Here is a 113,047-nt window from a genome sequence, read left to right as displayed (position 1 = left end):
TCCCACGCTCCCGCTCTTCCGGCGCCTTGTCGATCTGATCGAACGCCACGAACGAGGCCCACTTCTTCAGCGCCAGCGTCTTCGTGATGGCCGCCGTCAGCGTCGTCTTCCCGTGGTCGATGTGCCCGATCGTCCCCACGTTCACATGCGGCTTGTCTCGTACGAACTTTTCCTTCGCCATGGCCTTTCCTCCACTGGTCGCGCCGAGCGATCCCTCCCCTCGGGCACGGTCAACTGAGTCACTGCCTCACGGAGCCCACAACCGGATTTGAACCGGTGACCTCCTCCTTACCAAGGAGGTGCTCTACCTACTGAGCTATGTGGGCGGGTGCTGCATCACTCCTCGAACCTCACTTCACTGTCTGCACTCGAGAGCGGGAAACGGGATTCGAACCCGCGACCCTCAGCTTGGAAGGCTGATGCTCTACCAACTGAGCTATTCCCGCACGTAGACAACCAAACTCCTGCTCCTCGCTCGCTGCTGCACCGGTGGAGGGGGGAGGATTCGAACCTCCGAAGTCGTATGACGGCAGATTTACAGTCTGCTCCCTTTGGCCGCTCGGGAACCCCTCCAGTCGTTTGTCCCGTTGCCTGAAGAGCTGGCGATGGGACTCGAACCCGCAACCTGCTGCTTACAAGGCAGCTGCTCTACCCTTGAGCTACGCCAGCATCCGTGTGCCCGAGGGCCTTTTTCCCGTCGCCGATGCGCCTTATTGGCCGCGCCCGGGGGCGGCGAGTGTCTGCCACAAGAAAGCGGCGCGATCAAGGCAAAAACGCAGCAACCTCCGCCGCTCGGCGCTGCAGCCACGACCCAAACGCGCAAAAGATTCAAAACGCGTAAGACGAAACGCCCTCCCTCGAGGGCCCGCCGCGGGACCAAGCCTCAAGGTTGCGAAGGTATATAGCCCGGCGGGGGGCGTGTCAAGGTCTTTGGCAGGAAGGGGAACCGTTCTTGCAAAGGGGCGTAACGCTGCAAGCTATCGAGGATTTCCCCGCGGACAGGCCAGGTCGGAAACGGGTCCCGGACGGGCGCTCCCGACCCCGCCGTACGCCGCCTATTCTATAGGTAGGCGCGGCCCGGCTTCTCGGGCGCGGGGGCGATCGGATCGGTTCCCGGATCCTCCGGCGGCGCCGCCGGCTGGCCGGGCTCGTCCTCCGGCACCACCCCCGGCTTCGGGAGCTGCTTCACCGCGTCCGAAGGCGAGGCGGAGAGCAGGTGTTTGAGCTGCTCGAGCTGCCGCCGGCTCTTGTCGATCCACGCGCTCCGGATCCCGATTCGCTCCGCCACCAGCACGTTCTTTTCGAAGACCCGGACCGCCTTCTCCAAGAGGGGTGAGATCTTTTTGTGAACCTCTTCCAGGTAGACTTGGGCGAGCTGGGCCCGGGCATCGGCCACGGGGATCTTCGCCTTGCGGGCGTTCTTCTGGGCCTGCGGGTCGAAGTCCGGGACGCTGATCATCATGGCGTTATAGAACTCGCGATACAGCGAACCGATCTGAAAGCCCGCGGCAGTGGCCCAGTACAGGTTCTTGACCTTGACGGCCGCGATGTACCCCGCCTGCGCGGAGATGAGCAGGCGAGCCTTGCGATCCAGGTCCGGCCCCATTCCCCCGCCCGTGCTCACCTTGGCCTCGCGAAAGGAGCGGTGGTGGAGCGCCCCCAGGTAGTACTGGGCCATGGCGGCGAAGAAGTCGGTCGCCAGGGGGTCCCCGGTCTCCGACTGGCGGTAGAGGCGCATCGCGGCTTCGGCGGCGGCGCGGCAGGGGAGGTCCTCCCGCAGCCGAAAGTGCGCCAGCGCCTTGCGGGAAAGGGCCTCGACGCGGTCGCTCGGGGTCACGTCCGTGCGCGCGAGGACCCAGGCGTAGGTGTCCGCCGAGCCGCGCCAGTTGTGGAGCTCGGCGTACGCGCCGCCCAGACGGAAGGCCGCGTCGAGCGCATCCTTGGTGGCCCCGAAGCGCTGCACGAGCTGTCGGTAGCTTGCCGCGGCACGGTCGAAGCGGCCGCGCCCTTCCCAAGCCAGCCCCGCGTTATAGAGAGACGCAGGAACGTACTTCGAGGACGCGAAGTGCTCCACGAGGCGGTCGTAGGCCTCGACGGCGGGGGCGTACTGCTTGCCCGAGAGCCGGTCGTTACCGAGCTCGAAAAGGGACTGCGCGTCCAGGACCTCGACGCGGGTCTTCTCGCCGCGCCCCGTCGCCTGAAGCTTGATCGGCTCGAGCTCCAGCCGCCGCGTCGGAAGACTGCTGGCGCAGCCGGTCCCGAGCCCGACCGCCACCGCGAGAAGTCCGAGGCCACCTCGTTGCCGCTGCCACGACCTGCGCATCGTCGCTCCTCGTCTGGTTGCGTCTCCGCCCGCCGCCTGCCCGCCTCTCCGTTCGACAGGTCTTCCCGGACAAAGGTTCCGGCCGGGATGCGCCTCCACCGGAAAATGTTGCCGTAACCCGACCCGGCGCGCCACCCGCATACCTCTACGCGGACCCCGCGGCGTGCCGTTCAGCCACCAGCCCACCGCCGGCGGCCCTCCACCTTGAACCTTGCGTTTTACGCTTGCGGGGGCGATCTTCGCGCCCGAGGTTCTCGCCGTGGTCGATCTTCTCGCCGTCGTACCGGCCTACAACGCCGCGTCCTCACTCTCCGCCGTGGTGACCGGCGTCCGGGAACAGGGACTGCCGGTCCTCGTGGTGGACGACGGCTCGACCGACGACACCGCGCAGGTGGCCCACGCGGCCGGAGCCGAGGTGCTCAGGCACCCCCGGAACCGGGGCAAGGGTAGCGCGCTCAGCTCGGGGTTCCGGTGGGCGCTCGCACGTGGCGCGCGCGGCGTGCTCACCCTGGACGCCGACAGCCAACACGCGCCGAGCGAGATCCCGAAGTTCGCCGTCGCAGCGGAGGACGCGGATCTGGTCCTCGGGCGTCGCCGCCTCGCGTGGGGCGAGATCCCCACCTCCAGCTTCGTTGGAAACCACATCAGCACCTTCTTCATCAGCCTGTTCTGCGGGAAGCGGCTCTTCGACACGCAGAGCGGTTTTCGCTACTACGGACGGCGCCTGCTCACCTCGGTGCCGCTGCACGACGGCCGCTTCGAGACTGAAACCGAGCTCCTCATGCGGGCCTGCCTGCTCGGGTTGCGCGTCCGCTGGGTCCCCATCCAGACCATCTACCAGAGCGGTCCCCACCTCACCCATTTCCATCGCCTGCACGACACGCTCCGGGTCATGCGCGTCGTCTTGCGCTCGCCGACCTATCCCCGGCACGCGCGGTAGCGAGATGGCGCCCGGCCGCCACCTCTCGACGGTGCTGGCGCTGCTCGGCCTCGCAGGCTGCTGCCCTCCTCCGCCCGGCCGCGAGGCGCGAGCCGCGGGCGGGGCGACGTCACCGGCCCCTCGTGCCGCTCAGGCGCTCGCCGCGCTCCGGGCCGTAAGCGACGGCTTCCGCACCCTCAGGACCGTGCACCGCGTGGAGCTCGAGATCCCGCTTCCGGGGGGAGGCGTCGAGCGTCGCCGTTTCACGGGGGTCCTCGCCGTGCAGCGGCCTTCCTCGCTGCGTCTGCGCGTCCTCGGCCCCTTCAGCCTCCCGCTCTTCGACCTGCTCGGGAAGGGGGAGGCGGTGCAGATCAAGCACCTGGCGGCGATCCTGCGGCGCAGAAGTCAGCTCCCCGGGATCCTCGACTCCATCGCGGCCGACCTCCGGGCGGCATACGGCCTGGGGGCGGCGGTGCGCCCCGAAGGCCCGGCCGGCGACCTGACGAGCTGGACCGACGGCCACGGGACCATGGACCTCTGTCGCGGCGGAACGGGGGACGTTCGTCGCTGCTGGCAGATCCAGGCCGCCACGGGGAGGCTCACCGCGCTGCGGGAGTGGTGGCCCGATGGGACCCACCGCCGACTGCTCTTCGACGAGCACCGCCAGGTCGGACCCCTCGCGCTGCCACTACGGATGCGCGTGCAGGTGGAGGGGAAGCGGCGCTACCGCGTGGCGATCCGCGTCGAGGCGGTGGAGCCCGACGTGCCGCTCGACCCCGAGCTATTTCGATAGTGCGGCCCCCCGACTCGTCACCGCCGGCCCTCCTGTGGTAGGGTGACGTGAGAAAACGCACCCTCACCGGCGAGCTCCACCCGGACCGATGAAGCCTGAGCGCTTCGGCTCCTATACATTGCTGCGCCCCCTCGGCAAGGGCGGGATGGCCGAGGTCTTCCTTGCGCGCACGGAGTCCGCGACGGGGTTTCAGAAGCTTCTCGCCATCAAGCGGCTGCTGCCTCCCTTCTGCGCCGACAAGCAACTGGTTACCATGCTCGGGGACGAGGCCCGCGTCTCCGTCTGGTTGACCCACCCGAACATCGTCCAGGTCTTCGACTTCGGACGGGTCGCGAGCACGTACTACATCGCGATGGAGTACGTGGACGGCTGCGACCTGTGGCGCCTGATCCGCGGACCCGACGAGCGCTCGGCGCGACCGCTTCCGCTCGCCACGGCGCTCCACCTCATGACGCAGGTGATGGACGCGCTGGACTACGCGCACCGGCGGCGCAACGACAAGGGCGAGCCGCTCAAGATCGTCCACCGCGACGTGAGCCCCCACAATGTGATCGTCTCGCGCGAGGGGGAGGTGAAGCTCGCCGATTTCGGGCTGGCCCGCGCCACGATCTCGGTGCACCACAGCCACGCCGGAGTCATTCGCGGCAAGTTCTCCTACATGCCCCGCGAGCAGGCCCAGGGGCTCGACATCGACCATCGCATCGACATCTTCGCTGCCGGAGCGGCGCTGTACGAGGCCCTCACGGGGGTCAAGCCGTACACCGCGGTGAATCTGGCCCAGCAGCTCTACCAGCTCGAACGCCCGCTGCCGCCGCCCTCGTCGCACGTCCCCGACATCCCGGAGGAGATCGACGAGCTGTGCATGCAGGCCCTGAGTCCGGACCCCGAGACGCGCTACCAGAGCGCCGAGGAGATGGGCAACGACCTGAAGCACGCGCTGGCCAAGGTCAGCACCCCCGGCATGGAGACGCAGCACCTCGCGGCGCTGGTACGCAACACCGTGGGACCGCCGCCGCGAGAGGTCGCGGACCTGGGCGGCCTCTCGCTCGCCGAGGTGCGTCCGAGCGCCGAGAGCATGGTCGATGACGAGGTGCAGGCGGTACGGCGAACGCTGCTCTCGGCACCGGACTCGGTGGAGCAGAAGGTGGCGGAGGCCTCACACGCCTCGGTCAGCGGCCGTGCCGCGGCGCTCCGCAAGGGGCCCGAGGAGCCCGAGGAGGTCCCGACGACCTACTACGAGAAGTCCTCGCGCGGGGCTCCACGGGTCCCCTCCCTCCCCGGCACCGGGGAGGGCACGGCGGAGACGCGGAAGGTGGTCCCCGAGGCCAAGAAGGGGGCCCCGGCCGAGGGGAAGAAGCCGACGGGGGAGGTCAAGAGCATCGCGATCGAACCTCGACCGAACGGTGCCGAGCCGCGCAAGAGCACGGCCGAGGCCAAGCGCGCGACTCCATCGCCCAGGCCGGGGGACCCAAGCGTACGCTCGGCCGAGCGACCGAAGCCTCTGACCGTGACGCGCGCCGCGGCGCCGAATGACGACGAGGACGACGAGGACGACGAGGATGTGGTCGAAGAGGACTCGGCGGAGGACATCATCGCGCCCGCGTTGCCCCCCGGCGAACCGCGCGCCACGCCTGCTGCGCAGCTGAGCGCGCGCGGCGTGCCGAAGCCGAGCGGCCGCCTCTCGTCGAGCGAGAGCCGGAGCCCGTCGGCTCCCAAGGCGGTGATTCGTCCCGACGCCTCCGGACCGGGGAGTCATCGCGCCGCCCGCGCTGCCGGTGCATCGCGCTCGCCGAGCGGCGCCCTTCCCGTCGCCGACACACTGCAGGACCCCGAGGAGGCGGGACGGCAGGCGCAGGAGGCCATCGACGAGGCGCGGACGATCCAGAGGTCCCCGGACGAAGCGCTCGCGGCCTTCCGTCGGGCGCTCACGGAGCGAGAGCAGGAGGAGAAGCGGCGCCAGGCGGCCCTGCGAGGACCGCGACGCGCCGTGCTCGCAGCCGGCGGTGCGCTGCTCTTCGCGCTGGGCCTCGGTGCGGGCTACGCCCTCTTCCACGGTCGGGAGCGCGTGGTCTGTCCTCCCGGTGGAGCGTCGGGCAACACCCCGCGCGGCGTCGCCGTCGGCGGGCCGCCCCCGACCGATGCCGCGGCGGAACATGGGCAAGCCAGCCGAGGAGACGGCGCCGCCCCGGATTCCTCCTCGGCCCGAGGAGACGGCAGTACGACCGACCGGGCAGTCTCCGGAGGGGCGACGGGACCCGAGGTCAAGGTGCGGCCCGTCAACGCCGGGAAGCGGCGACGACCCGACGCGCGGCCGCCGGCGGGCGAGAGCGCCAAGTCGGCCACCGGGTTTCTCGAGGTGACCACCGACCGCCCGGGACGCGTCTTCGTGGACGATCGGCAGGTCGCGGCGCGCACACCCCTGCGGCGACTCCTCCTGACGCCGGGGACGCACCGCGTGAAGGTCTACTTCGAGAAGGAACAGACCTTCTCTCCCACGCGAATCGTGATCATCGAGGCGGGCCGGCAGGCCAGCATCAGCTTCGGCATGCCCAACCAGTGAGTGCAATCATCGGCATGCCTGCTCTCCAACCCTTTGGCTCCGGGAGGTCCTGATGCGCGGCGAAATCGGACACCACTACGGCCCGCAGGTTCACATTCTCGACGATCCTCTGGCGCTCACGCTCCTCGCCAAGCTCTGCGCGGAGGAGACCGTCCAGCCCAAGATCAACCGACTCGTGGAGGCTCTCTACCGCCAGATGGTCTGCGCCGTGGCGGCGCGCGAGCTCCCGACGATGGAGGTCCGCGTCCCGACGCGCATGGTACGGGCCAACCCCGCGGCGCTCTGGAAGGGGCGCATCGTGGACCCCCACGCCAAGGTCGCGGTCGTGTGCGTCGCGCGCGCGGGCATCTTCCCCGCGCAGGTCTGCTACGACTTCCTGAACGAGATCCTCGAGCCCTCGGGGGTGCGCCAGGACCACATGCTCATGAATCGCACGACCAACGCCAGCGGGCAGGTGCAGGGGGCGGCGATCCACGGCGCGAAGATCGGCGGGACCGTGGAGAACACGACGCTGATCATCCCCGACCCGATGGGCGCCACGGGGGCGACGCTGGTCACGCTCCTCGAGCACTACCGCCAGCACGTCCCCGGGAAGCCGGCGCGCGTCATCACGCTCAACCTGATCGTGACCCCCGAGTACATCCGACGGCTGGCCGAAGCCAGCCCGGATACGCTGGTCTACGCCTACCGCCTCGACCGCGGGCTGTCTCCCGAGGAGGTGCTCGCGGCCGCCCCCGGTCAGTACTGGGACCGGGAGCGCGGTCTCAACGAGAACGGCTACATCATCCCGGGGGGCGGCGGCTTCGGCGAGATCATGAACAACGCGTACGTGTGAGTGCCCCTGAGCCTCGGGGGCCTTTCCTCGGGGCCGTTGGCTGAGCCGCGCGGAAGCAGGTATGCTCCTGCTACCCGGATATGAGCGAGCGCGACCCGCAAGCACCATCGGAAGAGCCGAGCCCTCGCTCCGGCGAGGCGGTGCCCTCTCCCGCGCCGTCAGCCGCTGGAGCTGTCCCGGCGCCGATCTCGGCGGCGGACTCTGCCGCGAGCACGCAGGACGCACCGGCCCCTCTCGCCGAGGAGGAGGAGCTGGACTTGCCGCCCGACGGGCTGGGCCCCGGAGCGCGACCTCTGCCCCCGGTGGGGCTCCGCGACGACTCGGAGCTGGGGAGCGAGGCGAGGCCCGGCGCCCAGACCACGCCCTCAGGAGGGCCGGTCGGTTCCGCAGGGACGCAGGGCCCGCCAAAGGTGGAGGTCGATCCCACGCTCCTCGACCGGGGAGACCGCGCGCGCGCCGCACGAGAATCGATCGCCCGCGGCTGGGACTCGCCCCCACCAGGCGTGAGCACCGGCCGCCCGCGACGACCTCAACCAGGTGACGAGGAAGACGACGTCGACGAGCCGCGTCGCCACCGCGACCGGCGGCGCCCATTCGGGCTGCCGGTTTGGGGGTGGGTGCTCGCGGGAACGGCGGTCGTCATCGTGTTCCTCTTCGGCATGAGCCTGCGCAATCGAAGTCGCTACCGCGTGGTGTGCAGCGACGGCCGGCTCGAGCTCCAGCGCGGGCGAGGGATGCCCCTGCCCTTCGGCTTCGAGGCGGGGACCGGCGCCTTCTCGGGCCTCAAGGTGCCCGCGGGAGTGGATTGCCCCGAGCAGCACTTCGGCGTCGAGGAGGAGGCCGAGGCCGCCGTCGTCGAATTTCTGGTCGCGCAGGCGCGACGCGCCCTCTCCAGCCCGGGCACGCCCAACTTTGCCGCCGTGCGCGACCAGCTCCACCAGGCCTTGCGGCTCACGCGCCTCGAGGCCCACCGGACGCGCCGCACCGAGGTGCAGGAGCTCCAGGCCGAGCTGGTGTATCGCGAAGGACGTGCCGGGCTCGCGCGCGCAGAGACCGAGCTGCGTGCGTCCCTCGGGCGCCTGCAAGAAGCGCAGAGGCTGAACCCCCGGCGCTACGAGGATCTCGGGGACTGGATCGCCCACGTCGAAAGCCTGCTGCGCGCCATCTCGCCCACACCGGGCCCCCCGGCGACCGGCCTCGGGACTCCCGCACCTGGAGCTCCTCCACGGGGCGCCTCGCCGACCGTCGCTCCGCACGCGCCCGGCACCTCACCCCCGACGACGGGTGCGCGGCCCCCCTCCGCCCCGCCCGCGGACGCCGGGGCACCGGCCTCCGCCGACGGAGCGCCGGCCCCGACCGGCGGCGGCGGCATCTTGATGTAAGCGGTTAGCTCGACAGCACGTAGAGCAGCTTGCCGACGATCGTGTCGAGGGCGACGCGGTTCTCGCCCCCCTCGGGGATCACGAGGTCGGCGCAACGCTTCGACGGCTCCACGAATTGCTGGTGCATGGGACGCACGGTCCGGTAGTACTGCTCCCGCACGCTCGCGAAGTCGCGTCCGCGCTCCTCGATATCCCGCCGCACGCGGCGCATGATGCGGATGTCCGCGTCGGTGTCCACGAAGATCTTCATGTCCAGGAGCGCGCGTATCGACTCCTCGACGAAGACGAGGATCCCCTCGAGGATGATGACCCGCGCCGGCTCCACGCGGCGCGTCTCGGCCCGCCGCGCGTGCGTCTTGAAGTCGTAGATCGGAACGTCGACCCCCCGGCCGCAGCGCAGCTCGCCGAGGTGGCGGACGAGCAGTTCGTTGTCCAGCGCGTCGGGATGATCGTAGTTGAGCAGCGCACGATCGACGTGCGGGACCTCGGAGTGATCGCGGTAGTACGCGTCGTGCTCGAGGACCACCGCCGCTCCCGAGGGGAGACCCGCCGCGATCTTGCGAGCCACGGTACTCTTCCCCGAACCGGTTCCACCGGCGATCCCGACCATCAGCGGGCGTATCTCGTCGTGCATCGGCTACTCGGCAGGCGCCGTCTTGCCCGGGGGCAGCAGCGCGGTGATCTTTTGACGGAGCTCCACGTAGCGGCGCAGGAAGTCGTAGTGCTCGCGTCGAAAGAACTGCAGGTAGCGCCGCTCTCGCACCTTGGCCACGTAGGCTTCTCGCAGTTCCTGCATCTGCCCCACGAGCTGGTCTCCGTCGGTGAACTCGGGAATCAGGACCAGGTGCTGGCTGTTCTCCTGCACGATCTCGACGCGGCCGGGCGTCTCCCCCGGCGGGAGGTAGACCAGCACGATGCCGTCGGGAACCTCCCCCTTGAGGCTCTTGATGACCATGCTGCTCGGCAGGTCCGGCAGCCCCTCCTTCACGAGGGCGATCTGAAAGCGATGCTGCCCCACGAAGTCCAGCGCCTCTCCGCCAGTGAGCGCCGTGAAGACCCTGTAGCCGGTCGTCGTGCCGAGAGCGGCCTGCATCGACGGGCCGTTGCGCGGGTTGTCGTCGACGACGAGCACCACGCACTCGCGAACGTCTGCGGTCACCTGCGACCCGCCGCCCGCCGCCTCCTCGGCCATGGCCGCTCGGCGCGTGGCGTCGATGAGGCGCTTGAGGAATTGCTCGTGTACGTCCAGCACCTCGGAGAGCAGCCTGTCCCGGGTCTCCGTCTTGGCCGAGCGCAGGCAGAGCTTCACCACCTGCTCGGTCAGGTAGCTCACGTTCTCCGGCGACTTGGCCACCACGTCGGCGGCGCCTGCGCGGAAACCGTCGGCTGCGATGTCGAAGGTTTGCCGCGCGGAGAGCAACACCACGGCGGTGGCGGGAGAGGCGGCACGAAGCTCGCGCAGAAGCCCGAGGCCGGCGTCGTGAGCGGGCGTGTCCACGTCCACCACGGCGACCGAGAAGTATTTCTCGCGCGCCCACTCCAGGGCCCGCGCGTCGTCCTCCGTCGCCGTGACCAGCACCCCCGCCGAGGCCAAGAGCTTGCGGAAGCCGTCTCGCACCCGCTCATCGCGGTCGACGAGCAGCACCTCGATCCCCCGCAGCGCCTCCCGCTGTGCGTCGGGAAGCTCGAAGAGTGTGCTCATCCTGGCTTCCTTTCCTCAGCGCCCGCGCGCGTCATGTCCCCGTCTCGTTCCTTCGCGCGCGCTCCCCAGGGTCTGGAAGAGGCCGTGGGTGCTCGCCCCCGAGCGTAGCCGAAAACCGGCAACTCCGCGCCTACCGGCGCACCGGGGAGCGCAGCGCGGGGACGAGGCCGGAGCTACCTGCCGCGTCCGGTGACGTGGACGGCGCCGCCGCGTCCACCGCCACCGGGGGGGCCGCATCGGCCGCTCCCACCGGGCCCGCCGCATCCAGCCTGTTTCCGTCGAGGGGCAGCGGAAGCGGGTCCGGTCCGACGCGACGACCGCCCCCCTTGCCGCGCCCGCGAACACTTCGGAGGTCCCACCGTCGGGCCGCATCGCGCAGGTGTCCGTCCGGCCGTGCACGAGCGGCATCGGCAACGCCGGCATCTCTCGGAGCGCGTACCTCCGCCGCGTCGGCCGGGCCGGTCGCCCCTCCCGTCCCGGACGACGGGCGAAACCGCGAGAGCGTGGCGTAGACCAGCGCCGCCGACGCCCCGAGCAAGCAGAGATCGAGGAGGAGCACGAGCACCAGCTTGGTCGACGGGCCTCTCGCCGCGGACCCGTCCTCCTCGAGATCCGGCTCCGGTCCGGCGCCGGGAGCCTGCTGCGGCCCTCCTCCGCGCACCAGACGGGCACCGCAGCTCTTGCAGAACACGTCCGCGGGACTGACCTGGACCTCGCAATGCGGGCAAGCAGACATGTGCCGGGGCGCAGCTCGCTTCCCTGGTTGAGCGACGATGAGAGCTCTCAGCCTGACGCCTTCCTACCAGAGCGAGAGGGGGACGTCCATGGCGATTCCCCTGCCGGTGTGGTAGCTTGTCCGCATGGACAGTGGCATCGCAGGCATCGAACGGGTCCTCACCGCGGCCCGCCGGCTGGGCGCCTCGGACATCCACCTCAAGGTCGGCCTGCCCCCCATCTTCCGGCTCAAGGGAGACCTCCGCACCGTCCGCGACATCCCGGCCCTCTCCGAGGAGGCGATGCGGGCCTTCACCGACCACATCATGAATCCTCGGCAAAGGACCGAGTTCGAGCAGTACCACGAGGTGGACCTGGCCCACAGCCTCCCCGACGGGGTGCGCTTCCGCGTCAACGTCTTCACGCAGCGCGGCACGCTCGGCGTAGTGCTTCGATTGATTCCGCCCGAGGTCCCCCCCTTCGAGGCGCTCGGGCTGCCCGACGTGGTGCTCAAGCTCTCCGAGGAGCCGCGCGGTCTCGTGCTCGTCACCGGCGTCACGGGCAGCGGAAAATCGACGACGCTCGCCGCGATGATGGAGCACATCAACCGGAAGTTTGCGTATCACATTGTGACGGTCGAGGACCCGATCGAGTACTCGTTCACCGACCGCCGCAGCGTGATCAACCAGCGGGAGCTAGGTCTGGACACCACGTCTTTCAGTCGCGCCCTTCGCGCAGCCCTGCGCCAGGACCCCGACGTGATTCTCGTCGGCGAGATGCGCGACGCGGAGACGATCGGTACCGCCCTGCTCGCGGCGGAGACGGGGCACCTGGTGCTCTCGACCCTGCACACCACGGACGCCGTGGAGACGGTCAACCGCACCATCTCGGCCTTCCCGCCGCACCAGCAGACGCAGATACGCCTGCAGCTCGCGTCGGTGCTCAAGGGGGTCGTCTCGCAGCGATTGCTCCCCCGCGCCGACGGCAAGGGGATGGCCCCGGCCGTCGAGGTGCTCGTCGCCACGGCACGTGTGCGAGAGCTCATCGAGGACCAGCACCGAACGCCGGAGATCCACCAAGCCATCGCCGAGGGACGCGAGCCGTACGGCATGATCTCGTTCGATCAGGCGCTCACGGAGCTCGTCCAGCGACGCGTGGTGACCTACGAGACCGCTCTCATGCACGCGACGAACCCGGACGACTTCGCCCTCTACTTCCGCGGCGTGGCCGGAACGAAGCAGTGGGTCGACGACAACGTCGTCGGGGGCTTCAGCTCCACGTAGTGGCCAATTGATCACGGCTCACGCCTCATGACGGCAACGGCGCACGGATCTCGCTGGATACCGTGGGCGATCCTCGTCGGCATGGCGCTCTGGAGCCTCGACGCCGGCGCCAACAAGGCCGTAGCGCTCTACACCTTCGGCGGGCCGCAGGGCAGCGAGGCCACGAGCACCGTGCGCCGCGCGCTCGGCGGCCGCTACCGGGTCCTGCCCGGAAGCGCCTTCTCACGGGCGGCGCAACAGGAAGGGACGGACGCCGGTTCTGCAGCGGGGGTCGCGGCCGCCGCCCGCGTGCTCGGCGTCTCGGCCGTGATCCGCGGATCTATCAGCCGCCTCGGCGGGCGCTGGGTGCTACGCATCCAGGTCCAGTCGGGACACAACGGCGCACGCGTCGGGAATCGGGCTTTCCCCCTGCGCGGCACGCGGCTCGATCCCCTGACGGCCCGTCGGGTGGCGGGAGCCGTGCTCGACCTGCTCGCGGCGACCCGCCCTCCCGCGGGGGCAGCCCGCGTGGCCGTGGCCAGGCCCGCTCGCCGCCCCGCGCGACCGGCCCCCGTCCGCGTCCGGCCCGTCCCCGTCCCACCGGAGCAGCCCGCCGTTCAGCCTGCGCCGGAGGGAGACCCGGCCACGACGGACCCCGGCGACGACGGCCAGGCCGCCGCTCCCGAGGAGCCGCCGCGGGTCGCCCCGCGTCCGCCGCCTAGGCAACGCCGGGTGGCGAGCGGCGGAAGCGACTACGAGGGAGAGGGTGGCGAGGAGCGTGATCGGGGCGCCGGAGAAGACCTCGGATTCTCGGTGGGCCGGCGCGAAGGGGGGCAGAAGTCCGGTCGCCACGGGCCGGGCCTGCGGAAGCGTCCTGGCGCGCGAGGAGGAGACCGCGACGCGGACCCCGACGACCGCAAGCGCGGCACGACGCGCCCTCCCTGGGAGAGCATCGTCGAAGCCTCGGTCGGGCTCGTCCTGCTCAACCGAACCTTCGCCTTCAACGACCCCGTCGAGCCGGCGGAACCGGCCGACTACCGCACACCGAGCGTGGTTCCGGCCATCGCCATCGACGGAGCGGTCTATCCGCTCGCTCCTTTCATGCGGAACATCCTGGCCAACTTCGGTTTCGTCGCGCGCTTCTATCGAGTGGTCGGCCTCAAGTCCAAGGTGGAGGGCGGACGCGGCGAAGCCGGCACCGTCGTGCAGCTCTTCGAGGGAGGGCTCCGCTTCCGCTGGAACATTCTCAGCCGGGCCTCGAGTCCGATCCTGAAGGTCGGCGTCGATTTCGGACAGCTCGCCTTCGTCTTCCAGACGGAGGAGAACCTGATCCCGCTGCCGAACATCACCTACACCTACGTGAAGCTCGCGCTCCTGGGCGTGGAGGTCCCGGCGTACCGAACGCGACGCTTCGCCTTTGGTTTCAGCGGCACGTTCGACTACCTCCTCACCTTCTCGGCCGGTGACATCGAGAAGACTGACTCCACCGGTTACGGCAAGAGCTCCACCGGCGGCATCGATCTCTCGCTCGGCATCTACACCTCGATCAGCGGGTTCTTCGTGCGCGGCTCGTGGTTCTATCGGCGATACTTCTTCGACTTCGACGGCCTCTGCTACCGTCAGACCCTCGGCTGCAAACACGCCGGAGGCGCGCTGGACGTCTACACCGGCGGTGCGGTGAACGTCGGGTACGCGTACTGACCTCCGTCGCGACTGCGTGCCGGGGGGCGCCTATTGACCGAGGGGCACGGCTTGCTATAACGGCGACTCCCCGCCACCGGGACGAGAGAGCGCATGGACGCCGCCACGATCCGAACGAAGTTCCTCGAGTTCTTTGCACGGCACCAGCACCAGATGGTGCGGAGCTCCTCGATCGTTCCGCAAAACGACCCCACCCTCTATTTCACGAACGCGGGGATGGTCCAGTTCAAGGACGTGTTCGTGGGGGCTGAGAGCCGGCCGTACACCCGCGCCGTCACGGCCCAGAAGTGCCTGCGCGTGAGCGGCAAGCACAACGACCTGGAGAGCGTGGGACGAACCGCGCGGCACCACACCTTCTTCGAGATGCTCGGCAACTTCTCCTTCGGCGACTACTTCAAGGCCGACGCGATTCGCTTCGCGTGGAGCTTCCTGACCGAGGAGATCGGCCTCGACCCGACCCGCATGGCGGGCACGGTCTTCGCGGGCGAGGACGGGATCGCCGCCGACGAGGAGGCGGCCGCTCTGTGGCAGAAGGAGGTGGGGTTGCCGGCAGAGCGCGTCGTGCGCCTCGGCAAGGCCGACAACTTCTGGGCCATGGGCGACACCGGCCCGTGCGGGCCGTGTTCGGAGATCCACTACTTCCAGGGGGCGCACCTGCCCTGCACCGCCGCGACCTGTCTCGGGGTGGCCTGCGAGTGCGACCGCTGGGTGGAGATCTGGAACCTCGTGTTCATGCAGTTCGAGCGCCAGCCCGACGGAAGACTCGTGCCGCTCAAGCGCACGGGCGTGGACACCGGGATGGGGCTCGAGCGCCTCGCCGCGGTCTCGCAGGGCAAGACCTCCACCTTCGAGACGGATCTCCTGCGGCCGCTCATCGACCTCACCGCCGAGCTCGCGCGCAAGAAGTATGGCGCGGGGGGCGACCAGGACGTGAGCCTGCGCGTCGTCGCCGACCACGCGCGGGCGACGGCCTTCTGCATCGCCGACGGAGTGTTCCCCGAGAAGGGGGGGCGCGAGTACGTGCTCCGGCGCATCATGCGGCGCGCCATCCGCCACGGAAGCCTCCTCGGGTTCGACGAGCCCTTCTTCCACAAGGTCTGCGATCAGGTGGTCGAGCGCATGGGCGCGGCCTACCCCGAGCTCGTGGAGCGACGGGAACTCATCCAGCGCATCGTGCAGGCGGAGGAGGCCGCCTTCCGTCGCACGCTGACCCGGGGGCTCCAGAAGCTGCAGGAGGCGGTGGGGGTCGCGCGGAGCGCCGGCGAGCGGACGCTCGCGGTCTCCTTCGTCGGCGACCTCTACGCCACGGACGGCTTCCCGCTCGACCTGACGCGCATCATCGCCGAGGAGGCCGGTCTGGCGGTGGACGAGGAGGCGGCCCAGAAGTGGGTGGTCCAGACCCACGGCGCCGGCGACAGCAAGGTAGGCGACGAGGCCGTCGCGGCCATCTACAAGGAGCTCCTCGAAGAGCTCGGCCCGACCGAGTTCGTGGGCTACGACGAGACGCGGGGAACGAGCGAGGTCCTGGCGCTGCTCGTGGGCGGAGCGCGCGTCGCGAGCGCCGTCGAAGGCCAGACGGTGGAGGTCGTCACGCGCAGCACCCCGTTCTACGGGCGCGCGGGCGGCCAGGTCGGAGACACGGGCCGCCTCGTGGGACCGCACGGCGAGGTGGAGGCGAGCGACACGCTCAAGCCGGGCGGAGCCCTGGTCGTGCACCAGGGACGCGTGGTGAAGGGACGGCTCGCGACCGGCGAGCGCCTCGAGCTCCAGGTGGACAGCGAGCGGCGCCAGGCGATCCGGCTGAACCACAGCGCGACGCATCTGCTGCACCACGCGCTGCGAAGCGTGCTGGGGCCGCACGTCGCGCAGAAGGGTTCGCTCGTCGGCCCCGACTACCTGCGGTTCGACTTCAGCCACTTCGAGCCCATGACGGACGAGCAGCTCCGCCGCGTCGAGGAGCTCGTGAACCGCGAGATCCGCGGCGACGGCGAGAGCCGCACCGATCTGATGTCCTTCGACGAGGCGCGGCAGACGGGAGCGATGGCGCTTTTCGGCGAGAAGTACGGCGACCGCGTGCGCGTCGTGCACGTCGGCAGCGCGTCGGTGGAGCTCTGCGGCGGCACGCACGTGCGCCGCGCCGGAGAGATAGGGCTGCTGCGCATCACCTCGGAAGAGTCCCTCGCCATGGGCGTGAGACGCATCACTGCGTTGACCGGAGCCGGGGCTCTCGCCCACGCGCACGCCACCGAGGAGACGCTGCGCGCGGTGGCCCAGCTCCTGCGCTGCGGCCCCGAGCAAGCGGCGGAGCGGGTCGAACGGCTCCTGGGCCAGCTCAAGGAGGTCGAGCGCGAGGTGGCGACCCTCAAGCAGAAGCTCGCCACGGGGGGCGGCACGGATCTGATGGCGCGCGTGCAGGAGCTGAAGGGGGTGAGGCTCCTCGTGACGCGGGTCGAGTCCGGAGAGCCCAAGGTCCTGCGCGAGGCGGGAGACACGCTGCGCGACCGACTGGGGAGCGGAGTGCTGGTGCTGGCCGGAGAGCACGAGGGGAAGGCCACGCTCCTCGCGATGGTCACCAAGGACCTCGTGGGCCGCGTGCACGCGGGCAAGCTCGTCGGAGCGCTGGCCGAGATGCTCGACGGACGCGGAGGGGGACGGCCGGACATGGCACAGGCGGGAGGCCCTCGACTCGAGCTGCTCGACGAGGCGCTGGCCAAGGTGCCGGAGCTCGTCTCGGCCAGCCTCGGATAGCACATCCCCGCGGGGATTCAATCGTTGGGACCCGGCCCGGGCCCTTAGATTCCGCTCGGTTGACACTCCCGTAGGGGAGTGCGAACATTCTCCTTCGAGCAGCGTGGCGCTCGTTTGCAGCGCGGCGTTCGTTTAGTTAGATCGGGCCCCCGAGCGGCGCGGAAGGGCGGACATCCCGCGACCCAACATGCCCAGCACGGACAAATCTGCGGTGTCGATGCGCATCCGGTTGAAGTACCCGGACGTGGAGACGTTCGTCGACAAGTACGCCGCCAACATCAGCCCGGGGGGGATGTTCATCCAGAGTCGCGCCCCGCAGCCGGTCGGCACGGCGCTGCGCTTCGAGCTCCTGCTGCGCGACGGGACGCGGCTCATTCGCGGCGAAGGGCGGGTCATCTGGATCAAGGAGTACGACGCCGCGCACCCAACGAACGCGCACGGCATGGGGGTGCGCTTCACCGGCCTCGACGCCGAGAGCCAGGCGATGGTGCAGCGCATCGTGCGCCTCAAGGAAGCGGCATCACCCTCGACTCGCGCCGCGGAACCGGTCGCACGAGCTGAGGAGGTCCCGGAGCCTGGCCCCCGCGTGGAGCCGCCCGGCGACGCGCCGGCATCCCCGGTGGAGGCGCCGCGGCGGCACGAGGGGGGCCGGTCGGAGAGGCTGCCGACGGTGGAGATCACCCACCTGCGACCGACCGAGGAGATCCCTCCACTGCGCGCGGACGAGGTGGCGGCGCCGCCGCCGGCCGAGGAGGAAGACCCCCAACGCTGGGCCGAGCTCGCTCGCGAAGGGGGCAACGGGATCGAGATCGCCCTGGCAACCGCCGAGGAGCTGCTGCTCGGCTTGCTCAGAGAGGCGGGCATCCCCGAAGACCGGGTGCTGGAGACCCTGGCTGCCGTGCGGAGCAGCACGCCTGCCCTCGAGGACCTGCCGGAGATCGAAGGCCTCCTCGGAGGGGCGCGACAGCCCACCGGCCGCAGACGGTCCACGGCGCAGGTGCCCGAGCGGCCGCGACCGACGCCGCCCCCGCCCCATGCGCCCAAGCCGCCCGCCTTCGACCTCAGCGATCCGGCGGAGTCGAGCGTGGTCACGGCGCTCCCCGAGCCACCGCGACCGGCGCCCCCCGTCGCGCCCGCACCGACGCAGGTCGAAGGACGGGGCTGGACCGGGCTGCGCAGCACCCCCGCGTGGGTGCCGACGGAGGAGCAGACAGCGAGCGCGCTCGCACCGGCCGTGGCGGCCACCCCGACGGCGCCCTGGGAGGAGAGCCCGCCCGCGGCTGCGGGCCCCGAGGAGGCGGAGGCTCGTCGCGAGGAAGAGCACGAGGGGGAGCACGCCCGAAAGGGGGAGCACGCGCGAGAGGGGGAGCACGCGCGAGAGGATGGTCGCGAGGACGAGAGCGACGAGGGAGAGGGGGCGGACGACCTGTCGAGCGAGGTCTGGCAGGAGGTGCTCGCCGGACTCACGTCGAACGAGGGGGACGACACGAGCGAGGTCCCGTACAGCGCCGTGGAGCTCGCCCGCAATGTCGTCACCGAGGAGGACGCGGAGGGGTTCGCCGAGCAGACGAGAAACGACGTCCGGGGGCGCGGACCAGACGCCGCGCTGCACGCCGGCGACGAGTTCGGGCTGGAGGAGGAGGAGCACACGGACGCCCACGGCTTCGAGGACTTCGCCGGCCTCGAGGAAACCGAGACCTCGACGCGCAACGGCGACCTCGGCCACGGGGAGCTCCGAGATAGCGAACTCCTCGACGGAGAGGAAGAGCTCACGCGCGACCCCGACCTCCACGACGAGGTCTTCGAGGCGCTGGCCGCAATCCGGGCCGACCGTCGCGCGTCGGCGACCGAGGTTCCGGGGTCCGAGGACTGGGCCTCCGAGGCGCCGGAACCACCGCCGCTCGAAACGCTCGCCGGTCGCGTGTCGGCACAGGCCGGCACGCCGCCACGCGGTGAACCCCCGGTGCTGGACGAAGCCACGGACCCCCACGGCGTGGAGGTCGTCGAGGAGGAGGCGACCTCGGGGCGCGCGGGAGTGAGGCCGCGCAAGAGCGGCATCTTCCGTCGCATCTTCGGCAAGAAGGAATAGCCGCGACACCCCGAGCACGAGGGCGCGCCGTCGCTTGACAGGGCGACGAGCCGTTGCTAGACCGTTGCCGGTCCAAGGCGCATTCACCCTCGCGAGAGGTCGTTCACAAATGGCCGATCAGCCTTGCATTATCGGAAAAGAGATCACGATCCGGGGCAGCCTCTCCGGCAACGAGGATCTGGTGATCGAGGGGCGCGTCGAGGGATCGATCCTCCTCGGCAATCACCTCACCGTCGACGCCTCCGGAGTCGTGGAAGCCGACCTGGAGGTGCAGGACCTGACCGTCAACGGCATCGTGCGCGGTGACGTGCGCTCCACGAACAGCGTGGCCATCAACGCCGAGGCGACAGTGGCCGGTAACATCCGCGCGCCGCGCGTCATCATCGAAGAGGGGGCGCGCTTCAAGGGCCGCATCGAGATGGAGGTGAAGCTGCCTCCCGGACTGAAGGATTGAGCGTCGTATCGCGACGTCGGGCCCCGCTAGCGGCGCCCCGGGAGGAGATCATGGCCAACACGATCATTGGCAGCTCCATCGTCATTGACGGCGAGATCAGCGGGGACGAAGACCTCGTGATCCAGGGAACCGTGAAGGGGAAGATCACGCTGAAGGACCACCTGCTGGTAGAGGGGTCCGGCGTGGTGGAGGCCGACATCCAGACCGCCACGGTGACCGTCAACGGCCAGGTGACGGGCAACATCTCGGCCACCGACAAGGTGGAGCTCAAGCCCGACTGCCGCATGGTCGGGGACATCAAGGCCCCCCGCATTCTCATCGCCGACGGCGCCGCGTTCAGGGGCAACGTCGACATGGACGTGTAACGTTCGGAGACGCCAATGACGACCCAAGTGACCGTGGTGGGCCCGAGCACGCATGTGACCGGCAACGTGCAGGGGGACGAGGATCTGCGCGTCGTCGGCCGGGTGGACGGCAACATCACGCTGAGCCAGACCCTCTTCGTGGAGCCGAGCGGCATCGTGGTCGCCGACGTGCAGGTCAGTCGTGCGGTGATCAGCGGCACGGTGATGGGAAACATCACGGCCTCGGACCTCGTGCACATCACCGAGCAGGGTCGCGTGGTGGGGGACCTGACCGCGCCCCGCATCGTGCTCGTCGAAGGCTCCTCGTTCCGCGGCAACGTGGACATGGGGGACCTGGACGCCCCGCGCGTGCATGTCCCCGCGCGCGCTGCGGTGGCCCGCGTCGCGACGCCCCGTCCGGCGGCCCGTCTGGCCGAGAGAGCCTCGCAACCCATCCCGGCCGCCCCGACGACGGCGGCGGAGGCGACGATCGAGCCGCCTGCGCGACCCGCAGCGCCCGCGCGGCCGACGGTCGCCCCGCGTGTCGCAGCGCCAGCCCCCGCTCGTCCGGTCACGAGGCCGGCACCCCGTCCGGCTCGGCCCCCTCGAGAGGCCGAGGCTCCCGTCGCCGCGGCCCCCGCGCCAGCTCCGGCCCCTTCGCGCGTGCCCGTTCAGCCGCAGCCGAGAGCGAACCCCGCAGCAGCAGCAGCCGCCGCCGCGCAGCGCGCCGCCGCAACGCCCCGCACCTCCGTCCCGCCGCGTCCCGTGCAGGCCCAGCGGCCGACGCCCCTGCGTCCGGCCCCCGCGACCGCTGCCCGACGCCCGCCGGAGCCCTCGGCGCCCGCCCCAGCTCCCCAGGCGCCGACCAAGCCGCGCGAGTCCCTTGGTGAGCGCGCCAGCGCGGCCGCCCGGGCCGTGATCCAGGCCGTCAAGCGCGACGCCGAGGCCACCGCTGCGCCGCGCCCGGAGTCGAGCAAGCCTACTCTCGTCGCTCCGCGACCGCCGACGACTGCAGGGAAGAAGAGCCGCATCCGGCGGAAGTAGCGCCGCGCGCTCAAACCCTCATGGAAGCGGAAGGACACCCGCCCCCGGTCCCCACGTCTCCCTCCGGACCGGCGTTCGCGTGGCCCGGAGCGCCCCCACCCGGAGGGCCGCACTACCTCGAACGCCTGCTCGAGCTCCTACGCACCCAGGCCTTCGAGCGTCGCGAGGTGGTGCTCGCCTCGGGCCGACGCAGTAATTTCTACCTCGATTGCCGGCGCGTCGTGCTCAGCGCGGAGGGGCACTTCCTCGTGGGCTGGCTCTTCCACCACCTGATCACGCGGCTGGACCCCGAGGCGGTGGCGGTCGGCGGCATGAGCCTGGGGGCCGACCCGCTGGCCAGCGCCACGTCGCTGATGAGCCACCTCGCCGGCCGCCCCCTCGACGCCTTCTACGTGCGCAAGAAAGCCAAGGGGCACGGCACCGGAAAGGTGATCGAGGGCGCGACGCGCCTCGGCCCGGGGACGCCGGTGGTCGTGGTGGAGGACGTCGTCACCTCGGGCGGCTCGAGCCTGCTGGCGGTCCAGCGCTGCCGCGAGGCCGGACTCCGGCCGGTGCGCGTGCTGGCCCTCGTCGACCGCTGCGAGGGAGGCCGCGAGGCGATCGAGGCCGAGCTGCCACTCACGACCCTCCTCGTGCGCGGGGACTTCCCGGCATGAGGTCTCTCCGCGACGGGTGGATCGGCTTCGCACTCCTGCTGGCTATCGCGGGGTGCGCCGAGGTCGCCACCCCGGTGAGCCTCACCCCGCCGACCGCCGGCTACGGGCCGAACGACTACCCGGAGGTGCTAGGCCGCTGGACGCGCAACGCACGCGTGTTGAAGCAGCTCGACACGGCGCTCGACGCGCACGCCACGATCTTCTCGCCGGACTTCATCTCGGCGTACGTGGCCCGCCGCGCCCGGATCTTCAAGTTGCCGCGCGAACAGCACTGGCGACTCGAGCAGGAGCTGCTCGCGCAGTGGCGAGACTCCATCCCCGTCGTCGTGTCCGCCGCGACGCACGACCGCAGCTGGAACGACTTCCACCGGAAGAACAGCGTCTGGCGCATCGCGCTCGTCAACGACCGCAACGAGCAGGTGGACGCCAAAGAGATCCGCCAGGAACCGCAGATCAGCGCCACCATCGCCGAGCTCTTCCCCTACGTGGACCGATTCTCGCAATTCTACTGGCTGCGCTTCCCGCGCGTCCTGCCCGACGGCCGGCCCTTCCTGGCCGCCGAGGCGCGGCAGCTAACGCTACGGTTCGCTGGGCCCCTCGGGCTCGCGGAGCTCACCTGGCTGCTGAAGTGACCTGTCGTCACCTCGTCATCCTGCTCGCGCTCACCCACTTCGGCGTCGCCTGCGGCAAGCGCGATCCGATCGACCGGCTGGTCTCGCAGCTCGACGAGCCCGGGCAGCGCGAGGCAGCGGTGGAGCAGCTCCTCGTGCGGGTCCGCAAGGCTCCCGTCGCCCAGCGCGCCCAGGTGCGGGACCGCGTGCTCGACGCCCTGGCCGAGGCGTATCGGCGCGACGAGGGGCGTGACCAGATCGTCGCCGCTCTCGCAGCCATCGGGGATCGACGCGCCGCGCACGTCTTCGCAGCCGCGCTCGGCGACGCCGACCGCGACGGTTCGTACTACGAGGCGGCGGTGCGCTCGGCCCAGATGCTCGGCGAGCTCGACGTCAAGGAAGCCGTCCCGGAGCTCGTAGCGGCGCTGCGGCGCGCGCGCCAGCGCCCTCGCGCCGACCGCCAGATCTGGCTCGAGCGGGCCATCATCGAAACGCTCGAGCGACTCCGCTCGCCTCAGGCCGTCCCCGCGCTCCTCGAGGCGCTCGAGGCCGATCCCCTCCGGCAGGACTGGAATCTGAACCGTCTGGCGGCGCGGGCGCTCGGGCACGTCGGCTCGCCGAAGGCCGCTGGGGCGCTGGTACGGGCTCTCGGCGCCACGGGACACGGCACGCTCCTGCTCGAGGAGGCCCGACGCGCGATCTGCACCATCGGCGCGGCGGCCTCGCCCGAGGTGCTCGCCGGAGCGCTCGCTCGCGATCGGCGCGGGCAGCCGCGCTCGAACGCCGCCGCCGCAACCCGGCTGCTCCCCGATCTCGGCACGGCGAGCGCCCTACCGGCGCTCCGGAGAGCCGCGCGCCCGACCGACCCCGAGGAGTACCGACTCGCTCTCGCGGAGGCGCGACTGCGTCTCGGCGACGCGGAGGATCTGAACCCGCTGCTCGCCCTGGCCGGAGATCCGCGGGCGGCGCTCTCCTCCCGTCTGCGCGCGCTCGAGCTCTTGGGGTGGCACGGGGACGCGCGAACCGCGGCGACCCTTGCCGCGCAGCCGAGCGGCCGGGACGTGTCGCCGCCCCCTGTGCTACGCTGGGCCGCAGCGCTCGCTGTGGCGCGGTCGGCGGGATCGGAGGGTGCAGCGCCGTTTCACCGCCGACGGCCGACCGAGGCGGAGGACCCCGTAATGCGGCAGGCTTCGGCAACCTACCATCCCCGCCTGGGGGTCGTGACGGACTGCGAAGACGACGCGGCCTGCCTCGAGAAAAAGCTCGCCGGAGCCGGATGGCGCGCGCAGGAACGGGCCGCGCTCGACCTCGGCCGGAACCGGAGCACGGGGGCTCTGCTCGCCCTGGCCCGCCGGCTGAAGGGCGCGCACCCGCAGGTGCAGCACGCCATCCTCACCGCGATGGAGCAGCTCCTGCGGATGCCCGACGCCCTGTCGCCTTCGGAGAGGCCGCAACTCGGCTCGCTGCTGCTCGCGGCGGCGGAAGACCCGGTCCCCGCCCCAGACCTCCCGAGCGGGCAGGAGCTCCGGACGCGCGCGTACTGCCTGGGTCACCGAATCCTTCGCCCAGAGAGCAGCCCATGATCCGCCTCGAGATCCTCCAGGGCGCCGACGTGGGCCGCACAGTGGAGAGCGACGCCGACCAGATCTCGATCGGGCGATCCCCTCAGGCCACGGTTCAGCTCGGCGACTACCACCTGTCGAACGACCACGGACTGCTCTACCGCGACGGTGGCGAGTACATCTATCGCGACCTGCACTCCACCAATGGCTCGATGCTCGTGCGCGACCAGGAGCGGCTCCTGCTCGACGGGACGCAGCGCTGGGAAGCTCCAGTCAGGGACGGCGATCGCCTGCTGCTCGGAGACGCCGCGGCGCCGGTCGTGATCCTCTGCCGCGTCTCGGAGAGCCCGGCCCAGGACGAGCACGCGCACCGCATCATCGCGACCCGCTCCCTGACCGAGCTCCCCAAGGTCCTGGGCAAGGTCGAGCAGGGCCCCGACATCTCGGCCCTCTACCACGCCATCACCTTGCTCACGGGGCAGCTCGAACTGAGTCAGGTCCTCGAGGGCGTGGCCCAGGCCGTCTTCGACCTCCTGCCCCGCGCCACCCACCTGTCGATCATGGTGGCCGAAGGCGAGGAAGAGCGCTTCGTCCCCCTGCTGGCTCGCGCCCGAACCCCCGGCTCTGCCGCGGAGGGGGTGATGATGAGTCGAGCCATGCTGCGGAAGGTGCTCAAGGAGCGCGCCGCGGTGCTGGCCGCCGACGCGCCGCACGAGCTGGGCTCGACGGAGAGCATCATGGGCGCGAACATCCGCTCCATCGTCGGAGTGCCGCTCTTCCGAGGGGACCGCATCCGCGGCGTCATCGAATGCGACAACCGCGCGAGCTCGGGGATCTTCACCGAGCGCGACCTCGAGCTCCTGCTCGTCCTCGCCAGTCAGGCCACGCTCGCGATCGAGAACGCGCAACTCTACCGCCAGCTCAAGGTGGCCCAAGAGAAGCTCCAGGGAGAGAATCGCTACCTGCGGGGGCGGCAGCCGGGGGTGACGGCCTTCGAGCAGATCATCGGCGGCTCCTCCGCGATGAAGACCATCTTCCACCAGGTACAGAAGGTGATCGACACGCGCGCCACCGTGTGCATCACCGGCGAGACGGGCACCGGCAAGGAGCTGGTCGCGAACGCCATCCACTACCAGAGCCGCCGCCGGGACAAGATGTTCGTGGCGCAGAACTGCGCGGCGCTCCCCGAGACGCTCCTCGAGAGCGAGCTCTTCGGCCACAAGAAGGGGTCGTTCACGGGCGCCGACCAGGACAAGAAGGGGCTCTTCGAGATCGCCGACGGCGGCACGCTCTTCCTCGACGAGGTCGGGGAGATGGCGCTGTCGCTCCAGGCCAAGCTCCTCCGCGTCCTTCAGGAGGGCGAGGTCCGGCCTGTCGGTGCCGCCACCGTCAAGCGCGTAGACGTGCGCATCATCTGCGCCACCAATCGTTCGCTCGAGAAGGAGGTGGCCGCGGGGCGCTTCCGCCAGGACCTCTTCTACCGGCTGATGGTCTTCCCGATCGCGTTGCCCCCGTTGCGCGAGCGCCGCGAGGACATCCCGCTGCTCGCACAACACTTCCTTCGACGCTACAGCGCCGAGATGCACAAGAACGTCGGGGGGGTCAGCCAGGCCGCGATGAACGAGCTCTGCGCCTACCGCTGGCCCGGGAACATCCGCGAGCTGGAGAACGAGATCCAGCGCCTCGTGATCCAGCTCGACGACGGCGGAATCGTCCAGCCCGAACACCTCTCGCCGCAGGTACGCAAGGTGGAGGGGATGCTCGAGCGCATCGCCCCGCCGAAGGGGACGCTCAAGGAGATGGTCGAGACGGTGGAGCGCTGGCTCCTCGTGGAGGCCCTGCGCGAGCACGGAAACAACAAGACCCAGACGGCGGCGGCCCTCGGCATCACGCGCGAGGGGCTGCACAAGAAGCTCGCGAAGTTCGGACTATGAAGACGACGACCGACGTTAGAGCCTGTCTCTTCCCGTCCCCGATAGGCACCTGCGGTCTCGCGTGGACAAAGGCCGGGATTCGCCTGGTACAGCTCCCGGAGGAAGACGAGAAAGCCACCGCGTCGCGGCTCGCGCGGCGCGCGGAGGTCCGGCAGCTCGAGGCCAGCCCCTCTCGGGAGATCGCCGCCGCCATCTCCCGCCTGCAGCGGCTCCTCGGCGGCGAGGACGAACTGCTGGCCGACCTCCCGCTCGACCTGGCCCCCGCGGGCCCGTTCCTCGACCGGGTGTACGCCGAGGCACGGCGCCTGCGGCCGGGGGAGACCGTCTCCTACGGCGAGCTCGCGCGCCGAGCGGGCAGCCCCGGCGCCGCTCGCGCGGTCGGCCAGGCCATGGCCAAGAACCCCGTGCCTCTGCTCATCCCCTGCCACCGCGTCCTCGCGGGCGACGGGGGCCTCGGGTGGTTTTCCGCGCATGGGGACGTGAGCACCAAGCTCGCGCTCCTCTCCATCGAGGGGCTCGACCTCACCGCTCTGCACCGCGCGGGCCTTCGCCACCTGCGCCGGGCCGACCCACGCCTCGGCGAGCTCATCCGACGGGTTGGGCCGTGCCGCCTCAAGCCGGACCCCCGAGGCGACGCCTTCACGGCGCTCGTGGAATCGATCGTGCACCAGCAGCTCTCGATCAAGGCCGGCGCCACCATCTTCCGACGCATTCTGGACGCGGCCGGCGCAGTGGAGCGCCTGGACCCCGCGGCCATCCTGGGCCTCGACGCAGAGCGCCTCAGGTCGGCCGGGCTCTCGCGCCAGAAGGTCTCCTACGTGCGCGACCTGGCGGAACAGGCCGCCGCCGGCGCCCTGCCCTTCCAGCGACTCCGGAGGGCCAGCGACGACGAGGTGGTCCGGGCGCTCACCTCCGTGCGTGGGATCGGCCGCTGGTCCGCCGAGATGTTTCTCATCTTCCGCATGGGGCGGCTCAACGTGCTCCCCACGGATGATCTGGGCCTCCAAACGGCCGTCAAGCAGGTCTACGGGCTCAAACAACGCCCCGAGCGTGCGCGCCTGGAACGGCTCGGCGCGAGCTGGGCGCCCTACCGCACCCTCGCCACCTGGTACCTCTGGCGCTCGCTGGAGGCCTGACCCGTCCGTCAACGCGCCGCTGCACGCCGCAGGCGTTGCCAATCGTCGATGACGCGAGCTATCCTGACGCGACCAACCGGAGGGGGCGGGGTCACACCATGCGAGGCAAAGGGGATAGCCATCCACGGATCCCCTCGACCGTCTCTCGACGCCTCGGCGACACGAGCCTCATCGCGGGCCCGTCCTCGTCGACGCTGGACGTTCCGGCGCGCGTCATCGACCTCGTCACGGGTTTCCCCTCGCTGACCAGCCTGCACAACGAGCTTCGCCCGTTGGCCGAGGATGCCGCGGGAGCCACGATCCTCTACGTCCACCTTCCTTCCACGCAGATCATCGAGGAGCGCTTCGGCTGGGAAACGCTCGGCGCCTACGCCGGACTCCTCGCCAACTACCTCGGCCGCGTGGCCCGCGACCTGGAGCGCGAGCGCGGCCACTGCGCCGTCCTGCGCAGCTTCGCCGACGACTACGTGCTGCTCATCCCCCAGCGCGAGAACGACGCCGAGATCCCGAGCCGCCTCGGGGAAGGCATGCTCCGGCACCTGCAGGCCATGGACGAGGAGCTCGCGACGATCCACCAGGTCTACGTCGGGATCTCGCGGGTCACGCCCTACGCCAAGATCCACCCGGAGCGGCAGCTCTTCCGCGGCATCCAGCGGGCGCAAACCGAGGCCACCGACGTGGGCCGGCAGAAGCTGGCCGTCCAGACGCGCGTGCTCGACCGCGCGATCGCCAACCGCTCCTTCAACATGGTGTACCAGCCGATCGTGAACATTCACGACCACTCGATCTTCGCCTACGAGGCCCTCGTGCGCTGCACGCAGCCGGAGCTGCGCAATCCGCACGTCCTCTTCAGCGTGGCCGAGCAGGCGGGCCGCATCTGGCCTCTCTCGCGGCTCTTGCGCAAGATGGCGGTCGATTCGGTGACCTCGATGCCCGACGGGTCGCTCCTCTTCGTGAACCTGCACCCGCTCGACTTCAATGACCCCGAGCTCCTCCGGCCGGAGCCGTTCATCGTCGAGCACGCGGCCAACCTGGTGCTCGAGGTGACCGAGCGGGCCACGATCACCGACTTCGAGCACTTCCGGCGCAACATGGACGTCCTCCGGAGCAGCGGCGTGCGCATCGCAGTGGACGACCTGGGGAGCGGCTACGCGGCGCTCTCCTCGGTCGCGGAGCTCAACCCCGACTTCATCAAGTTCGACATGACCCTCATCCGCGGGATCGACCAGAGCCCCATTCGGCGCAACCTGCTGCGCAACATGGTGGCCTTCGCCGTCGAGGCCGGAACGCAGGTCATCGCCGAGGGGGTCGAGACGCGCGCCGAGCTCGACACCCTCCGCGAGCTGGGCTGCCACTTCGTGCAGGGCTTCTTCCTCGCCATGCCCCTGCCCCCCTTCACCCTGGAGATCGCGCCGCGGCAGCCGTCGCCGGAGGAGTTGCCGGCCGAGTCGTCCTGACCCGGCCGTGCGGTGGCCCCCCCTCGCCGACCCCGCGCGCACCTACCACAGCGTCGAAGAAACGTAGTATGGCTTTCCCGCTCGCGCGTAGCGACGGACGTGACCCATGACGATGAAGCCCGTCAGTGACATCCTCTACCTCGCGCCCGAGGAGCTCCTCGGCCGGATACGCCGCGAGCTCGACGAGGCGGGCGCGAAGCCCCAGCGAGGGGTCCGCGGGGCCGACTGGCTCGTCCTCCCCTCCGCACGGCGGACCGTGCAGCTCCACGTCCTTCCCGTCGGAGACGAGGCCTTCGCGCGGGCTCGCGAGCACTACTACAGCTTCCTGGTCGTGGACAGTCGACGCCTCCCCGAGGCGCCGCGCGAGGAACGCAGCGGCACCTTCGCGCAGGAGCTGACGGAGAAGCTCCACTACACAGCGGACCCCGACCGGCGCTTCCCGCTCTCCCGGGTGATCGCCGTGCTCGAGCCGGACGAGGACCTTCCGCTCCGAGCCTTCGAGCTCGGCCGCCTCCACATCGGCGGCTTCGTCGTCGAGCCCTTCGGCGGCGCCCTGCTCGATCTGGTGGAGCGCCTCACCGATCCGCACCCTGGCAAGGCCGCGATCTGCCTGGCCGGTGGCGGGGTCGAGGGCTTCATCTTCGAGGTGGGCGTGCTCATGGCGCTGAACGCCCACCTCCAGAGCCGCTCGGTGACCGACGCCAACATCTACTGCGGGATCAGCGCCGGGGCGATCCTGGCCGCCTTCATCGCCAACGGCGCCGAGCCCGAGGAGGTGGCGGCCGCCATCACCGATCCGAACGCCGACAGCACCGTTCAGGCCGTGCGGCCATCGGTGATCTACGACCCGCACTTCAAGGAGTACGCCTCCCGGGCCTGGCTGCTCGCGAAGAGCCTGCCGATCCGGAGCTGGAGCGAGCTCGTATCGGCCGTGCTGAAGACCGTCCCGATGGGATTCTTCAGCGGCGACTCCCTGGAGCGCTTCATCCGGGAGCAGCTCGTGCAGCCCGGCCGGACCGACGACTTCCGCCAGCTCAAGCGCGAGCTCTACATCGGTGCGACCGACCAGGACACCTCGGCGCACGTCGTGTTCGGCAAGGGGCAGTGGCAGGACGTGCCGATCTCCACGGCTGTGCGCGCCTCGGCGGCCCTCACCCCGTTCTTCGATCCGGTGCAGATCCGGGGCCGGTACTTCGTCGATGGGCAGTACACGCGCACCTCCAACTTCCACCTGGCGGTGGAGCGAGGGGCCAAGCTCGTCATCGTGGTGGATCCGCTCGTCCCGGTGCGTACCGACGTGCCCGGCTACGTGGCGAAGAAGGGCGGGGTCTTCGGCGGGTTGCAGGCGCTCAAGGCCGTGATCCACACCCGCTTCTTCCACGCCTACCAGAACGCCGTGGACAGCTACCCGCAGGTCGATTTCCTCCTCTTCAAGCCCGAGGAGGACGACATGCGGCTCATGAGCGGATCCCCGATGAAGTACAACATCCGCACCGAGATCCTGAACATGGCCTACCGCTGCGCGGTGCGGCGGATCCAGCGCGACTTCGAGAAGCTCGAGGGGATCTTCGCGCACCACGGTTTTCGCCTGCAGCGCCACCCGCGACTGAGGGGACTGCACCAGCGCATGACCTGAGTCAGGCCATCGCGGTGCGGCGGATCGCTGCGCCCCGCGCGCGGCGAGCTTCTCGACGAGAATGGGCCGCTCCAGGTCGCGCTCCCCCTTTACACCGTCGGGGCGGTCCGATATGTTTCGCATCGCTTGCCGACCGTCGACGTAACCTCCCGCGCTCCGCATCCCGCGCCCTTCTCCCCGACGCTGCGCCTCGGGAAAGACGAGCAGTGGTCGAGAAATTGGCCGCGGCGAGATAGCTTCGATATGGTGGGACCGACACTCGACGAGCCGGCGCGGTACGCACAGCGAGAGCGCCTCGCTCCGCGGGCTGCGCGGTAGGGCTCACGGCATGGCGAGAGCAGCATTGGCCGATCCACAGCCGCTCGAGATTCTCGTCGACACCGACGTCCACGTGGCCAGCGAGGTCACGCCGAGGCGGGTCGTCGACGCGCTCCGGCGCCAGCTGCGCCAGGCCGAGAGCGGACGCTTGCTGCAGCACGACGGCGGCGAGCGGGCCCTGCTGAATCTCCTGCAGACCCGCGACGGCCAGCACCTCATGCCGCAGGGGATGCTCCCTCGCGTCACCGAGACCTGCCGGCGGCACGGCGTGCCCTATTCCGTGGTGGATCGTCGCACGATGGTGGCCTGCCCCGCCGTCCGGGCGAGACAGACCCTCACCGAAGCCGACCAGAGCGCTCTCAGACGGCTCCTGCTCCACGACTCCGGCGTCCTCGTGGCGCCGCGCAGCGCCGATCGCGTCACCCTGGCCGCGGAGCTGGTCGCTCGCCGTCAGCAACGCACGCTCGTGCTGGCCGAGGACGCGCGCATCCGCGACCTTTGGGCCGCCGAGCTCGGCGCGCGCCTGCAGCTCGGAGCGCCGAACCTCGCGACGCTGGGCGAGGCCCGCCCGGCCGCACGCGTCGTCGTCGGCACCTACGAGGCGGTGGCGCGCCTTTCGGCGGCAGACCTGCGCGACGGCTACGGCATGGTCCTCTTCGACGCGCTCGACGTGGTGGACCCCGTCGTGCTGATGCGCGTGGTCCGTGCGGTCGGCGCGCGGTACCTGCTCGGCCTGGCCGGCTCGTCCACCCGTGCCGATGGCCTCCACGACTCGCTCTACCTGAGCCTCGGCGGCGTCATCCATCAGATCCACGTCAGCACGGCCGGGCGCTCGGTCCCCTTCAACACGCGCTTCCAGGCGACGAGCTTCGCCTTCCCCTACGAGGGGAGAGAGCACTACCAGGCGCTGCTCGCGGCGCTGGCTCAGGACGAAGAGCGCAACCGCCAGATCTCCGAGGACATCGCCCGCGAGACGGGCGCCGGGCATCCTTGCCTCGTCCTGTCCGAGCGACGCGATCACCTGGAGCAGCTCGCGAATCGCGTTCCGCCGGGCGTGCGCGTCGAGCTCCTGACCAGCGCGATGCGGCCCGCCGACCGGCAGCGCACCATCGAGCGCTTCCGCCGCGGCGAGGTTCAGGTGCTGATGGCCACCGGCCAGATCGCCGCCGAGTCGGTCCGCGCGCCGGAGGCCCGCCGCCTCTTTCTGACCTTCCCGTTCTCGTACATGCGCAAGCTCGAGCAGGTGCTCCGCTGCCTGCTTCAGCCCTCGCCGAACAAGCTGGACGCGGTGCTCTACGACTACGACGACGAGCGCATCGCACCGCTCCACCGCGGGTTCGAAAAGCGCGCCCAGGTGGTGGCCCAGCTCCGCCGCGCCGACGACCAGGCGCAGACCAAGGCCGCGCAGCTCGAACTCGGGCTCGAGGCGGACAAGGGCAAGACGAAGTAAAGAGCCCTGACGCGGTCAGTGCACCGGGAAGGTCACCGCCAGCAGGCGCGCGCCCTTCTTCCCGACGACGATGGCGTCGCGACAGGCGTGCGGCACCAGCGCCACCTGCCCGAGGACGAGGCGGATCGGCTCGGCGCCTCCCCACCGCGCCTCGGCCTCTCCGTCGAGCCCCACGAGCACGAGAGGACCCTGGCCTGGCAAGCGCAGCTGCTCGCCGCCCACGAGGGCGTGGATCGTGGCGAAGAAGTGCCCGGCATCCAGCCGTTCGCCCGCGTTCGGCAGGCGAACGCGCGCCGGGTTTCCCCAGCCGATGCACGTCAGGGCCTGGTCCACGTGCAGCGGGCGCGGCTTCCCGTCGAGGCCCACGCGCCCCCAGTCGTACACGCGGTAGGTCGTGTCCGAGGGCTGCTGCACCTCCGCGAGCAAGATCCCCGCGCCGATCGCGTGAACGGTGCCCGGGCTCACGTGCACCATCTGCCCCGCCGCCGCGGGGATCTCCTGCAGCAGTCCCTCGACGCTCCCCTCGGCCAGCGCGCGCTCGAAGGTCTCGCGGGTCGTCCCCGGCCGCAGTCCGAGATAGAGGCGCGCCCCCGGCTCGGCGTGGAGCACGTACCAGACCTCGTTCTTCGGCCGCCCGCCGAGCGCCGTCGCGGCGGTCTCGTCCGGATGGACCTGCACCGACAGGGTCTGCGCCGCATCGATGTACTTCACGAGCAGCGGGAATCGCCCCCCATCGAGTCCCACGGGCCCGAGCACGGAGACCGCGTCGTGCGCGAGAAGTTCGTGCAGGCTCGTGCCCGCGCGCAGACCGGAGGCCACCACACTCTGGTCGCTCGGCAGGTCGACGAGCTCCCACGACTCGCCGATCGGGCGGCTCGTCGGAGCGCCCTTGCCGAGGAGGCGGCCCAGCTTGTCCCCGCCCCACACGAGCTCCTTGAGGAGCGGGGCGAAGGTCATCGGATAGATGGTGCTGTTCGACATGTCCCGACGCGAAGGTGCCCGCAAGGGTACTCCCAGCCGTATTGACATGGCAACCATCTCGGCCGAGGCTGGGACGCAACCAGATCGCCAAGGAGACGAGATGCCCCGCAGAATCCGACGCGCAGCCGTCCTGGGGTCGGGCGTGATGGGAAGCGGGATCGCCGCACACCTCGCCGGGATGGGCGTGGAGACCCTGCTCCTCGACATTCTCCCCCCGGAGCCGACACCCGAGGAGCTCGCGCGCGGCATCGGCCGCGCAGACCCGCGCCATCGCAACCGCTTCGCCATCGCGAACCTCCAGCGGACCCTCCACGCGAGGCCACCGCTCTTCTTCGACCCCGACGACGCCGCGCTCGTCACCCCCGGGAACTTCGAGGATCACCTTCATTCCCTCGCCCGCTGCGACTGGGTCGTGGAGGCCGTCACCGAGAACCTGGAGATCAAGCGCAAGCTCTTCGCACGGGTGGACGCGGTGCGGGGCGAACGCACCATCGTCACGTCGAACACCTCGGGGCTCAAGATCGCCGAGATGGTCGCCGGGCGCTCCGAGAGTTTCGTGCGCCACTTCTTCGTGACGCACTTCTTCAACCCGGTGCGCTACATGCGCCTGCTCGAGCTCGTGGCCGGCGAAGGGACCGACCGGCCCGTCTTCGACGCGTTCGCCCGCTTCGGCAGCGACGTGCTGGGCAAGGGGATCGTCTACGGCAAGGACACCCCCAACTTCGTGGCGAACCGCATCGGGACCTACGGCATGCTCTACACGCTGCACGCCATGGTCCGCGAGGGTTTCTCCGTCGAGGAGATCGACGCCCTCTTCGGCCCCGTCAGCGGTCGCCCGAAGAGCGCGATCTTCCGCACCGCGGACCTAGTGGGGCTCGACACGCTGGTCCACGTGGCCAACAACTGCTACGAGAACCTCCCCGGGGACGAGGAGCGCGAGGTATTCCGGCTCCCCGACTTCCTGCGCGAGATGGTCCAGCGGGGATGGCTCGGGCAGAAGACCAAGGGCGGCTTCTACAAGAAGGAGGGGGACCAGATCCTGGCCCTCGACCTGCGGACCATGGAGTACCGGCCCCAGCAGAAGGTCCGCGCGGATTCGATCGGCGCGGCCCGCGGAATCGAGCAGCCGGGGCCCCGGATCCGCGCCCTCGTCCACGGTCAGGACCGCCTGGCCCGGCTGGCCTGGGAGGTCACCGCTCGCGTCGCCGCGTACTCGGCGCGCCGCCTCGGCGAGATCGCCGACGACGTGGTGAACATCGACAACGCCATGCGCTGGGGCTTCGCGTGGGAACTCGGCCCCTTCGAGACCTGGGACGCGATCGGCGTCCAGGAGAGCCTCTCGCGCATGTCCGACGAGGGGATCGCGGTGCCCGACGTCGTGCCGCGCATGCTGGAGCGGGGGGCGACCGGCTTCTACGGGGGGACGGCCGGGCGACCGACCTTCTTCGATCTATCCCGCGAGAGCTATCGCGACGTGCCGGAGGACCCGCGCGCCGTGCGCCTCCCGGCGCTGGCCGACGCGCAGCAGGTCGTGAAGCAGAACGCCGGATCCACGCTCTACGACCTCGGGGACGGCGTGCTGCTCCTCGCCTTCCACACCAAGATGAACGCCGTGGACAGCGACGTGATCGCGATGCTGGATCAGTCCGTGGCGCTGGCCGAGGAGGAGGGCTGGACCGGCCTGGTCCTCGGCAACGACCACAAGGAGGCCTTCTCCGCGGGCGCCAACCTGTTCGCCGTCCTGATGGCCATCCAGCAAGGGGCCTGGGGCGAGCTGGAAAAGATGATCTCCTCCTTCCAGCACGCGACGCTGCGGCTGCGCTACTCGGACGTCCCGGTGGTGGCCGCTCCGGCCGGCCTGGCCCTGGGCGGCGGCGCGGAGATGGTGATGGGCGCCGACGCGGTGCGCGCTCACGCCGAGCTCTACATGGGACTCGTCGAGTTCGGCGTGGGGCTCATCCCCGGCGGCGGCGGCACGCTCGCCATGCTCGAACGGTGCCTCGCGAACGTGCCCGACGACCCGGGGTTCGACGTCATGCCCTTCGTGCGGCGCGCCTTCGAGGTGATCGGCATGGCCAAGGTCTCCGTCGGCGCCGAGGAGGCGCGGCGCCTCGGCCTGCTGCGTCCGACGGACGGCGTGACGCTGAACCGGGACCTCCTCCTCCACGACGCGAAGCAGACCGTGCTCGGGCTGGCGCGCGCCGGCTACAGGCGGCCGCGCCCGCTAAAGCTCAGGCTCCCCGGCCCGAGCGGCGCGGCGACCATTCGCTGGTTCGCTGACAACATGCGCCAAGGCAAGCAGATCACCGACCACGAATACCTCATGGCCTCCAAGCTGGGCTGGGTCCTTTGCGGCGGGGAGACGAGCCCGCGCGTGAAGGTCTCGCAGCAGCAGATCCTGGACCTCGAGCGCGAGGCCTTCCTCTCCCTCTGCGGCGAGAAGAAGAGCCAGGAGCGCATGCAGCACATGCTGCAGCACGGCAAGCCCCTCCGGAACTGACGGGGCGCGGCAGAGGAGACGAGCATGCGCGAGATCGCGATCGTATCGATAACGCGGGCACCCATCGGGCGCGCCCACCGCGGCAACCTGAGGGACACCCGGCCGGACTCCCTCGCGGGGGTGGTCATCAAGGAGGCGCTCCGGAGGGCCGAGGGGCTGGACCCGGCCGAGGTCGGAGACGTGGTCCTCGGGTGCGCCTTCCCCGAGGGCGAGCAAGGGATGAACGTCGCGCGCATCGCGTCGTTCGTGGCGGGCCTCCCCCACGAGGTCCCGGCGCTGACGGTCAATCGCTTCTGCTCCTCGGGGCTACAGGCGCTGGCGGTGGCCGGGGGGCGCATCGCCCTCGGAGGGACCGACGTGGCGGTGGCCGGCGGGGTGGAGTCCATGAGCCTCATCGGCATGGCCGGGCAGAAGCCCACGGCCAACCCTGAGCTCTTCGACCGCTACCCCGAGGCCTTCGTCAGCATGGGGAACACGGCCGAGAACGTGGCCTCGCGCTACGGCGTGACCCGACAGGCGCAGGACGAGTTCGCCCTCGCGAGCCACCAGCGCGCCGTAGCCGCCCAGCGGGCGGGGAGGTTCACGGACGAGATCGTCGAGGTCCAGACGCGGGTCTACGAGGAGGGCGGCACCCGGGAGGTCCGCGTGACCGAGGACGAGGGGCCGCGCCCCGACACGACCCTCGAGGGCCTCGCGAAGCTCAAGCCGGCCTTCCACGCCACCGGGGGGACCGTCACCGCCGGCAGTAGCTCGCAGCTCAGCGACGGCGCCGCAGCCGCCGTGCTGATGACGCGGGCCCGCGCGGAGGAGCTCGGCCTGGCTCCGCTCGGCATCTTTCGCCACTTCGTCGTGGTCGGAGTGCCCCCCGAGGTGATGGGGATCGGCCCCGTCCCCGCGATCCGCAAGCTGTGCCAGGTCTCGGGGGTCTCGCTCGACGAGATCGACTGCTTCGAACTCAACGAGGCCTTCGCCGCGCAAGCCATCTACTGCGTGCGCGAGCTCGGGCTCGACCCGGCCAAGGTGAATCCGAACGGCGGCGCCATCGCGCTCGGCCACCCGCTCGGCGCCACGGGCGCGATCCTCACCGCGAAGCTGCTCTACGAGCTCGCGCGCACCAAGGGGCGGTACGGCGTGGTCAGCATGTGCATCGGGGGTGGGATGGGGGCGGCGGGGCTCTTCGAGCGCGCGTAGAACTCGCGATCAGTGCTGCGCGTCGAAGAACGCGGGCCCGCCGTCCCACCTGACGGTGAACCCGGGAGGCGTGCAGTCGCTGCAGAAGGAATAGCACTTCCCCGTGGTCGGATTGCAGGCGTACCACACCATTCCATGGATAGCGCCAGGGCAGCACGGGTAGGGTTGCTTGTCCGACCAGCAGCACCAGGAGCGCTTATCCTCGCTCCCCTTGCATCCCATGGTCTCGAAGGTGCAGACGAGCGCGTCGCCCGTGCCCCTGTCTTTGCCGCGCGCGTCGGCGCTGCCTCGGTCCCTGGCGAGCGTGTCGGCGCTGTCTCGATCCTTGGCGGGCGCATCCGCGACACCTCGGTCCCTGGCGGAGGCGTCGGCGCTACGCCCGTCGCTTAGCGGCGTCGTGCGTGACGACGACCCGCAGCCGCTGGCCGCGAGCGCGCCGCATACCGTGACCAGGACCATCCGCCTAGCGCACGTCATAGGCAAAGCCCAGGTAAGTGGTGTCGACGGGAAGCGCACCGCAGGCGTTCCAGCCGAAGCGCTGAAGCACCAGGTCGTAGTGGTCCGCTGTAGGAGCCACGAACTCGGTGATCTCGTAGCTTCCATCATACGAGGCAGCGTCGCGGATCACCTCTCCGGTGCCAACTCGCCTGATCCGCAGGTCAAGGTCGGCGTGGGTGCCGTTGGCTGCGGGGTCCACGACGGTGGCATCCGGGCACGCGTCCCAGGAGATCACGCTCCGGAGCCGCTGGCCGGCCGTGAGGTACACCCGCATGAGGAGCATCTCGCCGTTGCCGTCGAAGCTCGTCGTCTTGTTTATGGTGTGAGTCCTGACGCGGAGGTTGTTCATCATGCTTTCGACGCGGATCGCGTTCGGCACGCCGGCGCCGTCCCGTTCGTCGGGCCACAGATAGTCCGAGTAGGTCTTGCCAGGCATCTCAGGCACGGGGAGGACGTCGATCGTCGCGGACGCCATCAGCGTAGCCCGCACCGCCTCTGGCCAGCTCAGGAACGGCGTTGGCCACCGCTGCTGCAACAGAGCCACGAGGCCGGCCGCGGCGGGGGTTGCCAAGCTCGTCCCGGAGCCGGTGACAAGTCCGTCGGCATCGGCAGGATCCCAATGGGTCGTCGTAGCGTTTGCGCCGTGAAGCGTCAGGTGCGGTTCCTCGCGATCACACCCGAAGGTCCATTTCGTACAGATCGCGCGATTCTTCGTGTTCGTGGTGTCCCAGAAGCTCGTCGTCGTCGTGTAGGCGCCGATGCAGAGAGTGTTGGCGGAGTGACAGCCTGCCATGACGTCTTCGCCCCGATAGCCGTCCGCGGCGTTGCCGGCCAACTCGACGGTCGTTAGGCCCAAGATGCTGTAGTAATCCTGCGCGTAGATGTTGACCGGACCGCCCCAGCTCTTGCTGGTCACGCGAACTCCGTGGCTGAATAACCAGGCCAACGCGTCCTGATGTGGCGTGACCGTGAAGGGCTCGTTAACGTTGAAGACCTGGACCGCAGGGGCTTGTCGAGGCGAGATCACGTTGTAGGTGTGCCCGATCATCCCCGCGATGGCCGTGGCATGGAAGATGGTACAGTGGCCCCCGGCGCAGCTTCCCGGGTTGCCAAACGACGCGCAGACCGTCGCGCAATCCGCGCTGGTAGTGCACGTGTTCGGCGTCACCTTGTGGTGCTCACCGGAAAAGACGAGCCAGGGGTTGCCGAAGTAGATGCCGCAACGGGCGCTTGGTTGGGAGTCCGAACCGGACTCGCCCGTAATTCCGACCATGACCCCTGTGCCGTAGTAGTTGTTGTAGTGGAACGCTGGGCGGAGGTTCAGGTCGACCGTCGAGATCTCGGCCCCGCGCACAACGGGATCGCCCTTCACGGAGCGCACGATAGCTTCGATGAGTGGGTGCGTCTTGTACTTGCCGAGAAGAAGGGCTGGCGGTAGCTCGGCCTCGATGATCGGGGCGTACCGGTTGCGAGAGATCACGCGGCCTCCGTCGGCGATGATCTCCTCTGCAAGTGTTGACGCGTTCGGGCCTATGAACGCATTGAGGGCCGCTTCATGCGCTGCTTCGCTCAGGAGAGCGCCCGAGGCGGGTCGAAGGGGCGGATGCCCGGTCGGCCGGTACCGTATCTCAACGGCCTCCCTCGTAGCGGTCGACCTGAGCAGCCGAGCCTGCAGGGCCTCGTCGAGGACACCGTAGCGCGCGCGATAGGTCGCCTGCTCCTGCTTCACCAGCGACTCGAAGTCGACGATAGCCCCGGCAGCGTCCACGGCGAATTTCCGGGTGGCCTGCGTTACCTCATCGAAGGCCACGAGCCGGTACACGGTCTGGCCCCGTAGCGGAAACGCCTTGGTCACGGAGTGTATCAAGCGTTCCGTGCGAGCGAGCAGCGGTCGAGCGAGGGCTTGAATTTCGGCCGGCACGATTGACGCCGCCTCGGCGACCCAGGCGAACTGAGGCCTCACCTGCGACGCGACGTCGCTCGATCGACAACCGGAGGCCGCACCGAGACTGGCCCCCAGCATCACGAGGGCAAGACGAAATGCAGGCGCAGCACCCTTAGAGTTCTGGAGTTCTGGAGTTCTGGAGTTGATCATGGCGACCCCCTTGCTAGCTTGAGGCATCCCGCAACGACCCCCATGGCACGTAGCGGCGGAGAACTGACTACCCCTTATCATTCTCCATCATGGCCGTCAACTCAAACCATGAGGCCTCAACCCATGCGGGTTCTAGAAATCGCGAGACGCAGCCTTTCTGAGTTCCACCTTCCATCTCTCAACCGCTTTGCGCCGCCCGCGTCTTCTGATCCCGCCGCTCAGAAACTGATCCAAACGCCGCTCGGAAACTGATCCACCCCAGGCACCCAAGTAGCGGAAGTTGCTCGGTCGGACGGACCGGCACCCCGCTGGAGGATGCTGAGGATGGATCAGGTACACGTCGTCAGACACAAGGTGCTCGTCGAGGGCGTCAGCGTGCGACGGGTCGCGCGGGAGATGCGGATCTCGCGCAATACGGTGAAGCGCTACCTCGGGCTGCTCTCCGAGCCGGTGCGCGTCGAGGAGGGGCCGCGGGCCAAGCCGGTGGCGGAGCGGGTCGCTCCACGGATCGAAGAGATCCTCACCGAGTCGCCGCGGTGGACGGGCGGGAAGCAGCGACTGACCGCGACCCGACTTCACCAGATGCTGCGCGCCGAGGGCCACGAGGTGGGGGTGACGCTGGTCAAGGAGGTCGTCAGCGAATGGAAGCGACGTCGGCGCGAGGTGTTAGTGCCGCTGATCTACCATCCGGGAGAGCTCGGCGAGGTGGACTTCTTCGAGGTGCTCGCTGACATCGGTGGCACGCGTCAGAAGGCCTGGATGTTTGTCATACGGCTGATGCACTCGGGCCGCGACTTCGCTCGGCTCTACGCGAGACAGGACCAGGTGTGCTTCCTCGACGCCCACGTGCGGGCCTTCGAGCACTTCGGCGTGGTGCCGCATCGACTCGCCTACGACAATCTGAAGCCGGCCGTGCGCAAGATTCTCGTCGGTGCGGAGCGACAGCTGACCGCGCGCTTCGAGGCGCTCGTCTCGCACTATCTCTTCGAGCCCTGCTTCTGCCGCCCAGCCACAGGTCACGACAAGGGCGGGGTCGAAGGGCGCGGCAAGGGCATTCGGTGGCAGCACCTGGTGCCGATCCCTGCGGGGCCTGACCTCGCCGCTGTCAGCGGCGAGCTGCTGGCGCGCCTCGACGCGCGACAGGCAGAAGGGCGCGATGCAAACGGACACACGATCGGCGACCGCTTCGGCCTGGAGCGTGGGCACATGCTGCCGCTGCCGGCTCGTCGGTTTCGAGCGCAGGCGCTTCGCCTGGTCGGGGTCTCGCGCCGGTCGCTGATCACCGTCGAGGGCGCCGTCTACTCCGTGCCCTGCCAGTGGGCCGGACTGGAGGTGACGGCCCACGTCGGTCCAGACGCCCTCGAGATCGTCGGGCCAGCCGGCGTCGAGCCGACGGTGATGGCCACGCATCCTCGCAAGCGCTTTGGCGAGCGATCCATCGACTACCGGCACTATCTGCGCGAGCTGGCTCGAAAGCCTCAGGCGGTGCGTCAGGTCGCTTCGGAGCTGATCCGCGATCTGGGACCACCCTTCGATCGCGCCTGGAGGTCTCTGGTCGACGCACACGGCCCGCGACAAGCGGCCCGCATCCTCGCCAAGGTGCTCGGGCACGTCGAGACCCGTGGGCTCGGAGCGGTCGCGCAGCGGCTGGCCGAGGCGCTCGCCCAAGACGAGCCCCTGCTCTTGGCGCTGGCGCCTCCCGCGCCTCCGGAAGCGGCGATCGCACCGGAGGCGCTGCCTCACCGTCTGCGGTCGCTCGAGGTCGCGTCGGGCTGCGCCGCCGACTACGACGGCTGGCTGCGCGGAGGTGCGGTATGAGCCGGGCTGCGATCTCCAAGGACCTCGTCACCGCCGTCGCCAGAGGGCTCAAGATGCCGGGGCTCGTCCGCGTCTTCGAGGCCCTGGCTCGCCAGGCTCGCGAGGAGCACTGGAACTTCGAGGAGTACCTGCACGAGGTGCTCGTCGCCGAGCAAGTCTCGCGCCGCGAATCCGCCGTACGCCATCGGCTACGCGAAGCCCGCTTCCCCGAAACCAAGACGCTCGACACCTTCGACTTCGCGAGCAGCGAGTGCGTGAGCGCCGCGCAGATCGCCGAGCTTGCCCGAGGCGACTGGATCGGGCGCGCCGAGAACGTCATCTTCGTGGGCCCCATCGGTACCGGCAAAACGCACTTGGCCATCGCGCTGGGCGTCGAGGCCGCTCGGCAACGCCGCCGGGTGCTCTTCCAGAGGGCTGCCGACCTCGTGCGCGCTCGGCTCGAGGCGCGCGACGCACGAGAGCTGGGTCGCTTCCAGCGTCGCCTTCAGCGCGTCGAGCTGCTCATCGTCGACGAGCTGGGCTTCGTTCCCTTTGACCGCGCTGGCGGCGAACTGCTCTTCAATCTGCTGACCGAACGTTACGAGCGCCATAGCGTGATCGTGACCACCAACCTGCCCTTCGCCGACTGGGTGAAGGTCTTCGCGGGCGACGAGAAGCTAACCACCGCGCTCCTCGACCGCCTCGCCCACCATGCCACCGTCATCACCACCAAGGGTAAGAGCTACAGGATGCGAAAGAGGTCCGGAGAGGAGAAGGCCCCAGAGAAAACCCCCGTCATCACCCCGTCGACCTTGCCCAGGACGAGCCGCCGGGCGTAGGGTCGATCCGCTTGGGGTGGATCAGTTTCCGGCCGGCCAAGTGGATCAGTTTCCGAGCGGCGCTATCGACCCCTTGCAAGCTGGATGCTGATCAACCGAGCAGCGCCTGCGGCGTCCACGGAACCCCCGCCTCGCGCGGCCGGACGAGCCGCCACGAGAAGTCCACGCTCGGCCACTGCTCCACCTCGAGTCGCGTCCCCTCTCGCGCCAGCTCCTCGAGCAGGCTCTCGGCCCTCTCGCGCGACGTGAGCGCGCGTCGCACCGCATCGCCGAGCTCCTCACCGAGCTGTCGCGCGCTTCGGCCGCGGTCCAGGAGCTCCTGCGCCACCCGGGCCAGGCCGCGCATCCCGATGCTCCCGGCGTCGAGGAGCACCATGGCCATCTGCAGCGGGCTGCGGCAGGCCACCACGTGCGGCGCGAAGTCGAGGAAGTCCTCGGCGTGCTCGTGCCGCTCGAGCCGGATGAGGACCCGGCTCACCCCCTCCACGGGCTCCACGCGCTGCCGCAGCGCCACGATCGCTTTCGCGTCGTCGCCGCCGACGCCCAGCCGCGCGAGAACCGCCAGTGCCTCCTCGGCCTGAAGACGACCGGCCACGAGGTCGGCGTAGACGCAGAACGCCTCGGCGTCCGACTCGAGGTCGTCGCCGATCAGCACCTCGTGGGCCCGCCGCGGCAGCTCCACGCGCCCCTTGAGGAGCGCCGTGAGCTTGAAGCCCACCTGCTCGCGGAAGCGGCGCACGCGCCCGGAGCGCATGACCCCGAGCCAGTCCTTGAAGGTAGTCCCGTCGTATTCGAGCCCATCCATCGTGAGCTTGCGCTCGATCACCGACCGGAGCTGCGCCGGGCTGGCCGAGACGAAGTAGAGCGGCGTCTGGCGGCTCCCGGGTCCGGGGCCGCGACGGACCTCCTTGAGCAGCGCCGTCATGCCGGCGATCGACTGCTTGTCGACGGCAAACTCGAAGGGGATGCGGGCCAGTCCCTTGAGCGACGAGAAACGCGTCATCAGATAGGTGCGGTCGATGTCGCAGACGAAGACCTCGCCGTCGTAGTCCTCGGGGAGAGCGCGCTGATTCGAACGATCGATGGGAAAGGTCACGCCGCCCAATCGCCGAACTCGGCGCCTCCCGGGATCGACATCAGCTCCTCGATCACCTGCGGAAGCGTCGCGCCCTCGTAGAGCATGCGGTGGACGGCGCGCACGATGGGCAGGTCCAGCCGCCGCTCCTGCGCGAAGGCGTATACGGCCCGGGTCGTGCGCACCCCCTCGGCGACCATCACCATCTCGGCCTGGATCTGCTCCAGGCTCTGCCCCTGCGCCAGGCGCGCGCCGACCTGGTGGTTCCGCGAGCGGTTCGAGCTGCAGGTGGCCATGAGGTCGCCAACCCCCGCCATCCCCGCGAAGGTCAGGGGCTTGGCCCCCATCGCCACTCCGAGCCGCGCCATCTCGTTGAGCCCCCGCGTGAGCAGCAGCGCCTTGGTGTTGTCACCGAGCTTGAGCCCGTCAACCACGCCCGCGGCCAGCGCCACGATGTTCTTGAAGGCGCCGCCCACCTCCGCACCGACGACGTCGTGCCCGTGGTAGACGCGGAAGTAGTTGTTGTGGAGCACCCCGTAGGCGCGCGTGAAGACCTCCTCGTAGCGCGACGCCACCAGGGTCCCGGCGGGCTGACGCTCCGCGAGCTCGTGCGCGAGGTTCGGACCGGTGAGGACCCCGATCTTGCGCACGCAGGTCTCCTCCCGCAGCACCTCGCTCATCCGCTTGAAGGTCTCCTGCTCGATCCCCTTCGTGGCGTGGACCACGAGCTGGTCCCCCGTGAGGAACTGCCCCAGCTCGTAGGCCACCTTCCGGAGGCCGTGCGAGGGCACCACGAGCAGGATCACCTGCGCCTGACGACAGACCGGCTCCAGCTCCGTCGTGGCCTCGACCCCCGCCGGCAGCCAGACGTTCGGCAGGTAGCGGCTGTTCTGCCGCGTCTCGTTGATCTCCCGCACCGTCGGCTCCGACCGGGCCCAGAGCAGGACGCGGCGACCGTTCTCGGCGAGCACCTTCGCCAGGGTCGTCCCCCAGTTGCCCGCCCCCACGACTGCGACCGTATCGTCCATGGTTCCCTCGACGAGGTGAAGCGACCACGCGCTAGGCGGAACGCCGTCGCCCGAGATCGTAGCCGTTCAGTCGATTGCCGTAGTAGAGGAGCAGATTCCGGTCCTCGGGGAAGACGCGGTCCCCGCGTCGGACCGCCGCGGCGTGCGTGTGGTAGATGGCGAAGTGCTTCAGCGCGTCCCCGACCACGTCCTGCGCGTCCCCGGTCAGGAGCTCCTCCGCGAGGCGCGGCCCCCCCGGCAGCGTCTTGAGGGTCGCGATCAGCCGGTCCGTCTCGAGGTAGAGCTCGTGCATCGAGAACGACGGCGTCTGGCCTCCCGTGGCCAGGATGCGATAGAGGTCCAGCTCGGGGTTTCCCCGCCGGAGCATGCCGAAGAGCGCCTGGGCCACGAGGTGCGTGGACATCACCACGTTGTCGCGCAGGAAGGCGCGCACCACCTCGTCGGCCACCTCGTTCGTGTACTCCGCGTCGCGCTTCTCGTCGTGGATCGGCTCGCCGCCCGAGAGGACGTAGCTCGTCGGATCTACCGGACGGCCGTGGGGGTCGAGGCTCCGCCCCTCGCGGTCGACGCGGTTGCCGAAGATGTCGAGCGGCTCGGAGAACCGCACCACGATCTTGGCGTCGAGGGACACCACGTTGGAGAGGAAGTTCAGGATGCGGCGCGGCTTCGAAAACTCGTCGTCCTCGATGATGTAGCGCGACTTGCCCACCTCCGTCAGGTAGTCACCGATGAGCGTCTCGGCCTCGAGGACCAGCTTGTACGAGAGCGTGCACGGGACCACGTAGAGGTTGGGCTTCGGACGACCCGCCCGCAGGTTGTTGACGAAGGCGGCCGCGGAGGTGCCGAGGAGCCCCTTCTTCAGCTTCAGCTCCACTCCACCGCTCCGGCTGCGCGTCCCTCCGGGGAAGAAGAGGTTGTGGTAGCCCATCTCGAGCGAGCAGGTGGCGTACTCCTTCAGCACGTCCTTGTAGAGCGTCGCGCTCTTCTTGCGGTCCACGCGATACGCGCCGAGGTTCCGCATGAAGTACGAGATGACGGGGTTGGTGAAGAGGTTCAGCCCGGCTCCGTAGAGCAGCGGCGGGAGGCCCACCAGGTAGGCCGCGTACCCCATAATCACGCTGTCCAGGTTCGACAGGTGGGTGGGAACGACGATCAGGGTGCCGCGATCGAGCAGCCCCCGCGCGTGCTCCACCTCGCCCTGGAGCTGGACGTGGTCGGAGACGTCGCCCCGGTAGGTCTCTGGGTCGAGCAGCCGCCCCGGAGAGGCCGCCGTGAGGAGCACCGAGAGGCCCGACGGGATGAGCCGCGTCGAGAGCTGGTAGACCCGCTCGTTGAAGTTCCCCACCACCTCGGCCACGAACGCCGTGGCGAGCTCGTCGAGCAGCGCGCGCAGGTCGCGCGGCGAGGCGTGCCGGAGTCGTCGCTGGATCCCCTGGTAGAAAGCGAGCTGCGCCTGCGTGCTCTTCTTCTTGCGGTTCTCGCGCTCGAGTCGACGCCGCTCGTGGTACAGGGTGTCGTTGATCAGCGTCTCGAGGTGCCCGTCGGGCGCGCGCCGCGCCTCGGCCACGTAGCGGTCCACGACCCGGGTCACCACCTCGACCTGGATGCGCTCACGATCCTGGGGCCTCATGACCGCCTCCTCTTGCCACGCACACCGGAAAACCCGCGCCCGTCACCGCCCGAGCAGCGAGGATACTAGCTCGCGCCACGTCGCTCTCGCAACGGCGCCGGCCGCCCATTCCTCACGCGCGAAAGGACTTGAGCGCCGCGAGAGCTTCGCGCCCCGTCGAGAGCAGCTCGGTGCTCCCGCTCCGCAGCAGCGTCATACCGAGGCCGGCCACCGCGTACCCGAGCCGGCGCGCAGCCGCCGTCCGATGCTCGCCGTGGGCTCCCTCGTAGGCCAGCTTGTGCAGGATGAGGAGCACCCGCCGGCGCGCGGCGACGGCGTGCCGGGCCGCGTGCTCGAGCTTCGCGCGATGGAGCTCCACCAGCGCCGCATCCGGCTGCTCGACCGCGCCGAGGTCCCGGTAGAGCGGGACGCGCAGGGCGCCCTTGCCGAGAGAGCGCGCCGCGGTCGCCCACCCCCGCAGCTCCGCCGCGAGCAACGGCTCGCCGACCAGCTGCGAGAGCCCCTCGGCGAGCGCGGGCCCGTCTCCTTGGCCCGGGTGAGCGAGCGCCCGGGCCGCCCGCACGCCGAGCCGCTCGAGCGCCGCCGCGGCCTCTCCACTGACCTCGCCGGCCCGCTTGCTCAGCTTCAGCACCACCGTGGACGGACTGAAGGCCGCGCCGGCCATCGCCGCGAGCAGCGCTCCCATCCCCGGCAGCTCGACGCCGTCCATCTGCGAGAGCGCGAAGGTGGCGAGCCCCTCGGCCGGGACGGGGGTCTGTACCAGCTCGTGGTGCTCGTCGAGAGCGGCGCAAAGCTCCGTGCCGGCGCCGAGCCGCGAGAGCCCTCGACCTTCGGCGTGGCGCTGCGCGACGAGTCCGCCGAGAAGCAGGGCCAGCGGCAGCGGCGTCGCGCCGGGGCCTCGGTCCTCGCGCGCGGCCGGCAAGAGCGCGGCGAGGGCCAGCTCGCGAGCCACCGCCGCGAGCTGGTACGGATGATCGGGAGCGCGAAGGGTCAGCGCGAGCGCGTCGCGCGCCTGACCGAGGAGCGCCTCTTGCTCCTCGGTCAGCTCCACGCCGAGGCCATCGGCGCGGGTCAGCGTGAGCGTGCCGAGCTCGCCCCGCTCGAGCTGCCCCGGCACCTGCACCTGCAGGCCGGGTTTCTTGATCGTCGGTTGCGCCGCGAGCCAGCGCTCCACGCGACGAAGCGCCGTCGCACGCACCCAGGGCCCCCTGAGCGGAGAGAGCGTGTCGGCCCGACCGTCGCTCACGGCCGTGGACCAGGCGTCCCCCGCCAAGTGCGCCTCGACCACGCGGCGAAAGTCCTCGACCGCCTCGACCTCGGGGCCGAGCGCGAGACACACCTCGTAGAGCGAGAAGCCCTCGACCCCCGCCGCGCAGAGCAGCTCCTGGGCCGGGGTCAGGACCAGCGGCTCCGGCAGCGGCACCTTCTCGTCCTCCGAGGGCTGCGGCACCCCGAGCGGCTCCAGCACGGCAGCCGCCACCTGGGCTTTCGACGGCCCCGCCCCGGGCCGTCGCGTGCGCCTCCTCGACCGAAGAGCCCGCCGCACGATCGCGAGGAGCACGACCAGGACGAGGATCCCGCCGCCGATCCACTTGACCTCGTCGGTAACCTGCTCGACGAAGTAGGTCTTGAGCTCGAGGATCGTGTCCACCACGCGACGCGGGAGCGACCGGGACGGAGCTTCCTCCCGCGGAGCGGCCCCCTCCGCCAGCTCGGGGCTAGGGGGCGGCTCGCGGCGCTCCGGCAGCTCGGAGCGCACGGGGGCCTTCCCCTCCGCCGCGCGGTCTCCCCCCTTGGCCCACGGCCCCGACACGGGGGATGGCAGGCCCAGGCCGACGACGAGCGCCACCACGGCGCAGCTGACCCCGCGCCTCACGCGCGCTCCGCGAAGGTGCCCGCAACGGCGCGCGCAAGCTCCTCGAGCTCCGACTCCGCGACCGCGCGCAGGTCGAGGAGCAGCCGCTCCCCCTCGATCCGCGCCACGACGGGAGGCTCCCCCCGCTGCAGTGCGGCCTGGAGCGCATCCACGCTCCGCTCCGGGTGCGCGAGCCCCACCGCCACCGACGGCAGACTCGCCCCGGGCAGCGCACCGCCCCCGGTGGGCGCTGCCACGTGCAGCACCTCGACTCGCCACGCGGCGCCGAGCGCCTCGCGCAGTCGGCCGCTCACCGTCCGCGCGTACCTCTCCAGCTCCGCGAGAGAGGTAGACAGGCGTCCGAGCGCCGGCACGCGCTCCACGGCCGTGCCGTCGCGATAGAGCGCGAGCGTCGCCTCCAGCGCCGCCAGCGTGAGCTTCCCGGGGCGCACGGCCCGCATCAGCGGGTGACTCCGGATCCGCGCCAGGGGCTCGGCCCGACCGACGATGAGGCCCGCCTGCGGCCCCCCGAGCAGCTTGTCCCCGCTGAGGGTCACGACGTCGAAACCCGCCGCGACGACGCGATCCACGGTCGGCTCGCCCGGCAACCCGAGCGCACCGAGGTCGGTCAGGGTGCCGCTCCCCAGGTCGAACATCGTCGGCACGCCTCGAGCGCGCCCGAGGGCGACGAGCTCCTCCGAGGAGACCTCCGCCGTGAAGCCCGTCAGCGCGAAGTTGCTCCGGTGCACCTTCAGCAGGAGCCCCGTCTCCTCGCCGATCGCCCCCTCGTAGTCGGCCGGGTGCGTGCGATTGGTCGTCCCCACCTCGCGAAGCCGCGCCCCCGAGGCCGCCATGACCTCGGGCAGACGAAAAGACCCGCCGATCTCGATCAGCTCGCCGCGACTGACCACGACCTCGCGCCCCGCCGCGAGGCTGGCGAGACAGAGCACCACCGCCGCGGCGTTGTTGTTCACCACCAGCGCCTCCTCGGCGCCGCAGAGCTCGCGCAGAAGCTCCCGCGCGTGCGCGTGGCGGCTCCCACGCCGGCGCTCGCCCAGCACGTACTCCACGTTGCAGTAGCCCCGGGCCACCTCCGCGAGGCGGTCCAGCGCGGCCTCCGCGAGCGGCGCCCGCCCGAGGTTCGTATGCAGCACGACCCCCGTGGCGTTGATCACCCGCGCGAGCGACGGTCGAAGCAGCGACCTCGCGCGTCCCGCCACGACCCCGAGGTCTAGCTCCGCCGCAGAGGGCTCCCCCGCGAGTAGCGCCGCGCGCCGCTCCGCCAGCGCCTCGCGAACGGCGCGCAGCAGGGCCCACCGCGGCAGGTCCCGCCCCTCCCCGGCCGCGAGCTGCCGCAAGAGCAGGTCCACCGCCGGCAGCTGCCGGAGCTCGTCTTGGCGCGTCGAGTCCATCCCCCCTCATCTATATCACGCATGGCCTCCCGCTCGCGCCCAGGCCCCCGGCCCGCCGGACCGCCGCTCCGACCGCCGTGCTACCATGCCGGCGATGAACATTCAGAGCCTCAGCGCCCTGCTGGCGGCCATCCTGATCTTCGTCATCGGCTGGAGCGTCATCCTTCGAGATCGACGCCACCGCCAGTACGTGACCTTCACCATCCTCTGCTTCAACCTCTGCTTCTGGTACCTGTCCCGCTTCTTCGTCACGACCATCACGAGCGACGTGCTCGTCTGGGCCGGGCAGCTCTTCGCCGTGGCCATCCCGACCAGCGCCGAGCGCTTCTTTCGCGCCTTCCTCGCCGACGATCCGCGGCGCCCCCACCCCATGTCGCGCCCGGTGATCGTCAGCACGACCATCTTCTACCTCGTGCTCTTCGTGAGCCTCTTCTACCCGGTCTACCGCAGTCGCTTCTTCACCCTGCCCCTCCTCTTCTTCGTCTTCGGCTCGCTCTACCACTGCGTCTACCTCATCTATCAGCGGCAACGCTCCATCGCGTCCCGCCCCGAGGCGACGCGCCTGACCTACCTGCTCTACGGCGGGGCCACCACCATCTCGCTCGCCGCGCTCGACTTCGTCCCGCACGCGAGCCTGATCTTCCCCACCCTGGGCAACGTGCTCACGGTGGTCTTCATGTACTTCCTCTCGCAGACCCTCTTCCACTACCGGCTCCTCGACATCAAGGAGCTGCTGGGCAAGATGGTCACTCTCTCGACGCTGGTACTGATCCTGACCGTGATCTACGGCCTGCTCCTCGCGTGGGTGGGGCGCGACCAGCCCGGGGTCTTCTTCTTCAACACCGTCGTGGCCTCGTTCGTGATCCTGGTCCTCTTCGAGCAGCTCCGCACGCGCGTCGAGGATCGCGTCAACCGCTGGCTCTTCGCCGAGAAGTACGCCTTCTCGCGGCGGCTCCGCGTGCTGACGCAGGACCTGGCGAACATCATCGAGGCCCGTCTCGCGGCCGCGCGCATCCTGGCCGAGCTCGAACACTCCGGGCGCGTCACGCACGTATCGATCTACCTGGCGGACTCGGCGGGGGCGAGCTACCGCCTGGCGGGGCACGTGGGGCCCCAGCCGGTGGACGTGCTCGACGGCACGACGCGGCGGCTCTTCCTCGAACGCCTCCGACAGAGCGGCCTCGTCACCATCGAAGGGCTGGAGCGCGAGCTGGCCGTGCAGACCGCGGAGAACCAGGAGGACGCGGTGGTGGCCGTCCGCAACCTCCTGGCCACGATGGAGGACCTCTTCGCCGCCGTGTGCATCCCGCTCGTCTCGGACAAGCAGCTCCTCGGCATCCTCTGTCTGCGCGACGACCGGCTGCGCGAGGCCTACGGCACCGACGAGCTCGAGCTCCTTCGCTCCGTCGCGGCGCAGGCGGCCATCACGCTGCGCAACTCGCAGGTCTACGAGCAGATGAAGGAGCGGGACCGTCTCGCCGCGCTCGGCCAGATGGCTGCCGGTCTGGCCCACGAGATCCGAAATCCCCTCGGGGCGATCAAGGGCGCCGCGCAGCTCCTCAAGAGCGACGCGCCCCCCGACGGTCAGAGCGCCGAGAAGAGCGCCGAGCTCGGTGAGTACGTCGAGATCATCGTCGAGGAGGTGAACCGCCTCGACCGCGTGGTCTCGCAGTTCCTCGGCTACGCCCGTCCGGACCGCGGGGAGCGGCAGCCGCTGGCGATCAACGACGTGGTCTTCAAGACGGTCCAGCTGCTGCGCTCCCAGGCTGGCGAGGTCGAGCTGCAGACCGAGCTGGCCCCGGAGCTCCCCGAGGTGCGCGCCGACCCCGAACAGCTGCGCCAGGTCTTCCTCAACCTCGGCATCAACGGCATCCAGGCCATGGACGGAAAGGGGACGCTGCGGGTGGAGACGCGCCTCCGACGCGGCTTCAAGCGTGGGGCCGCCGCGCGCTTCGTCGAGGTGATCTTCAAGGACCAGGGCGTCGGCATCCCGCCGGAGACTCTCTCCGACATCTTCATCCCCTTCTACACGACGAAGGACGGGGGGACGGGGCTCGGCCTGCCGATCTGTCAGCGCATCGTCGAGAACCACAAGGGGACCATCGAGGTGCGGTCCGAACCGGGACGAGGTTCCTCCTTCACCGTGGTGCTGCCGGCCGCCGAGGAGCCGACCGGCAGCGTCGAGGTGGGGGAGCTGCGCCGCGAGCTGGACGTGGAACGAAAAGCGGCGCGAAATCCCTAGAACGCTCCCCGCATTCCACCTACCAGAGCGAAGGACGCCCGTGCTACCGTGAGCCCACCATGACCAATCGAGACTCCACGGATATTCGCCGGGAGCACCCTCGTCACGACGTAGATTGGCGGGTGATCCTACGCTGTCCCGACTGGCCCGCGGCGAAGAAGCTCGCGGCCTTCAACGCCAGCCGAGGCGGTATCTTCCTCCTCACCACCAAGCCCCCTCCCGTCGGGGCCAAGGTGGAGCTGAACATCGCCCTACCCGACGGAACGCAGGTCACCATTCGCGGCACCGTCCAGCACGGCGTCTCGCCGCAGCGGGCGGCCAGCGAAGGCCGCTCGCCCGGGGTAGGGGTGAAGTTCGACGAGGGCCAGGACGACGTGGTGGCGCTGCTCGAGCACCGCGCCACGGCCCCGCGTCCCCAGGAGTCGATCCCGATCTTTCTCGACGACGACCTCCCCGACGGCGCGCCCGAGGCCCCGCGCACACCGCGCACGACGGCGACCTCCTTCTCCAAGGTGAGCCGCGAGCCGCCGCAGACCGCACCGGCTGCCCCAGCGCCGGAGTTCTCCGCGCCATCGCGCTCCCCGGCCCCCGCCCCGGCTCCGGCTCCCGCCCCGGCCCCCGCCGCGGCACCTCCTCCGCAAGAGCTGGACGCGGAGAGCGAGGCCCCCGCCCCCTCGCCCGCGGCCTCCACCGGCTCGGGGACCCCGAACCGCCTCGTCGCGCCCTTCATGCGCCCCGCGCACCTCGACCCGTCGCCCTCGGTGGGGATCGACTTCGGCACGAGCTACAGCAGCATCTCCGTCTCGCTGGGCGGCCGCGTGGTGCTCATCCCCGACGCGGAGAACCGCACGGCGATCCCCTCCGTGGTCCACTTCCCCGACGAGGGGGACCCGATCGTCGGCTGGGACGCGCGCGCGCGCATGGCCGAGGCCCCGCATCGCACGGTGGCCTCCGCCAAGCGCCTCCTCGGGCGGCGCTACAGCGAGCCCTCCGTGCAGGGGATGCTCCAGAGCGCCGGTTTCCCCACCGCGTGCGGCCCGAACGACAGCGTCCTCGTGGCCATCGACGACCAGCGCTACGCCATCCCGCAGGTCTGCGCGATGGTCATCCGGGAGCTGAAACAACAGGCGGAGCTCTACCTCGGCTTCGAGGTGGAACAGGCGGTCTTCTCCGTGCCCGTGGCCTGGGCCGAGTCGCAGGTGCAGGCGCTGCGACGCGCCGCCCAGCTCGCGGGCCTCGAGGTCACCGGTCTCATCCAGGAACCGGTCGCCGCGGCCGTGGCCTACGGGCTCGGTCAGGGGCACAACGAGATCGTCGGGGTCTACGACTTCGGCGGCGGCACCTTCGACTTCAGCCTCCTGGATCTGAGCGGGGACCAGATCCGGCTCCTCGGCAGCGCGGGGGACCCGTGGCTCGGCGGAGACGATTTCGACCAGGCGCTCGCGCAGGACGCGGCCGACACCTTCTGGCGCAGCACGGGGACCGAGGTGCGGCAGCGGGTCGTGGAGTGGACGCGCCTGCTCCTCGCCGCGGAGGTCGCGAAGCGTCAGCTCTCCTCGAACGAGGAGGCGGACATCCTGGTGCCGCGGATCGTCGAGGCGCCGCGCCCGATGAACCTCTACCGCCGCGTGGACCGGCCGACCTTCGAGGCCCTCTGCACGGAGCTCTTCGATCGATCGCTCGAGGTGTGCCAGTCGGTGCTCGAGCGCGTCGGGCTCGACCCCTGGGACGTGACCCAGGTCGTCGTCACCGGCGGCATGTCGCAGGTGCCCTTCATCCGGCGCCGGCTCGGCGAGATCTTCGAGCGCGAGATCACCCCGCTCGTGGATCCCGACGTCGCGATCTGCTTGGGCGCGGGGCTGCAGGCCGCGAGCCTCTCCGGCCTGGAAGTCACGGGGTGCGGCCTCACGGAGTAGTGCCCGCGCGCCCCCTCCGGTCCCTCCCAGGACCGGGGCCGCCACCTTCCACTTCCGCCCCGCGTGCTCCTCGGGGCCAGGGCCGCTTGACAGCCTCTCGGCTTGGCCGCCATCATTCGCGTTCGATTCACATCTTAGGAATGAACCATGAGAGCTCGCACGCTGATCACTTCTGCGCTCCTTGGTCTGCTCGGGGGACGCGCGGCACTGGCCCAGGAGCCGCCCGCCGAGCCGCCGTCGGGTGACGCCTCCCCCTCGGGGCTCAGCCCGGCCCAGCAGGCCAAGCAGTACTTCGACGACGGTCAGAACCTCTACATCCAGGGCAAATTCACCGAGGCGGCCGAAAAGTTCCTCAAGGCCTACGAGGCGAAGTCCTACCCGGCGTTTCTCTTCAACGTCGCCGTCTGCTACGAGAAGAACCGGGACTTCGCGAAGGCCCTCAAGTACTACGAGGACTTCGTGAAGGCCGACCCGCACAGCACCGACCGGAAGCTGGTCATGGCCCGCATCCAGTCGATCCGCCAGCACCTGAACCCCGCCGACCCGAAGTCGCCGCCACCACCGCCCACCTTGCCGGCCATCGAGCCGAAGGGGCTCGTGGTGATCGAGTCGAACCCCGAGGGGGCCGCGATCTACCTGAGCGACAAGAAGAAGGGCATCTTCACCCGCACGCCCTACACCGGAAGCCTTCCCCCGGGGCAGCACACCATCATCCTCGAGCTGAAGGAGTTCCAGCCGGTGCGCAAGACCTTCGTGGCGCGCAACGACCGCATGACCTACCTCTTCTTCTCGCTCACCCGGCAGCAGAACCTCGGGTGGATCGAGATCAAGGCCAACATCCCCGGCGCGGACGTCTTCTTCGACGAGCGACGCGTGGGCGCCGTGGGCCGCACCCCGTACTCCGGCTACCTCCGTCCCGGCAAGCGCCGCCTGATCGTCGAGCGCCCGGGGTACGAGCCCTACGAGAAGGACGTCGAGATCGTGGCCGGGAAGACGCACCTCATGACGGTCGCCCTGGAGCGCGTCTCCTACGGCTGGCTGAAGATCAGCGGCCAGACGACGCGGGGCGCGACGCTGAAGGTGGACGGCAAACCCCTCACCTGCCCCGACTACCCGTGCCAGACCAAGATCTCCCAGGGGACCCACAAGGTGGAGCTCAGTCGCAAGGGCTTCAAGTCCTACGTCACCGACGTGAGCGTGCAGAACGCCGAGGAGGTGCAGCTCGCGGTACGGCTGAACCCCACTCCGTCGCGCATCAAGGCCTACGTCTCCTTCGGCGTCGCCGCCGCGCTGCTGGCGGGCGGGATCACCGCCGGCGTGCTGAGCAACAAGCGCGCGAGCTCTCTCGAGAGCGATCTGACCTCGGGTCGCATCTACGACACCGGCGACCCGCGCTTCACGGAGGGCAAGGTCACGGCCATCGTCGCGGACTCGCTTTTCGTGCTGAGCGCCGTGGTGGCCGGGCTCGCGACCTACTATCTCTTCCGCAACGAGGGGGCCGACTCCTACGGCGAGACCCGCACCAACAAGCTGGCCATCACCCCGACCCTCGGCCCAGGAGTGGCCGGGATCGGCGGGCAGGTGAGGTTCTGACCATGCGCACCCCCATCACGCTGAGCACCCTCGCCGCCCTCGCCCTCGGGGGCTGCACCTTCGGCAAGTTCGACGACTACGAGGCCAAGGCCCCGGCGGTCAAGATCTCCCAGGTCGGCAACATCAAGTCCAACACCTTCGGCGGCAACATGCTCGGCATCCCGAGCGCCGGCGGGTCGGAGGGCGGCATTCTGCTGGCCGCCGGAAGCGCGCCTGTGGCGCTGGACACGGTCGGCTTCAACCCGTCGGGGAAATACAACCAGTCCCAGACCGAGGCGAAAGACCTCAAGGAGGACCTCGGCGAGCCGGAGCGCTTCAACGGCATCGCAGCCGCCCCGTCGGACAAGGCCATCGGCGCCTTTCCGGGCCCCTTCGCCTACGTGGCCACCACGAGCGGCCTCGTAGGCAAGGTCTACCTCATCGACGTGAACCGCTACGCGGGGCCGAACGCCTACGGCACCCCGAGCAACGACCTGAAGAACTTCGGCGCCTCGGTGACGCCCGCGAACCTGGGCGGCTCCAGCGTACCGGACGACCTCGTCGTCGGGGCCCAGGGGAAGGTCGTGCTCTGGCGCGCCGACATCTGGCCGAACCTCGAGGCCGACGCGAAGGCCTTGGTCGTGGAGGGTAGCGGGCGCTGGCCCGCGAACGGCAACTTCGACCTCGTGGCCGCCGGCCAGTTCGACGCCGGCACCCCCGAGGACGAGGTCGTGGTGAGCGTCCCCGCGAACAACTACGTGGCGATCATCCACAAGGTGGCGGAGTGCCTGGCCGCCGTCCCGCAGCCGTGCAAGAGCATCCTGGAGCTCCCCATCCCCGACCGCGCCAACGGCTTCGGCAAGTCGCTCCTCGTCGGAGACGTGGACGCCGACGGCAAGCTCGACCTCGTCGTGGGGGCCCCCGAGACCGACGGTCGCGGCGCGATCTACGTCTACAAGCTGAACGGCGACCACTTCAAGGACGGCGCCACGCCTCCCGCTCCGCAGGTCATCGGCGCACCGCAGGGGGCCGTCGGCTTCGGCGGCGCGCTGGCCTTCGGCAAGTTCGAGGGAGGCGACCAGCGCGTCCTGGCGGTCAGCGCCCCGTCGAGCGACGTGGAGGGAACGCTCAAGGCGGGCCGCGTCTACCTCTATCGGCTCTACCAGGCCGGCAACGACAAGCCCGTCAGCGAGGCCGGCGTCACGCTCGTGCGGCCCCCGGAGCGCGGACTCCTCGGCCTCAGACTGGCGACCCTGCCCTTCCGCGTGGGGGCCGTCTCGCACGAGGTCCTCGTGGCCGCCTCCTCCGAGGCGATCTACGCCTTCTTCGCCAGCACCACGGACAAGCACAAGGACGTGCGCGCCCGCTAGGCGGTGGGGACCGCCCCCCGCCCGGAGCCCACACCTCGCATGGCCGACGGCAAAACGATTCTGGTCGCCGACGACGAGCTGAACCTTCGGCGCGTGCTCGGCGCGATGCTGAAGCGCGAAGGGCACCAGGTGCTCACCGCCGCCGACGGCCAGGAGGCGCTCGGCCTGCTCCAGAAGAACGAGGTCCACACGGTCGTCACCGACCTGCGGATGCCCAGGCTCGACGGCATGGAGCTCCTGCGGCGGACGGTGAACGAATACCCCGAGGTGCCGGTGATCATCCTGACGGCCCACGGGTCGGTGGACAACGCCGTGGCGGCCGTGAAGCTCGGAGCCTTCGATTACATCGAGAAGCCCTTCGAGCAGGATCAGATCCGACAGGTGGTGCAGAAGGCGCTCAAGACGAACGAGCTGCGGCGGTCGGACGTGCGGCTCGGAGAGGTGAGCAAGGGGAAGGGGCGCTACGGCCTGGTCGGCAACTCGGCGGCCATGCTCTCGGTCTACAACGTGGTGGAGAAGGTGGCCGACACCCCCTCCACGGTCCTCATCACCGGCGAATCGGGGACCGGCAAGGAGCTGATCGCGAAGGCGCTCCACGAGCACAGCTCGCGACGCACGGGGCCCCTCATCAAGGTCAACTGCGCGGCGATTCCGGACACGCTCATCGAGAGCGAGCTCTTCGGCTACGAGAAGGGGGCCTTCACCGGCGCGGTGAGCTCCAAGCCCGGTCGCTTCGAGCTGGCGGACAAGGGGACGCTCTTCCTCGACGAGATCGGCGAGGTCCCGGCCGAGATGCAGGTCAAGCTGCTCCGCGCGCTGCAGGAGAACGAGTTCGAGCGCGTGGGGGGGATCAAGACCCTCTGCGTGGACGTTCGCGTGGTGGCCGCGACCAACCGCGATCTGGTGGCGAGCATCGAGCACGGTCGTTTTCGGGAGGACCTCTACTACCGGTTGAACGTGGTGCCGATCCACGTGCCGCCGCTGCGAGAACGCAGCGAGGACATCCCCGACCTGGTGGCGCACATCCTCGAGAAGTTCCGCCCGCGGCTGGGCAAGGAGGTGACGGAGGTGACCCCGGAGGCCATGACGGCCCTCATCGCCTATCACTGGCCGGGGAACATCCGGGAGCTCGAGAATCTGCTCGAGCGCACGATCCTCTTCTCCGACGGTCCGACGATTCGCCTGCAGGACCTGCCCGAACCGCTGCGCCAGGCCGGAGCCGCCGCCGCCCCCGTGCCCGCCGCGTCCCCGAGCGCCTCGACCCCGGCGCTCGACGGCAGCCTCAAGGAGATCGTGCGCGCGGAGACCGAGCGGGTGGAGCGCAACCTGATCATCGCGGCGCTCGAGGAGACCGGCGGAAACGTCACGCACGCGGCGAAGCGCCTCAAGATCAGCCGCAAGAGCCTGCAGAACAAGATGAAGGAGCTGGGGCTGCGGGACGGAGACGAGGCCTCGGGCAAGAAGGATGTTTGACGCCTCGCGAGCCGGGTTGCTACTTTCCGGGCCATTGCGACGCAGGCGCCCCTCATGACCGCATTCTTCCGGCCGCGGGTTCTGCTCGTCGGGATGACCCTTCTGGTCGCCCTGCCCAGCGCCCACGGCGCCGGTGTCACCGACCTCGCCAGCGCCTTCGACGTCGACGACCCGTACGACTTCCACTTCCGCGTGCAGTACGGGCGAACGCTGCGCCGCGCCGCACTCCGCCGGGAGCAATCGGGCGTCGCTCCTGACCGCATCGAGCTGGTCAACGACCTGCGCTTCTCGCAGGTCACGCACCTGCTCACGCTGCGGGCCGAGGCCGCGCTCTGGCGCGACCTGCAGTTCCACCTCGAGCTCCCGGTCGTGGTCGGGGACACGCGCACGCTCTCCTTCTCCCAGAACGGGGGCGACCCCTGCGGCACTCCCCCTGAGACGAACTGCGTCACCCCCCGGAACTCGCCCCTGGTGCGCGACGGGCTGGTGGACGGTCGCCGCCTCGCCCCGGACCAGGTCGCTCTGGCAGGTCCCGACGTGCTTCCCGGACAGACGCAGCTCCCCACCCGCGCGGGGATCGACCAGCTCTACCTCGGCCTCTCGTGGGCTCCGCTCAACCAGCGGCGCGACCCGGCCAAGCCGACCTGGGTCGTCGGCTTCGAGGCGCGGCTGGCCGTCGGGCCGCACATGGAATACGACCCGCGGAACCCGACGGCCAACACCGCCGTCGGGCAGGGCGTGCACCAGCTCCGCTGGCACACGGTCGTCTCGCGGCGCTTTCGCTACCTCGACCCGTGGTTCTCGCTCGAGTACCTGCTCCCCGTGGCGAGGCCCTCCTCCCTCTTCAGCGCGACCCATTTCCCCGGCTCCGGTCAGGAGCGCGAGCGGCCTCAGCACCGCGGGGGGGCCGAGGTGGGTCTCGAGATCATCCCCTGGGAGGTGAAGGACAAGCAGCACAAGCTCTCGATCGAGGTCCGCGGCCGCATCGACGCCATCTTCGAGGGGCGGGGCTACTCTCCGCTCTGGGAGCTCTTCTCGCGCAACCCGCGGCTTACGGGCCCCTGCGACCTGAACCCGGCGGCCTCGAACCCCTCCACCATTCACCCCTGGAACAACGGCTCCTACTGCCCGACGGAGAGCGACACCATCCCGCATCCCGGCATCACGCGCATCGAGAACTATATGTCCTTCGGCGGCACGCTCGCGGCGACGATCCAGCTCAGCAAGTACTTCCGCGGCCGGCTCGGCGCCTCGCTCGCCCACGAGCTGGACCACTTCGTGACCTTCGCCGACGCGGGAAGATCGAGCGCCCCCGACGGCCGCGTGGACCCGATCAATCCGTCGCAGGTGAACCCCATGTACCGCGCGATGATCGACGCTCCGGGGCGCCGCTACCGCGTCGGGGACACCACCGTCTTCGACTTCTTCCTCTCGGCGATGGCGTTGTTCTAGAACAGTCCCTCAAGAACCGCGCAGCCCCTTCAGCACCGCCACGTTCCGGCCGAAAGACATGCTGCCGTCGGGTTCGGGGGGGGTCTCCACCACCGCCGCGCGACCGGCGAGGCGTCGCTCGTTGACCAGGCGCCGAAAGGGCTCGAGGCCGAGCTGGCCCTCACCCACGCTGGCGTGCCGGTCGAGGCGGCTTCCGCGGGCGCTCTTCGCGTCGTTCAAATGGAAGGCGCAGACCGTATCGAGGCCCAGCTCGCGCTCGAGCTCCTCGAGGAAGGCCGCGTAGCCCTCGTCGCCGCAGAGGTCGTAGCCCGCGGCGTGCGCGTGGCAGGTATCGATGCAGACGCCCACGCGCCCCCCGACGCCCCGCCCGTCGAGCAAGCGCCCGAGCTGCGAGAGCTCGGCTCCCAGGCAGTTCCCCGGCCCCGCCGTGTTCTCGAGCAGGATGCGCGAGCTGAAGCCGCTGCTCCGGGCCCCGAGCTCCTCGAGCGCCTCCCTTACCCGGGCCACGCCCGCCTCCATTCCCGCACCCACGTGCGAGCCGGGATGCACCACGAGGAAGTCCACGCCGAGCAGCTCGCACCGGAGGTGGTCCTCGTGGAGCGCCTCCACCGAGCGCGCGAAGAGCTCGGGGTCCGGGCTGGCCAGGTTCACGAGGTACGAGGCGTGCGAGAGCAGCGGCCAGCCCACGCGCTCCGCCTCGGAGCGGAAGAGCGAGACCTCCTCGTCGGAGAGCGGGCGGGGCTCCCACCGCGTGTTGTAGCTGGTGAAGACCTGCAGCGCCTCGCAGCCGTCGGCCTCTCCCCGCCCGAAGGCTTCGAAAAGGCCCCCAGCCACCGACTCGTGTGCCCCGATGCGCATGGACCTCCAGGCTCCTCCGTCGGACTACGAGTTGTCGAGAATCAGTAGTATAATGGCGCCGGTGGCCTTGAACCGATCCAAAGAGCTTGGCCCGTACATTCTCGTCGACCAGATCGCCGTGGGCGGGATGGCCGAGATCTACCTGGCCAAGACCGCGGGCGTGGCCGGCTTCGAGAAGTTCCTCGCTCTCAAGGTCATTCACCCGAACTACGTCGACGACGAGCAGTTCGTCGAGATGCTCATCGACGAGGCCAAGATCGCCGTCGGCCTGAACCACGTCAATATCGCGCAGATCTTCGACCTGGGCCGCTTCGAAGACACCTACTTCATCGCGATGGAGTTCATCGACGGCGCGGACCTCTTCAAGATCATGCGTCGCCTGTCGGAACGGGACGTGGACGTTCCGATCGACGTTGCGGCCTACATCGCGCAGGAGATCTGCACGGGCCTCGACTACGCGCACCGCCGCAAGGACGCGAAGGGCCGCCCGCTCAACATCATTCACCGGGACATCAGCCCGCAGAACATCCTCATCTCGCACGCGGGCGAGGTGAAGATCGTGGACTTCGGCATCGCCAAGGCGGCGAGCCGATCGCGCAAGACCCAGGCGGGCGTGATCAAGGGGAAGTACTACTACATGTCCCCGGAACAGGCCTGGGGCGGCCCCGTGGACCACCGCACGGACATCTTCTCAGCGGGGATCCTGCTCTACGAGGTCCTGACGGGGCAGATGCTCTACCTCGAGGAGGACATGCAGCGGCTGCTCGACCGCGTGCGCAAGGCGGACATCTTGCCGCCCACCGCGCGCCGGTCGGAGATCCCGCACGAGCTCGAGCAGCTCGTCATGAAGGCGCTGGCCAAGCGCCCCGCAGATCGCTGGCAGTCGGCCCGGGAGCTCCAGCTCGCGCTCTCCAACTTCCTCTTCTCCTTCGCGCCGGACTTCACCCCCGACCGGCTGTCGGACCTGGTGCAGCTCGCGCTTTCCGAGCAGCCCGCGCCGCGCCCGGCCAAGCCCCGACAGGGCGGCTTCGCGCCGCGTATGGAGGGGAGCCAGATCATGTCCCGGGCCGACTTTCTGCCGGCCCAGGAGCAGAGCGTGCTCTTCCGCCTCTCGGAGCTGAACGCGCCGTCGCCGGCCTTCGCCGAGGACGAGGGGGACAGCTTCGGCGAGGACCCCGGCGAGCACACTCAGATCTCCGGTCCTCCCTCGCTCATGGCCATGGCTCCCGAGCCGGCGTTCGGGGTATCCCCCGTCACCGAGACGGAGGAGAACGCCCCCACGCTCGTAGCCCCCTCGCCGAAAGTGGCGCGCGAGCTCGCCGCCTCCAAGCCGCTGCGAGCCGGAGAGCGTCCTGTGGGCCGGCCCGTCCCACACGAGTTCGTCGTGCCCCGGCCGAGGAAGGTGGATCCCGCGGCCGAGCTGACGATGGAGGAGATCCCCGGGGACCTCACCCCCGCGCCGCTCGTCGAGCTGAACTCCGGAGATCTGCTGCCGGTGGTCTCCGACGACCGACCGCGCGACCGAGGCCCGGCTCGGCCCGCCGTCGCCCCGGCGGAACGGCCCCTCCCCTCCCCGGCGTCGCTTCCCCGCGGCCGCGCCGCGCAGGGGCGCCACCCCTCGGGACCCGCCGCAGCGGCCAAGCCGCGCGCGCCCTCCGGACCCGTCGCACGGCTCTCGCAGGCCCCCGCGCCCCAGGACCCGACGCACGTGGACTCTCCGGGCTGGGCAGCACCGCCCCAGAGCGTCCCTCCGTCGGGTGGCTCCTGGCCTCCGAGCTGGCCTCCAGCCAGCGCGCCCAGCGGAGAGCTCTCCCCCGCACCGGGTGCGGCCCCGCAGGCCCCGAGCCCGAGCTGGCCTCCCACGGTGGCCCCCTTCGGCACGCCGCCGGGATCGCTCCTGCCGGCCCCCGCCCCCTCTTCCGGAGGCCTCTCCTGGGAACCCGCCGTCCCGTCGGCCGCCGCGCACGACCTGGGGACTCCGTCCGGAGCAGACGCCATGCTGGGCCTCGGCGCCCCGAACCCCTCTCGCCGGCGCATCGCCGTGGCGGTGGTGGTCAGCTTCCTCGTCCTCGCCGCCATCGTGAGCCTCGGACTGGTGGCCTACTACTGGCCCACCACCGAGGAGCAGGCCAGCATCGACGTCATCTCGGTTCCCGAGGGGGCGTCGGTGACTCTGAATGGTGCCGCGCTCCAGAAGACCACGCCCCTCACCATCCCCATCAAGGACCGGGGCACCCCCCAGACCCTCGAGATCCGCATGACCAACTACCAGCCGTGGCGGAGCACCATTCGCTTCCCCGAGGGCACGACGCGGGTCCGCGCCCTGGCCGTCCTCACCGCGATCTACGGGCGCCTGGAGCTCGCGTCGCAGCCGCCGGGGGCGGAGGTCTACGTCAACGGCGAGCACAAGGGGCAGACCCCCACGGTCCTCGAGAACCTCTCCCTGGGCGAGGACGTGAGCCTGGAGCTGCGCAAGCGCGGGTATAGGCCCCTCACGGCCCAGCTCTCGTGGAACGGCCGAACGTTCCTGAAGCAGACCTTCCCCCTCAAACGCTCGCGCTGAGGCCGCGCGGCAGGCGCGTCCGAGGAGTCACCTCCGCATGACCCTTCCCCCTCGCCCGACCGACGTGCTGGCCGACGAGCGCCCCACGCAACGCTTCGAGCCCCTGGCCCACCTGATCGTCCGCGGAGCGCTCCGCGTAGAAGGGGCCATCGCGGCGGCCATCGACGCCGACGAGCTTCATGTCACCGCGCAGGGACACCTCTCGGGCCCGGTCAACGCCGGCGTAGTCATCGTAGAGGGGCGTCTCGAAGGGCCGGTCCGTGCGCTGCGAGCCGTCGAGATCCGCTCCGGCGGAGCGGTGGTGGGCGATCTCGTCACCCCCTCGCTGCTCCTCGACCGGGACGGCCGGCTGGAAGGCTCGTGCCGCATCACCACCGCGCTCCCCGTCGAGGCCAGCCTCGACGACGACGCCCTCTCCCCCGAACCCGGCGACTGAGGCCGCCGTCCGCACCCTTTTCTGCAGCGCCTTTCCGCCACGCGTTGACACAGCGCGGCTCTCTATGGTACCCGCCACGCCTGATGGAACCACTACGGGTACTGCTCGCTGCCGAGGGCCACAAGCCGCCCCCCCTGGTCGACCTGGACGGGACGGTGCTGATCCAGCTCGGCTTCTTCCTCTTCCTCTGGATCGTGCTCTCTCGGCTGGTCTTCAAGCCGTACCTGGCCCTGCGCGGGGAGCAGCACGCGAACATCGAAGGTGCCCGGCAGGCCGCGGAACGCGAGCAGGCCGAGGCCGCCGACAAGCTCGCGCACTACGAGCAGCAGGTCCTGCGCGCGCGCAAGGAAGCCGCCGCGGGGCGCGTCAGCCAGCGGGCCCACGGCGAGGAAGCCGCCCAGCAAATCCTCGCCGAGGCGCGCACCCAGGCTGAAGCGAAGGTGCAGGAAGCCCGAAAGAAGATTCAGCAGACGGCGCCCGCCGCGCAGCTCACCCTCCGCGCTCGCGCGGATCAGCTGGCGCAGATGGTGGTAGCCAAGGTGCTCGGCCGCACCGTGTGACGTACCCGTTGGCTCCTCGCGCGACCTGTGGAGCAGTCATGATCGACGATCGTTTGCACCGCCCATCGCTTCCTTCCCTCCGTCGCCTCGCCGTCGTCGCCGGAACCGTCGGGCTCCTGGCCGTGGCCGGCATGGGGCCCGCCTCCGCCTCGGGGACGGGCAACCACGGTACCGTGGCCCCCGCCGGCGAGGCCCACGGTGCGGGGCACGCCGCGGGGCACGAGAATCACTTCGACAACCTCTTCAGCCTGAGCTTCGGCGAAGGGAAGGAGAAGAAGAACCCCCCCTTCGGCTTCATGGTGGTGAACTTCCTCCTCCTGCTCGTGGTCCTGGTGAAGTTCGCGGGCAAACCCTTCAAGCAGTTCCTCCGGCAGCGCCACGAGCGCATCGACAAGGAGCTGAAGGCCGCCGCCGAGATCCGCGCCCAGGCCCAGGCGCGCCTGAAGGAGGTCGAGACGCGCCTCTCCCGGCTGGACGACGAGATCCGCGAGATCAAGGCCGCCGTGGCCCGCGACGCCGAGCAGGAGAAGCAGCAGATCGTGGCCCAGGCGCACACCGAGGCCGCGCGCCTGATCGAGGGCGCCGACCGCGCACTCGCCGAGGAGATCAAGCAGGTGCGCCTGCAGCTCGAGGCCGAGGCGGTCAAGGCGGCGCTCGCGGCCGCCGAGCGGATCGTCGCGCAACAAATCACCGACGGGGATCGCGGGCGGCTGGAGAAGGAATACCTGAGCCAGCTCACGCAAGGAGGCGTCCAGTGAACGGAGGCAGCATCCCACGCCGCTACGCCAAAGCCCTCCTCTCCCTGGCCGTGTCCCAGAACCGCGCCGAGGCGATCGGCGCCGAGGTGGCCCGCGTCGCCAAGCTCCTCGAGCACAAGGAGCTCCGCGACACGCTGGCCGTCCCCACCATCCCCATCTCCAAGCGCAAGGCGATCCTCGAGCAGCTCGTGAGCCGGCTCGCGCCGTCCCCCGTCGTGCGGAGCTTCGTCCTGCTCCTCGCCGACCGGAACCGCGTCGGCTTCCTGCCCGACATCAGCCGGGAGTACGCCGCCCTCGCGGACACGCACGCGGGTCGCATTCGCGCCGAGGTCACCTCCGCCCGCCCGCTCGACGCGGCCAGCGCAAACGAGCTCAAAGCGACGCTGGAACGCCGCACGGGCAAGCAGGTGCTCCTCGCGCAAAAGACGGATCCCTCTCTCATCGCCGGCCTCGTGACCAAGGTCGGCTCGACCGTGTACGACGGGAGCGTTCGCACCCGACTGGACGAGATGCGCACCGCGCTGCTCGCGGGCCGCCAGTAGGGCCGGACCCCAGTCGTCACCCAATCGCCGCAAGGACCTCTGCCATGGAAATCCGCGCCGAAGAAATCAGCGACATCATCCGCAAGCAGATCGAGGACTACGACCAGAAGGTCTCCGTGATGGAGACCGGCACGGTGCTCACCGTCGGTGACGGCATCGCGCGCGTCTACGGCCTCGACGGAGCGATGGCGGGCGAGCTGCTCGACTTCCCGCACGACGTCAAGGGCCTCATCCTCAATCTGGAAGAGGACAACGTCGGCGTGGCGCTCCTCGGCCACGACACGCTGATCAAGGAGGGCGACACGGTCAAGCGCACCCGCCGCATCGCGCAGGTGCCGGTGGGACAGGCGATCGTGGGCCGGGTGGTCAACGCCCTCGGCGAGCCGGTGGACGGCCGCGGTCCGATCGACTCCAAGGAGTTCAACAAGCTCGAGATCAAGGCCCCGGGCATCGTCAAGCGCAAGAGCGTGCACCAGCCGCTCCAGACCGGCCTGAAGGCCGTCGATTCGATGATCCCGATCGGCCGCGGCCAGCGCGAGCTGATCATCGGTGACCGCCAGGTGGGCAAGACGGCGCTCGCCATCGACACGATCATCAACCAGAAGGGCGGCGACGTGATCTGCATCTACGTCGCCATCGGCCAGAAACAGTCCACGGTGGCCCAGGTGGTGCAGCGCCTCCGCGAGGCCGGGGCGATGGAGTACACCATCGTGGTCCTCGCCGGCGCCTCGGAGTCCGCGCCGATGCAGTTCCTCGCCCCGTACACGGGCGTCACGGTCGGCGAGTACTTCCGCGACAAGGGCGGGCACGCGCTGGTGGTCTACGACGACCTCTCGAAGCACGCGGTGGCCTACCGGCAGCTCTCGCTCCTCCTGCGGCGGCCGCCCGGACGCGAGGCCTACCCGGGGGACGTCTTCTACCTGCACAGCCGCCTCCTCGAGCGCGCCGCCAAGCTCTCCGACAAAGAGGGTGCGGGGTCGCTCACGGCGCTGCCGATCATCGAGACCCAGGCGGGGGACGTTTCGGCCTACATCCCGACCAACGTCATCTCGATCACCGACGGGCAGATCTACCTCGAGAGTGACCTCTTCTCCTCGGGCCAGCGCCCGGCCGTGAACGCCGGTCTCTCCGTCTCGCGCGTGGGCGGCGCGGCCCAGATCAAGGCCATGCGCAAGGTGGGCGGCCAGCTTCGCCTCCAGCTCGCGCAGTACCGCGAGCTCGCGGCCTTCGCGCAGTTCGGCTCCGACCTCGACAAGGCCACCCAGCGCCAGCTCACCCGCGGCGCACGCATGCTCGAGGTACTCAAGCAGGACCAGTACGTGCCGATGGCGGTCGAGCAGCAGGTCCTCGTCCTCTACGCCGGCGCGCAGGGCATTCTCGATGAGATCCCGACCTCCATGGTCAAGGCCTTCGAGAAGGAGGTGCTGGCCTGGCTGGACAAGCTGCACCCGGAGTATCTGCGCGAGATCCGCGAGACGAAGGACATCTCGACCGAGCTGGATGGCAAGCTGAAGCAGGCCCTGACGACCTTCAGCAAAGAGTTCGCCACCCACCACAACCTGAGCTAGCGCAGGAAGGTCTCGCATGCCCTCGCTGAAGGACATCCGGCGCCGCATCGGCTCGGTGAAGAGCACGCAGAAGATCACCCGGGCCATGAAGCTCGTGGCCGCCGCGAAGCTGCGCCGCGCCCAGGACAACATCCTGGCCGCCCGCCCCTACGCGGTGAAGCTCCACGAGATGATCAGCGAGCTCGCCCTGCGCGCCGACGCAGGAGATCACCCGTTGCTAGCCGTGCGCGAGCCGCGCCGCGTGATGCTCGTGGTGCTCACCTCCGACCGCGGGCTGTGCGGCGCGTTCAACACGAACACCCTGCGGGCCACCGAGCGGTATCGTCGCGAGCACGCCACGACCCACGAAGAGATCCTCCTCTCCGTCGTGGGCCGCAAGGGGCGCGACTACCTGAAGTACCGCAACGTGGACGTGCACCAGTACTTCCCCGGCGTGGATGTGAACACCGCGCTCGACCGGGCGCGCACGATCAGCGACGGGATCATCGACGAGTTCCTGAAGAGCAACCTGGACATGGTCTACTTGCTCTACAACGAGTTCAAGTCGGCCATGCAGCAGCGCATCACCGTCGAGCAGCTGCTGCCCATCGTGCCGATGCAGCTCCCGGAGGGGCACGCCGCGCCGGTGGACTTCCTCTACGAGCCGAACAAGGTGGAGCTCCTCGAGACGATCATGCCGATGTACGTGAGCGTGGAGGTCTACCGGGCCACGCTCGAGACGACCGCGTCGGAGTACGGCGCGCGCATGACGGCGATGGAGAACGCCACCAACAACGCCTCCGACATGATCGGCAGCCTGACGCTGCAGTACAACAAGGCCCGTCAGGCCTCGATCACGAAGGAGCTCCTGGAAATCGTGGCCGGCGCCGAGGCGCTCAAGCGCTAGGACCGAGCGGAAAGAGCGGAGATCGATCCATGGCAAGCATCCAGTCCCCCAGCACCGGAAAATCCCGCGGCCGCGTCAGCCAGGTGATGGGCCCGGTCGTCGACGTCGCCTTCGATGCCGACCTCCCCGAGATCTACACGGCCCTGACGGTGACGAACCCGTCCATCAGCGATCGCCAGGAGAATCTGGTGCTCGAGGTGGCCCAGCACCTCGGCGAGCACACGGTGCGCACCATCTCGATGGACAGCACCGACGGCCTGGTCCGCGGCATGCCGGTGACGAACACGGGCCACGGCATCCGGGTCCCTGTCGGCAAGGAGATCCTCGGCCGCATCCTGAACGTGATCGGCGAGCCCGTGGACGAAGGTGGCCCGGTCTCCTCCACCAAGTCCTACGAGATCCACCGACCGGCCCCCAAGTTCGTCAATCAGAGCACCAAGGTCGAGACCTTCGTCACCGGCATCAAGGTCATCGACCTGCTGGCTCCGTACCGCAAGGGCGGCAAGATCGGCCTCTTCGGCGGCGCGGGCGTGGGCAAGACCGTGCTCCTCATGGAGCTCATCAACAACGTCGGCAAGAAGCACGGCGGCTACTCCGTCTTTGCCGGCGTGGGAGAGCGCACCCGCGAGGGGAACGACCTCTGGCACGAGATGAAGGAGTCCAAGGTCATCGACAAGGTGGCGCTGATCTACGGCCAGATGAACGAGCCGCCCGGAGCCCGCGCGCGCGTCGCGCTGTCGGCCCTCGCCGCCGCCGAGTACTTCCGCGACGAAGAGAACCAGGACGTGATGCTCTTCATCGACAACATCTTCCGCTTCACGCAGGCGAACTCCGAGGTCTCGGCCCTCCTCGGCCGCATCCCGAGCGCGGTGGGCTACCAGCCGACCCTGGCCACCGACCTCGGCGAGCTCCAGGAGCGCATCACCTCCACGGACAAGGGCTCGATCACCTCGGTGCAGGCGATCTACGTTCCCGCCGACGACCTGACGGATCCCGCGCCGGCCACCACCTTCGCGCACCTCGACGCGACGACGGTGCTCTCGCGTCAGATCGCCGAGCTCGGCATCTACCCGGCCGTGGACCCGCTCGATTCGACCTCCACGAACCTGAGCCCGCACGTCGTCGGGGAGGAGCACTACGCGACGGCCCGCAAGGTCCAGCAGATCCTGCAGCGCTACAAGGACCTGCAGGACATCATCGCCATCCTCGGCATGGACGAGCTCTCCGAGGAGGACAAGACCACGGTGGCCCGGGCGCGCCGCATCCAGCGCTTTCTCTCGCAGCCCTTCACCGTGGCGGAGGCCTTCACCGGCCAGCCGGGGCGCTTCGTCGACCTCAAGGACACGATCGCGGGCTTCAAGGAGCTCGTGGACGGACGCTGCGACGACTGGCCCGAGCAGGCCTTCTACATGGTGGGCAACCTGGACGAGGCCCGGCAGCGCGCCGAGAAGATCAGGGCCGAGGCGTAGCCATGTCGCTGCAGCTCGAGATCGTCACCCCCAAGGGCTCCGTGATCAGCACCTCGGTCGAAGAGGTGATGCTCCCCGGGAGTAACGGCGAGTTCGGCGTGCTCGACGGTCACATCCCGCTGCTCGCTGCGCTCCGCCCGGGCGTCGTGCGCTTCAAGTCCCAGGGCAAGGAGGTGCGACTGGCGGTGAGCGTGGGCTTCGCCGAGGTGGGAGCCAACGAACGCGTGCTGGTCCTCACCGACAACCACGCCTTCCCCGACCAGATCGAGCTCGAGGCGGTCTACACGGAGCTCCGCGACGCCGAGGCGGCGCTGAAGGAGTGGGCGGGGGGCGTGGAAGAGCTCGACGCCGAGAAGGCCGAGTGGAAGGAAGTCCCCGGCCATCGCGAGCTACGCATCCGCGCGGACTGGGCTCAGGCGCGGATCGACGTGAAGAAGAGCGCCGCGCACTGAGCGCAGCGCCCTGCGGCGCCACGTTACGGCGTGGCCCTCGTCGCCCACCACCGCCCGCCGTTCGCAGGATCCGACTGGTAGCCCCAGCGCCCCTCGAGGGCATTTCCGTCGAGGCTCATCTGCAGGTACCCGCGCCCGAACTGCTGGTTCTCCATCTGGGTCCACCGGAAGATATACAGGTCTCCCTTCACCTCTCCGCTGACCGACCCGTTCCGGAATCCCTTGAACGGGCCGTGCACGCGCGTCCCCTCTTGCATGAGTTGCATCTGCCCCCAGTTGGAGTCCCAGAGCCCGGCGAAGCTCTTTCCTGCCGGGAGCGAGCGGGGCTCGGGGATCGAGGGGCCGCAACCTGGCAGCGCCGCTGCCACGACCAGAAATGCGAGCAGGGTTTTCATTGCGCCCATGATACGGCGGCAATGTGCGTAGCGCAACTACATTGGATCCATACGTCGCAACGCCTCCCGGGGTGGGGTCAGCCGTCCCGACCCGCAGCGACAGGCGCCACCACCGGCTAGTGTGCTGGCCGGATCCGGGAGATCTCACAACTCGTTAAATCATTTATGAAATAGAGCGGCGCGACCCGCGTCTCGACGACCCGGTGGCTACTCCAGCGGGCACATGCCTTGCATGAATCGGAGAGGTCCACCGGGAGAACACGATGCGCTCTGGCCTGATCAGCATATCCCTTGCGACGGTCATTCTCGCCGCCGGCTGTTTCGGCGCGACCACGAGCGGCCCCTCCGCGGAGCCGGCCGAGCAGCCGCCAGCCGCCAAGCCCTGGGTCAACGTCCGACCCACGCTCACCGTGGCCGGCCCCGGTGACCTGATGGTGGGCGAGGCGCTCACGATCCTCGGCCAGGGGTTTGTGGACCGCGTACACGGCAAGGTCGTCCTGCAGTTCAAAGGGACCTTCTTCAACAGCCAGGGCAGCACGAGCCAGGTGGACTACCAGTCGGCAGCCACCGTCGTGAACGGCGGCAAGCTGCGCTGGGAGATGTGGCCCAACGTGGTGTTCGACGAGCGCGGCGACCGACTCGGCCGCTTCGTGGGACACGTCATCGCGATCAACCAGGGCAACGACGGCACGCTCGAGGCCTCCGACCCGCTGCCCGCCACCATCAACGTCAAACCCTCGCTGATCGTGCGCGTGGCGCGCCCGCTCGACTCCTCGTGCAACTCGATGGTCGGACACACCCTCGAGAACACGCAGATGGGGTTCATGGTGGAGGCCATCGGCTTCCGGAACGGCACGGCGGATGCGCCCCTCACCTTCTATTGGAGCTTCCTCTCCTCGCAGTGGCAGGTGAGCTTCGACAACGGCGCCATCACCGCGAACCCGTCCTTCTCCAAGGCCCCCTCCTTCACCATCGAGGAGCAGGTCACCTCCGGCGCAAGCTCCGTCATCGTGCCCTATCCGGCGGCGGTCCCCGGCTGGTTTCCGGGCTGGAGCAAGAAGATCGCCACCTTCGCGGTCAAGATGGCCGAGGACGCGGCAGGAAATAGCCGCCTGAAGGACCTCCGCACGAACAAGATCCCCGACGCGGGGAACAACATGCCGATCTCCGTCAACGTGGCGGTGGTGGACGCGAGCGGGAAGAGCGCCGCGCTCGCGGTGAAGTTCATCGTGCACCGACCGGCGGACCTGCTCTACGACGGCGGCTCCAAGGTGGCCGAGCGCTTCGAGCCCGTTCCCCTCACGGACTGCATGCCCGGCGGAGACCTCGGCCGCGAGGTCTCGTACCACGACTCGAAGAGCGAATCGCGCCAGCGCGCCCTCGGCTTCAGCTACAACGCGAACGCCGCGATGAACTTCGGCCTGCCGAGCAACCCCTTCGCGCTGGGTCTCAACTTCTCGGCGGGCTTCGGCGTGAACGTGAACGAGAGCATCTCGTCGGACAAGTCCCAGAGCGTGACCTTGCAGGGGCACATCCTGCCGGGCGAGTACGCCATGTTCTATCGGCAGACGACGAAGATCGTCCGCGTGGCGAAGCTGGTGGGCTACTCGGTCTGCGGCCAGTCGGTGAACCTGGGCGACGCGATTCTCACGGATTGGGTCTTCACCCCCGAGCTGGCCAAGGGCGAAACCTGCCCCGTTCCTTCGAGCCTCCCCGCCGCCGGCAAGTACCTCTAGGCGACGGTCTCGGGGCGCTTCAACCCACCGCCACGCGCAGGTCCCCCTGGCGCGCGCCCCCCCTTCCGAGGGGGAGCGCCGGGAGGTGCCGCTCGACGGGATAAGCGTAGTCTCCGATCTCCGCCTGCGCGAGAAAGGCCGCACGCGCCGCCTCGCCGAGGTCGCCCCCCTCCGCGACCCGATCCACCAGTCGCAGAAGCCCTAGCGAACGGTCGTAGCCGCGCCGAAAGAACTCCTCGAAGCGGAAATTCTCGTTCTCGTAGTAGTGGCGTCGGTTATCGGCGTTCCCGAGCCGCGCGCTGTTGCGTGCCGCGACGGGCAAAGAAACCAGGAACCCGAAGTGACGGAAGGTGCGGAGCCAGCCCGCCACTTCGCCGCGGGTCGGCGCCGCCTCGGGATAGAAGTCAAAGACCTCGGCGATCCAACCCACGAGCGGAAGCGTCGGCTGCACGCGGAGGAAGGACGGATGGTCCAGGATCCGCGTCTTCTCGCGGTAGAACTGCGGGACTCCGACGCAGTCCCTGCCGCACAGGTCGAGGTGAAAAAAGAGGCTGTGATACTTCTCGGCCAGCCGGTGGTGGTGCGTCTCGTGACCTCCGCGGGCGGTCAGGTCTCGGCGCGCACACCAGTTGACGAGCGGGTGTACCTCGAGGTCGAGCGCCACGTGCGCGAAGAAACCGGCCGCCAGGGCGAGCGCCTCGTCCCTCGACAGGTGCTGGCTGCGAAGCAGCCGTTCGAGAACGTGCCAGGCGAAGGCCGCGGGCCGATCCTGGTGGATCCGGTGCGCCAGGGGGCAAGGCTCGGCCGGGCGCTCCAGCCAGTAGCCGAGCGAGAGCGTGAGGATGTTCGTGTAGAAGGGGAGGTCCGGGAAGATGGCCCCGAGCCGTCCGAAGCTGGGCTCGGCGTCGAGCGCTCGCCGCAGCCGCGCGGGAACCGCCTCGTCCCGTCGGAGAAGCTCGACGTGCGTGAGATGCAGGGGCGCGGACGGCATGCCGGGATACTTGCAACAGCGCGCGGTCAGCGTCAACCGGGCGTGCCGCCGGCCACGCGAACCACGGCTCCCTCCTGCAGGGCGCGACGCAGGCTCTCCTGAACCAGTCGATGGCTGGCTCGGAACGCGCCAACGTGCCCCTGCAGCGGCCCACCGAGCAGCGCCAGGTCCCCCAGCAGGTCCACCAGCTTGTGCCGCACCGGCTCGTCCGGAAACCGCAGGCCGTCGGGGTTCAGCGGCCCGTTCGCGCCGAAGACCACGGCGTTCTCGAGGCTCGCGCCGCGTGCGAGTCCCTGGCGCCGGAGCGCCTCGGCCTCGCAGGCAAAACCGAAGGTCCTCGCGGGAGCCAGCTCGCGGCGGAAGCGACGCGCGGCCCCCTCCTTCGAAAGGTCGTGCTCCGCTCGCTGACGACCGATGGTCGGCTCCGCAAACGCGATCTCGCAGGTCGCGCGGCAACCGCTCGCCGGTTCGAAGCGGCAGCCGGCCTCTGCCTCGCCCCACGCGAAGGGTCGCACCACGCGCCAGAGCGGCGCCACCACCGACGACGGGCCGCTCGCCTCCCAGAGCGCCTCGGCATAGCCCGTAGCAGAGCCGTCCAGGGCCGGTAGCTCCGGCCCGTCGAGAATGAGCTGCGCGTCCCAGATGCCGAGCCCCACACACGCGGCGAGCAGATGCTCGACGGTCCCCGCCTCCGCCCTCCCCCACCGAAGCAGGGTGCGGCGGGCGGCGGGCACGGCGTGCGCGAGGCTCATCGGAAGGGGCGCGGAGGAAGGGGACCCCGCACGAAGCACCAGCCCTTGCCCCGCAGGTGCCGGGGCAACGACCACGCTCCCGGGTTCCCCGGTGTGAATCCCCACCCCGCAGGCGGGCGGCGTGGGCCGGATCAGCCTTCGCCCGCGCTGGGTGGGATCCGTCGCGTCAGGAAGGACCACGACTGGCCGCTGCCGGGGCGGCGCCCCGGAGGGCCTACCCCTTGAGGCGGTAAAAGAGGGTGATCGTGTAGCAGTGGAACTCGCGATCGGAGCTCTGCGTCACAATCTTGTCTACGACCTGAAGCTCGGAGTGCTCCCGGAGCCAGCCGGTGACCTTCTCACCCAGCTCCTCCCGTTCCTTCGCCTTGGTCGCCGAAAACACTTTCAGTCCGCTGAAGGACATGGATGCTGCCTCCTAGGTCCCCCGGAAATCCCAAATGGGCCCGTTCTTTGTCGTCGGTGCGTGTAGCACGGGTTACACGCGATGTCTACCAAACCCGGCCGCCGCGCCACAGTGCGTCGCGTCCCGGGCAACTGTTCGTTCCGAGAGGTGTCGCCGTCCCCCGCCCCGGCGCCCACGTCGCCGAAAGCGCCCCGCCCGCTCGCCATGTGCCCAGATCATCGACTTCGGGCCGTACGCATTAAGGGAAAAGGTCCCAGGTCGCTTGCCGGCCCTGCCGCACCCTTTTTGGGGGTCGGTCCGCCGCCGCCGCGTTGACAGGTCGGGCCCACCCCGCTATAAACCATCGTGCTCGTGAGCGATCTTGCTCAAGTCCTCTTCTCGGTCCCCAGTGCCGCGGCGGAAGCCGTGGCCAACCTGCTTGCCGAGCGCCTGGGCACGGGCGTCGAGGAACGGGACGCCGAGACCCTGGCGTCCACACCTCCGGGGGTGACCGAGCTCCTCGTCTGGATGCCGACGGCCGACGTGGACCGGCACGTCTCGGACATCGAGCGCCTCCTCTCGGCCCTGCGGCAGCTCGGCACCGCGGTCGACCCCTGGTCCTGGCGGTCGGAACCCGCCGATCCGCAGAGCTGGCTCGACGCCTACAAGCGGTTCTTCACGGTGAATCGGCTCGCCCGCCGACTCGTCGTCAAGCCGAGCTGGGAGCTCTACGCGGCGCAGCCCGGGGACCTCTTGATCGAGCTCGACCCGGGGCAGGCCTTCGGCACCGGCCTTCACCCGAGCACTCGACTTGCGGCGAGCGCCATCGAACGCCTTGCACGCCAGGGTCTCGCTCCCCCGTCGGTGGTGGACGTCGGCTGTGGCACGGGGATCCTGGCCATCGCGGCGGCGCGACTCTGGCCACATTGCCACATCCTGGCCATCGACTCCGACGAGACCGCCGTCGCCGCCTGTCGCGAGAACGTCGAGCGCAACGGCTTGAGCGAGCGCATCGTCATCGAGCACAAAGGCGCCGCGCAGCTCCAGGGACGCTTCGCGCTCGTAATCGCGAACCTGCAGCTCGACCTCCTCACGATGTTGCAGCCGAGGCTACGCGCCCTGGCCGACGAATTCGGTCGCCTGGTCCTGAGCGGGCTTCTCGCCGAGCAGGCGCAGGAGATCAGCCGACTCTACTGCCGCGACCTCGCCTTCGAGCCCGAGTACAGCGAGGAGGAGGCCGGCTGGCGCGCGCTGCTGCTGCGCATCAAGTCGTAGCGCGGGTGAAGCGCCTCGTCGTCTCCCCCGATGCCCTCGCCTCCGGACACGCCACGCTCACGGGGCGCCTCCACCGGCACGTGGTGCGCGTCTTGCGCCTGCGCGAGGGAGCCGAGCTCCTCCTCACCGATGGCAAGGGCCACGAGTACGAGGGCACCATCGCACAGGTGGACGAGCACGCGGTGCACGTCACCCTGCGGCGCGAACGACCGGGAGTGGCCGAGCCCACGCCGCGCCTGACGCTGATCTTCGGCCTCGCCCGCGGAGGGCGCAGCGAGTTCGTAATCCAGAAGACCACCGAGCTCGGAGTGACGCGCCTCGTGCCTGCTCTGTGCGCGCGCTCGACGGCGCGGCCGAGCGACGTGGCGCGCAAGCACCTCCGGTGGACCGAGATCGCCCGCCAGGCGGCGCGGCAGTGCGGACGTGCGCACCTGCCGGCGGTGGAGCCGGCCGCAGCTCTGGCCGAGGCCCTCGGCGTAGAGACCTCCGCCTCGGCACTCCGGCTCGTAGCCGCCCCCGAGGCGCCCCCCCTCTCTCGGATCGAAACCGAGCTGCGCGCCGACCGCGAGGAGGTGGTGATGGTCGTGGGGCCCGAAGGCGGCCTCGACGAGGCGGAGCTGGCCCTCTGCGAGAAGGCCGGCTTTCTGCCCGTGGGACTCGGACCTCTGACCTTGCGCACCGAAACCGCCCCACTCGTCCTCGTCTCCCTCGTGGCCTACCTTTCGGGGCGCTGGGAACCCGCGGTGCGGTAGCCTCGAGCCCCGCCCGAAGTTGCCTTTCCGGGGCGGCCCATTATAGTGGACGCATGTTGCAAGCTGCCGGGGTCGCCCAGGAAAAACCCCTCATGACGCCCCTCGCCGCCGAGGCGGGTCGCGTCGTTTTCGTCGCGGGGTTCTGGCGTCGAGTCCTCGCCGGCTCGATCGATCTGATCTGTCTGTCTCCCGCGCTCTTCGCCGTCGGATGGCTGAGCGTACGCGTCACCGGGCTCAAGATCCCGGCGACCGCGCTATTGCGCCCCGAGACCACGCTGGAGCTCCTGCTCTTCGGTGGTAGCGCAGTCTACGGGCTTTTGGCTCTCGCCGCCGCGACGGTGCTGATGTACCAGGCGCTCTTCGTCGCGACGACGGGCGCCACACCCGGCCAGCGGCTGGTCGGCGTGCGGGTCGTGAGCGTGTACGGCGAGCGCTCTGAGTGGTGGCGCGCCCTCGCTCGCGCGCTCGGCTTCCTCGCCGCAGGGCTCCTTCTCGGGCTCGGCTTGCTTTGGGCCGGCTTCGACCGCGAGCGCAGGGGCCTGCACGACTGGCTGGCCGGCACCTACGTGATCCGCAGCCGCGCGCCGTAGGCCAGATGGGCTCCCGGCTCAGCTCTCTGCTGGTGAGGGACGGACTGCTCTCCGTGAGCCGGCTGCAGGAAGCCTTCACCTTGCAGGTGGTCCGCGGTGGTGCGCTCGACACCGTGCTGCTCGAGGAGCAGCTCGCCACCGAGCCTACGTTGCTCGAGCTATTGAGTCGCCTGCTCGGCCATCCGCCGCTGCCCCCGGAGCTCCTCGCGCCGGACGCGACGCCGCCAGCACCCGCGCCGATTCCCCTCGCGCAGGCGCAAAGTCACGGCCTCTGCGCGCTCAAGCAGGAGGGGTCCCGCGTCTGGGTGCTGACCACCGAAGCCACGGACCACGTCGCGCTCGAAGAGCTCGCCTACGAGCTCGGCCTGGAGCTCGTCCCCTACGCCGCGACGGAGCTCCGCTGCGTGCAGGCGCAGCATCTCGCCTACGGCACCCCGCTCTCGCCGCGTTATGCGCGGCTGCTCGAGCGCCTCGGCGAACGCCCGGGGGCCGCGGTGACGGCCTCGCCACCCGAGCGCGCTCCGGTGAACGCGCCGACCGCGCTCGAGGCGCTACCGACCGAGGAGAGCGCCCCCCCCGACCTGGGGCGCGAGAGCGGCGACGCGCAGGCCATCGCCCGGGTGCGCCTGGCCACCGCGCCCCCCGAGCGCAGCTCGACGCCCCCCGCGAGGACCCGCCGTCCGAAGTCCTCGGCGGGGGTGCTCGAGCCGCTGGAGCTCCCACTCGCCATCGGGGCGATGGAGCTAGCGAGCGACCGCGATCAGGTGCTCCTCGCGCTCCTGCGCGGAGCGCACCTCTTCCTGCACACGGTGCACCTCTACGTGGTCCAGGGCGAGACCCTCGTCGGCCGCTTCGCGCTCGAAGGACACGAGCTCGACGCCCAGGCCATCCGCGAGCAGCGCGTCTCGCTCGAAGGGCCCTCCGTCCTCGGCCGCTGCGTGCGCGACGGCACGCTCTTCGTCGGACCCGCGCCGGCGACCGACGCGAGCGCCGACGTGCTCGCCTCATTGCACCTGCCCGCCTCGGGGATCGTGGTCGGCCCCGTGCGCATCAAACGGAAGAGCGTCTGCGTCCTGATGGGGCACCACTTTGGAGCGGTCCCTCCGCCGCACACGCGCGCCGCCATCGCGCAGCTCCTCGACGAGGCCGCCGTGGCGCTGGCCCGCCTCATCGTGCAGGGGCGGCCGCCGCCCGCCGTCGCCACGCCCGTCTCGCCCCCAGAGCCCGAGCCCGAAGGCGAGACCTTCGAGCTGTCGGCGGAGCTTCCAACGGACACCCCCGCCCCGCGCGGCTTCGCATCGGGAGAGCTCTTCGAGGTCTCGGGGGAGATCGTCGTCCCCCTCGACCGGTCGCGACGCGAGGCGGTCGTCACCCGTTCCGCGCGCATCACGACCCCCGTGCCACCCGCCACGCCCAAGGTGATCGTCAACCTCGACGAGGAACCCGGCCCCGGCAACCTGGACCGGCTCCTCCTCGAGCTGGAAGCCGGCGGCACGCGCGCCGACGCCGCCCGCGAAGCCATCGCCGAGCTCGGCCGCCCGGCCGTCGAGGCGCTGGTCTCGCGGTTGCCGGCCGCAGTCACCGCCAACGCCAACGCCGACGCGGGCGAGGTCCCTCCCGAGGCGGAATGCGGGGCGCTCCTCCGCGCCCTGGCTCTGCTCGGGCGCCCCGTGGTGGCCTCGGTCGCGCCGCTCCTCAGGCACAAGGAGCGCGTGGTGCGCCTCTTCGCCTGCCACCTCCTCGGCGAGCTCGCGTATCCCGAGTCCGTCGCGCTCCTCGCCTCCGCGCGCCACGACGACGACGAGAGCGTGAGGCAGGTCGCCGGCCGAGCTCTCCGACGCTTCAGAGAGCTCGCCGAGCTGCCGCGTCTGCTCGAGGAGCTCCTCGCCGACCTGACGAACCCCGAGGTGCGTCCGCGCCAGGCCGCCATGGACGCCCTCGCCGCGCTGGGCGACAGCCAGGTGGTCCCGCTCGTGATCAGCCAGCTCGCCGACTCCGACCCCCGCGTGGTGAGCTCCGCGCGTAGCGCGCTCGTCGCGCTGACGAAGCAGGACCACGGGCAGAGCCTCCCCGACTGGCAGGAGTGGTGGAGCCAGAATCAAGACCGCCACCGCGTCGAATGGCTCATCGACGGGCTGATCCACTCCTCGCCGGAGATCCGCGCTGCCGCCGCGGCGGAGCTGCAGGAACTCACCGGCGTGAGCTTCGGCTTCCACGACCACCTATCGCGCGCCGAACGCGAGGAGATCCGGCGGCGCTACCTCGTCTGGTGGGGAGACGCCGGGCTGCTCGATTTCGGCCGCTTCGGCTGAGCCGGACTCGGGCGGGCGTGAGGGATCGCGACGCGGTCCCTGCCGCTGCCTGCGCTGCATGACGCGCTGCGCGTCGGCGGATCTTGCTTTCGCCTCCGATTCTCGGTGGCTTCGCCGGGCGACGTCCCTGATCGCCCATCCGTCGACGCCCACGCTTTTTCCCTTTTTCACACGCCGCCTTCTTGGCTAGGATGCGCCCGCCTAAGGGAATGGGCCTGTGCCTTGCACCGTTTTCCACACGTGAAGTCCTCGTTTCTTTTCGCGCGCGGCACGGACGGTCCCGTCCGAAGACCGCCACGGAGGAGTCCAATGCGTCATTCCAGGTTGCTCTCCCCCTTGCTGGCCGCCGCCCTCTGGTCCGCGGGCTGCGCCGATCCGGCGATCGGTCCCTCCGACGCGGGCGTCGGAGAAGGGTTCGTGGATGGTGCGGCGACCTGCACCGACCCGAACGGCGACGCGGACAGCGACGGCGTCGCGAACGGGGAGGAGGGCTGCCTGCAGGCCCGCGACAGCGACCGCGACGGCATCGCCGACTGGCAGGACTTCGACTCCGACGGGGACGGCGTCGGGGACGTGGTGGAGAAGGGGCTGCAAGACGCGGCCGACAAGACCAAGTGCAAGGGGGCGAAGGGGGCGAAGAAGGGTTGGCCCTGCGACACCGACAGCGACGGAGTGCCGGACTACCTCGACGTGGACTCCGACGGAGACGGCGTGCTCGACAAGGACGAGGACGCGAACGGCGACGGACTCCTCGGCTGCTGCATCACCTCGTGCAACAAGCCGGTCGGCGGCCAGCTCAAGGGCTGCGTGCTCACCAAGGACGGCTGCGGCCCCGGCCAGACCTGCGAGAAGGGCAAGTGCACCCCGGCCGTGGGCTTCGCCTGTTCGAACGGCGAGACGAACGCTCTCATGAAGGACACCTTCGGGGACGGCAAGCTGGACAACGAGCGCGGCAACTTCATCTGTCGCGACGCCACGGAGAGCAGCACCAAGGGGCGTCGCCCGGTGAAGAACGAGCGCAACAAGGACGGAGACTGGCATATCGCGTTCGAGAAGACAGCGAAGTTCGGCCTGATCAAGATCACCGAGGCCGGCCCCAAGGACAGCGCCGCGGTGGTGAACGAAGAGAGCCCGCAGGGTGAGGTCGCCGGATTCGTCATCACGCGCGATACGACCAAGGACAAGGTTCAGGACGAGATGAAGGAGATCCTGAGCTCCATCGCCTCCAAGACCCCCGGCGGCAAGGGGGCCGTGAGCGTCCGCTCCACGGGCGTCGAGCGGCGGACGCACGACCGCTTCCAGTCGGTGGAGGGGGCGATCGTCGACATCAAGCTCACCTCGGCTTCCAACGTCTCCACGGTGCGCAATGAGGTGATCGGCTCGCTGCTCGGCAAGCCGATGGCCAACCTGTCGAACCTGCCGACCCCCTTCGGCTCGAGCCACAGCGACTTCGTGATGCGCCTCATCGCGGTACGCCGCTTCGCCTTCAAGCGCGACGAGACCAAGAAGCTCGTCCTCGACGAGAAGGGGATGCCCATTGACGACGGCGACAAGGCCAAGTGGCGGCTCGTCGTGATGGGCGCCATCGCCGGCCGGGACAACTACCAGGACCCCGCGCGGCCCACCGGCTTCATCGTGGACGACCTCTCGAACGGCACGGGAGTCGCGACCTACACCGACGCGATCGACGACGAATGCGACGTGGCGACCATCACGAGCCTTCCCGTGGCGGACGTCATCTGGGTGATCGACGAATCGGGCTCCATGAGCGACAACCGCGACGACATCACGAACAACGCGAACAACTTCTTCTCGCGCGCCCTGGCCTCGGGCCTCGACTTCCGCATGGGAGTCACGAACGTTTGCTCCCCCACCGGGAGCTACAAGTCGGCGGTGGGAAAGTTCTGCTCCGAGTCCTCCACCGATTCGAACCACATGGGGGGCGAGGACCGGTTCCTGCTGCCGACCGAGCAGACCACCTTCGGCTCCTGCATCAAGAACCCGCCGGGGTACGAGGGGGGGTCGGAGTACGGGCTGACGAACGCGATGGAGGCGGTCAAGAAGCACCTGCCGCGCGCCTCGAACGACCCGACCAAGGTTCGGCCCGAGGCCAAGCTGGTGGTCATCATCGCCACCGACGAGGTGCCCGAGGAGTTCTCGAGCTCGCTCTCCTCGTACTACAAGACCTGCAACCTCGGCGCCTCGGCGCAGGACAAGCTGAACACCGGGATGAAGCAGTACCTCGACTACCTGAGCGGTATCACCGAGCCCGAGGCGGCGGCGATCGTCCACGTCATCGGCGGGGCCTGCAACAACTCCTGCGGCGCGGACGTCGCGCACGGCTACAAGGACCTGCAGCAGTCCACGGGCGGCGTCTTCGGCGACGTGTGCCAGAAGGACCTGGGGAACACGCTGCAGCAGATCGTGGACAACATCGTGGGCGCCGCGTCGCCCGTGGTGCTCGAGTACGTGCCGATCTCGGCCTCGCTGGCGGTCGCGCTCGACGGGGTCCAGCTCCCGAGGAGCCGGACGAACGGGTTCGACTACCGCGCGTCGGCCAACTCGCTCGCCTTCCTGAGCGTCAAGTTCGAGAAGGGCAGCGAGGTGATCGCCTCGTACAAGCGCTGGAAGAAGCAGATCAGCCCCGACTCGATCTCGCTGCCGTAACAGCCGGCCGCCAGGCCCGCGCCCCTCGAACCACCCTCCATCAGAGCTGCTGGTACTCGTCCCCCTCGAAGCGGAAGACGCGCTTCTTCTCCTCGCCCCAGGGGAGGAGGACGGATTGGCAATCCGTGGCGGGGGTCTCCTTGAAGGTCTCCGCGGTAAAGCCCTTCGCCTTGGGCTGGTCGATCACGACGTCGATGCCACCCGGCGTCTTTCCCCGCCGCGCGCGCGCCTTGAAGGTCACGCGGTTGGTCAGCCAGCGCTCCCCTTGCACCTTGGACACCTCGTGCGTGAGCGGACGGACGAATTTGCCGGTCACGTCGAAGCGAAAGACCGAGAGGAGCTCGCGCTTGCCCGAGGCCCCCGTCTCCGTGTGGCGCGTAACCACCTCGGCCTTGCCGTCCCCGTTCAGGTCCAGGAGCTTCACCGACGAGATGTCCTTCGGGCTCTGCACGGCGAGGTCTAGGTAGAGGTACGCCCCGCCGGGGAGCCCGTCGCCGAGGATCCCCACCGTGTTCCCGACGAGAATCACCTGTTCGAGGCGGCGATCCCCGGCCACGTCCACCGTGAACCGCTGCCGGATCTGACTCTCGCGATACCCCTTGTCCTTGAGAAAGCCGGCGAGGTCCGACTTTTGCTGGGCGAAGACGAAGCGCCCCGGCTCCGTCGTATGGACGCTGGTCAGGTCCTTCTTCACCCGGGAGTCCGAATCCACCACGCTCACCCCGCCCGGCACGGAAGGGATCCCTGGGCGATACCCCGGCACCTGCGCGAGCGGGATCTTGAGCTCCAGGCTGTAGCCCATGGGCTGCATCGCCTCGACCATGGCCACCCCCTTCGCCGGCTTCTTGCTCCCCTGCCAGTGAACGCGCGCGCGGATCTTGCGCAGGTCGCCGGGGAAGACCACCAGCCGGCGCCCCCCGAGACGAACCACGACGTGATCGTCCAGCTTGGCCGCTTGCGTCCGCACGAAGAGCTCGTCCTTCACGGCAAGGGCCAGGAACAGAGCCTTCGCGTCGTGGTTGCAGTAGACGGCGAAGGAGAGGTCGGACGGACCTGACCAAGCCGCTCGGCCGCTCCGCACCTGGCTCGCGTCGTCCACCTTGACCGGCGGGACATCCTGCCAGTCCCCGAGGAGCCCATCGAGCTGGATGACCCCGCGCTCGACGGGGGCGCAGGGGACCTCTTTGGCCCGCGCCACCCCCGGGAGGGCGCACACGAGAAACAACCACCGGACGACGACGCGGCTCCGCATGGGGTCGAAGATTACCCGGTCCCGCGGGAGGCCGTCGAGCCCCGGAGGCCCGCACCGGGTCCGACACCCCCGTGACTCCGCGCGGCGGCGCGTCGGCTAGAGGGCGATGGCGAGGTTCCGAAGGTCCCGTACCGCCCGCCGGAGGGCCTCGACGTGGAACGCAGCGCCTTTGAGGCCGCGCACATCCACCTTGAGCAACCTACTCTGGACGTCGCTGGCGCTCCGCTCCCACGCCCTGGCGGTCTGATGCAAGGTCTCATACGCGGCCGCCTCCTGACGCGACAGCACAGAGTCCCAGCGCGCGTGCTCGCCTATCCCGACCACGACGATGGCCCGGCGCGAGAACGCCCTGAGGGCCTGGTACGCGTGCTCCTGGTTCCGGCCCGTCGGGTTGGAGAGAAAGCGCTCCACGGCGTCGATCGCCGTCTCCTTCTTGCTCGAGACCGCCCGCGCGAGCGTCGCGAAGAGGCGCTGCCTCTGATCGCCGAGCACGGAGTAGCGCAGCAAGCGCCGAGTATCTCCGTTAGACCGCATCTTCGCGTCGGACACGCTGCGAACGAGCCACTGGTAGGCCGCCTCGAAGGTCAGCGCCCCCTTCACCTTCGCCACGCGCCTGGCGTAGGCGGCTCGCTCCGCTTGCGTGGGCGGCAGGCGGTTCAGGCCTTGACGCTCCCACGCGTCTTCCACGGCGGCGATGGCCGTCATGGCCGCCCGAACGCCGTCCTGCTGCACCAGGTTCTTGGACGCGGCGTCGATCGCGACCAGGTCCCGCGAGACGAGCTCACGCACCGACCGCTGGTCGCTCCGGTAGGTGACCTTCTGCTCGTTGCGCAGCTCGAGGGCGCGCGACAGGTCGGCGTTGAAGAGGAGCTTCTCCAACGGGTCGCCGTAGAAAGGCTTCTGAGCGTCGGTAACCAACACGCCCCGGGTCAACACGTTTCTCAGGGCCACGGTGAGTGCCGCCCGGGTTGCCTCTTGCTCCGGCAGCGTCTTCTGCTTCGCCACGACCTTCTCAATGGTAGCGCGAGCTTGCTTCAAGCCTCGGCGAAGCTGCACCAGGTAGCTCCGCCGGCTTCCACGCCCGACCTCGGTGATCGGAGCGACGACGGGGCGCCGGAGCAAGCCCCGGTTCTCCGCGTCTTCAGCGCGAGCCGGCTGCAGGCCGGCCTGCCACACGGAGGGTCGATTATTCTCCTTCGCGGCGGCCGGGGCGGGAACGCCCCCCAGCGCGACCAGCACCATGAGCACGGTGCGCGGCCCTACGCCGCCAGCTCGACGCCGCACCTCGTGTGTCCGCATCACGATCTCCTCCTGAACTGGGTCGAACGCCCGGCGGCAGTGCAACGCTCGAGCCAGGACCGGCCATCGGCGCGCGCCGATGGCCGGTCTGGATCCCGCGCAATCCTCTCGGATTTGCCCGCGGTGGGCCCGCGGGGGCTGGTCGGCGTCGTAGCCAGCCGCTGGGGTTGAGCGTCACCGTCGGGGCCTCACACCGCGCGCCGCGCCGCGCCCGAGCCCCTTCCCCACTCGCCCGTCGCCGGAGAGGTCTTGTGAGGGGACGGAGCCGTGTGCTATCAACCCCTCGCCTATGTTTGAGACGCTAAGCAAGGGATTCCGCGCAGCTCGAGACCGATTGGCCGGCGTAGCCGAGCTCAACGACCAGAACATCGACGAAGCCCTCCGGGACGTGCGCATGTCCCTCCTCGAGGCCGACGTCGAGTTCAAGGTGACCAAGGAGTTCCTGGGCCGGGTCAAGGAGAAGGCCCTCGGTCAGAAGGTCAAGCTCATCGCCCGGGCCAAGGGCCAGAAGGTCAAGGTCAGCCCGAGCGAGCACTTCGTCAAGATCTGCCAGGACGAGCTGGCCTTCCTGATGGGACCGGTGGACACGGCCATCAGCTACGCCAAGAAGGGCCCCACCGGGATCATGATGGTGGGCCTGCAGGGTTCGGGCAAGACGACCACCACCGGCAAGCTTGCACGCTATCTCGAGAAGAAGCGCAAGCGACCGCTCCTCGTGGCCGCCGACGTCTACCGCCCAGCGGCCATCGAACAGCTCAAGGTGCTCGGCCAGCGCTTGAACATCCCCGTGTACGCGGAGGAGTCCGGCGATCCCCCGGGGATCTGCGAGCGCGGCATGGAATGGGCCCGCCAGAAGGGGCGGGACGTGGTGCTCTTCGACACCGCCGGCCGGCTCGCCATCGACGAGCCGCTGATGCAGGAGCTCGAGGAGATCAAGCTTCGCACCCGGCCGGCCAACATCTATCTGGTCTGCGACGCCATGATGGGCCAGGACGCCGTGACCACGGCCAAGTCCTTCCACGGGCGGCTCGAGCTGGACGGCGTGATCCTCACCAAGCTGGACGGTGACGCTCGCGGCGGGGCGGCGCTGTCGATCAAGCAGGTCACCGGTACCCCGATCAAGTTCCTCGGTATCGGCGAGTCGATGGACAAGCTCGAGGAGTTCCGCCCCGAAGGGCTGGCCTCGCGCATCCTCGGCATGGGCGACATCGTCGGCCTCATGAAGGACTTCGAAGACGTCGTGGACGCGGAGCAGGCGGAGAAGGACGCCGTCCGCATGCTCCGCGGGCGCTTCGACATGCACGACTTCCTCGAGCAGATCAAAACCATCCAGAAGATGGGCTCGCTCGCGGAGCTCTTCGACAAGCTGCCCTTCTTCCCGAACGGCCTGCCCGACGGAATGGTCCTCGACGACAAGGAGCTCGTTAAGATCCAGTCGATGATCAACTCCATGACGAAGCAGGAGCGCAGCCGTCCCGAGCTCTTCATCGTCCTCGGCGAGGAAGAGATCGAAGAGGAGGGCCGGAAGCTCCGCCGGGACGAGTTCCACCTGTCGCGCATCCGCCGCGTGGCGAAGGGCTCGGGGCGCAAAGACACCGAGGTGATGGAGCTCATCAACAAGTTCGCCATGATGAAGCACATGATGCTTCAGCTCGGCGCCTCGTCTGGGCTCCTCGGGAAGATCCCCGGCCTCAAGCAGCTCTCGCAGATGAAGCAGCTCGCCGGCATGGACATGTCGAAGCTGATGGAGGTCACCGGCCTGCAGCCGCCGGAGGAGCCCAAACATCGCTTCAAACCGCCGAAGACCTCCGCCGACCGGGCCAAGGCCAAGCGCAAGCGGAAGCAGTCCAAGGACGCCCGGAAGCGCGGCCGCAAGAAGTAGCCGGCACGCGCGCGCTGGGGTCTACCGTCCCCCTCCAACTGGCCACGCAGGCCACCGGCTGGCCGAAAAAGTCAGCCACCAACACCTGTCGGGCAACCGTCGAGGAATGACACTTCGCGATCTTAGCTGCCCACCGCCGTGGGCACGGTCATTGCTCATGTGCCGCATCGTCCACGACGGACGAAAGGTCATCAATGCGGTACGGGATCCAGACCAGAAAGGCCTTCACGAGGCGCCACGGAATGCTGCTCCTGGGCGCGGCCCTCCTCTCAGGCTGCGCGGGGAGCGCTGACCCCGACACGCACGCGCCGCCCACCGGCGGCCCGCACGCGAGCGACGCCGGCGCGGCCGACCTGCCCCGCTACGACCTCGGCGGGACAGCAGACCAGTGGCCCCTCTGGCCCGACAGCGCCCCCGAGGGGACCGCGGACGCGCGTGCCACAACCGACAGCACCATCAAGGGGGACGCGAAGCGGTCGCCGGACTCGCGGGTCCCGCAGCCCACGCCCGACGCGCGGCGTCCGGACGCGCGGGTCGCACCCGATTCCGGCGTCGTGTGGGCGCCGCTCCCCGGAAACGGCCTCACGGCGGACAGCCCGAGCGCCGTGCTCGACGCCAACGGGGCGCTCCACCTGGTCGTCCGCGGCGTGGGCAACAACAAGATCTGGCACAACGTGCGACGAACCTCCGGCTGGTCGGGTTGGAACGAGCTCCCTGGTGGGAAGACCACCACGAGCGCGCTCGGCGTGACGGTGGACTCCACCGGCGGCGTGAGGGTCTACGCCCGCCTGGCCAATAACGAGATTTGGGAGACGCGGTACGCCTACAGCTACTGGGCGTCGTGGAAGCAGATCCCCGACGGCAAGACGCTGGACGCGCCGGCGGCCGTCACCGACGGAACGACGATCCGCCTCTTCGTGAGGGGCGTGGACAGCGACGTCTACCAGACCAGCAGCACGACCACGGGCTGGGCCACCTGGACCAAAGTGCCCGGCGCCAAGGACGTGGCGAGCGGGCTCGCCGTGACGCGTAGCTCGACCGGCACGATCCGTATCGTGGCCCGCGACTGGAACAGCGACCTCGTGGAGAACCGCCTCACGGGCACGACGTGGAGCGGCTGGACGACGATCGCCGGCGTCAAGACGCTGGGGCGCCCCGGCATGCTCCGCGCGAGCTCGGGGATGACCTACCTGTTCGTGCGCGGACAGAACGACGCGCTGTGGAAGAGCTCCACGTACGGCACCACGTGGTCCACCTGGCAGCAGCTCGGCGACGTGAACAGGCTCTCGAGCGGTCCCGCCGTGGTCCCCGAGGGGAACGACCTCATGATCCTCGCGCGCGGGCTGGACGACCGGCTGTATACGTTCCTCTACTGATACGGACTTGGCCGGCCTGCCGCGCGCGCGGGGCTACCACACGAGATAGAGGATCGCCGCGGCGGCAGCGACGACGAGCACCGCCCCGGCCAGCACGAGAGCCCAGTCGCGCCGCGGTCCCCTCGCCTCGCGCACTGGCTCGTCGGGTCGCGCGAGTCGCTGCCCGACGGAGGGTGGGAGGACCACGCCCCCCCCGTTCGCCTGCACGGGCGGAGACGGTTCGCCGCCCTCCCCGGCGGCGACGGAGGCGGCCGGCACCGCCGAGGGCGCGAGCGACTCCCCCAGGTCCGGCGGCGACGGGGTCTCCCCGACCGCCGCGCGCGCCGCGTCCTCGTCGGCGGCGAGCCCTTCGAGGTACTCCTCGGTCGGGTCGACGAAACGGAGCAGCGTCTGCCCCACCTGCAACCGGTCTCCGTGGCGCAGCGCCCTCCTCCCCTCCGCGCGGTGACCGTTCACGAGCAAACCGTTCTTGCTGCCCAGGTCGCGCGCAAAGACCTCCGCCCCCTGCCGCGCGACCTCGACGTGCTGCCGGCTCGCGTCCGCGTCGCTGAGCCGGAAATCGCAGCCCTCGTCCCGGCCGAGGACGAGCGGCGCGCTTCCCGAGGTCACCTCCAGTCGCTGCCCCCGCTGGGGCCCCCCCAGCACCTCGAGATACGGGGGCCTCTCGGGGGCTCCGAGCACACCGAGCACCTCGGCCACCATCTGGCGCGCGAAGCTCGCGGTGTCCTTCGGCGCGGTCGCCGGCCGGTCGAGCGCCGAACGGAGCTCGAGCTCGAAGGGGCCGAGGTGAAGACGCTGGCCGGTCGCCACGACGGTCGGCCGGTTGGCCACGAGCCGCACCCCCTCCAGCCAGGTCCCGTTCGTCGAGCCCGGGTCGAGCGCGAGGATCTGTCCGCGCTTCCGCAACAGGCGCAAGTGGACCAGGGAGACGGCGGGATCGGGGAGTCGCACCTCCACCCCCTCGGCGCGGCCGATCAGTACCTCGTCCTGGTCGAAGTGATAGGCATAGGGCACCCCTTCGGCCGTCGGGCTCACCCGTTGCGCAGTCAAGCAGATGGGGCGCGTGGAAGGGGGCACGGGATCCTCGCAGTCCTCGGCTCGAGCCTACTGCGGACCGTGCGTCTTCAGCCACTGCTCGACGCGCGCGCGGTGCTCGGACAGGGCCACGGGGACGCGCTTCAGAAAGGCCTCGTAGTGGACGCGCGCCCCTCGCGCATCCCCCATCGCACCGAGGAGGTCGGCGAGTTCGAGGCGGGCCGCTGGGTAGTCCGGTCGCACGGCGAGAGCCAGCTCGAAGGCCCGTCGCGCGTCGGCCGTCCGCCCGCGCTTCGCCTGGAGGTAGCCGAGGACGAAATGCGCCTCGGCAGCGCGCGGCCTGCGTCGTACAAGCTGCGCGAGCTCCCGCTCTGCGTCCGCCGAGCGCCCCGCGAGGGCCAGCGTGAGCCCCAGCTCGTAGAGGGCCTCCGCATCGCTCGCGTCGGCCTTCAACGCCGACCGCTGAGACGCCTCCGCAGCCTGGAGATCTCCCGCCACGCGGAGTAGCCGTCCCCGGCAGCGATGCGCAGCACCCAGCGCCGGGTCGAGTGCGAGGGCCTGGCGCAGCTCGCGATCGGCCGCCACGCGGTCGCCGAGTTGCAGCCTCAGGCAGCCGAGCTCCGCGCGGGCTTCGGCCAGTCGGGGCGCGAGCGCCACGACCTTCTGCAGCTCCCGTCGACCCGTGGCGAGGTCGCCGAGCTGCAGGAGCGTGAGAACCAGGTTGTACCGGGCGTTCACGTAGCCGGGGTCCACGGCCAACGCCGCGCGAAAGCTCTCGAGGGCCATGGCGAAGTCGTAGCGCTGGAGCAGCACGACCCCGAGGTTATTGTGCGCCTCGGCGAAGTCGGGGTAGGCCACGATCGCCTCGCGGAAGTAGTTCACCGCCGCGTCGTGACTGCCGCGCCGGAAGGCCACGAGGCCGAGCCCGTTCAGCGCCTCGGGGTAACGGGGGTTGTACTCGAGAGCCAGCGTCAGCTCGGCCTCCGCCTCGTCCAACCGATCCGCCGTGAGGAGCTGCGTCGCCCGCCGCTGGTGGAGCGCGGCCTTGGGATTGATGCCTCCGCGGTGCGCGCAGCCGAGCGCGATGGATACCAGGGCAGCGAGCAGCACGACCTTCGTCATCGCGGCACCTCCTGTGATATAGGTTGTCCGCCGTCCGGCTGGAATCGTTGCACGCCGGGCGCGGTGCGAGGCCCCCAATGCCGCCATCCGACCATAGCTGCGAACGCTGCGGCGCGAGCTTTTCCCTACCACCGTCCGTGCAGGAGCGCTATCCCGGCTGGAAGCCCAAGCGCTGCCTGAAGTGCCGCGACGCGGACGGCCCCAAGAAGACCCGCGCCGGCTCCGGCGGGCCCCCCTCCCGGGGCGGTCGCGACGGGGGCATTGGTCGCAGCAGCGGTCGCGCCTCGGTCAGCGCCGAGCTCAACCTCCCCGTGGCGGAGGTGCTCCTCCGCTTCACGGGCGGGCCGACGGAGGGGGTCTTTACCGACGGAGCGTGCTCGGGCAACCCCGGCCCCGGGGGCTGGGGCATGGTCTGGGTGCGGAACAACGAGGTCGTGGCGCAGGACCACGGACACGACCCGCAGACGACCAACAACCGAATGGAGCTCACCGCCCTCATCGCCGCCTATCGGACTCTCCCCGCGGACGTCGAGACGACCGTCTGGACCGACAGCGAGCTCTGCGTGAAGACCTTCACGGAATGGGTCGAGGGCTGGCGCAGAAACGGCTGGCGCCGCAAGGCGGGCCCCATCAAGAACCTGGAGCTCATCCAGGAGCTCTACGCGCTCGTGCAGGCCCACCCGAAGGTCAGCCTGCGGTGGATCAAGGCCCACGACGGAGCGCGCTGGAACGAATACGCCGACTCGCTCGCCACCGCCTACCTACGCAAGGAACTCTGAGCGCGGCCTACCGCGCGCGGCTCGCGCAGTCGTCGCACTGGCAGAGACTTCGCAGCAGCGTGAAGGGGAAGATCCCCGACTGGTGGCCGTCGGTGAAGTGAATCGCCAGCGCGTAGCGACCCACGGAATGGAGCTCCGTGGCCACCACCTTCTCGTCCACTGCCGCGGGGTCCAGGCGCTTCTCGCCCGTCCACTCGTCCACGCAGAGAGCACAGGGGCAGTGGCGCCGGAGGTGCGAGAGCCGCCAGCGGCTCTTGTGCCCGTCGACCCACTCGATCCCGAGAAGGTACTGGTCGAGTTGCTCGATCTTGCGCACCAGCAGGGGTTGGGTGTCGACCGTCATGCTCACGCCTTCCAGGTGAGAGAGAAGGTCTCGAGATAGCTCCCCCGCTCCACGTTCAGAATCGAGAGCTGGGCCGCGACCGCGCCCGCCAGCTCGCGATACGCCTTGGCCGCGGGCGAGTCGGGATGTCCGACGATCACCGGCACGCCCGTGTCGGAGTCCTCGGCCACGAGGGGGTCGATCGGCACGGCCCCGAGGAACGGCACCCCGATGCGTCGGGCGATGCGCTCCCCACCACCGCTGCGGAAGATGTCGTGGCGCTTGTTGCACCCGTCGCAGATGAAGTAGCTCATGGTCTCGATCACCCCGAGGACGGGGACCTTGGTCGTCTCGAACATCGCGATCCCGCGCCGCACGTCGATGAGCGAGATCTCCTGCGGCGTGGTGCAGACCACGGCCCCCGTGATGGGGCACTGCTGCGACAGGGTGAGCTGGATGTCGCCCGTGCCCGGCGGGTAGTCGATGATCAGGTAGTCGAGGGGGCCCCACTCGACGCCGGTCAGGAACTGGCTCACGTAGCCCGAGACCATCGGCCCCCGGAGGATCGCCGCGCGGTCGGGCGGCATGAAAAAGCCGATCGAGATGACCTTCAGGCCGAGCCCCTCGGCCGGGATGATGCGCTGATCGGAGGTGCCGGCGGGCTCCCGTTCCATGCGGATCATGGTGGGGACCGACGGCCCGTAGATGTCGGCGTCCAGGATGCCCACCGTGGCCCCCGTCTGCCGCAGGGCGAGGGCCAGGTTCACGGCGGTCGTGGACTTCGCCACGCCACCCTTTCCCGACGCCACCGCGATGACGTTCTTCACGCCCGAGAGCACCTGCCGCGCCGCGCCGCCGCCCCCGCGCGTCTGGGCGGTCATCTCGACGTGCACCTCTTTCACCCCGTCGAGACGTTCGACGGCCGCGACGCAGGCCGCCTTGAGCTGGTCCTTCACCGGACAGGCCGGGGTCGTCAGCTCCAGCTTGAAGGCCACGCGGCCCTGACGGACCGTGAGCTCCTTGATGAAACCCAGGTCCACGATGCTCTTGCGGAGGTCGGGATCCTGGATCGGACGCAGGGCGCCGATGACGGCGTGTTCGGTGAGACTCATGGCTCGTGCTCGACGGCGGACCAGGCCGCCGCACGGGATGTAGCGCGACCCCTCCCCTCTGTCAATCGACGCACCGGCGAAGCGCGCCGCTCAGGGGATGAGCGAGAAAGGGGCCGTCCAGGAGGCCGCGCCCGAGGCCTCGAGCCGGAGGCGCACGGCTCCCAGGCGATCGGTGCGCAGGAGCGGAATGCGCGCCGCACGATACCGCTCGAGCACCTCCGGGTGCGGAAAGCCGAACGCGTTGTCGAAACCGCACGACACGACGGCCAGCTGCGGTGATATCGCCGCCAGCCAGCTGTCGGTGGAGCTCGTCCGGCTGCCGTGGTGCGAGACCTTCAGAACCGTCGCCCGCAGCGCGTCGCCGTACCGTCGGACGAGAGCCCCTTCGCTATCGGCCTCCACGTCGCCGGCCAGGATCAAGGACGCCCGACCGTGCTCCACGCGCAGGACGATGCTGTTGTCGTTCGTGGAGGCGAAAGGGTCCGCGCAGTGACCTTCCGCGCCGCCCGGCCAGAGCGGACGCACCGTCACCTCCCCACGACGCCAGAGGCGCGGGCGACGCACGGGGACACCGCGACGTCTCGCCCTTTCGAGCAGCGCCTCGTGCAGCGCGCTGGGCTCGTCGTGCCAGCAGGTCCAGAGTTCGTCCACCGGCACACCGTCGAGCACCGCCAGTAGCCCCGCGACGTGGTCGGCGTGCGGATGCGTCGCCACGAGGAGCGACACCCGCTGGACTTTCTGGGCGCGCAGGAACGGTACGACGCGGCGGGCGCCGACGTCGTACGCGCTCCCGGGAACGCCGCCGCCGTCCACGAGCACCGCCTCTCCTCCGGGGAGGCGGAGGTAGATGCTGTCCCCCTGCCCCACGTCGAGGACCGTGGCCTCGAGAGTGCGACCGCTACGGCCGGCGAGCGAAGCCGCGAACGCCGCCGCGAGAAGGAGGCCTCCGAGCGCTCCCATCAGGACGCGCAGCCGCCGCCGCGTGAGGACGGCAAGTCCGACCGCGAGGAGACCCAAGGCGACCGGCCAGCCCGGGCGACAGGCGATCGCCGACCCCGGCAGCGCCGCCGCGTGGTGGGCCATCCGGTCGAGCTGCTCGGCGCTCCACGCGGCCGCCTCGAGCACAGGGGTGGCGACGATGGGGAGCCCGGTTGTGGAGAGGAAGGCGCCTCCGAGGGCCAGGGGCATGACCACCGCGGTGGTCCAGGGGACTGCGAGCAGATTGGCCAGCAATCCCACGACCGAGGTGCTGCCGAAGTGGTGGGCCACGATCGGTGCGGTGAGGAGCGTGGCCGCAGCCGTACCTACGAGGAGGGCGCGCGTCGCCCGCCAGGAACGACGCACCAGGCCGACGGGTCGTGGGTCGCCTCGAGGAGAGGAAAGGGCGACGGCCGTCATGGCGGCGAAGGTCAGCTGGAAGCTCGGACGGAAGAGGTTCACCGGATCGAGCAGGAGCAGGAGCAGCGCGGCAGCGGCCAGCCCTCTCCAGCCATCCCCCGGACGCCCCGCGAGCACCCCGCAGAAGAGCGCGCAGGACATCACGCAGGCCCGGACGGTTGGGCTCTCGGCGCCGGTCAGCGCGGTGTAGAGGATCGCCGCTGCGGCGGCGCCGAGAGCGGCGACCGGCCGCACATCGAGGCGGCCAGCGAGCCAGGGCAGCCGCCTCAGGCTCCAGAGGAGCAGCGCGAAGAGACTGCCCGCCACGAAGGTCAGATGAAGGCCGCTCACGGATAGCAGGTGCACCACTCCCGCACGGGCGAACCGATCCACCTGCTCGCCGCTGAGTTCCTCCCGCGCACCCAGAACGAGCGCGGAGACGATCGCCCGTCCCGCCGACGGAGTCGGGAGAGCCGCGTTGACTCGAGTCGCCACCCGCGCTCGAAGCCGCCTGAGCCACGAGGGCCCGACGGCGTGCGCGAGGAGCGTCTCATCAGGCCGGGCCACCACGACCGCGCCCACGTCTTCCGATAGGCGTCGGAGCTGCGGACTAGGCAGGTCCGGGTTGCGCGGTCCCACCGCCGGGCGCAGGCGTGCCCCCAAGACGACGCGCTCGCCGGGCCAGAGCGTCACCGCGCCGGGGCCCTGATGCAGCTCGACGTGCCCGCAGAGCGGAAGGGAGGCGCCCGCGCGAACGCCGGCCAGGGCGCGAAGTCGCTGCCGGGTTCCGTCGTGCGTCGGCACCGGAAGGTCCGCGACCTCCGCATGGAGCTGCATCGGTTCGCGGGAGACGTGGTGCGCCACGTGGCACGGGGCACGGCGAGGCGCGATGACCACCGAGACGCGCGCGTGACCGGCGAGGAACGCCGCGACCGGCAGGAGCAGCACCCAGCGTCGCCCCCGCGCGGCGAGGGCGGCCAGGCCCAGCACGCACGCACCGACCAGCGCTCTGGTCACGACGGTCCCCGGCAGCGCGGTGCCTGCTCCCGCGAGGATGCCTAGCCCGAAGGAGATGGATAGCCATGGCAAGGCGTGACGCACGATCGCTTCTCGGAGCTTCGTGCGCCGCGTTGCGCGGAGGTCCCCCCCCGGCGCGAGAAATTGACTTGGCGCACGATGGCGTTAGAATTCGTGGGATCTTCACCGCTTGCGGGAGATATATCGACGTGCGGCGAACGCTGTCTCATCTCGCTGTCGCCTGGTGTCTGGCTGCGACGTCCCTCGTCGCCGTCACGGAGAGCCACGCGACCCCCATCAAGGGCCTGCTGCGACTCCCTCCGCGCTACGACGTGCGTGGGACCTCCGGAGCGGCCGGGTATTGGCAGTTCCCGAACGACACGCTCGACATCCTGCCGCCGCTGATGGACGTGCGCCGGTCGATGGTCGTGGTTCTCGACGGAGCGCCGGCGAGTGGCGCTCCCTCCGTGGCGCCGCAGCTCGTGATCGAGGACTCCCGCGTGGTGCCGTCGGTGCTGCCCGTCTCGCCGGGCGCGCGCGTCCGGTTCGTGAATCGCGACCCCGTGACCCACCTACTCGAACCCGTCGGACAGAGCGGCATGGCGCCCCAGCGGGTGGGGCCGGGGGAAACGATCGAACAGACCTTCGCCGCTGCGGGCGCGCACGCCGTGCGTTGCTCCGAAACGCCCCACGTCCAGGCAACCGTGCTCGTCACCCCCCACAAACAGGTGGCTCTGCCCGATGGAACCGGGGCCTTCCGCTTCGCCGACGTTCCGCCGGGGAACTACACGCTCCGCGTCTGGCACCAGGGGCAGTGGATCCACGCGCAGCCCTTCGCCGTGAAGGGAAAGACCGTCGTCGCGGTCGAGGTGCAGTTGCCGCTTCCCAGGCCCGCGGGGCGCGCTGCGGGCGCGCCAAAGGACTAGGCCCATGTGGCTCTCTCGGATCTGGGTATTGGTCCTGGCCATCGCCGTGGCGGTCGGCCTGGCGATCGCCTTCGTTGTGCACCGGCCAGCCGCCCGCGACCTGGCGCGCGCCCACATGCAGAGCCTGGACCACGTGCAGCACAACGCCGACCTGCTCCTGCGACTCGAGGCGCGCGACTGGATCGACTACGCGGCGGGCGTGACGAAGGACCGCGCACTCGTCGAGGTGCTCGAGCAGGCGAGCGACGGCCAGAGGGACGCCAAGGTGTTGCAGTCCCGGGCCAACGCGCGGTTGCTCTACCTCGTGGGACAGATTAAGCCCGAAGACCGCCCCGAGCTGATCGTCGCCCTCGACTTCCGCGGCAAGCACGTCGCGCGCATCGGACCGGGCGAGGAGGTCTTCAAGCCGGGAATCCACGGTCTCGCCGGGTCACCGCTCGTCGAGGCGGCGCTGCGCGGCTACCGGCGCGACGACACGTGGAGCTACGACGGCCGCCTGTTCCTCATGGCCGCCTCCCCGGTGATCTCCAAGGCCAAGGGCCGTTACGTGGGCGCCGTGTTGATCGGACAGGAGGTGAACGCGGGGCTCGCCAAGCAGATCAAGTCCCGCCTGGGGAGCGGCGACGTGGCCTTCTTCCTGCGCGGAAAGATGCTCGCCTCGACCGTCGAGTCCCCGGCTCTGGCGAAGCTCCCGCAGCAGTTCACCAAGCGCCAGGAGGCGATCGCGAAGGCGGGCCGCTCGCCGGCGCTGCAGGTGGGCGAGGGGCGCGATGCGCACACGGTGGTGATGGCGCCGCTCCCCGGAGAGGCCGCCCAGCACGACGCCTTCTACGCCGTGGTGGCTTCCGCGCCCCCGGCTGCGGGAGGGCTGGGCCAGGCCCTCGGACGCCTTCAAGGGGGCGACTGGGGCGAAGCACCCTGGTTGCTCCTCGCCGGGCTGGTGGTCGCGCTGCTCGTCATCGGCGTGGCGCTTCAGATCGTGGAGGTCGAGCGCCCCGTCTCTCGCGTCGACGAAGCGCTGCACAAGGTGGCTCGAGGCGAGGCGCCGCGCGTCGACGAGGGAATTGCAGGTCGGTTGCTGGCTCCGCTCGCCCGCGGCGTGAACGAATGCCTCGCGAAGAGCGCCGCGAAGCGCGCCCCGGCCGCCGCGGGACGCGAGCCCGCCCAGGCCACGGAACCGTCGCACGAGGAGGTCGGCGCCCGGCGCGGCGCAGCGCACGACCTGGACGACGGCGTGGGGCTGCCGCCGCTCAGCCCGATCGGTTCTTCCTCGGGCGGCGCCGGGATCACGAGGCTTCCGTCCTTGCGGCCAGCCACGGGCTCGGGCTCGAGCCCCTCCATTCGGCGGCGACCCGCGCCTCCGCCCGAACCAGAGACTCCCGCCGACTCGATGCCCACCATCGCCGCCGGCGCGCTCCCCCTCGCGGCCCTCGAACCCGAGGAAGCCCCCACGGACCTCGCGCCGCCGCCCTTCCCTTCCCTGCCGCCGCCGGCCTTCGGCGGAGAACCCGGCTACGGCGACACGGGGGTGCTGCGGCTCGACGAGGCGCTGAAGGTCTCCGCTATCCCGACGGGGTCGAGTCCACCGGCCTTTGGCGGCGGAGCGAAGAGCTATCCGGCGGCCGCCTCCCGCTCTCGCTCCGACCTCCCGCACGAGGCGTCCTCCGACTCCCTCCCCGCCGACGTGCAGCCGCCGTTCGGCGGCTTCTCCGAGCCCTTTGCCGCGACGGGGTCGAGCCCTCTCGCGACCGGTTCGTACCCGGCGGAGGGGGTCTTCCCCGTCGAGGGCGACTCGTTCCCGGAGCCCGTGAGCTTCCCCAAGGGCAACGCCTTCGCGTCGGAGCCGTCGATGCCCAGCCTCTCGATGCCGGGAGGCGCGGCAGCGGACTCCTTCTCGATGGAGCCACTCCCCATGCCCTCGGTGAGCGAGCCTGAGGAACTCCTCTCCTCGGTCCGGGTGCGCATTCCCCCGTCGGAGATGGGGGGCTACCAGGGCGCGGACGCGTCGGGAACCGACACCGTGATGTCCTCGATACCAGCCCAGCTGGCCAGGTCAGCGGAGGACGAGCAGCTCGTCACGCCGCCCCCCGAGGAGGGGCTGGAGCCCTATTTCAAGGAGGTCTATAACGACTTCCTCAGCCTCAAGCGGCAGTGCGGCGAGGACGTGTCCAACCTGACCTTCGATCGCTTCGCGGCTAAGCTGCACAAGAATAGGGACAGCCTGATCGAGCGCTACGGCTGCAAGAGCGTCAAGTTCCAGGTCTACATCAAGGACGGCAAGGCGGCCCTCAAGGCCACGCCCCTCAAAGACTGAGAGAACCTTCGTCGGAGAACGTTCGCCCGGCAGCGAGCCAGCCGCGCGCGTCGTCGCCGAACCGACGTCGCACCACGTCCGCGGGCGTGTCGCCGGCGCGGATGAGCGCCTCCAGGCGATCGAGGTGCACGTCCGCGGCCGCTCCGTCGGGGAAACAGGTGGGGAGCCCCTCGCGAGCGGCCTGCACGAGGTCCAGCGCGACGTCGCGCGTGGGCCGCGCCCCCGTGGTCCCCGAAAGCCCCTCGCGCCCGAGCCGGTCGGACAGCGACGCGTAGGCAGCCTCGTCCAGCCCCCCCAGCACCTCGCGCGTGCGCGCCCGTGCGGTCTTGCAGAGCAGCAGCCCGCTCAGCAGCGCGAGCACCGAGGGCACCAGCGCCGGATCCTGGCAGTCCACGCTGCGCACCTCGACGGTGCGCTTGAGCCGGATGTCGGTGAAGATCGTCGAGTTGTGGAGCAGGAAGTCCTCCTCGGTCGGGAAGCGTCCGTCGAAGCCCTCCCGGTTGAAGGTCTCGAAGGTCATCCCCGCGGCATCCACGAGCCCCTCCGGGCGGGCGACGAAGAACATGGGGGCGCGCACCACGTGCTTCACGTAGTCCTCGAAGCCGTAATCGGGCCGCGTGAAACCGGGGAGCAGACCCGAGCGACTCGAGTCCGTGTCCCCCCAGATGGCAGCACGAAACGAGCGATACGCGGTCGGCTGCCCGTCGACGTACGGCGCGTTGGCCAGGATCCCCGCCGCGATGGGAGCGAGGTAGGCCGCGCTGCGCACGAGGTCTGTCCCGAGCGCCGCGTTCTGGTAGTCGAAGGTGACCTGCAGGCTGCAGCTCTGCCGCATCATGCGCCGCCCGTGGCGACCGACCCTCGGGAAGTAGGCGTCCATGATGCGGTAGCGAGGGTTCGCGACGACGAGGCCGATCTCGTCCACCGTGTGGACCGGATTCACGCCCCCATAGAAGAAGTGCAGGTCGAAGCGCTCGGCCAGCCCGTCGAGCAGCGCCAGGAAGGACCGAAGCTGCTCCATGCACTCGCCGAACGTGGGGACCGGGGCGCTCGAGAACTCGAGCTGTCCGCCCGGTTCGACGGAGATCAACCCACCGTCCGGGAGCGGCACCTTGTTGGCCGGGGGATCCCCGCCGAGTGCCCCGCCCGTCCGTCGCGCGACCTCCTCCAGGATCGCCCGGACTCCCGCCGGCCCCTCGTAGCGGAGCGGCGCCAGGTCGCGGCGCGAGACACAGAGCACCTCGTACTCGAAGCCCACGAGGGCGCGGTAGGCCAGCGTGGGGTCCGGCTGAAAAGCAGCCGCCATTTGCGCCGTGGTGAGCATGGAGTCCTCTCTACGCCTCGGAAGAGGGGGAGCCCGGTTTCATCGCACGACGGGGCCGGCTCGAGCAAGGAGGCGTTGACAGCTCTCCGCCCCGCCAGCCACATTCGACCGTCCGAGGAGACACCATGTCGCTCTCGATTCGCCCAGCCACCGTCCGGGACGCCGCGCTCCTCGTGGAGCTCGTGCGCCAGCTCGCGGTCTACGAGAAGGCGCCCGACGCCGTCAGAGCTACGCCCGAGGACTTCGCCCGTTACGGCTTCGGCACCCCGTCCTTCTTCGAGGCCCTGATCGCCGAGTGGAGCGGCCAGCCCGTCGGCTTCGCGCTGTACTTCTTCACCTTCTCGACCTGGACCGGCAAGCCCAGCCTCTACCTCGAGGATCTCTTCGTGCAGCCCGAGGCGCGCGGCCGGGGGATCGGCAAGTCGCTCTTTCTGCGCGTGGCCAGCGAGGCCGTGGCCCGCGGCTGCGAGCGCTACCAGTGGCAGGTGCTCGACTGGAACAGCCCCGCGATCTCCTTTTACGAAGCGATGGGGGCCCTGCCCACGCGCGAATGGGTCCCCTATCGCGTCGAGGGTGAGGCCTTGCGCGCGCTGGCTCGGGAGCCTAACGGGAGCGCCTCGAACCTCCGCGAAGCGTGAGGCGACTAGAGCGTCGAGACGCCACTCAGAGACGACGGCTGCCGTGGCGCGCCGCTACGAGACCCTCGAGCTCCTCCTCGGCGCGGGCGAGCTCTTCTTCTCGCCGGCGGTGATCCCAGCGCTCGTGGTGTCGCTCGACGGCCTTCGCCTCCTGCTCCGCCCCGGCGAGGGCCACGCGCGCGTCTTCCCTGGCCGCCTCACATTCGGACAACCTGCGCCGCCTGTCCGCAACCACCTCGAGCTGCGCGCGGATCTCGCTGGCCAGACGGTCGAGGTAGCGTTGCTGCCGGAGAAGCGTCGCCACGTCGCTGGCCTCGGCCGCGACCCGCCGGCCCTCGGCGTCGCGACGCGCCCGACGGTCGGCGAGCTCCCTCTCGGCGTCGGCCAGCGCCCCTTCCGCCTCCCGCTCCGCCGTCTGCGCCGTCGCGAGCTCCTGCGTCCGCACCTCGCGAATGCGCTGGCGCAGCCCGAGCAGCGCCCGCAGCGGGTAGTCGATCTGTCGCGTCATCCGGATGCTTGTGGCAGCACGCCCTACGCACTAGACTGGAGGATGAAACGACGGAAATGCAAGCCCTTGCCACGCGCTGGCCCGACGGACGGCGCGGAGCGAACGCCACCGGATCGGGCGCCTGACCCATCGCGCCCCGCTGCGACCTCCTGAGCCATGGAACGCGCCATCCTCCAAACCGACGCGGACCGCTACGTCATCGTCGAGTACCTCGCCGAGGGGGGGATGGGCGCCATCTACCTGGGCAAGAAGGTCGGGATGGGCGGCTTCGAGAAGGAGGTAGTGCTCAAGCAGCTCCTCCCCGAGTTCACCTCGCAGCAGGAGTTCATCGATCTCTTTCTCCGCGAGGCCAAGCTCTCCGCGAGCCTCGACCACGCCAACATCATCCACACCATCGATCTCGTCGCCGCCGGGTCCGACTACTTCATCGTCATGGAGTATGTACGCGGCGGGGACCTGCGAACGCTCCTTCGCCGCATCAAGCGCCGTCACCGGCAGCTCGACGCGGCCGCGGCGATGTTCATCGCCCGGGAAGTGCTGAGCGCCCTCGGCTACGCGCACGACAAGAAGAGCAGCGACGGCCAGCCCCTGAAGCTCATCCACCGCGACGTCTCCCCCTCCAACATCATGGTCTCGGGGGCGGGCGAGGTGAAGCTGGCCGACTTCGGCATCGCCAAGGCCTCGACCCACAAGTCCGTCTTCTATCGGGTGAAGGGGAAAGTCGGGTACATGTCGCCCGAACAGGCGCGCGCCGACCGACCGCTCGACCACCGCAGCGACCTCTACTCAGCCGCGGTCTGCCTCTACGAGATGCTGAGCGGCGAGCGGCTCTTCGTGGCCGACCTGCTCACCACCCCCGATCAGATCTACGGGCAGCCGGTCCCCCTGCTCGAGGGGGAGACGCGCATGCCGCGCGGCATCGACGACGTCATGCGCCGGGCCCTGGCCGTCGAGCCGGACGAGCGCTATCAGACCGCGGCCGAGTTCCAGGATGCCCTCGTGCAGGTCGCGTTTCAGAACGGGATGCTCATGGGAGCGCCCGATCTGGCGGCGCACCTGGTGGAGACCTGCGGGAACGACCCGTCGCGCTGGAACCGCGAGGAGGACGCCGACGCCGAGCCCGAGGGAGGCACGCAAGTGCTGACCGAGGATTCGCGCAGCCTCTCAGGGGTCGCGTTGACCAGCGTGATGACGTCGCTCGCGGGTCACGCAGGCCGGGCCGGGGAGGACGGAGCGCCCCGTCGGGAGCGGTCGGAATCCGCCGCCGGGCGTCCCCCGGGGGCGCGACGGGACGGCGGCGGGGCCGGATGGTCGCCGCATGCCGAGGGCCAGAGTCAGCCGGACTTCGACGCCACGGACGTGATGGACTTCGGAGAGGAGCCGCCGGCCAGCAGCGGCGACGCGCTCCCCCTCTTCCCGACCACCAGCTCCTCGGGCCCGCCCCGCTCGGGGGCCGATTCCCAGGAGGGCGTCTCCCAGGACTGGAGCCACGAGGACGACACGACGATCGCCTTCTCCACCACGCGCCAGGCCAAGGCGCTCCCCCGCAAGCCCGCCGCGTCCGAGGAGCTCGTCGAGGTGTCGGCCGACCTGGGGCGACGCACTCCCCCGGCTAGCGCGCGCGACGCCGCGCCCTTCGAGTTCGAGGAGCACACGCGGCAGCTCCGCGGAGGTGTCGCTGCGGCCTCGCGGACCGAGGAACGACCGCACCAGCCGGAGCGTCCACCCGAACGCGCCGCCGCCGAGGTCGCACCCCTGCCGCTCACGCGACGCGCAGCCCCGCGCAGGCCGGCGGAATCGGTAGAGCTCACCGACGCGGGCCCCGCGCCCGTGCGGGTTCCACGTCACGGTGGCCGGTCGCGCCCGCTCCTCGGAGGCTTGCGCACGGCGCTGGGGCGACCATCGCGCGGAGCTCTCCTGGCCGGCGCGCTCCTCCTCCTCGCCCTGGCCGGTTCGATCGTCGTCGCCGTGGGGTTGAGCGGTCCCTCCCTCGTGGAGCCGCGACGGACCGCACCGGATAGCGGCACCACCCTCGCCGCACACGCGCCCCAGAGGCCGCGGGCAGACGCGCAAGCCGCAGCAGACCGAGGCCCCGACGGAACGCGCGCGACCGACCTCGGGGCGCCCGACCTTCGCGCCGACGCCCGGCCCTCCGACAGCCGCCCCCGACCGACGGCCTCGGGCGGCCTGGTAACCGTCGAATCGATTCCCGCCGGAGCCGACGTCTTCCTCGACGGGATCAAGCAGTGCCGGGCCACCTGCACCGTGGAGGGACTCGATCCGAAGCGCGTCTACCTGCTGAGCGTGCGTCGCCCCGGGTACGTGAGCTGGTCCGAGCTCGTGGACCTGCGGGGCCGTCCGCAACCGAGGCGCCGCATCACGCTCACCGCCGAGCCCGACGCGCGTCGCGTGGGCTACGTCGTGGTGCGATCGAATCTGCCCGCCGACGTGTACGTGAACGGGCGGGCGATCGGGCGGGTGAGCACCGAGGGCCGCATCCCGCTCAGGCCCGGCCAATACGAGCTGACGCTGGCACACCCGCGAAGGCGCAAGCGCGTGACGTTCGTGACCGTCGTGCAGCGACAGAAGACCACCCGCACGCGCTGGATCAAGTTGTAGGCGGACGCATCCACGCCCGGTCGAGGAAAGACCGACCCGTTCGTCCCCTACGCGCGCTATTTCTCGAGCATCAGGTAGAGCGTGCTCCCGTCGCGGTAGACGAGCAGCAGGACCTTCCCGCGCGTCTGTCGATAGAGCAGGGAGAACTGCAGGGCGTTCGCGACCGACCGGCGATTCAGCTCGAGGATCACATCCCCCACCTGAAACCCCGCTGCGGCGGAGGCGCTGCGCGGCTCGACCGCCGTCACGAGCACGCCCTCCACGTTGGGCGGCAACCCCAGCTTCTGCCGCACCTCGTCCGTGACCGTCTGCAGTGTCAGTCCACCGAGCGCCCCCTGCGTCTTGTCGAGGCGCGCGATGCGGTCGCTCGGCAGGGTCGCCAGCTCTACGGCCACCGTGAAGACCTCCGCCCCGCGCGCCACGGAGAGGCTCACGCGACGACCGGGTTGCCCGGTCGCGATACGGTTTCGCAGCTTCGCTACCGAGCTCGTGGGCTGACCGTCGATGGCCGTCACGACGTCTCCCCGGCGGAGGCCCGCCTTGGCCGCGGGGCTGCCCGCCTGCACGTCCGCTACGACCACACCGCGCTCCACGGTGAGCCGGAGCGCCTTGGCCAGCTCGGGCGTCAGCGGCTGGATCGCGATTCCCACCCAGCCACGAATGACGCGTCCGTGCTTGAGCAGGCTCTCCATGATCGGTCGCACCATCCCCGTGGGGATCGCGAAGCCGATCCCTTGGCTCCCTCCGCTGCGCGAGAGAATCGCCGTGTTGATCCCCACGAGCTCGCCCCGGAGGTTCACCAGCGCCCCGCCGCTGTTCCCGGGGTTGATGGCGGCATCGGTCTGAATGAAGTCCTCGTAGTCCACAATGCCCATGTCGGCACGGCCCGTGGCGGACACGATCCCGAGCGTGACCGTCTGCCCCACGCCGAACGGGTTACCGATCGCGAGCACCACCTCGGCCAGCCTGAGCCTGGAGGAGTCTCCCAGCGCGATGGGCGTAACGTTGGCGAACGGCTGCTGAAGGCGAAGCACCGCCACATCGCTCTTCGGATCGGAGCCGACCAGCGCCGCCCTGAGCTCGCGGCCGTCCGCGAGAGTCACGCGAATCTCCGACGACTTGGCCACCACGTGATGGTTCGTCAGCACCAGCCCGTCGGCGCTCACGATGACCCCCGACCCAAGGCTCTGGGCCCGCCGTCCCGGTGGTAATCCGAAGGGTGAGTCGTCGGCGCGGGGGAGCGCGGCGTCGGCGTCGCGCGTCGTCGAAATGTTCACCACGCTCTTGACCGCCCGCTCGGCCACGTCGGAGAGCGAGACCTCCGTAGGACCGGTGCGAACCTGGGCAAAGGCGGGGCGAGCGAAGATGGCAGGCCCGGGCGGAGGGGCACGGAACGCCGCCGCATCGTGCGACGCCGCCACCTTGGTCGATTGCGCTTCGGGTCCCCGAGCAGCGCGCTCTCGGCACCCGGCGGGGACGACCAGCAGCGCAAGCACGAACGCCGCATCTCTTGGCCATCGCGGCATGTGACTGGTACCTCCGGTGGAAATCCGGGCGACGAGCCCCTGGAGATCAGACTGGTCGGGCCGAAGGCGCCCGCAGCGCCGCGGCGCCTGCCACGGTGAGCAGGCCGAGCGAGATGCCCCCGAGGAAGAGGTACCCCTCTAGCGCGAGGGCCACGCCAACGGCGAGCAGCGACACGACGACGACCGCGATCACGAAACGCCGCCCGCGCCGTAGCAGGAGCAGGATCCCCGCTACCAGGTCGAGCAGCCCTGTCGCCCCCACGCCCACGCCGATCGCCAGCGGACGGAGCCCCGCGCCGCGGGTCTGCACCTTGCCGCGCTGCTTGAGCTTCGCGAGCTCCTCGGGGCTGACGAGATCCTCGCTTACCGTGGAAAGGTCCTCCGCCCTGATCTGGGCCTGGAACTTCTCGTACCGCGAGCTGAGAGCGAGGCCGCCCCCAATGACCAGGGAGAGCAAGGCCGAGACGAGTAAGAAGATCCCTGCCACGATGCGCATGGTGTTCGGCCCCTGTCGTCGTCCCGATGCACCCGTCCGCATCATTCGGACGCCGCATCGAAGCTCCCATACGGAAAGGGAGGGGTCAAGGCGCGCCCGGTCTGACCAGCGAGGGCGGCCCGCCCGCGAGCGTCGCGCGCGCGACACGCAGTACAGGAAGGGAAGCGCGTGACTCCCGTATCATCGACGGTGACAGCCGTGTGCCGCAGCTCACAATTATGTTGCCCACGTGCAGGCTCTCGTCTAACCTCGGAAGCCGTCGTCCAACGCATCGAACGTTTCTCGCGTACCCCCTCGGCCTCTCGAGGGCCTGCGGTACCAACTCAACTGTAAGGAGGATTGAATGCGCATCGCGGGTGGAGTGGTCCTGTTGCTCGTCGGTATCTGGAGCCTGATCGGCGGTGGGTGCTCGGTCGCCGGAGGTGGGCTGGTCAGCGGCGCGTCGAAGATGACCGGCGAGCTGGCGAAGGCCGCGGAAAAGGCCGGTGCGAAGATGAACGATCCGGCCGCCAAACAAGCGATGGAGAACCTGAAGCAGGCCTCCTCCGCTGGCACGGGCCTGATGGTCGCGGGCGTGGTGATCCTGCTCTCCGGGATCCTGTGCATCGTGGCGGGCATCATGTGCTTCGTGAACAAGGGGAAGATGTTCGGCATCATCGCCCCGGCGCTGGGCATCATAGGCGAGGTGATCTTCTTCGCCATGCTCGCGTTCAACGTAGGAGGGTTGATAAAGATCCTCTTCTACGCCTTCGGAGCGTTCGCAGCGACAAAGATCGGGCAGGAAAGCTAGCGACTCCCTCCACGCCCGTCCCTCCGCTCGTCCCGACCCCGTGAAGCCGAGGGTTCTCGTGACTCACCCCCTGGTCGAAGGGGGGTTGAGTTCGCTCGAGCCACGCTGCGAGCTTCTCGTCGCACCCGGCATCGCCACGACCGAGGCCCTCGGCCGCGCGCTACAGGAGGTGGACGCGCTCATCTGCCTCCTGACCGTGCCGGTGACCGACGACGTGCTCGCCGCCGCTCACCGCCTGAGAGTCGTCGCCAACTATGCCGTCGGCTACGACAACATCGACGTCGCCGCGGCCACGCGCCGGGGGATCTGGGTCTGCAACACCCCGGGGGTGCTGACCGAGGCCACGGCCGACCTGACCTGGGCCGCGCTGCTGGCCGTCACCCGACGCGTGGTCGAGGGAGATCGACTCGTGCGGTCAGGGCAATTCGTCGGCTGGGGGCCGACGCTGCTCCTCGGTACCGAGCTCTCTGGAAAGGTTCTCGGCATCCTCGGCTTCGGAGCCATCGGCCAGGCGGTCGCGCGCCGTGCGGCCGGCTTCGGGCTCACGGTCCTCTACGCGGAGCGTCCGAGCCTACCGTCCTCGTTCGATCTCGGCGGCACGTTCGCCCACGCCGCCCCCTTCGAGGAGCTCCTCTCACGGTCGGACATCCTCTCGATCCACGCGCCGCTGACGCCCGAGACCCGGCATCTGCTCGATGCCCGCGCCCTGGGACGAATGAAACGAACCGCTTACCTCATCAACACGGGACGGGGACCCGTGGTGGACGAGGTCGCGCTCGCACGCGCCCTCGCGGCGGGAGAACTCGCCGGTGCGGCCCTGGACGTCTACGAAAGAGAGCCCGCGCTAGCCGGCGGCCTGGCGGACCTACCCAACGTCGTCCTGCTGCCGCACCTTGGCAGCGCGACCTTCGAGACACGGCGCCGCATGGCCGAGCTCGCCGCAGCGAACGTGCGCGCGGTTCTCGAGGGACGGGTGCCCCCCGCCGCCGTCAACGGGGCCGCGCTCGCCGCTTCTTGCGGGCCGGAACCCGGCTAGCTCTCGCCGGTCCCTTCGACCGCGACTTCGACGGCACCTTCCCGACCGCGGCCCCCGTGGGTGCCTCCACCTGCCACGCCTCGTCGATGCGCTGCACGATCAACGTGCGCGCCGCTTCGAGTCCCAACACGCAGCTCCGACCCTCCACCTCCAGCGTGAGGGGGCCTGCGAAGGGCGCGTGCGCAACCACGGCCAGCCGCGCGCCCGGGACGAGGCCGAGGCCCTTCAGGTACGCGAGCAGCGCCGGGTCCTCGTTCGAACACTGAACCACCGAGGCCCGGCTCCCCGCCGGAAGGCTCGTGAGCCGGAGCCGCTCCACCTCGGCGATCGAGGCGTCTCGGCCGGGGATAGGGTGCCCGTGCGGATCCATGCTCGGCCGTCCAAGGTATTCGTCGAGGAAATTGGCGAGGAGGTCGTCCGTGGCGTGCTCGAGCCGCTCGGCATGCTCGTGCACCTCGGGCCAGGGCATTCCCAGCACCCGGTAGAGAAAGACCTCCCACAGCCGGTGCCGCCGCAAGACGAGGAGCGCCCGCTCGCGTCCCCGCCGCGTGAGAGCCACACCGCGGTACGGACGGTAGGTCACGTGCTTCTGTTCCTCGAGCCGCTTGAGCATCTCGGTCACAGCGGCCGGACTGAGGTCGAGCGCCTCGGCCAGACGCGAGGTCTTCACCGGGGAGCTGTCGAGCGACAGCTGGTAGATGCACTTCAGGTAGTTCTCCGACACCTCGGCTGCGAGCTCGCCCATGGTCCGGCGAGTCTACGCAAACGCCGGAGGATTACAACGACGGCGGGGTCAGCCAGGCGTTGACATCTCACCTCAACGGAACAATAGTTATGGTCATGCGTGATAAATATTTCGGTCCACCTAAATTTTTTACCGAGCGCGAGGCCCCTCCCGGACTGACACGCCGGCGCGCACTCGCCGGCCTCGGGGGCTGGGCAGCCGCGGGACTCTGCCTCGGCGGCGCGGAAACACTCACGGGATGCTTCACTCCCCTCACCTATCGCGCGCGGCGAGACGGGCGCCGCATCCGCATCCCCACCGAGGAGCTCGCCCGACTGCGCCACGCCGACGACCTCCTCGTGGTCCACGCCGAGGGCCTCGGGCCCGCCATCGGCGTGAGACGCCTGGAGGGTGGTGGCCTGAGCGCGCTGCTCCTCTCGTGCAGCCATCGAGGCTGCGCCCTCGACTCCGTCCCCGAGGGGTTCGACTGCCCCTGTCACGGCTCGCAGTTCGACGCGAGCGGGGCCGTGCGTCGAGGCCCGGCCGAGGCGCCCCTGCGCAGGTTGCCAGCGCAGACCGACGCGAATGGCCTCTGGATCACGGTGGGCTCATGAATCGCGTCACGCTCGTCGTCAGCCTGGCGGCCGCCGTGGTCTCCGCCACCCCCTCGGCCCGCGGGGACAGCGCGCCGCCCGCCACCTATCCGGCGCGCTTCGCCCTGCCCGGCCCCGAGGCGGCTCGCACCGCGGAGACGCACGCTGGCTCCTCCGCTCCTCGCCAGACCGAGCCCCTCGTGCGCGGCGGGATCTACGACCGCCCCTATCTCGTCCGTGTCGGCTCGGCGGTCGCCGTCGGTGGCTACATCGATCTGTCGGGCGGCTACCGACGCGAGGAGGGGGTGTCGGACGGCTTCTCCTTCGAGGCCCGCCGCTTCAACATCTTCCTCTCCTCGACGATCACGCGCTTCATCCGGCTGACCTCGGAGCTGGAATTCGAGCACGGGGCGCGCGAGATCGCGCTCGAGACGGCGCTCGTGGACTTACTCTTCCATCATGCCATCAATCTGCGAGCGGGGATCCTCCTCGTGCCGGTGGGGCGCTTCAACATCACGCACGACTCCCCGCGCTACGACGTGGTCGACCGACCGCTCGTCTCGACGCGCATCATTCCCTCCACCTGGTCGGACGTCGGCGGAGGTGTTTTCGGGGCCTTCTATCCGGGGCGTCGGCACCGCCTCACCTACGAGCTCTATCTCGTGAACGGACTCGGCGACGGACTCCTCGCCGCCGACGGCACGCGACTCTCGGAGGGCCGCATGGTCCGGCGTTTCGAGGCCGACAACAACGGCAGCCCCGCGGTGACGGGGCGGCTGGCCTACAGCCCCCCGGGAGGCCTCGAGGTGGCCCTCTCGTTCTATACCGGGGTCTACAACCGCTTCCGGGTGGACGGCCGCGCCGTGGACGACGCGCGCTGGGTCACCGTCCTCGCAGCCGACGCCGAGTTCGAGCGAGGGCGGCTCACGCTGCGAGGCGAAGGCGCGCTCGCCATCCTGGACGTGCCGGGCAGCCTGCGAGACCTGGCAGCCACGCGACAGCTCGGCTTCTTCCTCGAGGGGAGCTACCGCGTCCTTCAGCGCCGGCTGTGGCGCTTCGAACAGGCCTCGCTCGCCGTGACGAGCCGCGTGGAGTTCGTGGACCTGGCCTACGGCTACCGCCGCACGGGCGAGGGTCTCGGCGACGAGGTCACCCGGCTGACTCTCGGCCTCTCGTTCCGCCCGGCGCCGACCACCGCCCTGCGGCTCGTCTACCACCACGACTGGTTGATGGATGCGTTTCACCGACCCTCCCGGGGCGCAGGAGTCCTGGGCGGGCTGGCCACCTACTTCTAGAGGCTCGCGATGTCCACCCACCACCTCACGACCAGCTCACGCGGGTTGCGCAGCCCCCCCCGGCCTCTTCTCGGCCTGCTCCTCGTCGGTGCGGCGGGATGCGGCGCCCTCTTCACCGAGGCGCCCGACGAACGGGAGAGCCTGGACGGCCCCATCCCGGGTCTCACGGGCACTCAGCTCGCCTCCTTCTCGCGTGGCGACGAGGCGTTCAGCGAGACCTTCTCGGCAGAGACCGGCCTCGGGCCCGTCTTCAACCAGCCGTCGTGCAATAGCTGTCATCTCTCCGACGGAAAGGGCCACCCCGCGACGAACCTCGTCCGCTTCGGTCGCGGAGACCCGCTCTCGGCCGCGCGCTTCGACTACCTCAGGCACCTCGGGGGACCGCAGCTGCAGGACCGCGCCGTGCCGGGCTACGAAGCCGAGACACTCCCCTCGGGGGTCACGGGCCTGTCGACTCGCAGCGGCCCCGTGGTGGCCGGGATCGGCCTCGTCGAGGCGATCCCCGAGGCAGAGATCCTGGCGCACGCGGACCCGGAGGACCGCGACGGGGATGGCATCAGGGGCGTTCCCAACTACGTCGTGCCACCCGCGTACATCGAGCCTCTGGACGGTCAGCGCCCGGTGGATGGCAGAGTCCTCGCTCGCTTCGGACGCAAGGCCACCGCGGTCACGTTGCTGCAGCAGACCGTCGGCGCCTACCTGAACGACATGGGCCTCACCACCGACTTCGAGCCCGTGGACGTCTACAACCCTCGGGTCGGCGGACCGAGCGGGGACACGGTCCCCGATCCCGAGGTCCCGGCGCCCACGGTGCGCGACGTCGTGATGTACCTCCGGACCCTGAAGCCCCCGCCGCGGCGCGACGAGGACGACCCCACCGTGCAGCAGGGTGAGCGGGTCTTCCGCAGCGTCGGGTGCGCCACCTGCCACGTTCCGTCGTTAAGAACCGGCGCCAGCCCGATTGCCGCCCTCAGCCATCGCGCGGTGCCGCTCTACTCGGATCTGCTCTTGCACGACCTGGGGCCCGCCCTGGCGGACAACTTCCCCGAAGGACAGGCCACCGGCCGTCAATGGCGCACCACGCCGCTCTGGGGGCTGGGCCTCGTGCGTGCCCTTCTCGGCGGAACCCCGTTCTACCTGCACGACGGGCGCACCTCCAGCCTCGAGGAGGCCATTCGCCTGCACGGCGGCGAGGCCCAGGCCGTGCGTGATCGCTTCGTGCGCCTCCCCGAGGCCGACCGTCAGGCGCTGCTCCGCTTCCTCGATTCGCTATGACGCCCGGCTGCTGGTATCGTCGAGTCGAACGCGTCTTCCGCGATGGGCAAGAGCAGCCGAGGAAAGAAACGACCGCGCTCGTCGGTCGTTCCACCCGAACGCGAGGGCGCGTCCAAGACGGCCTCGGCGCACGAGGTGCGCGCGCCGACGCTCCCCTCTCCGGCGACGTCCGAGGCCGCGAGAGCTGACTCCCCGCCGGTCGGCCTTCCGTCGCGGAGGGACCGCCTCGCCGGCGAACTCGCCGCCGCCTGCGTCGCCACCACCATCCTGCTGACCGTCAGCGGCGCCCCGCTCGTCATGCTCCAGGGAGGAAACCCCACCGTCGGACATCCCGCCCTCGTGGAGCTCTTCACCGTGGGCTCTCTCGGCCGCCTGCTCTTCGGCCTGCATCACTTAGCCGGGCTCCTCCTGCCCCTCTTCGCCCTCTCTGCGGCCGCGCTCCAGGTGCTGCTCGGCGCCGCGCCAGTCGGCCGCCGCCGGTGGCTCGCCCTCACCGCACTGCTCCCCGTCGGGGTCGGACTGAGCTGCTCGGGGAGCCTCCTCCCCGCCGACGAGGCCGCGGGGGCGCTGGCGCTGCGGGCCCACGACCTGCTCGCCCTCCTGCCCGGCCTGTCGGCCGAGGACGGGCGTCGGCTCGTGGCAGAAACGGGGGGGCCCGCCGCGGTCTTCCAGCGCGCGTACTGGATCCACATCGCGCTCCTCCCCGCAGGGTGGATGCTCGCCGCGGTGGCCATCGGACCCCGCTTACCGACGGAGCTCGACCGCGGCCTGGACAGTCCGCGGCTGCGAAGCGGGCTGGCCCTGGCGCTCGTGATCCTCGTCGCCGCGGCGCTCTTCCCGCCCAAGGTGGGTCACCTCTATCAGGGGGCGAACGCGCACGCTCCTGCCACGCTCCCCTGGTTTCTCCTCGCCGCCGCAGCGGGGGACGGCCTCTGGCCGAGCTGGGGCGGGTGGGTCGCGACGCTCGCGCTCTGCGGAGTATTCCTCGCCGGCCTGGTCGTCGCGCGACGGCCGCGCTGGCCGGGTCCCTACCGGCTCCTGGTCGCCATCGGGCTGCTCGGGTTCGGCGCTGCCACGCTCGTCGGATGGCTCCGCCCATGAAGGCCGGCTCCGCCCCCCGCAGGCACCGCAAGACGAACGTCCTCTTGATCGGCCTCATGGCGGGCACCATCGGCGCCGTGCTCGTGACCGACGTGCGCCGTCGAGCCAGCGTCGTCGAGCTACGCACCCCCTCGGGCACCTCCGAACGCTGCGCCTCGTGCCACGAGGCGGGCGCGCGTCGCGACGGCCGTCCGCACCCGGCGATCCCGGGTCACGCGGACCTCCGGCGCTTCGGCTGCACCCCCTGTCACGGCGGCGACGGCCGACGCCTCGACGCGCTGGCCCACGGGCCGGCCCCAGGTGAGGGCCCTGCTCCGTTCTGGCCCAAGGCCCAGCGTCAGCTCGCGTGCGCGCGCTGCCACGTCCCGGGCGGACTTCCCGGCGCCCCGTGGCTCGATCGCGCGCGCGAGGAGTGGCTCGCGGCCGGCTGCGTCGGCTGCCACCGGCCCGGCGGCTCCACGACGGGAGTGGGACCGGATCTCCGCCACCACCGAAGCCTGCCGGAGCGAGAGCTCCGCGAGCTCCTCCTCGACCCTCGCCGACGCCATCCCGAGTCCACCATGTGGCGCCTGACCGACCAGACCTATCGCGGCCGTTTCGGCTCGCGCCCCGCCGGCGAGGAGGCGCTCACCGCGCTCATCGGCTACACCTGGCTGCTCCTGGATTCGCCCCTCCCCTTCCGCAACGCCTGGGCCCGCCGCCCCGAACGGAACCACCAGCCCTGCGGCGCCTGTCATCGTCCCCCCGCCGCGCGCGCGTCCGGCCCCGCACATCGCTGCCGCCTCCTCGCACGCTCCGAATCCTTGCGCTGCGCCCGTTGCCACGCCACGGCCGCCACGGCGCCGCGGCGCCCCGAGGGTTCGTGCCCGCAGGTCGAGGCTGCGCGCCCCCTCTGCAGCACCTGTCACCTCCGCCCCGGGGACGAGCCGCTTCAGCCCCCGGGCCCCGCCGGGCCCTCGCGACCATGACGGCGCCCGACGCCGCCTGGGCTCGATACCGCGCCGCAGCACGCTATCTGGACGACGAGCTGATCCGGCCGGCGCCCCCGGAGCTCCCCGCCTCCCCGACCCGTCGCGCCTGGATGGAGGCGTTTCTCGACGAGCTCGGTCATCCCGAGCGCGGCCTGCCCACCATTCACGTCGCGGCCACCTCGGGCAAGGGCTCCGTCGCCACGATGATCGCGGAGGTGCTCCGAGCCAGCGGTCGCCGCGTCGGCCTGCACACCTCCCCCTATTTGCAGGTCGCCACGGAGAAGCTCTGGGTCGACGGCCGCTACGCGACCGCCGAGGAGCTCCACTCCCTCGCGGAGTGGATTCGCCCCGTCGCGACGCGCTGGAAAAGACCCGAGGTCCCGCTACACGCCCTCGCGAGCACCGCGTGCGTGCTCGAGCACTTCCGTCGACGACGCGTGGAGCTCGCGGTGATCGAAGCCGGGGTGGGCGGACGCGACGACGTGACCAACGTGGTCGAGACCCTGGTGGCCGTCGTCGGCTCCGTCGGCCTCGACCACCAGCGGGTCCTCGGCGAAACCGTCGAGGCCATCGCGGAGCACAAGGCGGGCATCATCCGCGAGAGCTGCCGGGCCGTGGTGCTGGACGGTGCCGCGGTGGTCCCAGCGCGCCGGCGAGCTCACGAGGTCAGCGCCGCCCTTCGCGTAGTGAGGCCGGACGAGGCGCGCACGACCGCGCCGGCAGAGGACGAGCTCGACGGCGACGGCGCGACGCTGGCCTTCCGAGGACGACGCTTCCGGCTCGACGCGCTCCGCCTCGGCCTGCGCGGCGCCTTTCAGGCGCAGAACGCGGCCCTGGCCCTCGCCGCGCTGGAAGAGCTCGACCTCGACGGCGCCTCCATCGACGAGGCCGCCGTGCGCGCTGGGCTCGCCGCAGCCCGCCTACCGGGGCGCGCCGAGCTCCTCCCCCGGGGCGGTCCCAGCCCCTGCCCCGTGCTCCTCGACGGCGCGCATAACGCCGACAAGCTGCGCGCTCTCGAGTCCCTGCTGCGGGCTGCCTCGTCACGCCGGGTCCACCTCGTCGTGGGAGTCCTCGCGGGACGCGCCCTGGAGGAGGCGCTGCGCTCCCTCGCCGCCCGCGCCACGACGGTCGTGGCCACCGAACCCCGCGTCTTCGGCAAGCCCGCCCACCCGGCGCAAGAGCTCGCGCGCGCGCTGGGCTCCGGCGCCAGGGCGATCGCCGATCCGACGGAGGCCTTCGCCGCAGCCGCGGCCGGGGCCGCTCCGTCGGACCTTCTCGTGGTGACCGGGTCGCTCTATCTCGTGGGGGAGCTCAGGGGCCTGTGGTACCGCCCGGAGCAGGTGCTGGCCGAAAGAGCTAGCTGGTACTAGAACGACGTTTCTGAATCTACCGTGTGACGCGAATGTCGTCGATCAGCCAGCCGACGTAGTCGTTGCTGTAGTCGTCCACCGAGTCGAAGACGAAGCGTACCCGGATGCGCTTGCCGGCGAAGGCCGCGAGGCTCAGGTCCCCGGAGGCCTTCCACGAGCGATACGAGGTGCTCTTCGAGTCCTTGCTCCACAGGCTCTGCCAGCTCGAGCTGCCGTCCACGGCCACCTGCACCTCCGTCTTGTCGTAGGCCCCGTCCGAGGCCTGCTCCACGACGCGGTAGTACTGGAACGAGAGCTTGGACCCCTCCGTCACGCCGTCGATCGCCGGCGAGGTGAGCATCCCCTTCGCCGCGCCGCTGGCCTTGTAGGTGCAGCTCGCGTCGTTGCCGAAATACCAGGCCTTGGTCGCCGAGGCGTAGCCCGGGCTGGCACAGGTGCTGCCCGCCGCGAGGTGCCAGAGGCCCGTCG

91 protein-coding genes and 4 tRNA genes (1 of these 95 running past the window's edge) are annotated in these 113,047 nt (G+C 70.1%); 60 read left to right on the top strand and 35 right to left on the bottom strand.

The features are described 5' to 3' along the window. The 6 genes from tuf to IT371_25425 form a co-directional block, all read right to left on the bottom strand. The coding region (gene tuf, locus IT371_25450) for an elongation factor Tu (GenBank protein ID MCC6751024.1) at positions 1-181 on the bottom strand (181 nt) is incomplete at its 3' end. A 72-nt stretch (positions 182-253) separates the two neighbouring features. Then, a tRNA-Thr gene (locus tag IT371_25445) sits at positions 254-326 on the bottom strand. 47 nt (positions 327-373) lie between these two features. Next, a tRNA-Gly gene (locus IT371_25440) sits at positions 374-446 on the bottom strand. Positions 447-490: 44 nt separating this feature from the next. Then, positions 491-573: transfer RNA gene (locus IT371_25435), tRNA-Tyr, on the bottom strand. A gap of 24 nt (positions 574-597) precedes the next feature. Then, positions 598-669 (bottom strand) — tRNA-Thr (locus IT371_25430). 391 nt (positions 670-1,060) lie between these two features. Continuing rightward, positions 1,061-2,323, bottom strand: a complete 1,263-nt coding sequence (locus IT371_25425) for a hypothetical protein (GenBank protein MCC6751023.1) — start codon at positions 2,321-2,323, stop codon at positions 1,061-1,063. Positions 2,324-2,582: 259 nt separating this feature from the next. Here IT371_25425 and IT371_25420 point away from each other — a divergent pair, with 259 nt between their 5' ends. The 5 genes from IT371_25420 to IT371_25400 all read left to right on the top strand — a co-directional run bounded on the left by IT371_25420 (position 2,583) and on the right by IT371_25400 (position 8,812). Continuing rightward, on the top strand, positions 2,583-3,263 hold the full coding sequence (locus tag IT371_25420) for a glycosyltransferase family 2 protein (GenBank protein ID MCC6751022.1): 681 nt from the start codon (positions 2,583-2,585) through the stop codon (positions 3,261-3,263). A 4-nt stretch (positions 3,264-3,267) separates the two neighbouring features. Continuing rightward, the gene (locus tag IT371_25415) at positions 3,268-4,035 is read left to right on the top strand and encodes a hypothetical protein (GenBank protein MCC6751021.1); all 768 of its coding nucleotides are present in this window, start codon (positions 3,268-3,270) and stop codon (positions 4,033-4,035) included. Positions 4,036-4,123: 88 nt separating this feature from the next. Beyond that, entirely contained in the window at positions 4,124-6,595 is a 2,472-nt protein-coding gene (locus IT371_25410) for a protein kinase (protein ID MCC6751020.1), read from the top strand. A 52-nt stretch (positions 6,596-6,647) separates the two neighbouring features. Next, a complete protein-coding gene (locus tag IT371_25405) occupies positions 6,648-7,430 on the top strand; it encodes a uracil phosphoribosyltransferase (GenBank protein ID MCC6751019.1) in 783 nt (260 codons plus the stop codon). Positions 7,431-8,047: 617 nt separating this feature from the next. After that, positions 8,048-8,812: a hypothetical protein gene (locus IT371_25400; GenBank protein MCC6751018.1), complete on the top strand. Its 765-nt coding sequence runs from the start codon at positions 8,048-8,050 to the stop codon at positions 8,810-8,812. A 4-nt stretch (positions 8,813-8,816) separates the two neighbouring features. Here the strand turns inward: IT371_25400 and udk are convergent, their stop codons facing one another. The 3 genes from udk to IT371_25385 form a co-directional block, all read right to left on the bottom strand. Continuing rightward, the gene (gene udk / locus IT371_25395) at positions 8,817-9,446 is read right to left on the bottom strand and encodes a uridine kinase (protein ID MCC6751017.1); all 630 of its coding nucleotides are present in this window, start codon (positions 9,444-9,446) and stop codon (positions 8,817-8,819) included. Positions 9,447-9,449: 3 nt separating this feature from the next. Then, positions 9,450-10,514: a response regulator gene (locus IT371_25390; protein MCC6751016.1), complete on the bottom strand. Its 1,065-nt coding sequence runs from the start codon at positions 10,512-10,514 to the stop codon at positions 9,450-9,452. A gap of 130 nt (positions 10,515-10,644) precedes the next feature. Next, positions 10,645-11,250, bottom strand: a complete 606-nt coding sequence (locus IT371_25385) for a zinc ribbon domain-containing protein (GenBank protein ID MCC6751015.1) — start codon at positions 11,248-11,250, stop codon at positions 10,645-10,647. 124 nt (positions 11,251-11,374) lie between these two features. Here IT371_25385 and IT371_25380 point away from each other — a divergent pair, with 124 nt between their 5' ends. The 15 genes from IT371_25380 to IT371_25310 all read left to right on the top strand — a co-directional run bounded on the left by IT371_25380 (position 11,375) and on the right by IT371_25310 (position 31,630). Beyond that, on the top strand, positions 11,375-12,511 hold the full coding sequence (locus tag IT371_25380) for a type IV pilus twitching motility protein PilT (GenBank protein MCC6751014.1): 1,137 nt from the start codon (positions 11,375-11,377) through the stop codon (positions 12,509-12,511). Between the two features lie 81 nt (positions 12,512-12,592). Continuing rightward, positions 12,593-14,191 (top strand): hypothetical protein, encoded by a 1,599-nt coding sequence (locus tag IT371_25375; GenBank protein MCC6751013.1) that lies wholly within the window; start codon positions 12,593-12,595, stop codon positions 14,189-14,191. Between the two features lie 93 nt (positions 14,192-14,284). Then, entirely contained in the window at positions 14,285-16,939 is a 2,655-nt protein-coding gene (gene alaS, locus IT371_25370; GenBank protein MCC6751012.1) for an alanine--tRNA ligase, read from the top strand. 217 nt (positions 16,940-17,156) lie between these two features. Then, positions 17,157-19,028, top strand: coding sequence for a TIGR02266 family protein (locus IT371_25365; GenBank protein ID MCC6751011.1), 1,872 nt, complete (start codon positions 17,157-17,159; stop codon positions 19,026-19,028). Positions 19,029-19,137: 109 nt separating this feature from the next. Next, entirely contained in the window at positions 19,138-19,482 is a 345-nt protein-coding gene (locus tag IT371_25360; protein ID MCC6751010.1) for a polymer-forming cytoskeletal protein, read from the top strand. Between the two features lie 50 nt (positions 19,483-19,532). Then, positions 19,533-19,847: a polymer-forming cytoskeletal protein gene (locus tag IT371_25355; protein ID MCC6751009.1), complete on the top strand. Its 315-nt coding sequence runs from the start codon at positions 19,533-19,535 to the stop codon at positions 19,845-19,847. A gap of 15 nt (positions 19,848-19,862) precedes the next feature. Then, positions 19,863-20,870, top strand: a complete 1,008-nt coding sequence (locus IT371_25350) for a polymer-forming cytoskeletal protein (GenBank protein ID MCC6751008.1) — start codon at positions 19,863-19,865, stop codon at positions 20,868-20,870. A gap of 20 nt (positions 20,871-20,890) precedes the next feature. Next, entirely contained in the window at positions 20,891-21,526 is a 636-nt protein-coding gene (pyrE, locus tag IT371_25345) for an orotate phosphoribosyltransferase (GenBank protein ID MCC6751007.1), read from the top strand. Next, complete coding sequence (locus IT371_25340; protein MCC6751006.1) at positions 21,523-22,158, top strand: hypothetical protein; 636 nt, start codon at positions 21,523-21,525, stop codon at positions 22,156-22,158. The genes pyrE and IT371_25340 overlap by 4 nt, the downstream gene beginning before the upstream one ends. After that, positions 22,155-23,720 carry a HEAT repeat domain-containing protein gene (locus IT371_25335; GenBank protein MCC6751005.1) on the top strand — a complete coding sequence of 522 codons (1,566 nt, stop codon included), beginning with the start codon at positions 22,155-22,157 and terminating at the stop codon, positions 23,718-23,720. Before IT371_25340 ends, IT371_25335 begins: the two co-directional genes overlap by 4 nt. Then, positions 23,717-25,633 carry a sigma 54-interacting transcriptional regulator gene (locus tag IT371_25330; protein ID MCC6751004.1) on the top strand — a complete coding sequence of 639 codons (1,917 nt, stop codon included), beginning with the start codon at positions 23,717-23,719 and terminating at the stop codon, positions 25,631-25,633. The genes IT371_25335 and IT371_25330 overlap by 4 nt, the downstream gene beginning before the upstream one ends. Beyond that, positions 25,630-26,769 carry a methylated-DNA--[protein]-cysteine S-methyltransferase gene (locus tag IT371_25325; protein MCC6751003.1) on the top strand — a complete coding sequence of 380 codons (1,140 nt, stop codon included), beginning with the start codon at positions 25,630-25,632 and terminating at the stop codon, positions 26,767-26,769. The genes IT371_25330 and IT371_25325 overlap by 4 nt, the downstream gene beginning before the upstream one ends. A 98-nt stretch (positions 26,770-26,867) precedes the next feature. Beyond that, positions 26,868-28,226, top strand: coding sequence for an EAL domain-containing protein (locus IT371_25320; protein MCC6751002.1), 1,359 nt, complete (start codon positions 26,868-26,870; stop codon positions 28,224-28,226). 106 nt (positions 28,227-28,332) lie between these two features. Next, positions 28,333-29,862: a patatin-like phospholipase family protein gene (locus IT371_25315; GenBank protein MCC6751001.1), complete on the top strand. Its 1,530-nt coding sequence runs from the start codon at positions 28,333-28,335 to the stop codon at positions 29,860-29,862. Between the two features lie 328 nt (positions 29,863-30,190). Continuing rightward, a complete protein-coding gene (locus IT371_25310) occupies positions 30,191-31,630 on the top strand; it encodes a hypothetical protein (protein ID MCC6751000.1) in 1,440 nt (479 codons plus the stop codon). A 15-nt stretch (positions 31,631-31,645) separates the two neighbouring features. On the opposite strand, the gene IT371_25305 is transcribed toward IT371_25310, so the two are convergent. Beyond that, positions 31,646-32,611: a class I mannose-6-phosphate isomerase gene (locus IT371_25305; GenBank protein MCC6750999.1), complete on the bottom strand. Its 966-nt coding sequence runs from the start codon at positions 32,609-32,611 to the stop codon at positions 31,646-31,648. Between the two features lie 100 nt (positions 32,612-32,711). Between IT371_25305 and IT371_25300 the strand changes: the two genes are divergently transcribed. Then, the gene (locus IT371_25300; GenBank protein ID MCC6750998.1) at positions 32,712-35,111 is read left to right on the top strand and encodes a 3-hydroxyacyl-CoA dehydrogenase/enoyl-CoA hydratase family protein; all 2,400 of its coding nucleotides are present in this window, start codon (positions 32,712-32,714) and stop codon (positions 35,109-35,111) included. A 24-nt stretch (positions 35,112-35,135) separates the two neighbouring features. Further along, positions 35,136-36,302, top strand: a complete 1,167-nt coding sequence (locus IT371_25295; protein ID MCC6750997.1) for a thiolase family protein — start codon at positions 35,136-35,138, stop codon at positions 36,300-36,302. Positions 36,303-36,311: 9 nt separating this feature from the next. On the opposite strand, the gene IT371_25290 is transcribed toward IT371_25295, so the two are convergent. Together IT371_25290 and IT371_25285 are read right to left on the bottom strand one after the other, a co-directional pair. Then, the gene (locus IT371_25290) at positions 36,312-36,761 is read right to left on the bottom strand and encodes a hypothetical protein (protein MCC6750996.1); all 450 of its coding nucleotides are present in this window, start codon (positions 36,759-36,761) and stop codon (positions 36,312-36,314) included. 4 nt (positions 36,762-36,765) lie between these two features. After that, complete coding sequence (locus IT371_25285) at positions 36,766-38,895, bottom strand: S8 family serine peptidase (protein ID MCC6750995.1); 2,130 nt, start codon at positions 38,893-38,895, stop codon at positions 36,766-36,768. Between the two features lie 324 nt (positions 38,896-39,219). Between IT371_25285 and IT371_25280 the strand changes: the two genes are divergently transcribed. Further along, entirely contained in the window at positions 39,220-40,713 is a 1,494-nt protein-coding gene (locus IT371_25280; protein ID MCC6750994.1) for an IS21 family transposase, read from the top strand. Further along, positions 40,710-41,531, top strand: coding sequence for an ATP-binding protein (locus IT371_25275; GenBank protein MCC6750993.1), 822 nt, complete (start codon positions 40,710-40,712; stop codon positions 41,529-41,531). Before IT371_25280 ends, IT371_25275 begins: the two co-directional genes overlap by 4 nt. A gap of 91 nt (positions 41,532-41,622) precedes the next feature. On the opposite strand, the gene IT371_25270 is transcribed toward IT371_25275, so the two are convergent. From IT371_25270 to IT371_25250, 5 genes are all read right to left on the bottom strand, one after another. After that, positions 41,623-42,627, bottom strand: coding sequence for a hypothetical protein (locus IT371_25270; GenBank protein MCC6750992.1), 1,005 nt, complete (start codon positions 42,625-42,627; stop codon positions 41,623-41,625). Then, entirely contained in the window at positions 42,624-43,634 is a 1,011-nt protein-coding gene (locus IT371_25265; GenBank protein ID MCC6750991.1) for an NAD(P)-dependent glycerol-3-phosphate dehydrogenase, read from the bottom strand. Before IT371_25265 ends, IT371_25270 begins: the two co-directional genes overlap by 4 nt. Positions 43,635-43,665: 31 nt before the next feature. Further along, positions 43,666-45,264, bottom strand: a complete 1,599-nt coding sequence (locus IT371_25260; protein ID MCC6750990.1) for a 1-acyl-sn-glycerol-3-phosphate acyltransferase — start codon at positions 45,262-45,264, stop codon at positions 43,666-43,668. Positions 45,265-45,376: 112 nt separating this feature from the next. Next, on the bottom strand, positions 45,377-47,140 hold the full coding sequence (locus tag IT371_25255) for a hypothetical protein (GenBank protein MCC6750989.1): 1,764 nt from the start codon (positions 47,138-47,140) through the stop codon (positions 45,377-45,379). Then, positions 47,137-48,531: an L-seryl-tRNA(Sec) selenium transferase gene (locus IT371_25250; GenBank protein MCC6750988.1), complete on the bottom strand. Its 1,395-nt coding sequence runs from the start codon at positions 48,529-48,531 to the stop codon at positions 47,137-47,139. The genes IT371_25255 and IT371_25250 overlap by 4 nt, the downstream gene beginning before the upstream one ends. Positions 48,532-48,625: 94 nt before the next feature. Between IT371_25250 and IT371_25245 the strand changes: the two genes are divergently transcribed. From IT371_25245 to IT371_25220, 6 genes are all read left to right on the top strand, one after another. Continuing rightward, complete coding sequence (locus IT371_25245; GenBank protein MCC6750987.1) at positions 48,626-50,773, top strand: GAF domain-containing protein; 2,148 nt, start codon at positions 48,626-48,628, stop codon at positions 50,771-50,773. Positions 50,774-50,895: 122 nt separating this feature from the next. Further along, positions 50,896-52,689, top strand: a complete 1,794-nt coding sequence (locus IT371_25240; GenBank protein ID MCC6750986.1) for an Hsp70 family protein — start codon at positions 50,896-50,898, stop codon at positions 52,687-52,689. A 147-nt stretch (positions 52,690-52,836) separates the two neighbouring features. Further along, a complete protein-coding gene (locus IT371_25235) occupies positions 52,837-54,282 on the top strand; it encodes a PEGA domain-containing protein (GenBank protein MCC6750985.1) in 1,446 nt (481 codons plus the stop codon). A gap of 2 nt (positions 54,283-54,284) precedes the next feature. Further along, positions 54,285-55,631 (top strand): FG-GAP repeat protein, encoded by a 1,347-nt coding sequence (locus IT371_25230; GenBank protein ID MCC6750984.1) that lies wholly within the window; start codon positions 54,285-54,287, stop codon positions 55,629-55,631. A 39-nt stretch (positions 55,632-55,670) separates the two neighbouring features. Next, the gene (locus IT371_25225) at positions 55,671-57,104 is read left to right on the top strand and encodes a sigma-54-dependent Fis family transcriptional regulator (protein ID MCC6750983.1); all 1,434 of its coding nucleotides are present in this window, start codon (positions 55,671-55,673) and stop codon (positions 57,102-57,104) included. A 54-nt stretch (positions 57,105-57,158) separates the two neighbouring features. Next, positions 57,159-58,556, top strand: a complete 1,398-nt coding sequence (locus IT371_25220) for a hypothetical protein (GenBank protein ID MCC6750982.1) — start codon at positions 57,159-57,161, stop codon at positions 58,554-58,556. Between the two features lie 9 nt (positions 58,557-58,565). On the opposite strand, the gene IT371_25215 is transcribed toward IT371_25220, so the two are convergent. Beyond that, positions 58,566-59,414: a deoxyribonuclease IV gene (locus IT371_25215; protein MCC6750981.1), complete on the bottom strand. Its 849-nt coding sequence runs from the start codon at positions 59,412-59,414 to the stop codon at positions 58,566-58,568. A gap of 67 nt (positions 59,415-59,481) precedes the next feature. Between IT371_25215 and IT371_25210 the strand changes: the two genes are divergently transcribed. The 9 genes from IT371_25210 (at position 59,482) to atpC (ending at position 68,648) form a co-directional block, all read left to right on the top strand. Next, complete coding sequence (locus tag IT371_25210; protein ID MCC6750980.1) at positions 59,482-61,977, top strand: protein kinase; 2,496 nt, start codon at positions 59,482-59,484, stop codon at positions 61,975-61,977. Between the two features lie 37 nt (positions 61,978-62,014). Next, the gene (locus IT371_25205) at positions 62,015-62,413 is read left to right on the top strand and encodes a polymer-forming cytoskeletal protein (GenBank protein MCC6750979.1); all 399 of its coding nucleotides are present in this window, start codon (positions 62,015-62,017) and stop codon (positions 62,411-62,413) included. 83 nt (positions 62,414-62,496) lie between these two features. After that, on the top strand, positions 62,497-62,973 hold the full coding sequence (locus tag IT371_25200; GenBank protein ID MCC6750978.1) for an ATP synthase F0 subunit B: 477 nt from the start codon (positions 62,497-62,499) through the stop codon (positions 62,971-62,973). A 38-nt stretch (positions 62,974-63,011) separates the two neighbouring features. Further along, on the top strand, positions 63,012-63,731 hold the full coding sequence (locus IT371_25195; protein MCC6750977.1) for an ATP synthase F0 subunit B: 720 nt from the start codon (positions 63,012-63,014) through the stop codon (positions 63,729-63,731). Continuing rightward, positions 63,728-64,273: an ATP synthase F1 subunit delta gene (gene atpH, locus IT371_25190; protein MCC6750976.1), complete on the top strand. Its 546-nt coding sequence runs from the start codon at positions 63,728-63,730 to the stop codon at positions 64,271-64,273. The genes IT371_25195 and atpH overlap by 4 nt, the downstream gene beginning before the upstream one ends. Positions 64,274-64,317: 44 nt before the next feature. Next, positions 64,318-65,841 carry a F0F1 ATP synthase subunit alpha gene (locus tag IT371_25185; GenBank protein ID MCC6750975.1) on the top strand — a complete coding sequence of 508 codons (1,524 nt, stop codon included), beginning with the start codon at positions 64,318-64,320 and terminating at the stop codon, positions 65,839-65,841. Between the two features lie 16 nt (positions 65,842-65,857). Next, positions 65,858-66,727, top strand: a complete 870-nt coding sequence (gene atpG / locus IT371_25180; protein ID MCC6750974.1) for an ATP synthase F1 subunit gamma — start codon at positions 65,858-65,860, stop codon at positions 66,725-66,727. Positions 66,728-66,756: 29 nt separating this feature from the next. After that, on the top strand, positions 66,757-68,196 hold the full coding sequence (atpD, locus tag IT371_25175) for a F0F1 ATP synthase subunit beta (protein ID MCC6750973.1): 1,440 nt from the start codon (positions 66,757-66,759) through the stop codon (positions 68,194-68,196). Between the two features lie 2 nt (positions 68,197-68,198). Then, positions 68,199-68,648 carry an ATP synthase F1 subunit epsilon gene (atpC, locus tag IT371_25170; protein MCC6750972.1) on the top strand — a complete coding sequence of 150 codons (450 nt, stop codon included), beginning with the start codon at positions 68,199-68,201 and terminating at the stop codon, positions 68,646-68,648. A 23-nt stretch (positions 68,649-68,671) separates the two neighbouring features. On the opposite strand, the gene IT371_25165 is transcribed toward atpC, so the two are convergent. Beyond that, positions 68,672-69,043, bottom strand: a complete 372-nt coding sequence (locus tag IT371_25165) for a hypothetical protein (GenBank protein MCC6750971.1) — start codon at positions 69,041-69,043, stop codon at positions 68,672-68,674. Between the two features lie 263 nt (positions 69,044-69,306). On the opposite strand from IT371_25165, the gene IT371_25160 reads away from it, so the two are divergent. Beyond that, complete coding sequence (locus IT371_25160) at positions 69,307-70,779, top strand: hypothetical protein (protein MCC6750970.1); 1,473 nt, start codon at positions 69,307-69,309, stop codon at positions 70,777-70,779. A gap of 19 nt (positions 70,780-70,798) precedes the next feature. Here IT371_25160 and IT371_25155 read toward each other — a convergent pair whose 3' ends face one another. From IT371_25155 to IT371_25145, 3 genes are all read right to left on the bottom strand, one after another. Beyond that, positions 70,799-71,770, bottom strand: a complete 972-nt coding sequence (locus IT371_25155) for a hypothetical protein (GenBank protein MCC6750969.1) — start codon at positions 71,768-71,770, stop codon at positions 70,799-70,801. 32 nt (positions 71,771-71,802) lie between these two features. Further along, on the bottom strand, positions 71,803-72,597 hold the full coding sequence (locus tag IT371_25150) for a UDP-3-O-acyl-N-acetylglucosamine deacetylase (protein MCC6750968.1): 795 nt from the start codon (positions 72,595-72,597) through the stop codon (positions 71,803-71,805). 139 nt (positions 72,598-72,736) lie between these two features. Next, positions 72,737-72,925 carry a hypothetical protein gene (locus IT371_25145; GenBank protein MCC6750967.1) on the bottom strand — a complete coding sequence of 63 codons (189 nt, stop codon included), beginning with the start codon at positions 72,923-72,925 and terminating at the stop codon, positions 72,737-72,739. Positions 72,926-73,330: 405 nt separating this feature from the next. Here IT371_25145 and IT371_25140 point away from each other — a divergent pair, with 405 nt between their 5' ends. The 5 genes from IT371_25140 (at position 73,331) to IT371_25120 (ending at position 80,500) form a co-directional block, all read left to right on the top strand. Then, a complete protein-coding gene (locus IT371_25140) occupies positions 73,331-74,179 on the top strand; it encodes a 50S ribosomal protein L11 methyltransferase (GenBank protein MCC6750966.1) in 849 nt (282 codons plus the stop codon). Between the two features lie 5 nt (positions 74,180-74,184). After that, complete coding sequence (locus tag IT371_25135) at positions 74,185-74,931, top strand: 16S rRNA (uracil(1498)-N(3))-methyltransferase (protein MCC6750965.1); 747 nt, start codon at positions 74,185-74,187, stop codon at positions 74,929-74,931. Positions 74,932-75,023: 92 nt separating this feature from the next. Further along, on the top strand, positions 75,024-75,521 hold the full coding sequence (locus tag IT371_25130) for an RDD family protein (protein MCC6750964.1): 498 nt from the start codon (positions 75,024-75,026) through the stop codon (positions 75,519-75,521). Between the two features lie 5 nt (positions 75,522-75,526). Next, positions 75,527-77,833 (top strand): HEAT repeat domain-containing protein, encoded by a 2,307-nt coding sequence (locus tag IT371_25125; GenBank protein ID MCC6750963.1) that lies wholly within the window; start codon positions 75,527-75,529, stop codon positions 77,831-77,833. 309 nt (positions 77,834-78,142) lie between these two features. Further along, positions 78,143-80,500 (top strand): hypothetical protein, encoded by a 2,358-nt coding sequence (locus IT371_25120; protein MCC6750962.1) that lies wholly within the window; start codon positions 78,143-78,145, stop codon positions 80,498-80,500. A gap of 40 nt (positions 80,501-80,540) precedes the next feature. Here the strand turns inward: IT371_25120 and IT371_25115 are convergent, their stop codons facing one another. After that, positions 80,541-81,752 (bottom strand): hypothetical protein, encoded by a 1,212-nt coding sequence (locus tag IT371_25115; protein ID MCC6750961.1) that lies wholly within the window; start codon positions 81,750-81,752, stop codon positions 80,541-80,543. A gap of 96 nt (positions 81,753-81,848) precedes the next feature. Next, a complete protein-coding gene (locus IT371_25110) occupies positions 81,849-83,051 on the bottom strand; it encodes a hypothetical protein (GenBank protein ID MCC6750960.1) in 1,203 nt (400 codons plus the stop codon). Between the two features lie 289 nt (positions 83,052-83,340). On the opposite strand from IT371_25110, the gene ffh reads away from it, so the two are divergent. Next, positions 83,341-84,933: a signal recognition particle protein gene (gene ffh, locus IT371_25105; GenBank protein MCC6750959.1), complete on the top strand. Its 1,593-nt coding sequence runs from the start codon at positions 83,341-83,343 to the stop codon at positions 84,931-84,933. A gap of 242 nt (positions 84,934-85,175) precedes the next feature. Continuing rightward, positions 85,176-86,309, top strand: a complete 1,134-nt coding sequence (locus tag IT371_25100) for a hypothetical protein (GenBank protein ID MCC6750958.1) — start codon at positions 85,176-85,178, stop codon at positions 86,307-86,309. Between the two features lie 33 nt (positions 86,310-86,342). Here the strand turns inward: IT371_25100 and IT371_25095 are convergent, their stop codons facing one another. Further along, complete coding sequence (locus tag IT371_25095) at positions 86,343-87,386, bottom strand: FHA domain-containing protein (protein ID MCC6750957.1); 1,044 nt, start codon at positions 87,384-87,386, stop codon at positions 86,343-86,345. A 27-nt stretch (positions 87,387-87,413) separates the two neighbouring features. Beyond that, on the bottom strand, positions 87,414-88,466 hold the full coding sequence (locus IT371_25090; protein MCC6750956.1) for a tetratricopeptide repeat protein: 1,053 nt from the start codon (positions 88,464-88,466) through the stop codon (positions 87,414-87,416). Positions 88,467-88,786: 320 nt separating this feature from the next. On the opposite strand from IT371_25090, the gene IT371_25085 reads away from it, so the two are divergent. Continuing rightward, positions 88,787-89,245 (top strand): ribonuclease HI, encoded by a 459-nt coding sequence (locus IT371_25085; protein MCC6750955.1) that lies wholly within the window; start codon positions 88,787-88,789, stop codon positions 89,243-89,245. Between the two features lie 7 nt (positions 89,246-89,252). Here IT371_25085 and IT371_25080 read toward each other — a convergent pair whose 3' ends face one another. The 3 genes from IT371_25080 to IT371_25070 all read right to left on the bottom strand — a co-directional run bounded on the left by IT371_25080 (position 89,253) and on the right by IT371_25070 (position 93,157). Further along, positions 89,253-89,588: a DUF971 domain-containing protein gene (locus IT371_25080; protein MCC6750954.1), complete on the bottom strand. Its 336-nt coding sequence runs from the start codon at positions 89,586-89,588 to the stop codon at positions 89,253-89,255. 2 nt (positions 89,589-89,590) lie between these two features. After that, a complete protein-coding gene (locus IT371_25075) occupies positions 89,591-90,679 on the bottom strand; it encodes an Mrp/NBP35 family ATP-binding protein (GenBank protein ID MCC6750953.1) in 1,089 nt (362 codons plus the stop codon). Between the two features lie 90 nt (positions 90,680-90,769). Next, positions 90,770-93,157 (bottom strand): DNA internalization-related competence protein ComEC/Rec2, encoded by a 2,388-nt coding sequence (locus IT371_25070; GenBank protein ID MCC6750952.1) that lies wholly within the window; start codon positions 93,155-93,157, stop codon positions 90,770-90,772. 125 nt (positions 93,158-93,282) lie between these two features. Between IT371_25070 and IT371_25065 the strand changes: the two genes are divergently transcribed. Together IT371_25065 and IT371_25060 are read left to right on the top strand one after the other, a co-directional pair. Next, a complete protein-coding gene (locus IT371_25065) occupies positions 93,283-93,999 on the top strand; it encodes a carboxypeptidase regulatory-like domain-containing protein (GenBank protein ID MCC6750951.1) in 717 nt (238 codons plus the stop codon). 4 nt (positions 94,000-94,003) lie between these two features. Further along, a complete protein-coding gene (locus IT371_25060) occupies positions 94,004-96,313 on the top strand; it encodes a hypothetical protein (GenBank protein ID MCC6750950.1) in 2,310 nt (769 codons plus the stop codon). Here IT371_25060 and IT371_25055 read toward each other — a convergent pair. After that, the gene (locus tag IT371_25055) at positions 96,303-97,637 is read right to left on the bottom strand and encodes a hypothetical protein (protein MCC6750949.1); all 1,335 of its coding nucleotides are present in this window, start codon (positions 97,635-97,637) and stop codon (positions 96,303-96,305) included. The two genes, IT371_25060 and IT371_25055, sit on opposite strands and share 11 nt — an antisense overlap. Positions 97,638-97,762: 125 nt before the next feature. On the opposite strand from IT371_25055, the gene IT371_25050 reads away from it, so the two are divergent. Continuing rightward, a complete protein-coding gene (locus IT371_25050; GenBank protein MCC6750948.1) occupies positions 97,763-98,275 on the top strand; it encodes a GNAT family N-acetyltransferase in 513 nt (170 codons plus the stop codon). Positions 98,276-98,300: 25 nt separating this feature from the next. Here IT371_25050 and IT371_25045 read toward each other — a convergent pair whose 3' ends face one another. Beyond that, positions 98,301-98,783: a hypothetical protein gene (locus IT371_25045; GenBank protein ID MCC6750947.1), complete on the bottom strand. Its 483-nt coding sequence runs from the start codon at positions 98,781-98,783 to the stop codon at positions 98,301-98,303. Positions 98,784-98,939: 156 nt separating this feature from the next. Between IT371_25045 and IT371_25040 the strand changes: the two genes are divergently transcribed. Beyond that, positions 98,940-101,402 carry a protein kinase gene (locus IT371_25040; protein ID MCC6750946.1) on the top strand — a complete coding sequence of 821 codons (2,463 nt, stop codon included), beginning with the start codon at positions 98,940-98,942 and terminating at the stop codon, positions 101,400-101,402. Positions 101,403-101,458: 56 nt separating this feature from the next. Here the strand turns inward: IT371_25040 and IT371_25035 are convergent, their stop codons facing one another. Both IT371_25035 and IT371_25030 read right to left on the bottom strand, forming a co-directional pair. Next, positions 101,459-102,928, bottom strand: coding sequence for a Do family serine endopeptidase (locus tag IT371_25035; GenBank protein ID MCC6750945.1), 1,470 nt, complete (start codon positions 102,926-102,928; stop codon positions 101,459-101,461). A gap of 46 nt (positions 102,929-102,974) precedes the next feature. After that, a complete protein-coding gene (locus tag IT371_25030; protein MCC6750944.1) occupies positions 102,975-103,424 on the bottom strand; it encodes a hypothetical protein in 450 nt (149 codons plus the stop codon). Between the two features lie 343 nt (positions 103,425-103,767). Between IT371_25030 and IT371_25025 the strand changes: the two genes are divergently transcribed. Continuing rightward, positions 103,768-104,214, top strand: coding sequence for a hypothetical protein (locus IT371_25025; protein MCC6750943.1), 447 nt, complete (start codon positions 103,768-103,770; stop codon positions 104,212-104,214). Positions 104,215-104,254: 40 nt separating this feature from the next. After that, positions 104,255-105,250, top strand: a complete 996-nt coding sequence (locus IT371_25020) for a D-glycerate dehydrogenase (GenBank protein MCC6750942.1) — start codon at positions 104,255-104,257, stop codon at positions 105,248-105,250. Here IT371_25020 and IT371_25015 read toward each other — a convergent pair. Next, on the bottom strand, positions 105,204-105,995 hold the full coding sequence (locus IT371_25015; protein ID MCC6750941.1) for a metal-dependent transcriptional regulator: 792 nt from the start codon (positions 105,993-105,995) through the stop codon (positions 105,204-105,206). The genes IT371_25020 and IT371_25015 overlap by 47 nt on opposite strands. A 95-nt stretch (positions 105,996-106,090) precedes the next feature. Between IT371_25015 and IT371_25010 the strand changes: the two genes are divergently transcribed. Genes IT371_25010 through IT371_24985 form a run of 6 tightly spaced genes read left to right on the top strand, consistent with a single transcriptional unit; the run spans position 106,091 to position 112,579 of the window. Beyond that, positions 106,091-106,588, top strand: a complete 498-nt coding sequence (locus tag IT371_25010) for a Rieske (2Fe-2S) protein (protein MCC6750940.1) — start codon at positions 106,091-106,093, stop codon at positions 106,586-106,588. Beyond that, a complete protein-coding gene (locus IT371_25005) occupies positions 106,585-107,862 on the top strand; it encodes a hypothetical protein (GenBank protein ID MCC6750939.1) in 1,278 nt (425 codons plus the stop codon). The genes IT371_25010 and IT371_25005 overlap by 4 nt, the downstream gene beginning before the upstream one ends. Positions 107,863-107,871: 9 nt before the next feature. Further along, complete coding sequence (locus IT371_25000; GenBank protein MCC6750938.1) at positions 107,872-109,137, top strand: thiol oxidoreductase; 1,266 nt, start codon at positions 107,872-107,874, stop codon at positions 109,135-109,137. A 42-nt stretch (positions 109,138-109,179) separates the two neighbouring features. Further along, on the top strand, positions 109,180-110,238 hold the full coding sequence (locus IT371_24995; GenBank protein MCC6750937.1) for a hypothetical protein: 1,059 nt from the start codon (positions 109,180-109,182) through the stop codon (positions 110,236-110,238). Then, positions 110,235-111,206, top strand: coding sequence for a hypothetical protein (locus tag IT371_24990; protein MCC6750936.1), 972 nt, complete (start codon positions 110,235-110,237; stop codon positions 111,204-111,206). The genes IT371_24995 and IT371_24990 overlap by 4 nt, the downstream gene beginning before the upstream one ends. Further along, positions 111,203-112,579 carry a bifunctional folylpolyglutamate synthase/dihydrofolate synthase gene (locus IT371_24985; protein MCC6750935.1) on the top strand — a complete coding sequence of 459 codons (1,377 nt, stop codon included), beginning with the start codon at positions 111,203-111,205 and terminating at the stop codon, positions 112,577-112,579. Before IT371_24990 ends, IT371_24985 begins: the two co-directional genes overlap by 4 nt. A gap of 16 nt (positions 112,580-112,595) precedes the next feature. On the opposite strand, the gene IT371_24980 is transcribed toward IT371_24985, so the two are convergent. Then, on the bottom strand, positions 112,596-113,047 hold the final stretch of the coding sequence (locus IT371_24980; GenBank protein ID MCC6750934.1) for a hypothetical protein. It continues 1,957 nt past the right edge of the window; the window shows 452 of its 2,409 coding nt (coding positions 1,958-2,409); its start codon lies beyond the right edge, outside the window; the stop codon is at positions 112,596-112,598.

The organism is Deltaproteobacteria bacterium (genome assembly GCA_020848905.1).
Lineage (GTDB): Bacteria > Myxococcota_A > Polyangia.
Note: the sequence above shows the minus strand (reverse complement) of the source record. Positions and strands in the feature narration are given on the sequence as shown.

What these genes read in the sequence shown, in the direction of transcription:
- atpD (MCC6750973.1), top strand. Translation starts at nt 66,757, where the DNA reads ATGGCAAGCATCCAGTCCCCCAGCACCGGAAAATCCCGCGGCCGCGTC.
- IT371_25165 (MCC6750971.1), bottom strand. Translation starts at nt 69,043, where the DNA reads ATGAAAACCCTGCTCGCATTTCTGGTCGTGGCAGCGGCGCTGCCAGGT.
- IT371_25250 (MCC6750988.1), bottom strand. Translation starts at nt 48,531, where the DNA reads ATGGACTCGACGCGCCAAGACGAGCTCCGGCAGCTGCCGGCGGTGGAC.
- IT371_25285 (MCC6750995.1), bottom strand. Translation starts at nt 38,895, where the DNA reads ATGATCAACTCCAGAACTCCAGAACTCCAGAACTCTAAGGGTGCTGCG.
- IT371_25275 (MCC6750993.1), top strand. Translation starts at nt 40,710, where the DNA reads ATGAGCCGGGCTGCGATCTCCAAGGACCTCGTCACCGCCGTCGCCAGA.
- IT371_25000 (MCC6750938.1), top strand. Translation starts at nt 107,872, where the DNA reads ATGTCCACCCACCACCTCACGACCAGCTCACGCGGGTTGCGCAGCCCC.
- IT371_25110 (MCC6750960.1), bottom strand. Translation starts at nt 83,051, where the DNA reads ATGCGGACACACGAGGTGCGGCGTCGAGCTGGCGGCGTAGGGCCGCGC.
- IT371_25330 (MCC6751004.1), top strand. Translation starts at nt 23,717, where the DNA reads ATGATCCGCCTCGAGATCCTCCAGGGCGCCGACGTGGGCCGCACAGTG.
- IT371_25350 (MCC6751008.1), top strand. Translation starts at nt 19,863, where the DNA reads ATGACGACCCAAGTGACCGTGGTGGGCCCGAGCACGCATGTGACCGGC.
- IT371_25405 (MCC6751019.1), top strand. Translation starts at nt 6,648, where the DNA reads ATGCGCGGCGAAATCGGACACCACTACGGCCCGCAGGTTCACATTCTC.
- IT371_25325 (MCC6751003.1), top strand. Translation starts at nt 25,630, where the DNA reads ATGAAGACGACGACCGACGTTAGAGCCTGTCTCTTCCCGTCCCCGATA.
- IT371_25290 (MCC6750996.1), bottom strand. Translation starts at nt 36,761, where the DNA reads ATGGTCCTGGTCACGGTATGCGGCGCGCTCGCGGCCAGCGGCTGCGGG.
- IT371_25040 (MCC6750946.1), top strand. Translation starts at nt 98,940, where the DNA reads ATGGAACGCGCCATCCTCCAAACCGACGCGGACCGCTACGTCATCGTC.
- IT371_24995 (MCC6750937.1), top strand. Translation starts at nt 109,180, where the DNA reads ATGGGCAAGAGCAGCCGAGGAAAGAAACGACCGCGCTCGTCGGTCGTT.
- IT371_25260 (MCC6750990.1), bottom strand. Translation starts at nt 45,264, where the DNA reads ATGAGGCCCCAGGATCGTGAGCGCATCCAGGTCGAGGTGGTGACCCGG.
- IT371_25090 (MCC6750956.1), bottom strand. Translation starts at nt 88,466, where the DNA reads ATGACGAAGGTCGTGCTGCTCGCTGCCCTGGTATCCATCGCGCTCGGC.
- IT371_25075 (MCC6750953.1), bottom strand. Translation starts at nt 90,679, where the DNA reads ATGAGTCTCACCGAACACGCCGTCATCGGCGCCCTGCGTCCGATCCAG.
- IT371_25025 (MCC6750943.1), top strand. Translation starts at nt 103,768, where the DNA reads ATGCGCATCGCGGGTGGAGTGGTCCTGTTGCTCGTCGGTATCTGGAGC.
- IT371_25385 (MCC6751015.1), bottom strand. Translation starts at nt 11,250, where the DNA reads ATGTCTGCTTGCCCGCATTGCGAGGTCCAGGTCAGTCCCGCGGACGTG.
- IT371_25005 (MCC6750939.1), top strand. Translation starts at nt 106,585, where the DNA reads ATGAATCGCGTCACGCTCGTCGTCAGCCTGGCGGCCGCCGTGGTCTCC.
- IT371_25340 (MCC6751006.1), top strand. Translation starts at nt 21,523, where the DNA reads ATGAGGTCTCTCCGCGACGGGTGGATCGGCTTCGCACTCCTGCTGGCT.
- IT371_25195 (MCC6750977.1), top strand. Translation starts at nt 63,012, where the DNA reads ATGATCGACGATCGTTTGCACCGCCCATCGCTTCCTTCCCTCCGTCGC.
- IT371_25280 (MCC6750994.1), top strand. Translation starts at nt 39,220, where the DNA reads ATGGATCAGGTACACGTCGTCAGACACAAGGTGCTCGTCGAGGGCGTC.
- IT371_25245 (MCC6750987.1), top strand. Translation starts at nt 48,626, where the DNA reads ATGAACATTCAGAGCCTCAGCGCCCTGCTGGCGGCCATCCTGATCTTC.
- IT371_25320 (MCC6751002.1), top strand. Translation starts at nt 26,868, where the DNA reads ATGCGAGGCAAAGGGGATAGCCATCCACGGATCCCCTCGACCGTCTCT.
- IT371_25055 (MCC6750949.1), bottom strand. Translation starts at nt 97,637, where the DNA reads ATGCTCACCACGGCGCAAATGGCGGCTGCTTTTCAGCCGGACCCCACG.
- atpC (MCC6750972.1), top strand. Translation starts at nt 68,199, where the DNA reads ATGTCGCTGCAGCTCGAGATCGTCACCCCCAAGGGCTCCGTGATCAGC.
- IT371_25015 (MCC6750941.1), bottom strand. Translation starts at nt 105,995, where the DNA reads ATGGGCGAGCTCGCAGCCGAGGTGTCGGAGAACTACCTGAAGTGCATC.
- IT371_25155 (MCC6750969.1), bottom strand. Translation starts at nt 71,770, where the DNA reads ATGCCGTCCGCGCCCCTGCATCTCACGCACGTCGAGCTTCTCCGACGG.
- IT371_25010 (MCC6750940.1), top strand. Translation starts at nt 106,091, where the DNA reads ATGCGTGATAAATATTTCGGTCCACCTAAATTTTTTACCGAGCGCGAG.
- IT371_25060 (MCC6750950.1), top strand. Translation starts at nt 94,004, where the DNA reads ATGTGGCTCTCTCGGATCTGGGTATTGGTCCTGGCCATCGCCGTGGCG.
- IT371_25125 (MCC6750963.1), top strand. Translation starts at nt 75,527, where the DNA reads ATGGGCTCCCGGCTCAGCTCTCTGCTGGTGAGGGACGGACTGCTCTCC.
- IT371_25355 (MCC6751009.1), top strand. Translation starts at nt 19,533, where the DNA reads ATGGCCAACACGATCATTGGCAGCTCCATCGTCATTGACGGCGAGATC.
- IT371_25100 (MCC6750958.1), top strand. Translation starts at nt 85,176, where the DNA reads ATGCTGCTCCTGGGCGCGGCCCTCCTCTCAGGCTGCGCGGGGAGCGCT.
- IT371_25045 (MCC6750947.1), bottom strand. Translation starts at nt 98,783, where the DNA reads ATGACGCGACAGATCGACTACCCGCTGCGGGCGCTGCTCGGGCTGCGC.
- IT371_25130 (MCC6750964.1), top strand. Translation starts at nt 75,024, where the DNA reads ATGACGCCCCTCGCCGCCGAGGCGGGTCGCGTCGTTTTCGTCGCGGGG.
- IT371_25225 (MCC6750983.1), top strand. Translation starts at nt 55,671, where the DNA reads ATGGCCGACGGCAAAACGATTCTGGTCGCCGACGACGAGCTGAACCTT.
- IT371_25375 (MCC6751013.1), top strand. Translation starts at nt 12,593, where the DNA reads ATGGCGCTCTGGAGCCTCGACGCCGGCGCCAACAAGGCCGTAGCGCTC.
- IT371_25365 (MCC6751011.1), top strand. Translation starts at nt 17,157, where the DNA reads ATGCGCATCCGGTTGAAGTACCCGGACGTGGAGACGTTCGTCGACAAG.
- IT371_25415 (MCC6751021.1), top strand. Translation starts at nt 3,268, where the DNA reads ATGGCGCCCGGCCGCCACCTCTCGACGGTGCTGGCGCTGCTCGGCCTC.
- IT371_25425 (MCC6751023.1), bottom strand. Translation starts at nt 2,323, where the DNA reads ATGCGCAGGTCGTGGCAGCGGCAACGAGGTGGCCTCGGACTTCTCGCG.
- IT371_25035 (MCC6750945.1), bottom strand. Translation starts at nt 102,928, where the DNA reads ATGCCGCGATGGCCAAGAGATGCGGCGTTCGTGCTTGCGCTGCTGGTC.
- IT371_25220 (MCC6750982.1), top strand. Translation starts at nt 57,159, where the DNA reads ATGACCGCATTCTTCCGGCCGCGGGTTCTGCTCGTCGGGATGACCCTT.
- IT371_25145 (MCC6750967.1), bottom strand. Translation starts at nt 72,925, where the DNA reads ATGTCCTTCAGCGGACTGAAAGTGTTTTCGGCGACCAAGGCGAAGGAA.
- IT371_25160 (MCC6750970.1), top strand. Translation starts at nt 69,307, where the DNA reads ATGCGCTCTGGCCTGATCAGCATATCCCTTGCGACGGTCATTCTCGCC.
- IT371_25295 (MCC6750997.1), top strand. Translation starts at nt 35,136, where the DNA reads ATGCGCGAGATCGCGATCGTATCGATAACGCGGGCACCCATCGGGCGC.
- ffh (MCC6750959.1), top strand. Translation starts at nt 83,341, where the DNA reads ATGTTTGAGACGCTAAGCAAGGGATTCCGCGCAGCTCGAGACCGATTG.
- IT371_25390 (MCC6751016.1), bottom strand. Translation starts at nt 10,514, where the DNA reads ATGAGCACACTCTTCGAGCTTCCCGACGCACAGCGGGAGGCGCTGCGG.
- alaS (MCC6751012.1), top strand. Translation starts at nt 14,285, where the DNA reads ATGGACGCCGCCACGATCCGAACGAAGTTCCTCGAGTTCTTTGCACGG.
- IT371_25205 (MCC6750979.1), top strand. Translation starts at nt 62,015, where the DNA reads ATGACCCTTCCCCCTCGCCCGACCGACGTGCTGGCCGACGAGCGCCCC.
- IT371_25310 (MCC6751000.1), top strand. Translation starts at nt 30,191, where the DNA reads ATGGCGAGAGCAGCATTGGCCGATCCACAGCCGCTCGAGATTCTCGTC.
- IT371_25115 (MCC6750961.1), bottom strand. Translation starts at nt 81,752, where the DNA reads ATGCGGAGCCGCGTCGTCGTCCGGTGGTTGTTTCTCGTGTGCGCCCTC.
- IT371_25235 (MCC6750985.1), top strand. Translation starts at nt 52,837, where the DNA reads ATGAGAGCTCGCACGCTGATCACTTCTGCGCTCCTTGGTCTGCTCGGG.
- udk (MCC6751017.1), bottom strand. Translation starts at nt 9,446, where the DNA reads ATGCACGACGAGATACGCCCGCTGATGGTCGGGATCGCCGGTGGAACC.
- IT371_25410 (MCC6751020.1), top strand. Translation starts at nt 4,124, where the DNA reads ATGAAGCCTGAGCGCTTCGGCTCCTATACATTGCTGCGCCCCCTCGGC.
- IT371_25050 (MCC6750948.1), top strand. Translation starts at nt 97,763, where the DNA reads ATGTCGCTCTCGATTCGCCCAGCCACCGTCCGGGACGCCGCGCTCCTC.
- IT371_25265 (MCC6750991.1), bottom strand. Translation starts at nt 43,634, where the DNA reads ATGGACGATACGGTCGCAGTCGTGGGGGCGGGCAACTGGGGGACGACC.
- IT371_25360 (MCC6751010.1), top strand. Translation starts at nt 19,138, where the DNA reads ATGGCCGATCAGCCTTGCATTATCGGAAAAGAGATCACGATCCGGGGC.
- IT371_25120 (MCC6750962.1), top strand. Translation starts at nt 78,143, where the DNA reads ATGCGTCATTCCAGGTTGCTCTCCCCCTTGCTGGCCGCCGCCCTCTGG.
- IT371_25200 (MCC6750978.1), top strand. Translation starts at nt 62,497, where the DNA reads ATGGAACCACTACGGGTACTGCTCGCTGCCGAGGGCCACAAGCCGCCC.
- pyrE (MCC6751007.1), top strand. Translation starts at nt 20,891, where the DNA reads ATGGAAGCGGAAGGACACCCGCCCCCGGTCCCCACGTCTCCCTCCGGA.
- IT371_24985 (MCC6750935.1), top strand. Translation starts at nt 111,203, where the DNA reads ATGACGGCGCCCGACGCCGCCTGGGCTCGATACCGCGCCGCAGCACGC.
- IT371_25080 (MCC6750954.1), bottom strand. Translation starts at nt 89,588, where the DNA reads ATGACGGTCGACACCCAACCCCTGCTGGTGCGCAAGATCGAGCAACTC.
- IT371_25315 (MCC6751001.1), top strand. Translation starts at nt 28,333, where the DNA reads ATGACGATGAAGCCCGTCAGTGACATCCTCTACCTCGCGCCCGAGGAG.
- IT371_25380 (MCC6751014.1), top strand. Translation starts at nt 11,375, where the DNA reads ATGGACAGTGGCATCGCAGGCATCGAACGGGTCCTCACCGCGGCCCGC.
- IT371_25305 (MCC6750999.1), bottom strand. Translation starts at nt 32,611, where the DNA reads ATGTCGAACAGCACCATCTATCCGATGACCTTCGCCCCGCTCCTCAAG.
- IT371_25300 (MCC6750998.1), top strand. Translation starts at nt 32,712, where the DNA reads ATGCCCCGCAGAATCCGACGCGCAGCCGTCCTGGGGTCGGGCGTGATG.
- IT371_25185 (MCC6750975.1), top strand. Translation starts at nt 64,318, where the DNA reads ATGGAAATCCGCGCCGAAGAAATCAGCGACATCATCCGCAAGCAGATC.
- IT371_24990 (MCC6750936.1), top strand. Translation starts at nt 110,235, where the DNA reads ATGAAGGCCGGCTCCGCCCCCCGCAGGCACCGCAAGACGAACGTCCTC.
- atpG (MCC6750974.1), top strand. Translation starts at nt 65,858, where the DNA reads ATGCCCTCGCTGAAGGACATCCGGCGCCGCATCGGCTCGGTGAAGAGC.
- IT371_25230 (MCC6750984.1), top strand. Translation starts at nt 54,285, where the DNA reads ATGCGCACCCCCATCACGCTGAGCACCCTCGCCGCCCTCGCCCTCGGG.
- IT371_25215 (MCC6750981.1), bottom strand. Translation starts at nt 59,414, where the DNA reads ATGCGCATCGGGGCACACGAGTCGGTGGCTGGGGGCCTTTTCGAAGCC.
- IT371_25030 (MCC6750944.1), bottom strand. Translation starts at nt 103,424, where the DNA reads ATGCGCATCGTGGCAGGGATCTTCTTACTCGTCTCGGCCTTGCTCTCC.